Annotated in this window: 84 protein-coding genes and 2 pseudogenes; 41 read left to right on the top strand and 45 right to left on the bottom strand. The window is 39.2% G+C overall.

The annotated features are described in order from the left end of the window. The 6 genes and pseudogenes from B3E92_RS02160 to B3E92_RS02140 all read left to right on the top strand — a co-directional run. Positions 1-412 (top strand): hypothetical protein (locus tag B3E92_RS02160; protein ID WP_286895127.1); only part of this gene is annotated, 412 nt, incomplete at its 5' end. A gap of 186 nt (positions 413-598) precedes the next feature. Then, the gene (locus tag B3E92_RS02155; RefSeq protein ID WP_070566717.1) at positions 599-1117 is read left to right on the top strand and encodes a hypothetical protein; all 519 of its coding nucleotides are present in this window, start codon (positions 599-601) and stop codon (positions 1115-1117) included. A gap of 43 nt (positions 1118-1160) precedes the next feature. Further along, on the top strand, positions 1161-1631 hold the full coding sequence (locus B3E92_RS02150; RefSeq protein WP_159333204.1) for a hypothetical protein: 471 nt from the start codon (positions 1161-1163) through the stop codon (positions 1629-1631). Positions 1632-1744: 113 nt separating this feature from the next. Further along, positions 1745-1975, top strand: a pseudogene (locus B3E92_RS02145) (IS256 family transposase); the annotation flags it as partial. Between the two features lie 102 nt (positions 1976-2077). After that, positions 2078-2197, top strand: coding sequence for a helix-turn-helix domain-containing protein (locus B3E92_RS24335; protein WP_115050229.1), 120 nt, complete (start codon positions 2078-2080; stop codon positions 2195-2197). 1 nt (position 2198) lies between these two features. Then, entirely contained in the window at positions 2199-2411 is a 213-nt protein-coding gene (locus B3E92_RS02140; RefSeq protein ID WP_088162435.1) for an Abi family protein, read from the top strand. 73 nt (positions 2412-2484) lie between these two features. Here B3E92_RS02140 and B3E92_RS02135 read toward each other — a convergent pair whose 3' ends face one another. From B3E92_RS02135 to B3E92_RS02075, 13 genes are all read right to left on the bottom strand, one after another. Continuing rightward, entirely contained in the window at positions 2485-3654 is a 1170-nt protein-coding gene (locus B3E92_RS02135; RefSeq protein ID WP_070566725.1) for an AGE family epimerase/isomerase, read from the bottom strand. Between the two features lie 28 nt (positions 3655-3682). Beyond that, positions 3683-5098 carry an MFS transporter gene (locus B3E92_RS02130; protein WP_070566727.1) on the bottom strand — a complete coding sequence of 472 codons (1416 nt, stop codon included), beginning with the start codon at positions 5096-5098 and terminating at the stop codon, positions 3683-3685. Between the two features lie 23 nt (positions 5099-5121). Beyond that, positions 5122-6291 carry a glycosidase gene (locus tag B3E92_RS02125; RefSeq protein ID WP_286709314.1) on the bottom strand — a complete coding sequence of 390 codons (1170 nt, stop codon included), beginning with the start codon at positions 6289-6291 and terminating at the stop codon, positions 5122-5124. Between the two features lie 37 nt (positions 6292-6328). Next, a complete protein-coding gene (locus B3E92_RS02120; RefSeq protein ID WP_286833506.1) occupies positions 6329-7489 on the bottom strand; it encodes an alpha/beta hydrolase in 1161 nt (386 codons plus the stop codon). 91 nt (positions 7490-7580) lie between these two features. Next, positions 7581-9077 (bottom strand): glycoside hydrolase family 30 protein, encoded by a 1497-nt coding sequence (locus B3E92_RS02115; RefSeq protein ID WP_070566733.1) that lies wholly within the window; start codon positions 9075-9077, stop codon positions 7581-7583. 253 nt (positions 9078-9330) lie between these two features. After that, positions 9331-10422: a hypothetical protein gene (locus tag B3E92_RS02110; protein ID WP_198385963.1), complete on the bottom strand. Its 1092-nt coding sequence runs from the start codon at positions 10420-10422 to the stop codon at positions 9331-9333. Between the two features lie 200 nt (positions 10423-10622). Next, positions 10623-11669 carry a glycosyl hydrolase gene (locus B3E92_RS02105; RefSeq protein WP_083295979.1) on the bottom strand — a complete coding sequence of 349 codons (1047 nt, stop codon included), beginning with the start codon at positions 11667-11669 and terminating at the stop codon, positions 10623-10625. Positions 11670-11691: 22 nt separating this feature from the next. Beyond that, positions 11692-13362 (bottom strand): cellulase family glycosylhydrolase, encoded by a 1671-nt coding sequence (locus B3E92_RS02100; protein WP_070566737.1) that lies wholly within the window; start codon positions 13360-13362, stop codon positions 11692-11694. A 6-nt stretch (positions 13363-13368) separates the two neighbouring features. Continuing rightward, positions 13369-14556 (bottom strand): glycoside hydrolase family 26 protein, encoded by a 1188-nt coding sequence (locus tag B3E92_RS02095; RefSeq protein WP_088162439.1) that lies wholly within the window; start codon positions 14554-14556, stop codon positions 13369-13371. Positions 14557-14564: 8 nt separating this feature from the next. Continuing rightward, complete coding sequence (locus B3E92_RS02090) at positions 14565-15503, bottom strand: hypothetical protein (RefSeq protein ID WP_201303565.1); 939 nt, start codon at positions 15501-15503, stop codon at positions 14565-14567. A gap of 10 nt (positions 15504-15513) precedes the next feature. Next, positions 15514-17046 carry a RagB/SusD family nutrient uptake outer membrane protein gene (locus tag B3E92_RS02085; RefSeq protein WP_070566742.1) on the bottom strand — a complete coding sequence of 511 codons (1533 nt, stop codon included), beginning with the start codon at positions 17044-17046 and terminating at the stop codon, positions 15514-15516. Positions 17047-17057: 11 nt separating this feature from the next. Further along, entirely contained in the window at positions 17058-20120 is a 3063-nt protein-coding gene (locus B3E92_RS02080) for a SusC/RagA family TonB-linked outer membrane protein (RefSeq protein ID WP_157698540.1), read from the bottom strand. Positions 20121-20344: 224 nt separating this feature from the next. Further along, a complete protein-coding gene (locus B3E92_RS02075) occupies positions 20345-21223 on the bottom strand; it encodes an AraC family transcriptional regulator (RefSeq protein WP_070566744.1) in 879 nt (292 codons plus the stop codon). Between the two features lie 162 nt (positions 21224-21385). On the opposite strand from B3E92_RS02075, the gene B3E92_RS24330 reads away from it, so the two are divergent. Both B3E92_RS24330 and B3E92_RS02070 read left to right on the top strand, forming a co-directional pair. Beyond that, complete coding sequence (locus tag B3E92_RS24330; RefSeq protein WP_070566746.1) at positions 21386-21667, top strand: transposase; 282 nt, start codon at positions 21386-21388, stop codon at positions 21665-21667. Beyond that, positions 21655-22509 (top strand): annotated as a pseudogene (locus B3E92_RS02070) (IS3 family transposase); the annotation flags it as partial. The gene B3E92_RS24330 and the pseudogene B3E92_RS02070, both read left to right, overlap by 13 nt. A 172-nt stretch (positions 22510-22681) precedes the next feature. Here the strand turns inward: B3E92_RS02070 and B3E92_RS02065 are convergent. The 3 genes from B3E92_RS02065 to B3E92_RS02055 form a co-directional block, all read right to left on the bottom strand. Continuing rightward, on the bottom strand, positions 22682-23122 hold the full coding sequence (locus B3E92_RS02065; protein WP_139145007.1) for a hypothetical protein: 441 nt from the start codon (positions 23120-23122) through the stop codon (positions 22682-22684). After that, positions 23073-23549, bottom strand: a complete 477-nt coding sequence (locus B3E92_RS02060; RefSeq protein ID WP_088162440.1) for a transposase family protein — start codon at positions 23547-23549, stop codon at positions 23073-23075. Before B3E92_RS02060 ends, B3E92_RS02065 begins: the two co-directional genes overlap by 50 nt. Before the next feature lie 254 nt (positions 23550-23803). Further along, entirely contained in the window at positions 23804-24088 is a 285-nt protein-coding gene (locus B3E92_RS02055; protein WP_070566755.1) for a right-handed parallel beta-helix repeat-containing protein, read from the bottom strand. A gap of 218 nt (positions 24089-24306) precedes the next feature. Here B3E92_RS02055 and B3E92_RS02050 point away from each other — a divergent pair, with 218 nt between their 5' ends. The 8 genes from B3E92_RS02050 to B3E92_RS02015 all read left to right on the top strand — a co-directional run bounded on the left by B3E92_RS02050 (position 24307) and on the right by B3E92_RS02015 (position 36860). Continuing rightward, positions 24307-24546, top strand: coding sequence for a DUF1569 domain-containing protein (locus B3E92_RS02050; protein ID WP_070566757.1), 240 nt, complete (start codon positions 24307-24309; stop codon positions 24544-24546). Between the two features lie 232 nt (positions 24547-24778). Continuing rightward, positions 24779-26455 (top strand): DUF6377 domain-containing protein, encoded by a 1677-nt coding sequence (locus tag B3E92_RS02045; RefSeq protein WP_070566759.1) that lies wholly within the window; start codon positions 24779-24781, stop codon positions 26453-26455. Between the two features lie 391 nt (positions 26456-26846). Beyond that, complete coding sequence (locus B3E92_RS02040; RefSeq protein ID WP_070566761.1) at positions 26847-29789, top strand: SusC/RagA family TonB-linked outer membrane protein; 2943 nt, start codon at positions 26847-26849, stop codon at positions 29787-29789. A 20-nt stretch (positions 29790-29809) separates the two neighbouring features. Beyond that, positions 29810-31519 (top strand): RagB/SusD family nutrient uptake outer membrane protein, encoded by a 1710-nt coding sequence (locus B3E92_RS02035; RefSeq protein ID WP_070566764.1) that lies wholly within the window; start codon positions 29810-29812, stop codon positions 31517-31519. A 34-nt stretch (positions 31520-31553) separates the two neighbouring features. Next, complete coding sequence (locus B3E92_RS02030; RefSeq protein WP_070566766.1) at positions 31554-32693, top strand: SusF/SusE family outer membrane protein; 1140 nt, start codon at positions 31554-31556, stop codon at positions 32691-32693. 5 nt (positions 32694-32698) lie between these two features. Continuing rightward, the gene (locus B3E92_RS02025) at positions 32699-34078 is read left to right on the top strand and encodes an alpha-galactosidase (protein ID WP_139145008.1); all 1380 of its coding nucleotides are present in this window, start codon (positions 32699-32701) and stop codon (positions 34076-34078) included. Between the two features lie 49 nt (positions 34079-34127). Next, positions 34128-36296: a glycoside hydrolase family 97 protein gene (locus B3E92_RS02020; protein WP_254667718.1), complete on the top strand. Its 2169-nt coding sequence runs from the start codon at positions 34128-34130 to the stop codon at positions 36294-36296. Positions 36297-36593: 297 nt separating this feature from the next. Beyond that, positions 36594-36860, top strand: coding sequence for a hypothetical protein (locus tag B3E92_RS02015; protein ID WP_070566772.1), 267 nt, complete (start codon positions 36594-36596; stop codon positions 36858-36860). A 194-nt stretch (positions 36861-37054) separates the two neighbouring features. On the opposite strand, the gene B3E92_RS02010 is transcribed toward B3E92_RS02015, so the two are convergent. Further along, positions 37055-38488 carry a DUF4932 domain-containing protein gene (locus B3E92_RS02010; protein ID WP_286801653.1) on the bottom strand — a complete coding sequence of 478 codons (1434 nt, stop codon included), beginning with the start codon at positions 38486-38488 and terminating at the stop codon, positions 37055-37057. A 307-nt stretch (positions 38489-38795) separates the two neighbouring features. On the opposite strand from B3E92_RS02010, the gene B3E92_RS02005 reads away from it, so the two are divergent. Further along, positions 38796-39578: a DUF6794 domain-containing protein gene (locus B3E92_RS02005; protein WP_139145009.1), complete on the top strand. Its 783-nt coding sequence runs from the start codon at positions 38796-38798 to the stop codon at positions 39576-39578. Between the two features lie 406 nt (positions 39579-39984). On the opposite strand, the gene B3E92_RS02000 is transcribed toward B3E92_RS02005, so the two are convergent. From B3E92_RS02000 to B3E92_RS01930, 15 genes are all read right to left on the bottom strand, one after another. Further along, positions 39985-41709 carry a leucine-rich repeat domain-containing protein gene (locus B3E92_RS02000; RefSeq protein WP_286833510.1) on the bottom strand — a complete coding sequence of 575 codons (1725 nt, stop codon included), beginning with the start codon at positions 41707-41709 and terminating at the stop codon, positions 39985-39987. A 231-nt stretch (positions 41710-41940) separates the two neighbouring features. Further along, positions 41941-42279, bottom strand: a complete 339-nt coding sequence (locus tag B3E92_RS01995; RefSeq protein WP_070566777.1) for a hypothetical protein — start codon at positions 42277-42279, stop codon at positions 41941-41943. A gap of 40 nt (positions 42280-42319) precedes the next feature. Beyond that, positions 42320-43879 (bottom strand): hypothetical protein, encoded by a 1560-nt coding sequence (locus B3E92_RS01990; RefSeq protein WP_286895124.1) that lies wholly within the window; start codon positions 43877-43879, stop codon positions 42320-42322. Continuing rightward, positions 43866-45317 carry a hypothetical protein gene (locus tag B3E92_RS01985; protein ID WP_204991002.1) on the bottom strand — a complete coding sequence of 484 codons (1452 nt, stop codon included), beginning with the start codon at positions 45315-45317 and terminating at the stop codon, positions 43866-43868. Before B3E92_RS01985 ends, B3E92_RS01990 begins: the two co-directional genes overlap by 14 nt. A 207-nt stretch (positions 45318-45524) precedes the next feature. After that, positions 45525-48056, bottom strand: a complete 2532-nt coding sequence (locus B3E92_RS01980) for a glycoside hydrolase family 2 TIM barrel-domain containing protein (RefSeq protein WP_083295985.1) — start codon at positions 48054-48056, stop codon at positions 45525-45527. A 127-nt stretch (positions 48057-48183) separates the two neighbouring features. Next, positions 48184-49686 (bottom strand): alpha-L-fucosidase, encoded by a 1503-nt coding sequence (locus tag B3E92_RS01975; protein ID WP_070566783.1) that lies wholly within the window; start codon positions 49684-49686, stop codon positions 48184-48186. 85 nt (positions 49687-49771) lie between these two features. After that, positions 49772-51763, bottom strand: coding sequence for a RagB/SusD family nutrient uptake outer membrane protein (locus B3E92_RS01970; RefSeq protein ID WP_083295986.1), 1992 nt, complete (start codon positions 51761-51763; stop codon positions 49772-49774). Positions 51764-51773: 10 nt separating this feature from the next. Then, a complete protein-coding gene (locus B3E92_RS01965; protein ID WP_286895123.1) occupies positions 51774-53240 on the bottom strand; it encodes a SusC/RagA family TonB-linked outer membrane protein in 1467 nt (488 codons plus the stop codon). Further along, positions 53237-55279 (bottom strand): SusC/RagA family TonB-linked outer membrane protein, encoded by a 2043-nt coding sequence (locus B3E92_RS01960; RefSeq protein WP_286895121.1) that lies wholly within the window; start codon positions 55277-55279, stop codon positions 53237-53239. Before B3E92_RS01960 ends, B3E92_RS01965 begins: the two co-directional genes overlap by 4 nt. 85 nt (positions 55280-55364) lie before the next feature. Further along, positions 55365-56345: a FecR family protein gene (locus tag B3E92_RS01955; protein ID WP_112375907.1), complete on the bottom strand. Its 981-nt coding sequence runs from the start codon at positions 56343-56345 to the stop codon at positions 55365-55367. Positions 56346-56418: 73 nt separating this feature from the next. After that, complete coding sequence (locus B3E92_RS01950) at positions 56419-56955, bottom strand: RNA polymerase sigma-70 factor (RefSeq protein WP_112375906.1); 537 nt, start codon at positions 56953-56955, stop codon at positions 56419-56421. Positions 56956-57521: 566 nt separating this feature from the next. Next, positions 57522-57860, bottom strand: a complete 339-nt coding sequence (locus tag B3E92_RS01945; protein WP_070566791.1) for a hypothetical protein — start codon at positions 57858-57860, stop codon at positions 57522-57524. A gap of 139 nt (positions 57861-57999) precedes the next feature. After that, the gene (locus B3E92_RS01940) at positions 58000-58551 is read right to left on the bottom strand and encodes a putative glycolipid-binding domain-containing protein (RefSeq protein WP_286833519.1); all 552 of its coding nucleotides are present in this window, start codon (positions 58549-58551) and stop codon (positions 58000-58002) included. A gap of 179 nt (positions 58552-58730) precedes the next feature. Next, positions 58731-59375 (bottom strand): Imm19 family immunity protein, encoded by a 645-nt coding sequence (locus B3E92_RS01935; RefSeq protein ID WP_083295987.1) that lies wholly within the window; start codon positions 59373-59375, stop codon positions 58731-58733. A gap of 108 nt (positions 59376-59483) precedes the next feature. Beyond that, entirely contained in the window at positions 59484-60608 is a 1125-nt protein-coding gene (locus tag B3E92_RS01930; RefSeq protein ID WP_112375904.1) for an aldo/keto reductase, read from the bottom strand. Positions 60609-60971: 363 nt separating this feature from the next. On the opposite strand from B3E92_RS01930, the gene B3E92_RS01925 reads away from it, so the two are divergent. Together B3E92_RS01925 and B3E92_RS01920 are read left to right on the top strand one after the other, a co-directional pair. After that, entirely contained in the window at positions 60972-61490 is a 519-nt protein-coding gene (locus B3E92_RS01925; protein ID WP_112375903.1) for a ferritin-like domain-containing protein, read from the top strand. Positions 61491-61753: 263 nt separating this feature from the next. Next, the gene (locus B3E92_RS01920) at positions 61754-63952 is read left to right on the top strand and encodes a hypothetical protein (protein WP_217493540.1); all 2199 of its coding nucleotides are present in this window, start codon (positions 61754-61756) and stop codon (positions 63950-63952) included. A 94-nt stretch (positions 63953-64046) separates the two neighbouring features. Here the strand turns inward: B3E92_RS01920 and B3E92_RS01915 are convergent, their stop codons facing one another. The 3 genes from B3E92_RS01915 to B3E92_RS01905 all read right to left on the bottom strand — a co-directional run bounded on the left by B3E92_RS01915 (position 64047) and on the right by B3E92_RS01905 (position 66723). Continuing rightward, positions 64047-64628, bottom strand: a complete 582-nt coding sequence (locus B3E92_RS01915) for an NAD(P)H-dependent oxidoreductase (RefSeq protein WP_286833521.1) — start codon at positions 64626-64628, stop codon at positions 64047-64049. A 76-nt stretch (positions 64629-64704) separates the two neighbouring features. Further along, complete coding sequence (locus tag B3E92_RS01910) at positions 64705-65634, bottom strand: helix-turn-helix domain-containing protein (RefSeq protein WP_239468821.1); 930 nt, start codon at positions 65632-65634, stop codon at positions 64705-64707. A 15-nt stretch (positions 65635-65649) separates the two neighbouring features. Beyond that, positions 65650-66723, bottom strand: a complete 1074-nt coding sequence (locus B3E92_RS01905) for an ATP-binding protein (protein ID WP_070566801.1) — start codon at positions 66721-66723, stop codon at positions 65650-65652. Positions 66724-67410: 687 nt separating this feature from the next. Here B3E92_RS01905 and B3E92_RS01900 point away from each other — a divergent pair. Beyond that, positions 67411-67689 carry a Crp/Fnr family transcriptional regulator gene (locus B3E92_RS01900; RefSeq protein ID WP_139145012.1) on the top strand — a complete coding sequence of 93 codons (279 nt, stop codon included), beginning with the start codon at positions 67411-67413 and terminating at the stop codon, positions 67687-67689. Positions 67690-67831: 142 nt separating this feature from the next. After that, positions 67832-68098 carry a hypothetical protein gene (locus tag B3E92_RS01895; protein ID WP_139145013.1) on the top strand — a complete coding sequence of 89 codons (267 nt, stop codon included), beginning with the start codon at positions 67832-67834 and terminating at the stop codon, positions 68096-68098. 136 nt (positions 68099-68234) lie between these two features. On the opposite strand, the gene B3E92_RS01890 is transcribed toward B3E92_RS01895, so the two are convergent. The 5 genes from B3E92_RS01890 to B3E92_RS01870 form a co-directional block, all read right to left on the bottom strand. Beyond that, positions 68235-68936 (bottom strand): lycopene cyclase domain-containing protein, encoded by a 702-nt coding sequence (locus tag B3E92_RS01890; RefSeq protein WP_070566807.1) that lies wholly within the window; start codon positions 68934-68936, stop codon positions 68235-68237. Continuing rightward, complete coding sequence (locus B3E92_RS01885; RefSeq protein WP_070566810.1) at positions 68933-69391, bottom strand: sterol desaturase family protein; 459 nt, start codon at positions 69389-69391, stop codon at positions 68933-68935. Before B3E92_RS01885 ends, B3E92_RS01890 begins: the two co-directional genes overlap by 4 nt. Positions 69392-69400: 9 nt before the next feature. Next, positions 69401-70237: a phytoene/squalene synthase family protein gene (locus tag B3E92_RS01880; RefSeq protein WP_070567139.1), complete on the bottom strand. Its 837-nt coding sequence runs from the start codon at positions 70235-70237 to the stop codon at positions 69401-69403. A 4-nt stretch (positions 70238-70241) separates the two neighbouring features. Continuing rightward, positions 70242-71720 (bottom strand): phytoene desaturase family protein, encoded by a 1479-nt coding sequence (locus B3E92_RS01875; RefSeq protein WP_070566812.1) that lies wholly within the window; start codon positions 71718-71720, stop codon positions 70242-70244. A gap of 110 nt (positions 71721-71830) precedes the next feature. After that, positions 71831-72472 carry a MarR family winged helix-turn-helix transcriptional regulator gene (locus B3E92_RS01870; protein ID WP_286895119.1) on the bottom strand — a complete coding sequence of 214 codons (642 nt, stop codon included), beginning with the start codon at positions 72470-72472 and terminating at the stop codon, positions 71831-71833. A gap of 275 nt (positions 72473-72747) precedes the next feature. On the opposite strand from B3E92_RS01870, the gene B3E92_RS01865 reads away from it, so the two are divergent. The 6 genes from B3E92_RS01865 (at position 72748) to B3E92_RS01840 (ending at position 77485) form a co-directional block, all read left to right on the top strand. Then, the gene (locus B3E92_RS01865; RefSeq protein ID WP_286895118.1) at positions 72748-73620 is read left to right on the top strand and encodes a carboxypeptidase-like regulatory domain-containing protein; all 873 of its coding nucleotides are present in this window, start codon (positions 72748-72750) and stop codon (positions 73618-73620) included. Positions 73621-73714: 94 nt separating this feature from the next. Then, a complete protein-coding gene (locus tag B3E92_RS01860; protein WP_286895116.1) occupies positions 73715-73945 on the top strand; it encodes a hypothetical protein in 231 nt (76 codons plus the stop codon). Between the two features lie 19 nt (positions 73946-73964). Continuing rightward, positions 73965-74672 (top strand): outer membrane beta-barrel protein, encoded by a 708-nt coding sequence (locus B3E92_RS01855; protein WP_286895114.1) that lies wholly within the window; start codon positions 73965-73967, stop codon positions 74670-74672. A 201-nt stretch (positions 74673-74873) separates the two neighbouring features. After that, positions 74874-75383, top strand: a complete 510-nt coding sequence (locus B3E92_RS01850; RefSeq protein ID WP_286895112.1) for an STM3941 family protein — start codon at positions 74874-74876, stop codon at positions 75381-75383. A 177-nt stretch (positions 75384-75560) separates the two neighbouring features. After that, positions 75561-76580, top strand: coding sequence for an SDR family NAD(P)-dependent oxidoreductase (locus B3E92_RS01845; RefSeq protein ID WP_286895110.1), 1020 nt, complete (start codon positions 75561-75563; stop codon positions 76578-76580). 92 nt (positions 76581-76672) lie between these two features. After that, positions 76673-77485, top strand: coding sequence for a helix-turn-helix domain-containing protein (locus B3E92_RS01840; protein ID WP_286895109.1), 813 nt, complete (start codon positions 76673-76675; stop codon positions 77483-77485). Between the two features lie 259 nt (positions 77486-77744). Here the strand turns inward: B3E92_RS01840 and B3E92_RS01835 are convergent, their stop codons facing one another. Then, positions 77745-79991, bottom strand: coding sequence for a TonB-dependent receptor (locus B3E92_RS01835; protein ID WP_286895108.1), 2247 nt, complete (start codon positions 79989-79991; stop codon positions 77745-77747). 514 nt (positions 79992-80505) lie between these two features. Between B3E92_RS01835 and B3E92_RS01830 the strand changes: the two genes are divergently transcribed. Further along, positions 80506-81144 (top strand): isochorismatase family protein, encoded by a 639-nt coding sequence (locus B3E92_RS01830; RefSeq protein WP_112375887.1) that lies wholly within the window; start codon positions 80506-80508, stop codon positions 81142-81144. Between the two features lie 210 nt (positions 81145-81354). Here the strand turns inward: B3E92_RS01830 and B3E92_RS01825 are convergent, their stop codons facing one another. Further along, a complete protein-coding gene (locus B3E92_RS01825; protein WP_112375886.1) occupies positions 81355-81696 on the bottom strand; it encodes a DUF4377 domain-containing protein in 342 nt (113 codons plus the stop codon). A gap of 238 nt (positions 81697-81934) precedes the next feature. On the opposite strand from B3E92_RS01825, the gene B3E92_RS24325 reads away from it, so the two are divergent. Both B3E92_RS24325 and B3E92_RS01820 read left to right on the top strand, forming a co-directional pair. Continuing rightward, positions 81935-82114, top strand: a complete 180-nt coding sequence (locus tag B3E92_RS24325) for a lmo0937 family membrane protein (protein ID WP_112375885.1) — start codon at positions 81935-81937, stop codon at positions 82112-82114. 38 nt (positions 82115-82152) lie between these two features. Beyond that, positions 82153-83349 (top strand): GAF domain-containing sensor histidine kinase, encoded by a 1197-nt coding sequence (locus B3E92_RS01820; RefSeq protein ID WP_112375884.1) that lies wholly within the window; start codon positions 82153-82155, stop codon positions 83347-83349. A 70-nt stretch (positions 83350-83419) separates the two neighbouring features. On the opposite strand, the gene surE is transcribed toward B3E92_RS01820, so the two are convergent. Then, positions 83420-84154 (bottom strand): 5'/3'-nucleotidase SurE, encoded by a 735-nt coding sequence (gene surE / locus B3E92_RS01815; protein WP_070566840.1) that lies wholly within the window; start codon positions 84152-84154, stop codon positions 83420-83422. 51 nt (positions 84155-84205) lie between these two features. On the opposite strand from surE, the gene B3E92_RS01810 reads away from it, so the two are divergent. Then, complete coding sequence (locus B3E92_RS01810) at positions 84206-85114, top strand: diacylglycerol/lipid kinase family protein (protein ID WP_286895107.1); 909 nt, start codon at positions 84206-84208, stop codon at positions 85112-85114. Between the two features lie 61 nt (positions 85115-85175). Further along, positions 85176-85442 carry a hypothetical protein gene (locus tag B3E92_RS01805; protein WP_286895106.1) on the top strand — a complete coding sequence of 89 codons (267 nt, stop codon included), beginning with the start codon at positions 85176-85178 and terminating at the stop codon, positions 85440-85442. Positions 85443-85534: 92 nt separating this feature from the next. Here the strand turns inward: B3E92_RS01805 and B3E92_RS01800 are convergent, their stop codons facing one another. Further along, positions 85535-87553 (bottom strand): recombinase, encoded by a 2019-nt coding sequence (locus B3E92_RS01800; RefSeq protein WP_070566846.1) that lies wholly within the window; start codon positions 87551-87553, stop codon positions 85535-85537. 194 nt (positions 87554-87747) lie between these two features. On the opposite strand from B3E92_RS01800, the gene B3E92_RS01795 reads away from it, so the two are divergent. The 6 genes from B3E92_RS01795 (at position 87748) to B3E92_RS01770 (ending at position 92271) form a co-directional block, all read left to right on the top strand. Then, the gene (locus B3E92_RS01795; RefSeq protein ID WP_046675125.1) at positions 87748-87951 is read left to right on the top strand and encodes a hypothetical protein; all 204 of its coding nucleotides are present in this window, start codon (positions 87748-87750) and stop codon (positions 87949-87951) included. Positions 87952-87956: 5 nt separating this feature from the next. Continuing rightward, positions 87957-88319: a VOC family protein gene (locus B3E92_RS01790; RefSeq protein WP_286895105.1), complete on the top strand. Its 363-nt coding sequence runs from the start codon at positions 87957-87959 to the stop codon at positions 88317-88319. Positions 88320-88405: 86 nt separating this feature from the next. Further along, complete coding sequence (locus B3E92_RS01785; RefSeq protein ID WP_286895104.1) at positions 88406-89206, top strand: 3-keto-disaccharide hydrolase; 801 nt, start codon at positions 88406-88408, stop codon at positions 89204-89206. 179 nt (positions 89207-89385) lie between these two features. Beyond that, a complete protein-coding gene (locus tag B3E92_RS01780; RefSeq protein ID WP_083296000.1) occupies positions 89386-89763 on the top strand; it encodes a nuclear transport factor 2 family protein in 378 nt (125 codons plus the stop codon). A 31-nt stretch (positions 89764-89794) separates the two neighbouring features. Continuing rightward, positions 89795-90871: a DKNYY domain-containing protein gene (locus B3E92_RS01775; protein WP_286767065.1), complete on the top strand. Its 1077-nt coding sequence runs from the start codon at positions 89795-89797 to the stop codon at positions 90869-90871. Between the two features lie 218 nt (positions 90872-91089). Next, the gene (locus B3E92_RS01770; protein WP_286895103.1) at positions 91090-92271 is read left to right on the top strand and encodes an MFS transporter; all 1182 of its coding nucleotides are present in this window, start codon (positions 91090-91092) and stop codon (positions 92269-92271) included. Positions 92272-92370: 99 nt separating this feature from the next. Here the strand turns inward: B3E92_RS01770 and B3E92_RS01765 are convergent, their stop codons facing one another. Next, complete coding sequence (locus B3E92_RS01765) at positions 92371-92751, bottom strand: YidH family protein (RefSeq protein ID WP_046675113.1); 381 nt, start codon at positions 92749-92751, stop codon at positions 92371-92373. A 224-nt stretch (positions 92752-92975) separates the two neighbouring features. Here B3E92_RS01765 and B3E92_RS01760 point away from each other — a divergent pair, with 224 nt between their 5' ends. The 3 genes from B3E92_RS01760 to B3E92_RS01750 all read left to right on the top strand — a co-directional run bounded on the left by B3E92_RS01760 (position 92976) and on the right by B3E92_RS01750 (position 99038). Continuing rightward, a complete protein-coding gene (locus B3E92_RS01760; RefSeq protein ID WP_046675112.1) occupies positions 92976-93371 on the top strand; it encodes a hypothetical protein in 396 nt (131 codons plus the stop codon). Positions 93372-93543: 172 nt separating this feature from the next. Continuing rightward, positions 93544-97887: a CusA/CzcA family heavy metal efflux RND transporter gene (locus tag B3E92_RS01755; protein WP_286895102.1), complete on the top strand. Its 4344-nt coding sequence runs from the start codon at positions 93544-93546 to the stop codon at positions 97885-97887. Positions 97888-97889: 2 nt separating this feature from the next. Continuing rightward, on the top strand, positions 97890-99038 hold the full coding sequence (locus B3E92_RS01750) for an efflux RND transporter periplasmic adaptor subunit (protein WP_286895101.1): 1149 nt from the start codon (positions 97890-97892) through the stop codon (positions 99036-99038). Positions 99039-99077 lie beyond the last annotated feature (39 nt).

Below are 99077 nucleotides of genomic sequence, written 5' to 3'. Positions count from 1 at the left end.
CAGCACAGGGTTTTCGATTGTAAATATAAAATATTTAAAAGATGATAAAGATCTTGAAGGAATAATATCACTTCAGGGAGAGGTGCGCATGGGAGGAAGTAATAAAATAGTACCAAATGCAGAAATTGAAATTCGGGATACAAATAATAAATTAATTGCTAAAAAAACAGCTGATAGTAAAGGAAGATTTAAGTTTACCATAAAAACTGAACCTACTGTCGGGAATATTAATATAAATGGATCCGATGGAAATTCATTAGGTGAACTTGAAATCGCAAAAGTTGATATGGGTCGATTTTATTCACAAATAGAAATAGCTGTGAAACTGTTTATTATAAATGGAGTTATGAAAAGCACAGTACCCCTTTCGAAAAAAGAGATTAAAGAAATCAAGAATCAAAATAATAAATAGATATAAATGAGAATCAACTCAGAAAAATTATTAATATTGAAATGAGTTAGATTTTAGAGGTAGGTACAAGCAAGTTAAAAAAAAGCTTTTGATGGTGCTAAAAATTTCATCTTGTTTACAACGGAATCTATTCATATAAAGAATTTTTGTTTATTATTTGAAATATAAAAAAGGTCCAAATTTATAATGGCATTACGCATAAAGTTAAACCTTTGTGGTTTTAAACTTCTTCTTTTGCTAACACTCTTTAGCTGTTCCACAAAGAAGAATTATAACGACTGGGTTGATATAGACCAAAACAACTGCAGCAGCTATAGCCAACGAGGTAAAGGTTATACAGATGATGAGATATCGCCTTTAATAAAAGGCAAAGTGAGAATGTGCCATAATAATGAAAATGTTCCTTCTGCTAGAGTTTTCTTTCTTAGTTCAGAGAGTGATACAATTGGTACAGCCATCACCGATAAAAATGGAGAATTTTCGCTAACGATCCCATCCGAGGGATTGCTCCATGGAAAAATTATTGTAGATACATTTGGAACGGGGATGACTATCGAACATGTTTACATTGCGACAAATTTTAAAACCTACGCCTTAGACATAAAATTACCAAGGCAGCCCATGTATATTAATGAAATAGGTTCAAAAAAGGACCAGAAAAAGTTGAGGAAAGAAGTTGAAAAAGCAAATAGAAAACATAGATAGGTGTTATAAGTTGATCTGGGCTATTAAAATTTTAGTCTTTTTTTTGATCTTTTGTTTCTCATCATGTTCTGTCATCAGACCTAAAACAATAAACAATAAAGTATTGGGCGGGTACGAATCTTCAAGCTATTTAGACGAGAACGATTCGGAAGATTCTGTGACGATTTCAGGCATTATCACTGAAGCTAAGAAAAAAAGGAAGGTACCCAATGCAGAGATACGATTTTTAGACTCGGAAGGAAATACGCTCAAAAAAGTATCTTCAGACACAGATGGATCATTCAGTACAAGACTGGCAAAACTCACAAAATTTGGAAGTATCGAAATTGATGGAAATAGTGCTGGTTTTCTCACTATAGCAAACATAGACTTTGGTATTTTTGTCAATAATACCAGAATAAAAGCGAGATTATTCAAGTACGATTATTCTGCAACGGAGTTAGAATTTTACAAGAAAGAAGATCGAGACCAGCTAAAGCGAGAGATAGAAGAAATGAAAAAACAAAAGAGGTAACAGCATCGTACCACAAAGTGTATTAATTATAGAAATGGAGACTGTAACATGAACTGTGTCAGAGGAATAATTCAATAAGATTATGTATATTCAATTATTCAAACGACACGGTCATGAAAGAAAAAGACCCATTCGACTTTGAACGCTTCAAGGCAGAAGCCATGCAAGGTCTTTACGAAGGTAAAAGTTTGTCTCCCAATGATGGCGTCCTAGCGCCGTTAATGAAGCATCTGTTGGAATCAATGATGGATGGAGAACTGGAAAACCACTTGAACGAAGAGAAAGCTTCGGGCAATAGCAATCGTCGAAATGGCAAGACAAAAAAGACAGTCCGAGGTCTCAATTGTTAATTCGCATATAGATACCCCCAGCAATTCGCATTAAAATGCCACCACCTTAAACAATTAAGGTTTTACTTGTTGAGAGTATAATAAAATCTCAGCGTTATGTATAAAGTGGCTATGTACAATACGATAAAAACACTTTTGGAACACGGCAAATCTTTGCGGGAGATCTCAAGGGAACTTGGGATGTGCCGCAAGACCGTTTCGCGTATCCACATTTAACATGTATTGTTTTGATAGAGGACTGCGTAAGCTGGTAACCGCTGAACTCGAAAAGATAGAAGTCGCAATCAGAGCAAAAATGATTTATATATTGTCTCATCAATATGGTCCTTTTTGGTATAGTGCCCCTAACCTGTTCGAATCTCTCCAGCTCCACTTAAGGGGACACTTAATAGAAAGCACCCCCTTTCTTTATACCCATAAAGAACTATGAGTCAAAATGTTAAAACACCTACACATAGAGTTAGAAAATTTCAACAAAATGTTTAGTCTTAGGTTATCAATTATTAGCAGACGTGGTCATTAAACCGAAGCATTTCTAAACACATCCGGCCGTTATGATAAGGACATTTCCAGAAACCCGCCTTATCATCGTTACGATTCATTTGTCCATCGGGCAATACACTCCAGTACCATTCTCCAAATTGAACATCAATAAGTTTTGTCTGAATAAATTTCCAGACATTTTCTGCTAAATCTAAAAACTTGGAATCAGGTACAATTTTGGACAGATAGCTATAACCAACTACTGCCTCGGCCTGTACCCACCAATGTCTTTCGTCATCTAAATGACCATCTCTAAATTCGTAAGCCATACTTCCGTCAGGAAGGATCCCCTCCACGGCGGCGAGGCCAATGCTGGTCACAATATCTTTGATGGATTGGGAGAGTGCGGGAATATTCAATACGGTAGTAGCTTCCCACAAAAGCCATGCTGCTTCAATATCATGACCATATGATATGGTATCAGTTGTTGAGTTCCACTCCCGATCAAAAAAAAGATTGAGATGCCCTGTACGCGAATCATAGATTTTGCTAACGAAAAGATCGACCAGATCCTTTTGGGCTGAAATTAATTGATCATCTGGCCACACCTGTAGCAGATTGGTATAGGGCTCAAGAATATGTAAATGAGTATTCATGGTCTTGACCTGATTCTCGTCTTTTTCACTCAGCCGCATATCGGCTATCGGTGACCAGTCGCGCGAAAATGCTTCCAAATATCCGCCAGACTCATCATCAAAAGTATGCTCAATCAACTTAAAAAGATCTATTGATAACTCCAAAGCTTCGGATATTCCCGTAGCTCTGTAAAACTCCGAGAAACCATACAGTGCAAAGCCCTGTGCATAGGTCTGTTTTTTTGTATTGAGGGGCTTGCCCTGATAATCAAGCTCCCAATAAACTCCCCCATATTCTTTATCGATAAAATTATCGCGTAGGTAGTGGTAAGCCCGTTCAGCCATTCGTAAATAGGATATATCGTTAAATTGGCGATAGGCAGCTGAGAACGTCCAGAGGATCCTCGCGTGCATAACAGCTCCTTTGCTAGCATAGGGCACCAAATGATTATGCCCATCCATCTTTCCGTAAAAACCGCCAAATTCCAGATCGACCATTTTTTCACTCCAAAATGGAAGTATGTTGTTTTCAAGTATTTCTCTAAAACGATTCATTTAATTCAAGCTAAATGTATTGATTCATCTATTTTTTTTCAAGATCAGCCTCTCTTTTATTCTTTAGATCATTAAGGATCAGATCCATCCGTTTTTCGCTCAAAGGGTAAAAACTTATGAACAACACGGATAATACAGTACCGATTGCAGGGAAAAAACTCAAGAACATCCGAATACCATGAAGTGCTTCGTCACTCTGCTGCTGATTGGCCTGAAAACCATAATAGGCCAATAGCCAACCTGTCAGAGCCGTCCCAAATGCCCAGCCGAGCTTCTGACTCATCGATGAAGAACTAAAGATCAAACCTGTTGCCCTATTGCCTGTGCGTAGTTCGGAATAATCTGCACAGTCGGCATACATCGACCAAAGCAAGGGAAATACGCTCCCGGCGCAAATACTGATGAGTACCTGAAGAGAAAATATAAGAATTAGATCTTCTTTGCCCAACCAGTAAAAGGCAATACTTCCCACCGTAGCAATAAGCATGGCAATCATATAGGTGCTTTTTTTTCCGATACGATTACTGACAGGAGCTGCTAATACAACACCTAATATATTAGCAGCTTGCCCAAGGGCCAAATAAAGTCCACTTAATACAAATGGTACCTCAAAAATCATGATTCGGTCGATTTGATGCTCCTCAACATAATACTTGAAGTAGTATAGCGTTGCTCCATCCCGAATGGAATTAAAAACAAGAGCCGCCACCCCGGCTCCCAGCAGTATCCACCAAGGACCATTTTTTAGCAAGTCTCCGATATCTTGCTTTAATGTCGAGTGATGCGCCGTCACCTCTACAACCCTTTCCTTTGTCCAATAAAAACATAGCAAAAAAAGTATCGTTGAAAATGCAGCAATAACTAGTGCAGCCATAAACCAACCATGCTGAAGTGACGTAAGATCTGCTCCCGCCTTACTGAAAAAATCTATTAATGGGTTGAATAAAAGCAGGGTAACAAAACTCCCGATATAGGCGAATGTCATCCGAAAGGTAGCCAGTACATTACGCACTTTGGGAAAGGGACTCATTACACCCAATAATGATGCATATGGTACGTTGATCGCCGAATACACCATCATCATCAAGGAATAAGTCAGGTAGGCATAGATAATTTTTCCGGTATGCGAAAAATCAGGCGTATAAAATGTTGCTGCACCGATCAAACCAAAGGGTATGGCAACATAAAGGATGAATGGTCTGAACTTGCCCCAACGGCTCCGTGTACGGTCTGCAAGTGCACCTATAATGGGATCGAACAACGAGTCCCAAACTCTGGTGATCAAAAACATGGTACCAACAGCTTTCGCCTCCATACCAAAAATATCGGTATAAAAAAACATCAGGTACATACCAAACAGCTTCCAGAACATGGACGACGCTGCATCTCCCAGGCCATATCCGATTTTCTCTCTCAACGAGATTTTTTCATTTTCAATTCTCATAAGTAGGTATTCTGGATACAAATCTAACTATTCAGATTTTTTGAAGCGATCGTATGTACGACCTTGACTGATGCTGCTGACCGAAATCCATCCTGGGCTGTATTAAAACAATAATCAAGCAATCTGTCTATCGATGATAAGGCGACATGCATCCGTGTATCGCTCGAAGCATAATAGATATAAACGGTACCATCGGGGTCTGCGATCCAGCCATTTGAAAAGAGTACGTTGGAGACATCTCCTACTCTTTCTATACCCTTGGGTGCCATAAAATGTCCCGCGGGTTCAGCAATTATTTGGTCGGGATGTGCCAGATCTGTTACAAAAAGATAGAGTACATACCTAAGGCCTGCAGCACACATCCGTACGCCATGTGCCAGGTGTAGCCAGCCACGCTCGGTTTTAATGGGCGCTGGCCCTTGCCCATTCTTAAGCTCTTTAATGGTATGATAGTGTCGGTGATTTATAATTTTCTCTTCGGAAACAACCGCATTTTCCATACTGTCTACCAGCCCCCAACCTATTCCACCACCTTTGCCTGCATCAATAAAACTATCCTGTGGACGTGTGTAAAGTGCATACTTACCATCGACAAACTCGGGGTGGAGGACCACATTGCGCTGCTGACTGCTGGATTGTAAATCTGGCAAGCGTTCCCATGTGACCAAGTCGCGAGTACGTACAATGCCGGCAGCTGCAACTGCCGAAGATAGATCACCAGCAGGAGCTGCGGGATCTTTGCGTTCGGTACAGAAAATACCATAGATCCATCCGTCCGCGTGTAGCGTGAGACGCATATCATAGATATTGGTATCTGGAATTTCGGTCTCGGGAATATCTATCGGATAATCCCAAAAATGGAAACCATCTATGCCATTTTCACTTTCAGCAATAGCAAAAAATGACTTGCGATCATTACCCTCTACACGCACAACCATAATATATTTGTCCTGCCACTTGATTGCCCCAGCATTGAATGTCCCATTGATGCCGAAACGCTCCATCAGAAAGGGATTTCTCTCCTCATCAAAATCATAACGCCAATGAAGTGGTGTATGATCAGCAGTCAGAACTGGATAGGTATACCGCTCGTATATCCCATTTCCTGGCAATAATGGCGTATTTTTTCGAGAAATTAGTTCCTGATGTGCTTGTTCGATAGCTTGTCTACGATTTTCAAATATTAAATTCATCTTCTATAAGTATAGTTTTGTTTCTCTTGTATATTTTCTATTTCTTGTGCTCTTTAAAGATCTGTTGGACAAATTTTTCCAATTGTCCCCTCCAGAATGACCATTCATGGCCAGCATCTGCCTGGTCATAGACATAATCAACCCCATAGCTTTTCAACTTCTGGAGAAAAGCTAAATGTCCGTTGTACCGAGGATCTTTGGTACCACAGCTGGACCAGATATAGACAGCTTGACTATTGGAAGAAGATTTTAAAGCTGACATATTGGGGATATAGCGATCAAAATCAAATGCTGGATCACTCAAAAGTCCCGAGCTAAATTGACCTATATATTGGAAAGTATCTTTATTTCGCATACCGATCACGAAAGCCTGCCCTCCTCCCATAGATAAACCAGCTATGGCCCGAGATAACTTATCCTTACCCACATTAAATCGTTGCTCGACAAGCGGCTTCACGTCGTTTAGCAACTCATCTTCAAGAAGATCCATCCCTTCAACTGAACTACCCCCGGCCCATGATCCATCCGTTAGACCATTGGTCATAACCACCAACATGGGTTTTATTTTTTTTTCGGCAATCAAATTATCCATGATATACGCAACACGCCCATCACGAAACCAACTCCCCTCATCATCTCCCCCACCGTGCCTGAGATATAAAACTGGCAGCGGTTTAGTTGACTGGACAGCTTGGGGTGGCACATAGACATAAAGGTTGCGCTGCTTATTTAATTTGCTAGCGGTATAGGTTAAGATGCGGAGTTCTCCGTGGTTGACGGCTCTTAACTGATCAACGGCAGGCTGACGTGCTATAATTTCCAATACACTGCCATACACTTCTGTGCCGTATTTGACTTTAGGATTGGCTAAATCTATAGAACGTTTTCCATCTACCACAAATACATACTGATAAATACCTGGCAATAGGGAGCTCGTAGATGCCGTCCAAACACCGCTTGTATCCTGTTCCATCGCCAATCTCATAATGTCCCAGTCGCCAATCTCGACCTGCACTTTGCTGGCTTGGGGAGCCTTCACACGGAAGGTAACCCGTCCACTGGAATCAATCGCAGGTGAAAATTTGCCTGTCGATGCCTGCCACCATCCGGCTGTGCTAAATGAGGATCCGTCCTGCTGTGCTTTAACAGGCAAATAGAGACCTAACAACGCTGTGCCCAATAAAATTAGTTTTTTCATCTGTATATCATTTGTTTTCAATGGTAATGAGGCCGCCAGATCTATTCTTCCCACTGTGTGGTTTGAATATTCATGGTGGTTTCATAATTTTTTATTCTGATTTCCAGCAATAGGTGCCTACTGCTCCAGCAGCTAACTTGATCATGCTGAATTTACCCTTATACTGAACTTTTACCTCCCGATCATAGAATGAACTGTTTGCAACAATCAGGACAATCTCTTTTTTGGGAGTAAGAAACGCAACATTGGGCAATACTCCACTATTCTGTACTGTAGTAACGCGTTTGATATCCGCGTTTTCCTCGTCCGTGGTAATGTCAATACCTTGATCATAAGGAGCATTGGAGGAAACACGTACCGATCCCGGCGGAACGAATTTTGAAATATGTGCAACAACGTAATAGGCCACATTTCTTGATACCTGATCTCCATCAATGGTAAGTGCGCCCTGACATATGGCACATCCACCATTATCTGTATGGGGATCATTATTGGGATCTGCGGCCAAATTCCACAATATCATATTCCGGCTCCAATTGCGCATGGTTCCGATAACAAGGCGTTCGGTCTGGTAGGCAAGGTTGCTGATTTTACTTTGGCTAGATTGAATGACCATCTGTTCTGTAAAATAGATATTTTTGTCAGGTCTAGCTTGATGCACCAATGACATCGTACCAATGTCACCTCCATAGTGGTGGAAACCGGATCCATCTACATATGGACCAATAGCAGGGTCATTCAACAGGGTCAATGGATAATCTGGTCTATCACAATTATGATCAAAAAGAATAATTTTTGTATCCGGCTTCAATTTGTTAAAGACGGGCAGTAAGTGGTCTCTTAGAAAATTGCGCATCTGCGATACAGAAAATGGCATACTGGGAGTATTCCTCGAATTGAGTGGTTCATTTTGCACGGTGATCATATGAATAGGGATCCCATTTTTTTCCATTTCCTGTACATAACGTAAAAGATAACGGGCATATACAGGATAACAGTCCGTCCTTAATGAGCCGCCTTGAAACAGCTGTCCCACTTTCATCCACACAGGAGCAGTCCAGGGCGAAGCCATAATCTGAATTTTGGGGTTGATGGCCAAAATTTCTTTGAGTACAGGAATGACATGTTCGTAATCATGCCCCAGGCTGAAATTCAAAAGATCCGGATCTGCCTGGCCACCACTGAGATCATTATAGGTATAAACAAAGCTATTTAGATCGGATGCACCAATACTTAAACGGATAGCACTAATGGCGATTCCATCTCCGGCACTGAAAAGTTCGTGTAGAAGCTTAGACCTTTTATCGGGTACCATCTGATGTATCAGTTGGGCACTACCACCCGTCAGCGCAAACCCAAATCCATCAATAGTCTGGAATGCCTGTCTTTCGTCAATAACGATAGGTAGTTGACGCCCCCGTGATGTCGGCTCGAATACTGCCGGCGGCCCTGCGGAAAGCTGCGAAAGAGGCTGATCGTGGGTCACCCACTGGTTTAATTTGTGTTCTTGCGCCTTCAATTGAAAAACAGATAGGATCGCAAATAATAAGGCATATAATAATTTTGGATTTGGTCGTCGAATAATCATAATTTGTGAGCCTAGTCTGAATATTACAATTGGTTATCTTTTAACATCTCTACAGCAAATTTACTTGGTAAAGCTTACCTCGACTAATACTATTTTAGCAGTAGGTAATTCAATTCGAACTAAAAATCATCAAAACAACACGTAAACATCACTTACGGCGTATACTATTTTATCTCCAAATTGGCCAAACTAGTAAAAAAAGCAGTAAACTGCTCCTCTAACACCAATTACCAATCACTAGAATACAACACTGTTAGGGATAAACTAGACTCGGATAATTGACATAAAAATCATTTGTAGCCACTTTAATGGCATTGAAATTACCGTAGTTATCATTTTCCCATGGATTTTTCCATGCACATACGCCTGCGTACCCGTTCCAATAGCTTTGTTTGTAATAATTGGCCAGAGTAATATTCCAATTGCCGGAATTATTATAGGATGAGCTGTTGACATCATACCCCGGTGTTTCTCCGATCAAGACAGGTTTATCACCATTATCTAACCAATAGCCGATGGTCGTGGTAAATGGCGCCCCGGAGGATTGCCACTGGTACCAATGGGGTGAATAAAAATCTAAATAGGCGTTGGAATTGTTGTACTGCGCCTGCAATTTTGCATTGCTATAATTATTGCCCCCATAGGTATCCCATGATGTGTACCTATCGCTGTTAAAAATAATCCACATTGAACCTACCGTCACCGGCTTGGTAGAAAATTGGTTTGTCTTGGCCGCACACCATGCAATGAAACGCACGACATTGTTCTTATTTAAATTGCCACAGTTTGCATCACGCCACATATGCTCTGGCTCATTGCAGATATCATATCCCATAATGGTGGGTTCATTTTCATAACGCTGCAGAAAGGGGACAAGAAAATATTCGGTATACCACTGGGTTTTGTTGACGTCATTGATGATCTGCCTAAATTGATTGTACTTGCTGCTGGTATTCTTTACCATATCAAATGACCAAAATGTAACCAGCAGATACACTCCCTTTGATTTAGCGATCTGAACGAGTTGGTCCATATCTGTCCAGAACTGACTACTGGCACCTGTGACAAGACCGTCACCGTTTAAAGACGGACTATGGCTCCCCGACCCATGCACCCAGATTCTAGCAAGGTTAATTTTATTATCCTTATAACGCTGAAACTCATTGCTCCACCAGGTGTAATCAAAATTTCTACCTAAAAAATCTAAAGTATAATCGCTTTGCTTTTGCCAGGCTGTGTTGATACCATTGAAAAAAATCTGCTTTGAGGCAACATAAAATTTATTGCCCGAAATAGTCACGGCATCAGTGATTGAAGCCGGAGCAACACCATTGTTCAAAGCCATCTTTTTCTGCTTGGGCAGAGATTCTGCAGCCTGATCAAAAGCTTTTTTTTGGCAGCTGTATGACAATATGATCAAGCAGATACACCATAATTTACATAAAGATCTCATAATTGTTTATTTTGGTTATTCTAAGATAGTGAGCTAACGATATTGCTGGCTAATACTTTATTAACAAATAGTTGTACAAGGGTGTAATTATTCTACTCACCCAGCATAATTACCTGATCGGAACCGTATAATGCTTTGATCTTAGCCTCACTGTTCTTTTCAAAGACCAATTCTGACCAGCCCATAAAAAACACCCAATTGGGCTGGTCTTTAAGTACCTCAAGTGACGGTAATACCTGGCACTCTCCGATCGCCATTGGCCTTCCTGCTGCTACACGAACGATCGCATCATACTTTTCATTACTAAACCCCGTGTGATCATCGTATACATCAAGCGAAACAATATCCCAATAGGATCTTCCGGGATTATACAGCTCGACGTCAGTATCCAGGCTTTGAAAATCTTGAACATTCCAAACCCAAATTAGATTATCGAGCTCTTTTTTCTTAACCATAAAGTCATGTACATACCGGTAGAGTCTAGCGGTGCCTTTTTCTCCCGGGCGTCCCCCCCACCAAAATTTCCCCTGATTCATCTCATGAAAGGGCCTGAACAGAGCGATGACCTTGTTGTCTTTCAATCGCTTTAGATAAACTGCAATTTCTTCCATCATCGAGACTAATTTACCATGCTCTAAGGTCCCTTCTATAAAAAGGTTTTCCCACTGGCTGTCTGTCAAATGACTTAAAACGCCACGTCCGTCATCCCAGCTACAAGGTTGTCCATTGACAGGGTTGCAGGCGTGCCACATGATATTAACAATTGCACCCTGATGGAATTGGCTGATAGCCTCATCAATCATAGTGCTCCTGTGATCAATATTTTCCTGCTGAAATAAAAAATCACCGCTCCACAGCTTCGGATATCTACCTACTAGTTTGTTTATGGCATTGGTCCAGCGGGCAGGCTCACTATTGGGTTCGCGATTGTGTATACCACCAATAACACGCTTTCCCTTAATCCGGGATAGGTAATCCATTATCTTTTGCTTTTCTTTTTTAGCCGACCACGAAACAGAATCATTGACCTGCGTATTTGCCGCCAGCGATTGGCTAGTCAATGTTTTACAGCCGATCCCGGTGATCACGATTAATGAACTACATAGTAGCGCTAGTGACTTGAATATATTTTTTTCCATAATAGGTGATTTGTTACTGTCATTACTTAATAATATAAAGCTTCTCTTTTTTAGATCCCACAAAAAGATCTTTCAATAATATTTTTCCATCCTGATGATCTTTCAGCTCTTCTGCCTGATATTTTAATGTAAGCGGGTCAAATGATTGGATCTCCTTTTTGTTTCCGATGATGTCCAAAATCTCTACGCTACTACTAAAAACCTCATTCGTGGGATTGTAAAGATAGATATAGAGTTCCTCGCCACATTTTACGCCATAGGCTTCAAGCCTACCGGCTTTTAATGCCAATGGCTTGAATTCTCCTTTTCCATTCAGCAACATACGGTCGCTCAATTGCCGTACCCCACGATAATAAGGTAGCATATCCCTATTCTGAAAGTATTCCCACCACCAGCTCATCGGTAGGATCGGTGTTGATGAGAAAAGCCCATACCAGAGACCCCGTTTGAAATCTAATTCCATCTCATATGCAAAATCATCAAAATTTTGCTGCCAATCCCATTCATAGCCAAACTCGCCAATGACATAAGGCTTTTTATGTTTTGTGGAGTATGCATTGATTTCTGAGGGTATCAGATCAGTATGTTTGTAAATGTGTTTTTGATTGATATCTATTGCCTCGATATCATTGAGCCCCGGGATATCTCTATGGGATATGCTGGTAGTAACAATGTGTTTATATGGATCTATCTTTTTTAAATAGGTAGCCATTTCAGTATGCCATTCTACAATAGCTTTAGAAGAAATCGGCTTTTCCCGACCATTAAACTGTATATTATCTACTTCATTCAGAAACTCCCACATAGCAATATGCGGTGAATACCCCCAGCGTGACACAATGTAGCGCAAACGATTTTTATAAAGCGTTTTAGCCTCTTCGGCTGCAAAAAACTCGTCCGTCGTCTTTACCCCTCCGATATTATCGGATCTGAAATTACCCATTCCCAAAGTAAGCATAACATATAAATCGAGTGAATCGGCAAGATCGACGAGATGATCGAGCCGGCGTACTGCGCTGGGGTTAAAATGAGCTGGATCTGACTGGTAGCGATCATTGTTGAATCCGTCCTGAAAATCTATGGGCAAATTCCAGGGACAGATCCAGGTCCTAAAGAAATTGCCGCCATTTTCAGCAAATTCGGCAAGCATACGGTCATAATTATAAACGGAAGCATTTTGGTGCAGTGCTGCATAATATTTTGAATCGTCTTTACGCCTTGATTCCCAACAGATGTTTTCGGCTATCCCACGAAAGGATGTACCGTTATCAAATTGTAAGGACCAGTTATTTTTAACACTTAGAAATCCTTTTTCTGCCGTTTCCCGCACCCGCGCATCGAATTTCCTAGATGTGGCGACTATTTTTCCATTTTTGCTCAATACGAACTTAAAATGATAATCGCCATGCTGTCTGGGTGAGAACCGGGCATTCCATTCTGAAATATCCCCAGATTGCCCCTTTACATAAAAGCACGGCTGAAGCAGTACCTCACCTGATGCTGTATATATCTCCATGTCAAGCTTAATGTCTTCCTGCAAATAAGGGTTTGTCCAGGTCGATTTAAGTTTTATAACGAAATCCATCCGTCTTCCTTGAAGTGCTGCTGACTCCTTAAAATCGACAGAAATAATCTGGGAAAATGTAGTTACTGGAAATATGAAAAAAAAGATTATTCCAATTAAAAAGCGCATACCTGATTAATTGACGGTTACACCATCGGCCAATACATACATATTGGGGAGGTCCTTTGAAAATAAACTTATACTGCTCCTAAATAGCGTTTTGAAATCATCGGCTGAGGGATGCCCTTTCCATGGTCCATAGAAATGTATCCCTTGCTTTAATGGATCGTATTCATTTCGCCACATAACGACCATACTGATTTTTTTACCAACGAGTGGAGTGAGGATCTGCTCGGTCCAATAACTGACATAGGGTACATTACCATTTCTGATCCCTTCAATTCCTGTTTCGGTAACACCAGCAGGCTTTTTCTTTTCTAAAGAAAGCTCTTGCAACGCGTTTAAATTGGAAAGAAACGCTTGGGTATTTGTACCATGATAACAGTCCATACCGATAAAATCGACTAATTCATCCCCCGGCCAGCGGAATAGCAGATCTTCTTTCCGTCCATTATTGTCCCGTTGTGGCGATATCGCAAAAATAAAATTATGTACCCCTTTCGCTACTGTCAAATAAGATAACGTAAACTTCCAAAGCGCTATAAACTCTTCACTAGTCGTACAAGAACTTCCCCACCAGGACCAGCTTTGGGTATGTTCATGAAAAGGTCTAAAGATAACAGGAATCAATTTGCCATTGCCATCCTTCAATGAAAGTGCAAACGTGGCGAGATTATCCAACCAACTTTTAAATTTTAAATTTGTTGCACTTCCATCGGTCAAAATTTCTTTAACAACTGTTTTTGATGAATTGTCCCATGAATCCCCGCCCGTCAAGGGATTGTTTAGGTGGCACATAGCGGTAATAACTTCACCACGGGAACGCGCTTCAAGGATAGCCTTTTTACGGGCCTCGTTTAAAGTCGCTCTGGTACGGCGGTCATCCATCAATTCAGCAAAATCAACACTAAAAACTGCGGGGTAGTCGCCTACAATTTCGTAAACGTCAGATCTACCGGCAACTTCCTTCCATTCTCTGCCGTAGATCAGATCATCATGATGGCCAAACATAAAGCCTTTGTCTTTTATCTTCCATAATTGGGAGTAGAGCGCTTTAGTTTCTGCCGTCGCCTGCTTGTCAAATAATCGGAGTTCGATTTGTGAGGGTTTTTCTCCGGGCTTTTGATCTGTGGCCGGATCAGCCTTGGTACATGCCGTTCCACCTATTAAGATGGACACGGCATACATAAATAACTTCTTCATGATTTGGATCAATTACGCTTTTTCACTTCCACCCAATATCTTCTGGGCTTTTTCACAAACTTATCATAGTCTGTATAGATTGCAGACCAGTCGTCATTACCGTTCAATGAAAAAGCAAAAGCATTGTTAACAATTGTTTTAGCCTGTTTATTGCCAAGATCCTCGGTACCAGGACCAAGAAAACTACAATTTACGCTGCTTCCATCTGCGGCAATTAGCGTCAAGATATCGGTTGTGTAGTCCCGCTCCCATTTCCCTTCACCCTTCGGTATTTTACGATAAAATTTATTGACATCTGTTTTGGGGTCTGGTGTATAAATGAAATTGGCATATTTTCCGTCAGCGCCGGCATCATTTACAAATGTACCCGTAGTTTTACCTGTCGGTGTTACTCCTGTCAGTTTAAAGGTTATGCTATTATCCAATTCCACTTGAGGACCATCAGATACAGGCCATATCCATGGTTTACTCGTTAAGGATAAAACCGCGCCACCACCATATTCAGGCCCTGTACCACCATAAAGTACAAGTCCGGTAATATCGTAGGTACCGAGGATCGTTTCGGTAAAAGGCTCGACGATGACCTCCCATTCTCGAGATTCACCTGTCTCTGCTGTCACGGTATAATTATACTTATAGTTGCCGGCAAGAAAATTGACTTCAGAACCAGAGGCAGGCGAAACAGTAGCGCGATAAGATTGTTGGATCACAGGTTTCACTTTGGAAAAGTCAGTATTGTCCTCCACCAATACTTTTACTTTCACTGTCCCAGCGGCCCTGTCTACAACTGCTGCTCCTATCTGCGTAAAGCCTGTCCCCATGGAAAAGTTTTCAATGGATTTCTCATTGCTCTCGACTCCCTTATAGGGATCCTTTTTACAACCAAAGACTGTAAAAACCAATATCAAATATGCTGCAAAACCAGCTTTATATGTTTTCAGATTCATAATAAAATAGTTATGGTTTCAATAATGGGTTTGTATCAATTTCACGCTGTGGAATTGGAAAAAAGTATGCTCCTGAAGTGATGGATTTACCATACTTTTCTACCAAAACTTTTTCCATCAGATGATTGCGTCGTAAATCAAACAGCCTATTCCCTTCAAATGCAAGCTCTAGTGCACGTTCTTCAACTACTGCCTCACGAAATGCAGCGACCGATAGATTTGCTGTAAGCGGGCCTAGGCCTGCCCGGCTACGGATTTTATTCACCGCAGCATATCCCTCAGCTGTAGGACCAGCAGACTCTGCATAAACCAGAAGAATATCCGAATAACGTATCACCGGCGAATTGGTACTCATTTTATCTGCATCCCGAAGTGGATCAATGTACTTTCGGGTAAAAGGTCGCGAGAAATCCGCAATACCAAGTTTAATGGTTTTGCCATCGGGATTGACAACTTCTGAAACAATAAGGTCTGTTTTCCTCTTATCACTTGAGTTGTAGCTGTTGTAGTGCGCGGCCTCCATCTGAAAATGGTTCCACCCTTTACCAATATTGATTATTGTAGTCTCAGGATCGCTTGGATTGTATGGAATACGCATTGCAAAACCGGGATCAGGCAAAAACATGTTCGGTAATTTGGAATAATTCCCCTCGCGCTCACCTGAGCGATCTACAGCAGCGTCAAATATGTGTTCGGAAACGGCAGCTTTTTTATAAATTTCAGTATTCCAGATATCAGGTAACACACTTGTAAAATTAAAAATTTGCTGATCGTTGATCACTTTTGCGGCATATGTATTCGCTTCAAGATAGAGCTTTGTCGCATCAGTTACAAATTCGTAGCCTGGCGAAGTTGAAGCTTTTGAAGACGCCATATGGAGGTATACCTTTGCGAGTAATGACTGGGCAGCACACCGATTTGCCCTTCCCTCAAAATTTTTAGAAATTGACATCAATTGTTCCCCTTGCTTTAGATCAGCAATGATAACATCGTAAACCTGCTGGATACTTGACTTGGCTACAGGGATCTGCTCGGCCTCAACAAGGGGTTCTAAACGAAGCGGAACTTCACCGAATAGACGCACTAGATTAAAATTGTGAAGTGCACGCAAAAAATAAGCCTCGCCGATAATTTGATTGCGGTCAGCTTCCGCCATATTAGGAACGTTAGGAACATTGGCTATTACGGCGTTAGCACGTGAAATACCACGATAAAGATATGTCCATAGATTATCAAGATCTGAATTTGTCGAGGTAGTCCGTAATTGATCCAGTTCAAAATTTGACTGCCCTGCATCTGCTTTCGCTGTCAGATTCTCAGTCGGCAATTCAGTAATAATGTAATAACCCCTAGAATAATATCCGACTTCAGGCAAAATGGCGTAAGCATAGATCAAGCCTGAAAGCGCATCTTGCCCCGTCTTGTAAAAAGACTTTGAATTAACTATTCCATAAGGCTCTTCTGTTAGTTTAGAACAGGATATAAAAGTACTGCTGATTAGTCCTAAAAGACAAATAGGTATAAAAAGTTTATTGATTTTCATGGCTGTTTAATTTAAAATCCAACGGATAATCCAAGGGAATAAGTTCGAGGTCGTGGGTAATTACCCCAGTTGATTCCATCCAATCCCATCTCGGGATCAAAACCCTTGTTAAATTTGGTAAAAGTCAGTAAGTTATTGCCGGCGGCAAACAACCTTAATGTGCTGATGCCAGCAATCAGGCCCGGCTTAAAATTATAGCCAATGGTAACATTTTGCAGTCTAAGAAAGGAACCGTCTTCAACGAAAAAATCCGAAGCTTTATAGCCTCGCGTATTATTGGCTCTAGGATATAACTGACTTGGGTTATCGGGCGTCCAGCGCTGCACTTGCCTGCTCGGTGTCATCTTTTGAAGATCGAAAACATCATTCCCATATACGCCGTAAAACTGGGCACTTAGGTCAAAACGCTTGTACGAAGCACTGGTATTAAAGCTATAAATGAATTTAGGTGTAGGGTCGCCAATTACTGTACGGTCATATGTAGGATCTATGGTCCCATCAGACTCGCCCTTAGGGCCGCTGATATCGACGTATTTAATCTCACCTGGTAATGCCTCCCGCCCAGTAAGTCCGGCACCTATCCCTTCCTCCAATGTTTGAATTATTCCATTTGCACGATAACCATAGAACGTATACATTGGTTGGCCAACGATAAAATGGTTGACATTCTGACGTACCATTTCAATCAATGATCCTGTGACAACACGGTCACTCTCGCCCATTCTAACCACTTTGTTACGGTTGAGAGCGAAATTGCCACCAACAGACCACTGTAAACCGTCGGTTTGAATTACTTTAGCATTGAGTCCCAATTCGAAACCACGGTTACTTATTTCACCATCGTTTACCCATTGTTGATCAAAGCCTGAGGATGGTGAAATTGTACGCGTACGGAGTAAATCTTTCGTCTGCTTGTCGTAATAATCTGCCGTCAGGGTAAAGCGCTGGTTCATAAACCCGATATCCAAACCAATATCGAAAGATGTTGTCGTCTCCCACTTTAGGCTTTTGTTCCCTAAGCCACCAACGACAGTAAGCCCCTGCTCATTATTGGCTCCGGCCAAGCCCGGACCAAAGCCCGTCATAAAACCATTTTGTGATCCTACAAAATAGCGCTCAGAGCCATAGCGGTCCATGGTCTGATAAGGAGATATCCCCTGATTACCTGTCAATCCATAACTTGCTCTAAATTTCAGCTCGGAAAATGCGCCCAGGTGTTTAATGAATTCTTCTTCACTTATTTTCCAGGCGAATGCTGCTGACGGGAAAAAGGCCCACTTATTATTGTCCCCAAATTTAGTAGAGCCATCTGCGCGACCGGTCAGGGTAAAAAGATACTTATCTGCTAAAGCATAATTTACCCGTCCAAACCAAGAATTCAATGTAGATGAAGAGAGTCCATTACTGAGTGTCTTTGTCTTTGCACTGTTGAGATTTTCATTTTGAAGGTTATCGTTGACAAAATTCATCCCTATCAAATTACTCGTTCTGGTTGTTGATGTCTGTAAAGAGAAACCTCCTACAATATTAAAGCGATGTATATCGTTAAATGTCTTGTTGATGGTGAGATAGTTTTCATTGACTAGCTCATTATTGTTATAGTTGCTAATAGAGCCATAACCTGTATTTTCATAACCTCGAAATGTCACAGTGGCTGGCTCGTAGATATCACCAACAGAATTACCAAACTTAGTACTTAACTGTGTCCTAAACTGAAGCCAATCCGTAAATTTTATATTAGCAAATACTGTAGCCAAGACGTCTATAGTCTTTGACTTGTTGAGCACTTCATTAGCAATCGCTATCGGATTACCAAAATCCGTAGCCGATGTACGAAAATAGTTTCCATTTTTGTCATAAACAGGGAATATACGCGTACGGCCGGCACTCAAATTTTGCCCTTGATTGTTCGTATGTGTCAATATCACATTTGTACCAGCGGAGATAGCCTCAGTTAATTTTTGGTCTAAATTCAATCTGCCGGTATATTTGTCATACGCATTTTTTATCGCGAGTCCCTCTTCCTTATAATAATTACCGGACATGGAGTATTTTGTATTATCTGAACCTCCATCTACACCAAGCGTATAGTTTTGGGAAAAAGGGTTTCGATAGACTAAATCTGCCCAGTCGGTATTGGTGGTCCACTGTGGTTTATTGGGGTCCAACCCGCGCAATTCAGCTATAGACGGAAAGTAAACCCCACTCCTAACTTCGCCTAGATAAGGTAATTGACTTAAAGGAGTCCCCCCATTTAATGCCGCCTCATTTGCATAAACAGCTTCTTCGATGCCATCACGCCAAAGATCAGGTTTGACAGCTAGTGTCGAAATAGAATTTAAAGTGTTTAAAGATATTCTTGGTTTACCGGCTCTTGCCTTTTTGGTGGTAACCATAATAACTCCATTGGCCCCACGCGAACCATATATTGCTGCTGATGAGGCGTCCTTAAGTACTTCGATGGACTCAATATCTTCAGGATTTATCTGTTTTAGATCTCCTGCATCACCCCAGGGAAATCCATCAACAACAACAAGTGGCGCATTGGATCCATTGAGAGAGCTATTACCACGGATACGTACTGTAGCGCCAGCTCCAGGCTTACCGCTTGAAATTGCCACTTGGACTCCAGGGATCTTTCCTTGCAATAATTGATCCACTGATGAAGCCGGAGTCTTGTTTAGGTCCCCACCTTTGAGTGTGGCCACAGCGCCTGTAAGATCACTCTTTTTAACTCCGCCGTAACCGATAACAACCACATCCTCGAGATCGACTGTGGCGGTTGCCAAAACTGCATTTACAACTGTTTGATTATTTAATTGGACGTTTTCGGTCTTGAGTCCGAGCGAAGTGAAGGTCAAAACTCCTGTTCCGCCTGGCACAGAAATCTGATAATTCCCTTTTTCATTTGTGGTGACTGCCTGATTTCCATATTTTACTGTTACTCCAGCTAAAGGCTGACCCTGATTGTCCCGAACGGTTCCGGAAACTAATCGACTCTGAGCAACACTTAATTGAACGGCAAATAGCGCACTGCAAAAAAGAGTATAAGTCGTCAATAAACTTCTTCTCATAATATATAACATTTAGATTTATAAATTGCTTACTATGGGTAACTTCTATTAAGCATACGTACTGTATATCCCTTTCTTAATTGGTTAGCCTCAAGTATTAGACAAATATATTCCAATACCCCACTTAAAGATCAATACTATTTTAACCAAATGTTATACTCAAATTAAAATATACCCCATCTTACAATCAAAACCACAAAATACTATATATATTATTTTAACTCTTAAATGAAAACACGGCTGCCACTGAAGTTGAGTCTATAGGCAGATGGGGTACAATTTTTTTTACGTTTGAATGCCCGGTTAAAGTTGGAAATATTATTAAAACCACATAGGTAACAAATCTCAGCGACTGTATTGCTCGTCTCTATTAACATTCTGGTAGCGTGGCCAAGTCTTATTTCATTGAGATTGTCAATAAATGTTTTTCCTGTACGTTTCTTTATAAACCGGGAGAAAGAAACTTCGGACATATTGACCAGTTCGGCGACGTCATTAAGGGAGATCAATTTGCTGAAGTTTTTATTCATATAATCAAATGCTACATCTAAACGACGGCTTCGAAAATTCAGTGATTTGTCCAAAAGCATATCTCCCTCAACCAGTAGTTCAGTGTCTTTGCTTACCGATAAATCCCGCAAAATTAGCATTAATTTTATCACTGAATCAAACCCCACCGTTTTATGCAAATTCAATATTTCGGGTGCGATTGACTTAATAGTGCTTTTCGAGAATTTTATACCAAAGCTGCTTACTTGCAACATTCTTTTAATAAAATTCAGTTGATTTTTATTTAAAAATTGATCGCTAAATAGATCTTTATTCCATTGCACTGTCACTTCAACAATATTCTTTGATCTACAATTATTATTGAACCAGCCATGTGGCAAATTAGGGCCTGTCAAAACGAGCTCATAATCTCCAATTTCTTCAATCCTGTCTCCGACAACTCGCTGAGCACCGGAAGCATTCAAAATCATATTTAATTCGTACTCCTCATGGTAATGATATGGAAAATCAAATTTATCTTTAATGCGATGAAACACAGTGAAGCATTCTGTTTCTCTTAATGGAGTGACTTCTTTGATCGGATGGTGGCTCATAATTGTTAAAATACTATTATCTAAAATAACACTATAGTTATTAATAAACAATAACAGAACAATCAAATAGTATGAATCAAGCTATTATCAGTTAAAATAGTATTATATTTATGATACTCCCCAAATACTGGATAACTGTTTAAATGTTTAAATTAGCAGTTAATAGATGAAAAAACACGAAGAAAGTTTAGTGCAAGCTTCAAAGCTAAAGTAGCTATCGAAGCTATTAAGGAACAGCAAACGATTCATGAGCTTGCCTCTAAATATGAAGTTCAAGCTACGCAGATCAATACCTGGAAGCGGGAATTCTTAGATAATGCTGAAGCAGCATTTACGACGGATAAGCCTATGGTTAATGATGATTCGAAAGAGAAAGAGCTCTATTCGAAGATCGGCGAACTCCAGATGCAGGTTGATTTCTTAAAAAAAATCTTGGGCAAATGAGCACAGAAGATAAACGTAAGCTTATTTGCCCGTCCCACCACCATCTGAGCATTCATAAACAGTGTAAAATCATAGAACTCCCTCATAGCAGTTACTATTTCAAATCTAAGGGAGTATCTACGCTGAAGCAACAGCTGATGAATGCGATAGATCGCAAATTTCTAGATTGTCCATTTTATGGTGTTAAACGTATGACTGTTCACCTGTGTAAAGACCTGGGGTATTTTGTAGGTGAGAAACGTATTCGGAGGCTTTATAAGCTCATGAACCTTAGGACGATATATCCGAAGAAGAATTTGAGTAGATCAAACAAAGCTGATTATAAGTTCCCCTATCTTCTGAGGAATCTCAAGATAGAACGAATAAATCAGGTGTGGCAGGCTGATATAACCTACATCCCCATGTTCCGGGGTTTTATGTACATGTTTGCTATCATCGATGTGTATAGTAGAAAGATCATGGGTTGGGGAGTTTCCAATACAATGAATGCAGAATGGTGCAGGGATATCATGCTTGAAACGATTGAAAAACACGGTAAACCAGATATTTTTAATACAGATCAAGGCTCTCAATTTACTTCCAGTATCTTTGTTCGTGCGCTGCAAGATGCAGAAGTTCAAATATCTATGGATGGCAAAGGTCGTGCGATCGATAACATTTACATAGAAAGATTTTGGGGTTCACTAAAGAGAGAGAAAATCTATTTGAATCCTCCTAACGCAGGGATGGATCTCTATCAGAAAGTTAACGCTTATGTTACCTTTTATAACACGATAAGACGGCACGATTCGCTTGATGATGAAACTCCAGACACTGTTTATTACGCAAAGAAAGCCTCATAATTGGTCGGTGCAATAAGGAAAGCTGGTGGTAGGTATAATATTTCCCTCTTTTTCAAACACCCTCAATCACTTTGGGGAGGGGATTTGAAAAAAGAAAAATATTAGCAAATACAGTCAAAAATTGAAGATTATATATTAAGTTTGAATTTAGTTGTCCAACAAACCGGCAGTATCATAGAGCTCCTGCCACAATGTGGTGATCAATATGCTCGGCTCTTCCCCCATACGCTTTTTTATATGCGTAAAAGAATTTTTCAAGCGGATTAATCTTGCATTGAGATTTCCGGAGCAAGGTTTCCATGTCCAAATAGTTTTTGACGGTTTGTCTGTGCATGCACAGATGCCGTGCCATGGCACGTATGGAATATCCTTTTTTCTGTAATTCCTTCAGTTGCTCAAACCGCTTTAAGCGGATCCCGCCATGAGCTGAATCCGGAGAGCTTCTGTTTTCAGATAGTGAGCTTTGATTTTCAGCTATTTGTTGATCGTCAACCCGCAACTGCTTATTGGCCAACAAAGCTGTGGCTTTGCTGTAATGCCTAATCAAAACTTTCTGTACAGCCTCACTTAAATTTTTCAACACCTTTTGCTGGTGAAAAATCGCTTTTTTCAATCAACCGTAGTATAGTCGTATCGCTAGTGGGTATAGACAATATGGTACAAATCCGCTGAGCAGGCCTTCCTCCGGCAAGAAGCCCAAGTTGTCTGATCTTACTTTCCAGACGCTCAGTCCTCCGTTTATATGGCCTGAAATGACTCTCGAGCCTCTCGGTGAATATTTTGAACGGACATTCGTCTTGATGACAATAAAATTTACGAGAGCGAAGAATAATTCTGGAAGTTTTACCAAAGACAGGAAGGTCTGCGATCTTGCGGGTGTAATAGCTGTGGATTCTTTTCGAAGTGATGCAGCAGTTTGGGCAGACAGCACTTTGGGTAGTACTCTGCACATAAACTACCAGTACATCTTGCTGGTTATCTACTGATATAATCCTGAAGTTATCACCATCGTCCGAAAAAACAAGTTTTGATGCATTCATTAAAATATGAACGCTAATTGAAGACAAATATAATGGTATTACCACCAAAAGTGGGGAAGAACCAACATCAGCCAGTATGGCAGTTGAATAACAGCTTTAAACGCACTACGCATCCCTAATTCTAATTCAATTTTGAGGGGTCAGCTTGTTCAAGTATATCCAGACTTCACATTTTTTATTTGCTCATGTTTGTTATTGCGATATTCGGAGATGTATACTTTGCAGAAATAAATTAAGCACGAAATTAAAGTAGCTCAAAATTTACCTTTTAACTGGATATGCTGCACCACAGTTTTCAACCGATTGTCTGTGATAGCTATCCTGTCAAATCCTGTTCCTGTCGATTTAAAAGTGTTGATACCGTTTTTAAATCCGCTTTTGATCTGGTTTCCGCTCACATTGATATCTGATGATCTGCGTACCGAAGAAGATTGAATATCGATACCGACCTCATTGGAATCATTCCCCTCAATAATATTTCCCTCTACGGAACAGTTGTCGACCGTATATAACGAGATGCCCGTTTTCCCAACACCCAAAACAACATTTCCGGCAGTTTGATCCAGGGCTAAAAATCCACTTTCAAAATATCTTGTTCAAAAAATTATCCTGTCTATCAGACTATCAACGAGATGTAATGCGATAGATATGCAATTCTATTTCTTATCCTATGCAAAGTCGATCGAAGAACAAATCTGTTAGATTTGTAAGACTGCAAATGATCAAAATCCAGATAGAATAGATAAATGTTCCTAATATGAAATCAATATTTGAGAAAAACATAAGAGAAGCGGTCATCGAAAGAATTAATTTATTACACGAGGACAGCGATGCTCTTTGGGGAAAAATGACAGTAACGCAATTATTAATCGAGCAATATGAAACATTTGAAAAAGCTACATTTGTACATTGGTTCTTTGGTAGAATGTCCAGAGCCCAATTAGGTCAGTTCATATACAAACATTGCAACCACCATTTAAAGCAGTTTGGAGCGTAACCCAAAAAGCCACGGAACCGCTACATGTGTCAGACGTTATAACGGGTTCGTTCGAGGGCAGGTATCTGAAAATGGAATAGGTCATTATTGGTGTAATGTTTCAACACGCAGGATTGTGTTTAATCTCGGATATGATCTATTATAAAAAAAGCGCCATTGAACAAACTCAAGTTATTTATTTATATTTGATCTGCTCAATTTCTTTAATTTGAATAGTATTCTACTAATATAAATGGGAAAACCTGTATTTTTATATCTGATTTTATTTTTTATAGCCACAATTTCCAAAACTAAAGCGATTGCTTTAAAAGACTCCTCAATTCTCAATCTTACTAATCTCATTCAAAATAAAGATACTTTTGTTGAGCAAAAAGAGCTTTATCTTTCCCTGATAAAAAAAAAGCTGGACAATAGCACCGAAAATCTGAATCTAAAATTTGAATTACAAAAACAGCTGAGTAGCTCATACGCATCCTATAAATCTGATTCCGCTATTTATTATGCTAAGAAAAATTTGGAACTGGCAAATAAACTCCAGAGTCCAAATTGGATACTAGAAACTGAATTAGACCTTTCTCTACATTATCTGGTCGCAGGTATGTACATTGATTCTAAAGATATTTTGGATAGAATACCCATCCAAAAATTAAACAATCACCTAAAAATAAAATATCTGGATGCTCAAAAGAACTTTTTCAAGTTTTATGCATACCATAATTATAACCAAAAAAATTATTTAGCAATTAGCCGTAATTATCGTGATTCTTTATTAACGCTGCTTGATGAATCTTCGAATCACTACAAAATGGTATATGCAGAAAAACTGATCGACCTGAACAAAATAAAAGAGGCTAAAGTAATCTTGAATTCAATATTCGCGACAATAAAGGAAGATAGCCATGAAAAAGCAATGCTTGCATTCTCACTTTCAGAAATATACCGAAAGGAAGGCAATGTAGGCAAACAGTGCGAACTGCTGATTATATCCGCAGCTTGCGATATTAAAAATGCGATAAAAGAAAATACTTCCATGCAAGCGTTAGCATTTTTACTGCACCAACAAGGTTACATCGATGAATCCTATATGTGTATAAAATCATCGCTTGAAGACGCAATCTTCTGCAATGCTAAATTTAGGACCTATGAAGTTTCTCAAATTTTCCCAATTATTGATACCTCTTATCAGGAACATCAAAAACAAAAAAAGGAGCAATTGTTTACGTTTTTAATTGTTGCTTCCGTCCTTTCCATATTATTGATACTAGCGATAATATATGTTTATAAACAGATGAGAAAAGTGAGTAGGTTCAGGCTCGAATTATTTAAAGCAAATCAGGATCTCAATAAACTAAATGACGAATTACAAACTAAAAATGAAGAGTATAAAATTGTAAACAACAAATTGTCCAAAACGAACAATTTGTTGTATGAATCCAATCACATCAAAGAGGTATACATCGGACATTTTCTTGATATCTGTTCAATGTACATCACGAAATTGGAGAAATTTCAGACCTTAATAAAGAAAATGATCATGGGAGACAAAATCTCGGAGCTCCTTAACTTGGTTAAATCTAACGAGAGAATAGACAAAGAAAAAAAGGAACTGTTTAATACCTTTGATCATATTTTTCTTCATCTCTTTCCCAGTTTTGTAGACGATATAAACTCGTTGCTGACCGAAGATGGAAAGATAATGCTTAAAACGAATGAGCTCTTGAATACCGAATTGCGCATCTTCGCCCTAATCAGACTCGGTGTAAATGATTCATCCAAAATTGCTGGATTTCTCCATTGTTCCTTAAACACAATTTATACTTATCGGGCAAAAATTAAAAGCAAAGCTATCATAGATAAGGATGAATTTGATAAAAACATCATGCAGATCGGAACGATTAAAAGTATTTAGAAACAAGACACCCGATACGTTTAAATACCCATCTATACAGCTCTGATTCGCTGTATTACATATCGTACTGCGTGTTAAATTTAGATTATTCGGTACGCTAAATGTTATTTCCCTACCTAATTTACTGCTGTTATATCTATATTTTTCTAAAGAAAAATATAGATATAACAGCTAATAATCAAATACTTAAACATTCACCAGACTTATATTTTGCGTTTACGATCTTTTTCCTGGGATTTGGTTTCTCTAGATTTGGAACTGTAACCAATGGCTGTTTTAGAAAATACCTAAGCAGCAAAAAAGGGATAATTTAAAAATTTTAAACAACCAATTTATGAGGGTAATCTATTTAAGACAGTGCTCGTCTTTAAAGTATCTATTAACTGTGTTTATGTGGATACTGATAATGACATGGGTACAAGCTCAAGAAAAAAACATTCAAGGGAAAATTCTTGATGTGACAGGTAAACCAATGGCCGGTGTTTCTATTACCGTATCCGGAAAACCAAAAGCTACTAAAACAGATGACGAAGGAAGATTTTCACTATCCGCAGTAAATGTCGGGGATAAATTACAGATAAGTTTTCTAGGCTATAAAAAATTGGAAAAGAATATTGATAACGCCACTGTCTATAATCTAACGCTTGAAACAAATGAAGAAAGATTAGCGGACGTTGTAGTAGTTGGCTACGGAACCCTAGATAAAAAAGAAGTAACCAGCGCCATTACACATCTAAACGGTAAGGATCTCAACGTATTTGGTGGAAATGGCGTACTTAATGCTCTTGCTGGCAAGGTAGCGGGACTCAGTGTAGTAAACACTGGCCAGTCAGATCCGAATTCCTCTCCCAGTCTGCAACTACGTGGTGTGTCTTCCCGCAACGCCGGACTTGGACCGCTTTATGTGGTTAATGGTGTTCCTGGGGGAAATGTTGACAACTTAAATCAAAACGATATTGAATCAATCGATATACTCAAAGGAGGTGCAGCTTCTGCTATCTATGGAACACGTGGGAGCAATGGCGTAATTATTATCACAACAAAAAAAGGCACATCTGAGCCTTACGCATTTTATGATGGATATGCGAGTTTTGACTTACCGAATAACCGTATCCAGGTTCTCAGTGCCGAAGATTTTTTAAAACACAACCGAGGAACGGATTTTGGAGGAAATACCAATTGGTTTAACGAAGTATCGCGCAAATTCGCCTTTAATCAAAAAAATACGCTTCAGTTAGCTGGTGGAAACAGACAAACCAATTATATCGTCTCATTTGACCTGCGCAATGCTCATGGATTGGACTTACGTTCAGACAAGAAAGAATACGGGGCGCGGTTGAATCTGTCCCATACCTCGGCCAATAACCTGTATACAGCCACTGTAACCATTGCGCCCAGGTTCCTTAAAGCAAATAATGCCAGTTATAATGCATTCAATCAAAGTTTGACACTAAATCCGACATTGCCGGTGATGGATGCAAAAAATCCAAACTTATTCAATTATATCAATACGGGTTTTTCTGGTGCTTATAATCCTGTTGAAGAACTTCGCACGGTATTGGATGGAACCGAGGGCAAGTACCTGGACTGGAATGCAGCTTTTAAACTTAACATTTTGGAAAACTTGTCTACACAGGTAACGTTGGCACAACAATCTTCTGATTTTTTTGATTTCAATTTTACACCGTCCTACAATACAGGCGCGATTAATGGAAATAGTGGTAGAAATTCAGCAGGAAGAAATTATAAAAAAAGTGACCAGTATGTATTTGAATGGACAGGAAACTACAAACAAAGTTTCGGAAGACATAATATTAACGTATTAGGAGGATATGCATATAATTATTTTCTGTATTCAGGAATGAATGCGGGTAACCAAAATTTCCCATCCGATGTACTGACGTATAACAATCTGGGCTCAGGTCAATATGACGTCCCTATTCCTACCAATCCACAGCCGGGTGATTACACATTCAGATCGGTTGGTTCATATAAAAATGATGCGAAACTGATCGCTTTTTTTGGAAGAGTAAATTATGATTTGGCAAATAAATATTATGCATCGGCAAGTTTGCGCTATGAAGGCTCTTCTAAATTTGGAAGACTGAACAAATGGGGTTATTTCCCCGCGCTCTCCTTAGGCTGGCGAATTATGGAAGAGGATTTCTTTCCGAAAGCTTCTTGGATCAATGACCTGAAACTTCGAGCAGATTACGGTGAGACGGGTAATCAGGACTTTGGCAGTTACCTTTCGTTAGATACTTATCAAGGTTATGGTTATTTTGCATTTAACGGGGCATCGTACCAAGTTTGGGGTCCCAGTCAGAATACCAACTATGACCTTCGTTGGGAAAAAGCACAGAACTTAAATTTCGGCGTCGATTTTGATCTTTTCCAACGAAAAATAAGTGGTAGTATCAATTATTATGTACGTACCAACAAAGATCTACTAGGCTCCTATAACGTTCCGGTTCCACCATTCGTGTTAACAACAACCTTTGCCAATGTAGGTACTATGAAAAATTCGGGCCTGGAAGTGCAATTGAATGCTAAAATCCTCACCCAGAAAGATTTTTCATATTCGGTAAGTTTCGCTGGAGCATCAAATAGCAATAAATTCGTTTCCTTTTCAAATGACATTTATAAGGGGCAAAACTTTCAATTCATGTCCTATATGCCTTCGCCGGGGTCTCCCGGACCAGCTCAACGTTTGGAAGAAGGACGGAGAATCGGCAGTTTCTATATGTACGAATCTGCCGGTATCGACGCCACTGGACGTTTGATGGTGTATGATAAGGACAACAATATTATACCCGGAAACACAGCAAAGGAAGAAGATAAACGTTTTGTAGGCAATGGATTACCATTGTTTACCGCCAGTTTGGGACAGAACTTTACCTACAAAAACTTCGATCTTTCGGTATTTTTACGAGGTTCATTTAAATACGACCTCTTTAACACGACCGCTTTTTATTTGGGAACCCCAGTTACGCAATCTGGTGCGAACGTGCTCAAATCGGCTTATGGAAATGGCAAATATGCTGCGTTGACCAATGCAGAGACCTATTCTACTCTTTCGGATTACTTCTTGGAGAAAGGTGATTTTGTAAAAATCGACAATATTACGATTGGTTATAATATCAAACCTCCTGTCAAGCAAATCAGTTCGATCCGGGTGTATGCCGTAGCACGCAATCTATATACTTTCACCAAGTTTACAACAGGTGATCCTGAAGCAATATCCGTTAATGGACTGACACCCGGTATAAATACTTCCTTGTCTTACTATCCATCGACGGCACAATTCCTAGCAGGCTTACAGGTTAAATTCTAACGATTAAACACAACAAAGAGATGAAATTTTCATTACGTTATATAATTCCCCTTTCCATTAGCACCCTAATTTTGGGAAGCGCAAGCTGTACCAAGCTTGACGAAACCTTATATGATAAAATTACTTCTGACAATTTCTTACAGAAAAGAGAAGATGTGATCCGTGATTTTTTGAGACCGTTTGAACATGCCTTTTGGTCGATTCAGGGTGGTGGTCTATTTTACGCGCAGGAACTCCCTGCCGACCAATTGATGACCCCAAATAGGGATGGCGACTGGTTTGATGGAGGCAAATACCAACGGGCTCATTACCATACCTGGACAGTTCAGGATGATTATACCAGTGATATGTGGAAAGCTCTTTTTCAGGGTATCAGTTTAGCTACAAACTCGCTTGAGGATATCGAAAAGGTGGATATCCAAAAAGTTCAGATCACTGAAGCGGAAAAGGCCGACTTTGTGGCTGAGCTGAAGACACTCCGGGCCTGGTTCAACCTACGGGCTTTTGATTTATACCGGAATATTCCACTGGTAACAAAAGTAAAGGGTGAAACTGCAACTCCGCCGCAAGCGACACCTGCTGAAACCTTCGCCTTTATTGAAAAAGAGCTGAAAGATGCTATTCCCGGATTGCCACTCCGTCAGGATCTCGGCACAACGGGTATTGGTAGATGGACAAAAGGCGGAGCCGCAGCCTTATTGGCCAGACTTTATCTGAATGCTGAAGTTTATACGGGTCAAAGCAAATATGCTGAATGTGCTGCGGTATGTCAGGATATCATAGACGGAAAATATGGCAATTACCAATTGGAAACGATATGGTCAAAACCTTTTGATTACGATAACGCAAATTCAAGTGAAGTTATCTACGGATTCCCTGCAACTTTGGCCCGCACACACTGGCATTATAGTTCGGATATGTATTGGTGGATGGCACCGCATCAGGCTCAAAATTTCTTCGGCTTTACCGATTTCGGAAATATGAATACCCGCTATGCCCTTCAGCCAGGACGGGATGTGGACAGTGTCGAGTATAATTTTGCCCTCGGTAAGCCCTTTATCAAATTTCAGCGCTATCCAGATGATCTTCGATTAAAGAAATATAAAAATCTTGGCAATAGTAAAAGAGAAGGTATGTTTTTGTTCGGTTACCTCCCCTATTATAGCGATCCGACAAAATTGGTCAAAAGCAACCGAGGATATACCATCTTTGCCCGTGATCAGGTGGGATGGTTTAAAGATACCCCTCCGGGAACAAAGATCGCAGATAAAGAATCCAATATGAACCATGCAGATGACAACTCTGGCTTATGGGTTGCGAAATATCCGATATATCCTTCTAAGGATCCAAATACCATTTCTTCGGCATTTGCAGAGATTAGACTTGCTGAAATTTATTATTCACTAGCTGAATGTAAATATAGAACCGGCGATAAAGGATCCGCCGCAAAATTGTTGAATGCGGTGCGTAAGCGTAACTATCCAACTGGCTCAAACAGCCTGTACCTGGAGTCGGGACAGCAATTGAGCGATCAGGAAATGATCGATGAATGGGGTCGTGAGTTCCTGGTCGAAGGAAGACGCCGAACCGATTTAATTCGTTGGGGTAAATTCAATTCTGGAAAATGGTGGGATAAAGAACCTGATAATAGTGATCATACTAAAATTTATCCTATTGGTCAGAGTGTTTTCACACTAACTCCGTCATTGCAACAGAATCCCGGATACTAATCAGTTTTAGTAAGTATAAAACCTTTTGAAAGTTATGAAATTTAATTGGAATATAAGATTGTCGGCTTCAAAGCAACTTGGAAATATCCTGCTATGGGGCGTATGTTTAATAATGGTGCAGTCCTGTTCGAAAGAACTGGATGCACCTACTCCACTGCCATTCGAAATTACGGATATTACAGCATCTGCTGATAAAGTGGTCATTAATCCGAGTAAGCCGTCTGAGGATGCGCTTACGGTTTCGTGGCCGGCATTTTCAAACTCAATGATCTCTTATAAAATAATCCTGGCTAACGGTGAGCAACGGGATAGTGTAGCAGTCGCCTCTGGAGCGATAAGCAAACGGTTTACCCAGGGTGAATTGAACGCTATACTAGTTGAAAAATTGAAGATGACGGTCAATATAGAGTCCAAACTGGATATTACGGTGCTCGGACTAATTCCGTCAAAAACGCTGTCAACTACATCGAAAACAATCAGCATACAGGTTGTTCCTGGTCCGGTCGGTGCGGCGTATGCATCCCTATGGGTGGTGGGCGATGCTACGCCAAATGGCTGGAATATTGAAAACCCAAATGCAATGAAGAAAGATCCGACCAACGCCTTTCAGTTTAAGTTTAATGAAGTATTGAATGCTGGTGACTTTAAAATCCCTGTAGCGACAGGAAATTGGGGGACAGATTTCTTTATGCCTTTAGCAAACCATCCAAAACTTTCCGAAACTGGTGTTCAGCTGGTTCCGGGTGGAAACCCTGATTATAAATGGAACATCGCAACTGCTGGCGCTTACAAGATTCTGCTTAATATCAGTGCAACCCCATTTATAACGATCAAACCTTTTACCCCGTACAAGCAGATATGGCTCGTAGGGGACGCTGTGCCTTCTGGCTGGACAATAGATAATCCAACACCAATGGTGCCTACAGCAGGAAACCCTTATGAGTTTACTTATACAGGCTCATTAAAAGTGGGCGAATTTAAGATCCCAACCGCAACCGGAAGCTGGGACGGAGATTTCTTCATGCCACCAACCAATGGAGAAGGAACAACAGGAAAAGATGCAATAATTATCGCTGAGGGTAAAATCGACAACAAATGGAAAATTACCGAAGCTGGAACGTATAAAATTACCTTCAACCAGCTTTACGAAACAATTTCAATTGTCAAAAATTAGGCCATATGAGACGATTTCATCAACTCGCTACACCACTTGTATTTTTGAACATGCTGTTTATGACAGCATGTTCAAAAACTCCTTCAAATGATATAACCACAAAGATAATTCATCCAGACAGTTTGCAAAATCCGTTCGTCGGCCCACTATATTGGAGCCCTTACGAATATAACTTCGAAACGGATGGTTATATTCCTGAAGATGAATGGGAAAAGAATATCAACTGGATTGACAACAACCTAAAATCTTTAGGTTACAAGATGGTCTGTATCGACGGCTGGGGCGACGACTTTAAATACAACGCCGATGGTTATCGTACAACCCACTCGTCCAAATGGAAGCACGACTACGCCTGGTGGTCCGATAACCTGAAAGGTAGAGGGATGACTTTGGGAATATACAACAACCCCCTATGGGTAATCAAATTGGCTGCTGATGCTGGTGTAAAAATTAAAGGAACGAATATTCCCCTTTCCAGCATCATGAAAGAAGATGAACAGGCCACCTGGTTTAAGTGGGTACAAGTTGACAAACCGGGAGCCGAAGAATATGTCAAAGGATATATTCAATACTATGCGGATATGGGTGTGCGCTATCTACGCGTAGATTTTCTTTCCTGGTTTGAAGATGGAAAAGATAGGAATATGGGGACAGTAGGTCCAGTACGTCCGGCGGCATACTACGAGAAAGCTCTTCGGTGGATGCGTGAAGCCTGCGATAAAAATGGAATTTTCTTAAGTCTGGTGATGCCACATCTCTATAATGATGCGCAGGTAGAGCAAAAATACGGACACATGATCCGCGTCAACGACGATGTTGGAGATGGCAAATGGTGGCGATGGAGCGACAATGAACGTGGAATCAAACGTGTTGGATGGTCACAATATGCAAATGGCATGGATGGTCTGACCTATTGGTCTAACATTTCAGGCAGAGGAAAGATGATACTGGATGCTGATTTTCTTCGGATTAATACTTTTTCCAATGATCATGAAAAGAAGAGTGTCATCTCAGCCTGCTTTATTTCTGGCGGCGCTGTCACAATTGGAGACCGTTATAATTCCATCGGTAAAAATCTTTGGCTTTACCAAAATAGGGAACTACTTGCTTTAAGAGAAGATGGATTTGTCGGAAAACCCTTAACCAACGATCCGAAAGATCCAAAAAGCCAGATCTGGAAAGGTCAGTTGACCAATGGTGATTGGGTCATAGCCCTTTTTAATAGAGAGAGTAACTATCAAACCAGAGGATTGAATTTTACAGATTTATCTGGCAGCCATTGGCGGGTAAGGGATTTATGGAAACATGAAGACCTGGGGACAATGAGTTCCTATCTTGAGAATATTCCACCACATGGTGTAACAGTTTTGCGATTAACGAAGTAATCCAAAGCTCATAACAATACTGAATTTTAATATATATGCTAAAATAGAAATGATGAAAAAATCAATTTTTCTTTTATTTGTCGTCTTTTGCTGTAACGGGATCGTAGCACGGGGGCAACAGATAAAATCGCCCAATGGAAGATTTGAACTGGCCTTTGGATTGACAAAAGAAGGTACGCCAACCTACGAATTAAAGTTTAAAAACAACGTGGTAATCAAGACCAGCAATCTGGGATTGGAACTCAAGCTCAAACCGGATGAAGAATTAAACTTAAAGGGACAAACGGATGGTGAAACCCAGATAAAAAAGAAGAGCTCGCTTTATAGCAATTTTGAAATCTCCGATTCAAAGACCAGCACTTTCGATGAAACATGGCAACCGGTATGGGGAGAAACTAAAAATGTAAGAAACCATTATAATGAACTCGCTGTCACATTAAACCAAAAACAAACAGAGCGCCAAATTATTATCCGTTTTCGTTTATTTGATGATGGTCTCGGTTTTCGGTATGAATTTCCACTGCAGAAAAACCTAAATTACTTCACTATTAAAGAGGAACGTAGCCAGTTTGCCATGACTGGTGACCATACCGCTTATTGGATTCCTGGCGATTATGACACCCAGGAATATAATTATACCACATCTAAACTATCTGAAATAAGGGGTTTGATGGGAAGCGCTTACGAAGGCGGCAACGTCTCTCAAACCTCCTTCTCGCCAACGGGGGTACAGACCTCGTTGATGCTAAAAACCAATGAAGGTGTTTACATCAATTTACATGAAGCAAGCTGTCTGAATTACTCGACGATGCACCTCAATTTGGATGACAAAAATTTTGTTTTTGAATCTTGGCTTACGCCAGATTCACATGGCGATAAGGGTAAAATGCAAGCACCCGCTACCTCACCTTGGAGAACAATTATCGTAAGTGATGATGCAAGAGATATATTGGCGTCTAAGATGACCTATAATTTGAATGAGCCAAGCAAAATACAAAATACTTCCTGGATAAAGCCTACAAAATATGTAGGCGTGTGGTGGGAAATGATTTCCGGTAAGAGTAGTTGGTCCTATACAAATGAATTTCCGTCTGTCCAGTTGGGAATAACAGATTTCAGTATGGCAAAACCAAATGGTACCCATGGCGCGACAACAGCAAACGTTAAAAAGTATATAGATTTTGCTGCGAAGCATGGTTTTGAGGGTGTTTTGGTTGAAGGATGGAATATCGGATGGGAAGATTGGTTTGGCAATGATAAAGATTATGTCTTTGATTTTGTCACGCCTTATCCTGATTTTGATCTCAAAGGATTAAACGATTATGCACACGCCAAAGGTGTGAAACTGATTATGCATCATGAGACATCCGGATCTATCCGCAACTATGAGCGACATATCGATACAGCCTATAGGCTGATGAACCAATTGGGTTATGATGCTGTAAAAAGTGGGTATGTAGGAAATATTCTTCCATTGGGTGAACACCACTATAGCCAATGGACAAATAACCATTTTCAGTATGCTGTAGAAAAAGCAGCTTCCTACCAAATTATGGTTAATCAGCACGAAGCTGTACGTCCGACGGGTGTAGCACGTACCTGGCCAAATTTGATAGGCAATGAATCTGCTAGAGGTACAGAATACCATGCATTTGGTGGCATAAAGCCCAATCATGTAACTATCTTGCCTTTCACAAGACTTATTGGCGGTCCAATGGATTATACCCCCGGTATTTTTGAAATGAACCTCGCCAATGGCGCCCATGTGAATAGTACGTTGGCCAACCAATTGGCGCTATATGTAACGATGTATAGCCCTTTGCAGATGGCAGCAGATTTTCCGGAAAATTATGATCGTTTTCCAGATGCTTTTCAATTTATTAAAGATGTCGGGCTGGATTGGGATGACAGTAAATATTTAGAGGCTGAACCTGGTCAATATATTACCGTTGCCCGTAAAGAAAAAAATACAGAAAAATGGTTTTTAGGAAGTGTAAATGGAAATTCCAGCAGAACATCGAAGATAAAATTTGATTTTCTGGATGAAGGAAAGACCTATTTGGCAACTATTTATGCTGATGCGTCAGACGCAAACTATAAGACAAAACCACAAGCGTATACAATAAAAACTACAAGAGTAACGAAAAAGGACACGATCGTTCAACATTGTGCCGCAGGCGGTGGTTATGCTGTTTCGATTGTCCCAATCAAAAAATAAAGGCAATTGATGAGATCATAGGGAGGATTTTTCGGATCCAAACGGAAATGAATCCCTAAATGTCTTATCCATTTCTATAATTAATAAGGCCTTCTTCCCAATCTCACTTATGATAGTTTAACGGATCGATATAACTAATGTTCATTAGCGAACTTTATATCGGACCACCAACGAGATGCAATGCGTGATATATGCGGTTCTATTTCTTACATCCTGTTTTGTAAATTCAAAAACCAGTAAAGCGATATCATGAAGCTAGTTGCGAAAATATTTTAATTAAAATAGCGCTGAATAAATATGGATCATTTAGAACCTATACCATTATCGACATTAGTAGCTAATATCAAACAGGAAATTAGTTATGGTGAAGGGAAAATGGAAACCCACAAAGGCTCTAAACAGTTTAGCCCGGGCACCAAAGTGTATATTATCGATTGGTATGCTGGGATGTGCCAAGCTATCACTGTAATCGGCTTGTCCAGAGACACAAAAAAAATTAATTACGATTGTTATACGGGCCGAATGGATCGAAAACTTCCGCGTCAAGTTATGCTACAACCCTAAAGTATGCTCAAAAATAAAGACCTACTTTGATAAGGAGGAAGCTGGAATGCAGCGGTATACAGAAAAATTTGTAAATGATATGTTTGTCGGTATACCTCAATGGAATGAACCTATTTAACTCTCACAACGATAATGTGAGTTACCTTTGCCACAATTGATTATGTATATGGTCAAATATTGTCCATTACAGTAAATTACTTTGTACTAAATTTTAGATAATGGTCTTTCATCGGTATCCCATCTGCAGTACGGAATGCATTTCCTGTAATGATAATTTCATAGGTTTTGTTTGGTTCTAACTCCCAATCAATGATAACAGATTTCTTATCTGAAGAATAACGATGTCCTTTTATCAGCGGAAAACCTTCTTTGGAAACTCCCCTAAATGACCGTCCCTGTCCCAATAAGGGCCTGTCGAAATTTATCTTCAGCTCCCTTAAGGTGTTGTTGACATTGGTTTGTCCATCCTGAATTCCCTCAAAAGAAATGATTTTTGGTCTTCTTTCTTCAAAAGCTGCATCTAAAGAAGAAATATCTGCAGCGTAAGATCGATAAGCTTTGGCAAGTACAGGCATATAGCTCTCTAAAGTAGGATATAAGTCTCGCTGACGATCAAAGTGTTCAAGTTCATCAACAAGTTTCTCAATCCAAAGAAATCCCCTATCTAGCTGTCCATTGGTTTCCTTTGAAATCTCTTCGAAGCTGAAATTATGATCTTTTTGATATTTGATAACCGCAGCTCGAACCAATGCCTCGTTCAACATCGTTTGCCAGCTACCGTATGCCTGCCGGTTCATTTTCTCCTTTACAAGGCTATATAATTTTTCGCCGCTGTCTCTAAAAATTGTCGTGTCTTTTTCCAATAAATAATTAACAAAGGAGTGGTTAAACTCGTGAAGTAATGTAGGGAAATAGCTCTGTAAAGGAAATTCAGCCATGCCAAGACTATCCATACTCCATGTCCCCATAATAGCGTAGACTTCCTTAAGACCCTGTGGATTTTTAATGGCTACCCCATAGTTACCGCCGCCATTTCCCAAACCATTCACAATCAAAAACTTTTCGGATGGTTTCTTACCATAGAATTTAGGGTACCAGTCCAATTCAATATGTTCATAAATTGGAAGAAAGCGCTTTTGTACCTCATTGTACAGTGCCTGGTTATCCTGAAAAAATCCTTTGCTATTACTGTCTTTGTAAAACTTCTTTAACAGTGTTGCGAATTGAAGAGCATTAGCTCTACTCCACCTTTTGTCCAGGGTTTCGTTGATATTTTTTTGCTTAAGATTGAACTTATCATCAAGATGTATGGCCATACTCATCACTGCATCGTAGCCTATGCCATTTTCATTTTTAATCTTATTGACAAAAGTGATCAATTCGTGTTCTTTAAAAGGACCATAGTGTTCATTGATTCGATCAACGTAGCGCTTAAAAATAGCTGAGCTATACTCTTGATTGCCAGCAAGTCTAAACACAATACTCAGAAGCTCGATACGCTCATCAACTTTTGGCTTATCCATAATTTCGTTACGCTGCCCATAGGTAAGCATAAATGATAAACTGAATAGGATAATCAATACATATTTAGAAGTTTTTTCGAACATATTGGAAATAGGCTTTACCATCTTTTATTTATTTTGTACTTGAATGGGGATTCCAAATAGTTTGCCAATAAATTTAACACGCTATTTGCCAATACACTACGAACGAATTTCTTTCTTAATACTGACCGTTATTGAACACTAGCCGTTCAATATTGAACAGGCTGCCAGCCATTTTCGATAATCTTATTCATTAATATTAAATTGATCACTTAAGTCTTATAACTGTTTGAAAGCATATTACATTTCTTGTGCAACGTTACCTAAGTTGACAGCTGTTAGAAAAGAATAAATTCTTAAATTAGTTCAAGAATTATTTAGATCTAATTAGTTGAATTTAAAACTGCTTTACACCAATAATATGACCACCCTAAGATTTATATTGCTTGCACTTATATCAGTTGTTTGGTCACTGCCCTCTGCTTCTGCTCAAAACTCCCTTCCTAGAAATCTGAAAGAAACAGCCTCATTCTTAAATCTTAACGTTTCGGATAGCCTAAAAAACGTAATCAAATATAGTGATGAGGTAGAGTTAAGTGAATTAACCGACAATGAACTTGAAAGTGAATTTGAATTGATTGACTCGCTCCTTTCGACTGGAAAATCTCCATTATTTACATATTTAAATAATAAAGGAATCCACAACTTTAAAAAAGATGTGATTTTGGAATACTATAAACAGCTACTCTCAGCAGGTTATGTAAAAGAAGATTCTCTCCTGAAGGCATTCAAACTGAAGGAAAACAAATTGAAAAAGGAAATCAGACAGCGGATGAATGCGGACACAATTGCCGGTATTTATATCCCGAAAAACCTTGACGATTGTTTTGTCCAAATAGACTCGTTCTGGGATGATAGCACCAAAAATAAAATAAGAGAAATGACAGAGTCAGAGTTTATGGCCGGCTCACATTTCGGATTTGGAATGTGGATGAGAAATAATTGGGGCCTCTGGGGAGGTTCAAGGCTCTCCGCATATTTGACTAAACGGGGAATAAGGCATCCTGACGACATGTCTGGCATCATATTAACAAGTTATTATAGGAAATTAAAGGGGAAAGATCCCGATGTAAAATCGCAGCTAGAGTATTATAAAAAGTACTGGACTCCATAAAACTTTTCAATAATACTAATCGTATTACCAATTTTATTTTTAACAGTTTTTGGGCTTTGTGTGAATTTTGATGGCCTAGTACCGTTTGTTTTTCCGGTTATTACAATTCTTTTTTTTCTCGCATTCGCTATCCTTATAATACTTCCAAAAAAAAGGATGATCATGCGGTCAGCTCCTTTATCATTTTATTCTATTCTTTTGGAATTTACCCAAAATTGATCGTCCGAAAAGAAATTTTTGAAACTTCATTAAGCTTGAATAGTATTACGTTATACCCCTTTGTTTCCGTCCAAAAATATTCTGTAAACATTCATCTGGAGCATCCTGTGCTATCGGACTTTATGTTTACTTCCTGTGGGCCATGCCTTAAAAATTAACATATTTACAGGCAATCATGATCCGCTTATCAGTAATAAAATACAAGACCATCTCTTTTCGCAGTGATTTCCTTTAATTGATCATAGTCCATATTCAAACATTGATATAGCGTAAAAATCACACCTGAGCGCATGGAATAAATTTCATCGGGAAGTCGACCCAAATTTGTACCGTTCAAAATAACGTTATTCACGGCCTTCAAAGCACAAATCTCTACAGGAAATTTCTTGAGCTTGCTATAATTGAAATCCAGTTTTAGCAGACCGTCCAATTGTCCAAAACTGCTTGGAAAATCAGTAATCGAAGATGCCCTTGCATTGATTTCCTTCAGGCTCTTAAGTTTTCCGAATGTTTCCGGTAGAGTTGTCAGTCTACTATTCTCCATATTCAGATAGGATAAACTACTTAATCCGCCGAACTCATCTGGAAGCTTCTCTACAGAAGGGGATAGCCAAAGATCTTCTAATTTTTTAAGGTTACCTATCGAAGCCGGTAAAGTTTTAAAATTACCGCCCACTAACCAGAATCTAAGATTAGACAAGTTCCCAATATTATCAGGAATAGATTGCAAGCTTTCTCCTTGAATCCAAAGTTGTTTTAAGCTCTTGAGGTTACCAAAAGATTGTGGCAGTTGCTGAAGCCTACTTTCTCCGTAAATTTCAAGCGTGTCCAACTTAGTCAAATTATCGATATCCGAAGGCAAGGTAACTGGTGATGATCCCGGATAAACAAAACTAAAACGTGCAAACCTCAAATTACGGCATTGACTCAAACTTGATGGGATATAAGCCTGTTGCGCGAGAACTTCCGTAGACACCAGTTTGGTCAAGTTTCCAAAATCTGAAGGAAGCTGGGTAACAAAGCAATCGAGGTGTTTTAAATTGACCAGTTTACCCAACGTGCCGTTGAAGTCTACATCGCCGACATACCGCATAATAAGGGTTTCGAGCGACTTTAAATTTCCAAAAGTTTTTGGCAATACCACGGTATATCCCAAATCGGGGGTTCGCATCGGTGTCAGGTGAAATGATTTCAGTTTGGTCAGATTGCCAAAATTATCAGGAATAGTAAGATAATAGCCAACTCTGTCTAGACTAAGTTCTTCAAGGGCAAGATAATGATCGCCAAAAATAGTCGGAACATCTTTCAATGAAGATCCACCTAAAATAAGCTTCCTTAGATATTTAAATGCCTTAAGCGCAGGAAAAGAGCCCGGGTCATTAAAACGATGTGCTATACCTGAAGCCTGCATATTCATTTCAATAATATGTCCATCCTTATCTTCAACAACACGCCCACCGCGCCCCATTTGCAATTCATTTAATGCCTCGTCTTCTTGATATTCGCCAGTCTGTACCTTTTTGGTAAACTGATAATTTTTCCCAGCATAAGTCATCGTATAGGTAACTTGATAGCTGGTATTGGAATAACCATGCAATTCAATGGTTGGATTTTCTTCTACCGGTCTGGCCCAACCATCGTGGTATGTGCTATGTAGATGACCATAAGCTTTATCGAAAGACCATTTACCTTTATATTTCGGATCCACGGCAAAGTGAAGTATCGTCTTAAAGGATGAAGGTGTGTTTTCTTTAATATCGATATGTAACTCGGGTATTTTAACATCGACTGTGGCCGTATTACTATTACCGCTACCTTTTACCGTCCAGGTAAGGATATATTCCTCTCCAGGCACTCCCCTAAAAAACGAATTAGGGTTATTAGGGTCGTCGATTTTCACATAATCTTCCACTACAGTTCCTTTTGTTATACTCCATGTACCTGTTTCCCCCTTTTTGTAAGGCGCTACCCTTTAGCTGGACGGTGAATTCGTCATATAGTTCAGTGGGCTCGGCCTTAGGTTCATATACTGTTTTCAGTACATCCTGGTATTCCTTCTTTGAACAGGCTACAAATAAAAAGCTTTCAAAAAAAACACAAAGAAATGAACACCAAAATAATGTAGACTTATTATACATGGATATTAAGGTTGAGTTGTAAAATTAAATATTGCTGAACGTACTGAATTCCCGTTGCTGTCGTTAACAATCAGTTGATAATAGTATTTTTTCGATTTTTCTAAAGGGGAAAAGAACACACTATACTTATTGTTATTTTGACTCACGGCATTGTAGATTTTTCCTCCGGTCTGTTTGTACATAACAGCAAGATCATCGTGTACATATACTTCAACTTTACTATATGGATACGAAGCAAGTGTAAAAGACAGTATGTACTGGCCTTTATCTAAAGTAACTTTATTTTGAATATCTGCAAAAGCATCTATTTCGTTATATACGGTTTCCTTTTTGCAGGAGCTCATAAGGACTAATAAAACTCCTATAAACCAGCATATACAGTTGTTATTGGATAGACATTTCATAAATTGAGCCTTCTAAAAAGTTAATATCAGCATTGAGGTAATACTTGTCTTTATAAGTGAACATTCCGCCAAAATACATATGATTTCCATTAATACTTAAATAGATAGGACTTAGCGTGTTTTTTACTATGTTGTACATCATAAAATTATTGACGTCCAATGCCAGTAATATATCACCATTAAAATTTATGGCACCTACTGGCGCATAAGGATAGGTTTGATTTGTTGTTCCGACACGATATAATTCTGTAAGTTTAAATGTGTTCGCGTCAACAGCATATATCGTTAAGGTATACCCGATATTGAAACCTTGGTCAAATACATTTGAAACTCCAAGTGCATATAATCTGCCTTTAACTGAGACAAAGCATTCACTGGAAAAATTAGTATCGAAAGTGGCGATCTCCTCAAATTTATCTTTTGTCGGGTTATATTTGGCGACAATATTCTTTATTCCACGAGAATTCACTGTAAGTGTATACGTTTGGTAGACCGCATTATTGTGCACAAAGATACTATGATTACTATAACCGTGCGATTCTTTAAGTTGGGGCCGGCTAAAATAGTACTTTGAAAATTCGCGTTTTTCAATGTCAAAAGCTTGACAAAACAACTCATAACCATTGAAAAGGTCCGGCTCTAGCGAAGGCAAAATATGGCTAACTGGAAGTGCAAGAAAAAATATTCGATTTCCAATGGATACGGACTTTGGCGGAATAACCCCCATCGTATCGGGAATATGAGCAATATTCTGCAACCGGCTCGTTTCAGGATCAAAATGTGAAACAGAATTGTTCCAAAAATAATAGATTTGGTCATTGCAGATCGAAGGATAATTAGTTTTCCAGTTCGTCTTTTTCAGTCCTATGGCCAATGTATTTCCCTTATAAATAAAATCAATAGCCTGACCAATGATCTCTTTCTCTTTATAAATCACGCGCAACATATAATTTCCGTCTCGATACGGATAATAACCCGTTAGACTGATCTGATAGGTTCCATTTTTCGTTGCAATGGGATAGTTCATGTGAAGCGTGTCCATTCCAAATAGAAATTTAATATCTCTCAGATTAATATTATTAAGATTCTTCCCTTCAACCACAGTCCTAAACTGGCCCCTTTCATCATACTCTGCCTCTGTATTTGGCCAAAAGAGCGTAAAATCTTCTGGGAATGGAGCAGTTGTGGTTATTTCAGTTTTACGCTCAGATTCTATTGTGTTGCCATTATACTCGATGTAAGGCACCAAAATATAAGTAGATTCGGAATCCAGTTCATTCAATGTGAGTCGAAACATATCGCCTTCACGAACAGCTTCAACACTTTTTCCTTGACTGGGATTATCTTTTTTATAGTACCTGACGCCCGATTTTGTATATCCTAGACTGGAAATCTGATAGGTCATTGAAATTTCTTTATCCCGGACACTAGTGATGGCCTCATTAATAATCCTTGGAAAAACCTCATTTTTTTCAGTTTTACAGGCCGACATAAGAAAAACAAGCCCCAGTAGACAAAGGTATTTGTTAAAGTTGCCCATTTGATTTTGTTTTAATATAAATGAAATTCAAATTTTCATAGGACCAGGTTTGTATATAATAGAAAAACAGGTTGTATGAATTATCGACATTCTGGGTCATATTTTTAAACATATGCATCTCCAAATTAGGATATTGTAAAGTCGATAAGAGCTTCAGATCACTGTCATACTTATTTATAGTACCATAAGTGGATATTCCACCACCTTCTTGCTGTCCATAGACCACAATATTGTTATCATTATCAAAAAAAGCTCCTGCTGGCTTTAAATTGACGTACTCACCCAATTTTGCCTTGACATTGCCATTCTTATCAAATTTGACATACCTTAACGAATAGGAATAGAAGTCAAAACCCCAGAGATAAAAAATATCATTTTTATCTTTCAGTAAAATAGGCATATGGTATTGACGTTCGTAATCGCCAGGAAGCTTTCCATCAAACTCAAAAGTAGCCAGCACATTACCGTCCCGATCTGTTTTTTGCACCTTAATTTTTGTTGCTTCAGAATCAAGCAAACTATAATAGATCTGTTGCGCATTGTCTAACTGAATTGAAGAAATGCCAACGGAGCTATTTTTACGTTTCCAAACAACTTTAAAGTCGCTGGTAGTAACCTTTAACAGCTCTCCCCCACCTGTACCCATGATCATGTTATGTGACGCGTCAAACTGAACTGATGAAACGTAATCATTCGGAGACAAATCTATCGAAACGGGCTTCTCCAGTTTCAGTTTACCATTCGTCTGATCAATGACATAAATATCGTGTTTAACAATAATGAAAGCTTCATCTTGCTTAGAAGGCAACACTACATGTGGTGGTAAATCATAATAATTTAGATCCTGGATCAAGCGATACCATATAATCTGGCCTTTATTATTTGTACGATATACAATCAGTTTAAAATTTGTTTCTCCCCCCTCATGCTGCAAAAATGTACAGATTAAATGTCCACCATCTTCCAGAAGACGGATGCTATTATTGCCCGTTATACGTGATTGCGTATGAATTTTGTATTCAACATAAGTACTTCCGTTAGTTGTGCTGCCTCCAACAGTTCTTGCATCTATGCTTTGTTCTTGTGTTATTCCCGTTTGGGAACTCGCAATTACACGGATCTTATAATTTGTATCGCCAAGCAAATTAATTAAGCTGTATTTTGTTATACTAAGATCCTTCGCTACAAGCTTATTATCGACATATATCGCATAGGATACTGGCTTAAAATGCGAACTGTTCACCTTATCCCAAGATAACTCTATTAAATCTTTGTTTGCAGCACTTACAACAAGATTCAAAGGATATAATATTTCTGCCTGATCAATATATTCATCGGTTTTGCTCGCAATATTCTCCTTCTTGGAACATCCTCCAATTAATAAAATTAGAATTAAGAAAAATAGCTGAGCACAATAGTAAAAAATAGCTCTTTTCATAAAATGAAGTTACTCACCAAAGATATTAAAAAGGTTGTATCAAAAGCATTTTTTTAAACATAATTAATTGATGCATTAATTAGGCCAAATAATTCTCTACAATATTTAATAGACCTTTATGAGATTATCGTGCCCCACAAGCAAATTCCATCTATACACACACCTATATTATCTAATTGTACAGCATTATAGGATGAAACATATCTTTTACTTCACCGTTAATTTGACGCTTGCTTTCTTCAATCCTTTTCCTTCTACTTCTGCTATAATTTCCCCAACAGAGTCTCTGCTTTCAACAAGAAAAACCAATTGACCATTAAAGCACTTCATGAAAGGCTTCTGAAATGATTCCAAACTTGTTGGATCTCCATTCGCCACAGCCTTAAATGCCCCCTGACCTTTTACCTTGAATTTTAATTCTCGGTCTTCGCCTGTCACTATATTCCCCTGTTTATCAACCAGCGTAGCTGTGATAAAAGCAATATCTTTTCCATTTGCTTTCAATTGTTTCCGATCAACGTCTAAACGTACAGTATATAACTTACCTGCCGTCTTTACACTATCTCTTGCAGCTATATTTCCTAAAGAATCATAGGCAACTACCGTAACCGTACCCGGTTCGTATTTAGTATCCATCCACATCAAACGATAGCGCTTTTGACGCATAAAATCATTTTGTGCCTTTTTATCGTTAGAATTTACCAAGGTAACATCAAAATCTTTCTTTTTTACTCCTTGACTTTTTCCATTGATAAAAATTTCCGCTGCAGGGTAATCTGTATAGACAAAAATTGGCGTTTTCTGTCCTTCGCGTCCCTTCCAGTTCCAATGAGGAAGAATATGAAGTGTATGCAATTCCTGGTTCCAATGGCTACGATAAAGATAATATCGATCTTTAGGGATACCGGCAAGATCTACAATACCGAACAAAGAACTATGACTTGGCCAATCTGTATAGTAGGGTGTCGGTTCGCCCAAATAATCGAACCCTGTCCAGACAAATTCACCTATTGCGTAAGGTAGATCGTCATGCTGAATAAAGTTATCTTCAGGCAAATCCGACCAGGAACAATGCTCTACATCATAACTCGAAGCCTGATGGTCGTCATATTTTGCCATCGATTTTCGTTCAACGGGAAATTTATAAACACCTCTAGAACTCAAAGTAGACGCAGTTTCAGTACCAAGAATTAACTGCTGTTGTAACTTTTTATAGGCTTCGGGGTATTTAAATGGACGATAATTAAAGCCTGCAACATCCATCGTTGAGGCAAAGCTACTATTTATAACCGCATCAGGGTTGTCCATCCCCTGGGTAACGGGGCGAGATGGATCCTCACGATGGCAAATATCTTGCAGATACCGCGCGACCTTAGATCCGTCAGGACTTCCTTGTTCGGGTACTTCATTTCCAATACACCACATCACAACGCTTGGATTATTGCGGTAATGCCGTATCAGATTTACAAGATCTTTTTCGGCCCAATCGTTAAAATATTGATTGTACCCATTCTTCATTTTGGGAATTTTCCATTCATCAAAACTTTCCGCCATTAGCATAATACCCATTTCGTCACAGGCTTGCACCAGCTCCGGAGCCGGCATATTATGGGAAGTGCGAATGGCATTAACGCCCATATCTTTCATTATTCGTAACTGCCGCCTAATAGCGGCATCATTCACAGCTGCTCCCAAAGGCCCCAAATCATGATGCAAACACACTCCTTTAAATACGGTCAGCTTTCCATTCAAATAAAACCCTTTATTGGGTACCATAGCAATGCTTCTGATTCCAAATACGGTTTGATATTTATCGATTAATTTGCCGTTCTGATAGAGCTTGCTGACAGCCTTATATAAATTGGGGGATTGCAATTCCCACAATTGTGGTTTCTCAACGAACAATTCCTGTTGCATCTGCTGGATCTGGTAGTTGCCTATCTGATCATTCTTCTTCGCCACGATGCGTCCATGGCTATCGATAAGAATAGTTTCTAAGGAAAGAGAATCTTTCGACAGATCTATACCGGCTAAATCAGTCCGAACCTGAATTCGAGCGAAATCCTTTGTGATCTCAGGCGTCGTAATATAGGTGCCCCAATGTGCAATACTTGTTTTTTCAGTGATCTCCAATCGAACATTTCGATACAATCCTGCGCCAGGGTACCAGCGGGATGACTCAGACTTATTTTCTAATCTTACCGCGACCAAATTTTGACCCGGACTCACATACTCGGAAACGTCAAAATAAAAACTATTATAGCCATAAGGCCAATTGCCGACCTTTTTCCCATTCACAAAAACGACAGCATTGCTCATAGCACCATCAAACTGTAAAACCGTGCGCTTATTTTGAACGTTTTGTGGCAATTCAAATTCTTTACGATACCAGCCAACGCCTACAAACGGAAGTCCACCAGTCCGACCTGCATGTTCCAATGCTTCCTTTTGTCCATCTTGAGCAATAGCCATATGCTGCTTATCATTGTTGGCACTAAATGGGCCATAAATTGCCCAATCATGCGGAACACGAACAGTCTGCCATTCGCTTGTAATCAATCCGATATCAGCGAAGTTTGGCTGATCATGTTTTGTAAATTTCCATCCATCCTCGAGCATGGTTACTATTCGTTCCTGAGCAAATAAAGTATTTGGTCCAATAGATATTATTGCACATAGTATAAATTTCAGTCCTCGGGTTGAAAAAATGGATAAATAAGATTTAGATTCTTTTTGCATCTATAGCATTTTAAGGTTGAGTTTGTTCATAAAAACAAATTGAAGATCCGAAAATACAACTTATGTATAACATAATAAAATTATTCAGATCTTTTGTGATTGGAATTAAAGCTGAAATCATGATGTGCTATTCAAATGCTCCTTTTTCATTGAAATAGAGTCCCAGCTGTTCTATTTGCGGGTTTAGGCGAGATTGTAAAATGTTGATTCTTAATCTCTGGGCACTAACTGTCGGAAAAGTCAATAAACGTTTGTTACCGATAGTAGTTCCTTTCGACACTTCTCTCCAGACTCCATCTTGCCAGATCTCCAAATTAAATCGCTCGACACGTTGCCCTAAAGCGATGGTTTCCTGTAAGGAAAGAACGTTGAACGCGGTTGCTTTAGGTAGGGTATATTCAAAAGTTGCTATGCTGTTTTTTTCATCTTTCGTCGTCCAAAATGGCATTTTTTTCCATTTTTTTAAAACGAGGCCTGCAGTATGGAGTTTAGCTTTGCTTAAAAGATTTTTCGAAAACAATGCTGTGCGCCAGTCATTCCACTTTTTTAAATTTGCAGCATCTACCGAATGAATCAAACCTGCAGTTGTTGGTGGAATATTAAGCAACAAGACACCATTTTTCCCTACCGAATTAAAATAAATATCCATCAACTTACCCGGGCTTTTGACTTTGTTATCCTCTTCCTCGTGATAGAACCATCCCGGGCGTATAGAAACATCAGTTTCCGCTGGGTACCATACCAGCCCTTTTGCCTCTTTGATCCTTTCTCTGCTCCCAAGATCTTTATTACGCATATCTCCGGCCGGTTTAATATTCATCTGCTGTTGCGATCCTGCAGCTATCTGATTTTGTGCTAGATTACTAGCCGGTACAACTGACCATTCTGTGTCCCGTCCATACCCCGTTTCTGTACCGACCCATCTTACATCGGGTCCCATAACTGCGATAACGGCCTCAGGTTGTTTTTCACGTATAACCTGATAATAACGATTCCAATCGTATTCCTGCTTTTTACCGTTAGGTCCCTCTCCGTTAGCACCATCAAACCAAACTTCATCAATCTGACCATATCGGGTCAGTAATTCGCTCAATTGGGCAACAAAAAAATCATTATAAGCTTCTGACCCATAAGAAGCTTCATGTCGATCCCAAGGGGAAAGATATACCCCCAACTTCATATCGTATTTTTTACAGGCCGCAGCAAGTTCGCCAAAAATATCTCCTTTTCCCTTTTTGTAAGGAGAATTTTTAACCGAATAGTCTGTTGTATTCGTTTGCCAGAGGCAGAAGCCATCGTGATGCTTCGCCGTAAGAATCAAAAGTTTGATTCCACCTTCCTTTGCTGTCCTAACCCATTGTTCTGCATCTAATTGCGTCGGATTAAATAATTTTGGATCGTCTTTCCCTTCACCCCATTCCTTATTTGTGAAGGTATTGATCCCAAAATGGAGAAATCCGGTCACTTCCAGCTTTTGCCAATCAAGCTGTCTTTGGGTCGGTATCACGTTGGCAGCTTTGGTTACAATAGCAGATTCTGATTCTCCGGGTTGTAATGCAATCATATTTTGAGCCGAAGCGTGAAAAACCGCTGCCAATAACAGTAATGTAATTGTATTAATTTTCTTCATTTGATATTTATCTGACAAAAATAAGATAGCCGGAATAATCTCCGAACTATCTTATCTTCAAAGTTTTCGTAAAGGTTCCGACCAATTATTGATTGGCTCCCTGATTGGCAACTAAAGGCCAATTCGGATTTTGATAAATAATTGAACCAGCTGGGCTACCATCTGTTGAAGTTATGCTCAAATGACTTATGGCTATAGGAGACAAATAGTGGGCACTGGTCCAGCTATAGCCTTTTAGAACAAGATTGTTAGCCGAAAGATTAATCCGATAGGGTCTTAAATATTGACTTTCCTGTGGTGAGGACACATTTGCGGTTTTTCCTGCTGTGCCGGGTACGATTAAAGTCGATACACCTTTATCTTTGTACCAGTCTTGCATAGGCCCCCACAGTCTCATCCCTTCAATAATGTATGGATTGCTTGCCAATTGATCCAACGCCCGCCAACGCCTAAGATCATTAAATCTAAATCCCTCAGCAACTAGTTCTAAACGGCGCTCCCTTCTAATATTATAAAGAAGTTTGTCGGATAGTAACTGCCCAGCAGAATATGCTGCAAAATCACCTTGAGCTTCCTTTTGCATGTCTGTCGCATTTACGGTTGCCATAAAATCTGTATTTACACCTGCTCTTTCTCTGATTTTTGTCCAGTAACTATTCGCTTTTGCATCGATCATTCCCTTTGCAAGATAACTTGCTTCAATATAGTTTAAATAAGCCTCAACAGCACGAAATATAATTGAGCCTGTGGTACCAGTCTGTCCCTCAGCTTGGGCAAAAAGATAACTCATTCCTTTTTTCACGGCATAACCTGTCACGTACCTTGTTTCGGCTAGTCCGATAATATCTGGTCTCGGCTCTGTCTGTACAGCACCTGTCGAAGAAATCTGGTTGGTATAACTCAATTCACCAGGTGCTTTCATAAAGAGCTGTAAGCGATTATCCCGATTTTTTTTGACGAGGCTGATGGAATCGTCGCCTGCATAACCGGAGTTCGAAACATAAATAGGCAGTCCGTTTTTCATCGTAAAATTTTCCACAAGGCCTCTTGAATATCCAGAATTTCCGCCATTACGGTTCATGTAGTGATTTACAGCATGCGTAATTCCTAAAGGCATTGAATAACTCCGCCATAAAAGTACTTCGCTGTAACCATTTAGATTCTCGTCGCCAAACATTTTGAAATAGGGGTTCGAAGATGAATTATAACCATCATCCTTTGTATTTCCGACAAGTTCGACTGCATCGGCTACCTGAGCAGCTGCAGTCATCGACTGTTCTAAGAAATAATTGATCTCATTATCGATATTGATCGAAAAATTTGGGTGCGATTTTGCGCCCGGCCAGCCAGTTCCGCCAGGGACGAAAGCAGTTCCTTTGTGGTATTTTAGCCAAGAGCCTTCAAATAACCCTACACGAGATTTAAAAAGTAAAGCGGCCTTTTTTGAAATACGGTTTTTTCCGTCAGGGGCTACATCGTTCAACAACGTAATTGCCGAATCCAAATCAGAAAGAATAAATCTAACCACCATATTTCTAGGTTGTCGAATGGAAGTAGCCGTCAGCTCCTCCATATTATCTTTGAGTGTATTTTTAACAATCGGAAAATCACCCAGCGCCTGTACTTTATTAAAATATTCATACGCTCTCAAAAAATACGCTTCACCCACATAATGAGTTATATTTGCTGAATTTCCTGTTAACTTACCGCTCTTCCATTTTGGAAGTACCTGTTCGAGAAAATAGTTCAACTGTCTAATCTGAGCAAAATCCCATTCGCCGCCCGAACTCGGCACACGCCATTCTCCCGGAACCCAACGAGTCGAATAACTTGAAGTCACCTGGTTATCGGTACCGTTATCGTTGGCAAATGTGCCAAGCCCCCAGCCAGAATGTGATGGAAAGGCATAACGTCCAACCGTATATGCGGCTAAATCAGCTTCGGTATTTAAATATTCCTGCGGCGTTACATTGGATAAGGGTTCCCTGTCCAGATACTTGTTACAGGAATGCAAAGTGAACAGCACGGTCATCGATAACAACCAAGAAATTGTAGAAAAATAATATGTCGTTTTCATATATATCTAATTAAAAATTCAAGTTAAGGCCAAAAGAATAAGTCGTCGAAAATGGATATGTTTTTCCATCGTTCCATCCTCCTAGTCCAACGGTTTCCGGATCAAAAACCTTAGCCATTTTGGTAAAAGTCAACAAATTCTCACCTGATGCATAAATACGAATTTTGGTAAATCCTATCTTGGCCAATAGCTGTGGAGAAAACGTATATCCAAATTGAGCATTCTTTAAACGTAAATAAGCAGCGCTCTGCAAATATTTAGTTTGTGTTTGCTGATTTTTTGAGGTGTTAAAATAAGGTCTTGGTAAATAGGAATCTTTATTAACACCTAAAACACCGTTCTGTACCATCGTGGAATTCTCATCGCGGTAGAAGTTCATATTCTCAACAAATCCAGCAGACTGCCACATCCCGCCATTCGCCCCCCAAAAATATGGGCCATTGGGCATATAATCGCGTTTTCCAACACCTTGCAAGAAAATCCCTAAATCGAATCCACTATAATTGAAATTTAAATCAAAACTATAACGATAGCGTGGGGCCGAATTTCCTATAATTGCCAGATCCCCTGGGTTCGCCAACGTATTGGCTCCATTATTAACCTGACCGTCTCCGTTGAGATCAGCATACATAATATCCCCAGCTTGCCAGTTTGTCCCGAAAGACTGTTTGGCATTAGCGAGGTGTGCAGCCATTTCTTCTGCGCTCTGTGCTATTCCTAAAGTTTGATATCCCCAGATCTCCCCATTCTTGCGGCCATCGTACCAGGTACTCAACGTACCTGTAGGATTAGGATATTTGGTGACTGTCTGACGGTCGTCGGAAAGGACAGCTCGCGCGCTATAATTCAATTTACCGATATGATCTTTCCAATTTAACTCAATTTCAAAGCCTCTGGAGTTCATCTCGGCATTGTTTAATCGCGGCACAGCTGTACCCAAAATAGCGGGAAGTTCTGGTGCTGGTCCTATCATATCGAATGTATTCCGACGATAGACTTCAAGAGATAAACCTAAACGATTGGAAAGTGCCCGCAGATCCAACCCCACATTCCAGCTTGATACACGCTCCCAGGTCAAAGTTGAGGCAATAAGCCCAGGTGCACTGGCTGTATTTGTTTTTTGTCCATTCAAAAGCCAGGTACCATTAGCTATACTTACTGGCATTGTTGCATAAAAAGGATACCAATTGTCCGTATATTGGTTTCCCAACTCGCCATAGGAACCACGTAACTTAAACATGGAAACATGCTCCTTAATAGGCCAAAATGACTCATTTGCTACATTCCATCCAGCGGAAACTGAGGGGAAGAGATTCCAGCGCAAATCTCTTGGAAAACGTGAAGAGCCGTCGTATCGTCCGTTAGCCTCAAAAAGATACCTATCTTTGTAGCTATAGTTTAATCGTCCAAAAAAACCAGCGGTAGCCCAATGTTGATAGCCCCCAGAAGCCCTTGGATTGGTGGTGGCAGTATTCAATGTCGGATATTATCTGTGATCAGATCGCTCATGCTTCCATTGAGATCTCTATACTTATTGAGCTCTGAATTGAAACCAGCCAAAATTTTGAAATGATGATCATCGTTGAGGTCAAAGGAATAATCTGAAAAGAAATTTGTACTGAAATATTCGTCTTTGCGATTGTATTCAGACACATTGGTATACCCCGCAGCATTGTATCCTACTGCAAGGAGAAACGGGTTTCCTTTTGCATCATTTGAATAAGCTTTCAAAATTTCGGCATGGTCATTTTGAGTCGTAATGCGGTAATTGACATTTCCTGTTATATTCCAGTTTTTGATTGGCTGATAATGTAATTGTAGCTGCTGATAAAGAAAATCTTTCTGAAATTTTGAACGTCCTCCTTGCTGCAGCTGCAATATTTCACTTGGTTCGGAATAATTTCCATTTGGGTCGTACAAAGGTATCGTAGGCCATCTTCTCGCTATATTATGATAATATAAATCATTCATATGGCTTGCTTTTTCGTAGTCTTCACGTACAAAACGCGTATTGTACATGAGGTCCACCTTATCGCTAATCTTTGCATTGATTTTCGTAGCTATCGAATATCGTTGAAAATTATCATTGGCAAATCTGTTCAAACCATTTTGATCCATGTAATTTGCAGAACTATAAAAATTTAGCTTTTCAGTACCGCCATTCAAACTGAGCGTATGTTCATGGGAAGTTGTAAAGTCCCTATAAAACTCTTTAAACCAGTTTGTATTCCCATTAGATCCCGTATAGTATTGAAATCTGTCACTAGCATTTGGGGTAGTTGTCGTTTCTATTTCTCCTTTCTGATAAGCGTCAATCCGTTCCAATACCTCCTGCGAAAATTTTGCACCCTCACCATCGTTTGCTGCGACTTCATTAAAATAGTAAGCAAATGTTTTGGAATCTAACATCGTTGGTAGCCCTCTTGGCTTGCCCAGTCTTATATTATTGTTATAATTTGCTGTTATCTTCCCCGATTTTCCAGATTTTGTTGTAATGAGGATAACTCCAAAAGGTGCCCTGGAGCCGTAAATAGCAGAAGCTGCTGCATCTTTAAGCACGGTGATATTTTCAATATCCTGAGGATTCAGCGCATTCATATTACCTTCCATCCCATCAATTAAAACCAAAACTGATGAACTCGACCCTACGCCTATCGTCCCCGCACCACGGATATTGACGCTTAGATTTTGATTTAGCTCGCCGCCCAATCCAGTTGTCTGTAAATTCAACCCAGGAATCATGCCCTGCAGCGCCTGTCCAACATTCTGCACAGGTCTTGACTCTAACTCTTTACCATCAAGGGAAGAAACCGCACCAGTCAAATTTGCCTTCTTTTGAGTTCCGTACCCCACTACGACAACTTCTTCCAAGGCTCTATCCTGACTGGCCATTGTCAACAGCATTGGGTTGCGACTAGCGTTTTCACTTAAAGAAGCATACCCCACATAGGAAAAATCCAAAATAGATTTTTCATTTGCTACTTTTAAAGTAAATGTTCCGTCTTCTGCTGTCAATACAGTATTTGAGGTACCTCTTTCTGTCACAGTCACACCCGCAATTGGTTTTCCCGATGCATTCAAAACTGTACCTTTAATCTCTATCTTTTCTAATTTTTGATTTGGGATATTTTTGAAACTATTCCTTTCCTGTGGTTTAACAATAATAGTTTTACCTTCAATCACAAAATCTAGATCCTGCTCCGTGAGCGCTTTTTTCAACACTAACCTCAAATCCAATTTGGAACCAGAATAAGAGATTAATTTTTTGTTTTGCAAAATATCCGAATCATAAATAATCTGATATCCCGTTTGTTTACGTATCTCTTTTAGGACCTCTGATAAGGTTGCATTTTTTAGATTGAGGTTTAATTCTTGTGCCTTGGCTAAGGGAAGGCTTTGAAGAGCTATTAAACCAAGGATAGTACCTATTCTTGACGATCGCTTTAGAAAAGTTAAAGCAGATTGGTCCCGAACAAACCAAAATTTGTTTTTTCTCAGGTGAAATTTTTTATTCATATTTTTAGGCTTTATTGTAAAAGGGGCATTATTCCCATTCTTACAATAAAGAGTCTCCCAAACGCGATTACCCTAAAAAATTTTTTTAAAAAATTAATTCATGACCTTTTAACGTGATGTTCAAATTGCCTGATCTTTTTATGAGATCCAAAATCTCAGAAAACGAGCGATCTCTTTTAAGAAAAAGTGTAAAATTTCGATTGGGAACTTTATTGGGATCAAAATGAATCGGATAAATATTAGCGAGATCTGAGAGAATATAGCGCAAGCTTTTATTTTCGTAATACAAATTACCATCTTTCCACGATGTATAATCTTCGGTTATAGCAGTTGTTTTATCAATAGATCCTTGATCATCCAGCATGGCTCTCTCTCCAGGAACAAGAAACTCATTTTTTCCTGATTTCATACTTCTCAAAGCTATACTTCCTTCTGTTAATACAGTCTGCTCGATCTTTTCACGAGACAAAACATTAAACTTAGTACCTAATACAGCTATCCGCTGTTTCCCTGTCAGAACAGTAAATTCCTGTTTAATACCAGCCTGTTGTCTCTTTGCAACCTCAAAAAAGGCTTCCCCTTTTAAACTTAAAATCCGATTTTTTAAAAAATCACCTTTGTAGCTTAGCTCGGAATTGGAATTAAGAAATACTATAGTTCCATCTTTTAACAAAACCTTATACAATCCACCAACCCCAACGCGCAGAACAACATCATCAAATTCGGAGGTTGATGATTCTGTCGGTTCAATAATCAACATATCTTTCTTTTTACTGACTTTGAAAGGTTTGTTTTTATTATTCTCCCATTCAACAAGGGAAATGGGCCTTGACCCTGAAATTGTGATATCTCCAGCTGTAATATCCGCATAAATATGCTCAGATTTTTGGGGGGAGATATTAATGGAACGAGAATAAAAAAAGTATAAGCTAGCAGAACAAATAGATAAAACAAAAAATAGGATAGCCCCATTCAACAAACGCTTTTTACGTTTCTTTCGACTAATCGTTGTTAGAATACGATCAAAAGTATGTTTTTTTATATCTTCGCTATCGTTTAGGGGCATATGCTTAGAATACAGATGAATTTGAAAGATTTTAATTTGTTAATACGACAAGTTAACGAAAAGGCGGATATAATTATAAGGCTTTTCGTAATTTATTCAAGACTTTTGATATATGATATTCGACAGATTTAATACTAAGATTCATTTTTTTTGCGATTTGTTTGTAGGATAAATCATCTTCTCGACTCATAATAAATATTGCCCTTGTTTTGATTGGAAGTCTTGCTAGTAAGCCATCAAGCTGATCAGAAAGCTCTTTATACGAAAACTCATCATGCTCAATCGCTATGTCTAATAACAGGTGATCCTCTACTTCATTTAACCTACGTAATTTCCTCAGCAGCTTAAAACATCTGTTTTTTGTACAAATGAATAAATAATCTTTTAACGATGACTGGATGTTTAATCGTTTATGACGGGCCCACAACTCGGTAAAGACATCATGCAAAACATCTTGTGCTAGCGCTTCTTCCTTCATTAATCGTAAAGCAAAGTCATAGAGGCCATCCCAGTAAAAATTATAAACTAAGGAAAATGCTTGCATATCTCCGTCTTTTAAACAGCGCAAAATTTTATGCTCTATTCGACTTTCCACTTGATTCGATTCCATATCGTAATTAAAAATGTTCTTTCAAAGGTTAGCAGATGTTTAAGATTAATTGGTTAGATTAAGAAAAAATGCCAACAATATTATGTATTACATAAATACAATATTAATATTTTTTTATAAATGTATAAAACGATATATAAAATTTTTAAATAAAAAATTAGTCCAAATTTTGCTTTGGACTCGAAATCATAGTATCACGTTGGTATAGTTATATGTTTATTTCATTGAAAGATCTAAAACTGGATAAGAAGCAGCAAAGTTGGGGATCAATCGACACACTAGAGTAGCTGTACTCCCCAGCAGCGATATATTTTGTCTCTACATTATAAAATAAAGCCCATAATATCGTAGGAACACAAACTTGGTTGACTGTAAGAATATCAATTGTTTAAACAAAAAAAATCCACATTAATTCTTAAATTAGAGGATAAACCTATTTCAGCATATTTTAACATCCTCGTGTCTGCCTTGTTATGCTCATTTCCGGAAATGAAAGCCGCACAAGCGTACTTCGCTAAGGATAAAAAAAAACTGCCTCAACAGTTGAGCAGTTTTTTTATAGGGTATTAATCCAACTTTTGATTATTGTGCGAGAAATCATCTACTTGCTTTTCGCCGATGACTACATCACCGCGGATGGATCTTAAGTAGCCTTCAAAAGCGATATTCAATCCTTCAATAATCACTTTATCATGTGCATCAATGTCGCCCAGTATTTTCTTGTCGTCATAGCTATCGCCAACGATTGCCAAAACGCAGTTCGAGCTTTGTTTTGGAAAAAGTCCAACACCTATTATTTCCTCGCCAAATTTCACAAACCAGGTTTCTTCGTGATGGTCGTCCGTCGTGTTTGGTATATGTATGGCCTGGCCGAGGTCCTCACATTTAATCATATCAAAATTCATTGTGCTCTGTTTATGTTACATAGCTAAGACAGCACTAAAAAGGAATATTGTTTTTAGAAACTTCGTCACGATTTCGCCTTTTCCGGTGCAAACGCAGGGACTATAAATCGAAGTTCTTCTGAGCTCCGGAAGATGCTTGCTAAATTTCGGCTACCTTGGTAAATAACCCCGGATAATTGACCACTAAACCCAAATGATCTACATCAAGGTCGGCCTCAAAATCTTTCGGAACATTCTTGTATTGAAAGGTTAACATGTTCGTTTTCGAATAGTTCTGATGAACTGGTTTTATGCCGTCGTTTAGAATATCAAAATAGAGCACTTTGATATCCGTACTCTCACCGACTTCGAGATTCAAACTATTGATCGGAAGTGTATTGGTAAATGGTGTGAGGGAGATATCAATATAATCAATACCCTGAAAATCGATTATAATCGATCCATTTATTTCCCAGTCATTTTTAACTTTATTTCCTTTTATTCTTTTATTAACGCCATTCACTTCATATTCTAAATCAAGACCTTGAACATTCCAATGCTCGTCAATCTTCAAATGATATTTGAGGGTATAGATTTTATCTTCATAATACCCAATAATGTTGGAATCGACCATAAAAAAGCCTCCCTGTTGTGTCAGTTTAAAATATTCGAGGGAATTGTAGATAATGCCCTTCCAAATTAATATTTTCATCTTTAAAATTTATTTATCGCTCATTTTTGCAGAGACTTTAATCAAAATTGTGGCGCATTAAGGCATTTTAAAAAAACTTTTTATTTGGCAAAGTATCAAAGAGCTTTTCAGCAATAACAACATAGCCATTTTCTTTGAAAGATCGCACCAGAATTTCATGAGCCGCGGATCTGGCGTAACTATAATGAGCCGAGTTTTTTATTGCAATTTTTTTTTAAGATTTTATTCAATTCAATTATGTTTTCTTTATATCTTGGATATTTTCGAATATTTCGAACACTATGATTTTGATTGTTTACTGTACCCACTTCATCAAGCTCAAAAAAGACCTCGTCAATTAAAAGTCCGTTTAAAATACATTTAGAAATATATTCCGCACTTTGCTCAAACTGTGGTACTGTCTTTAAATGGTTATATATAATCTGCTTCGCATGGTCTCTTTGCTCTCTTTCAATTGCTGTCATTGGTAACATAAGCAGAAATAATTGTTCAAACTGTTGAAGTGATAACAGTTCATCCCAAGTTAGAAACCAAGCTTCAAAATGCCCACCTAACTTCCCAAAGTAAATGTCGTTAAGAAAAAATCTAATTTCATGATCTTGAAATTCAATTAAGAAGGTCGTATCTCCATCTAATTTTCCTTCGATAAATTTTGAAACTTCTCCAAAGTCATCTAGCGAAAAAAATCGTTCTTCCCATTCCGCTAATTTTTCTTTGTCAATGCCGATAACTTCTAATGCTTCGTCAATGTTGATCTCGTTTATTTCGTCGTATCCATTGAACCATTTAATATAGCTATACCAAAAGAATGTATTGTCTTTTATGTTGTATTGTCTTTTATGTTGTTTTGTGTAATTTGTCTATTCATATTTAGATACTGTTATTCAAATTCGATACGGCAAGCCAATTTATTTAAGGTACGATTCTAAATGCTATGCTTTTGGTACGGGAGCATTTGCCGCAATTAATTTTTCATGTTTTAATTCTTCCCAAAAATCGGCGGAAATTTTAGTCTTGAAAGATTCCGCATTTTGAATGGCCTGCTTTACGGTATGTGCTCCGGGTATCACTCCTGAAACCTCGTCTGGTGCTGCAGCGAATTGCAATGCAGCTGTCCGCAGGTCTACAGCATGATCGTCAGCCACCCTTTGTAAAGCATTCAACTTTTCTTTAACCCCAGCAGGAAACGTTCCATCATATAGGTAGCGGTCCCTGCCTGACAGAAATCCAGCACACAGTGGTGCGCCTACAACAATCGACAACCCTCTCTCAGCGATCTTTGGGAAAACCTTATTCAAATCGTCATCATGTTTAATCAACGAATATTGGCAGGCTGAAAGAAAAATATCGGGATCTGCCATGTCTAATGTTTGCAAAATTGGTTCGATGGTATTGACACCTAGCCCCCATCCTTTTATTATACCTTCTTCTCTCATTTTAGTCAGCTCGGGCATCGCTCCTTTCGCCGCTTGCTCAAAGTAACTTCCATAGCTGTCTTTCATATCACCATTGTCGGGTGAAAGATCATGAATATATACGATATCTATAGATGATAAGCCCATGCGCTGTAAGCTATCCTCTACGCTTTTTCTCACACCGGCAGCACTGTAATCGTATTGATAACGAAAATTCATTTTACCCTTCCATAACAACTGTTCCATGGTAAAGTCCTCTTTAGGTTCTAAGAGTCGTCCTACTTTAGTGGAAAGGGTAAAGCTGTCGCGTGGCTGATCTTTTAAAAACAAGCCCATTCTGCGTTCGCTGATGCCCAATCCGTACCATGGGGAAGTATCAAATAATCGTATCCCAGCATTCCAAGCTGCTTCTACTGCTTGGAGACATTCTAGATCTGCGTTTTGCTGAAAGCCATTCCCTAATGCCACGCCACCAAACCCGGCTTTATTATTGGAGCGAAAACGTCTGTGTTTGCTTAAATTATCAGGTTTTACCATACTATGTTCTTTAATTGTTCTTACCAAAATATTAGGTGCCGCTGCGCTAAAGATTAAGCCCGATCCTGCAAGGCCTGTTTGCACTATAAATTTTCTTCTTTTCATACGCGGCACCTTATCTAAATTCCCTTGACTGTGCTATTTATTTGCAATGGCCAAATTCAATATGCATATAGCAATCAGGATTCTGCTAAAAAAACCATTCTCAGGCCTGCTTTGTTTTAGAAGATCATCACTATAGCAGATCATCGCTATCGCATGAAGGACGATGGCATACTATTAGTGACCACACCAAGAAATAGATTGGTAGATCCAGCACAATTAAAAAAATTAGAAATAGTTGATCCCCGGCAATACGTTTTAGACCTTTTCCAATAATTGTACTCCCGAATTGACAAAACAGAAATCAAAATTAAGAATTTTTAAAAACGATCTTCTCCCCACTCGTGTCCATCTCTAAAAAGAATTATGGCAAAATCGAATCAAAATCAGCAACAAATGCCAAACGAGCATTTACATGAGTTATTTGTAGACGAATTAAAAGATATTTTAGGCGCGGAGAAACAGCTCTTAAAAGGTTTAAAGAAAATGAGCAAAGCCGCAGAAGACGAACAATTAAAACAAGCATTTGAGGAGCACCACAGCCAAACTGAAGGACAAATCGAGCGGCTTAAAGAAGTATTTGGAGCGTTGGGCATTGCTGCCCGCGGGAAAAAATGTAAAGCTATGGAAGGTCTGCTGGAGGAAGCTGATGAAATCATTGAAAATTTTGAAGGCGATCCAGCACTAGATGCGGCACTCATTTCTGCAGCCCAAAAAGTTGAACATTATGAAATCGCCAGCTATGGTTGCCTTGTCACATTTGCAAAATTAATGAACCATACTGAAGCCGAGCAATTGCTTCAACAAACACTAGATGAGGAAAAGCAAACCGATACATTACTCACAGAAATAGCCGTCTCGTCAGTAAACGAGTCTGCGTCATAAGTTAATAAATGCCCGGTAATCCGGGCATTTATTATACCTGTGCAATCGTCCATTGAGGTATCTTTAGCAAAACACATCCTATCCCTAGCCACAATCACTTTATTTTCTTCAAAGCTTAGTTATTCCTTTCATCAGCCTAATTGAAAAACAGGACAAACACGTTTTCACCGTAGTTGTACCATAAACATCAATTGTTAAAACGATTGTTACCTTGCTTCTCTTCCTATAAGGAGACAAGCACATTATACAGTTAAGAAATTAGCATGATGATAAATCCCGTCACTCCTTGGACAGCAACGGTCCAGGCTGATATAGCAGATTCTACGTCTATTTTTGAAATAGACCTAAAAACATACAGACTCAAAATTCATAATCCAGGCGATTCGATTTGGCTCGTGGTTATCTGGCCAACGGGCGCTAGCATAGCCTTTAGACTGGCCTTTGGGATGAATAGCAGGTTTGAAAAGGTGACGATCTCCGAAGCTCCCGATGAGATCCTTATCACTGCTTCTACTAGGTTAGCCTATTATCGAATCATTGTCTTCTTTCCCGAAAGTCTGCGCGCCACCTTTCGTTATACCACGACCTTGCGAACGAAATTACCGCTTCTTATCCCGTTTTGGCCCCGCGATATTGTTCCCTTGACTAAAGATGGAAATACTGAAAATACAGTGGGAAAAATACATGCCAAACAGGTAGGGTCCCGGTCAGGACAGCTTTATTTTAGTATGACAAAGCCAAAAGCCGGTTCGGTGTTCTATTTTCAGAATCTCACAGCCATGTCTCCCTATTGCCAGGAAACAGAAGTATCACTCCGGGAAACTGTCGGCGGTGAATGGCCAGAACTGGGGTTCCAGTTTCCTGTAAACGCTGAAAAACCATTGCCGGCCAATAAAGAATATATCATTTCGGATGCTTTTGTACAGCTCGATGAAAAGATTCCCGAAAGTGACGTCGAGGTCGTTGAAAGTTACCTCGATTCACTGGCATCAATATACCTCCTCCTTCCTAAGCCTGAAGCCAGCCAACATAATTGGCTGCAGTCGGCTGAAAAGATCCTGGATAATATTTCGAACAACAAAGGTTGCTGGACACAAACAGACGGCAGTCCTTATCTGAATGCTTATGTGGGCGACTACAAAACGCCTGCAGAAATCATGGTGCAGCTTGCCGTCATACTCCCATTGCATGAGTATCTTACCTGGACCGGAGAGCAGCACCCTTTGTTGCAGGAGCTCTCCGATGGACTCACCTCATTTTATGATAAGTCTATAAAGAGTTTAGTCAGGTGGCACCCTTCGTTAAAAGATGACTTGGATCATTCCGAAGAGCAAAAGAGTGAGATGGTAATGGACTCCTGGTATCTACATCACCCCTTGTTAAACCTCGCCAGGCTTGCATTGCGGGGCGACAAGATGGCTGAAAAACTATTTCTGGATTCGATAGATTATGCGATAAAGGTTGCCAAACATTTTGACTATCAATGGCCTGTCTTTTATAAGATGACCACTTTGGAGGTATTAAAAGCCGAAACGACTCCAGGTAAAGGTGGTGAAAAAGACGTCCCGGGATCATATGCACACGTTATGCTCCTGGCCTGGCAGCTGACCAAAGAAAAACGATTTTTTCTGGAAGCAAGCAGAGCACTTAAAAGTTTAGACGGTCTGGCCTTTGATATATTTTATCAGGCCAACAATACGGCATTTGCTGCGGGGGCCTTTTTGGAGATGTATAAGGTGACCGACGATGAGCATTACCTAAAACTAAGCTATTGCTGCCTCGCCGGCATATTTAAAAACTGTCAATTGTGGGAATGCAATTATGGTTACGGCAAAAACTTTCCTTATTTTTTTTCTGTTTTTCCCTTGAAAGATGCCCCCTATACCGCGGCATACGAAGAGCTGGAAGTATTTGCTGCCCTGCATCATTATCTTGAGGTGGCAGCAGGAATGGCTATTCTTCCATCGCTAAAAATATTGATCCCGGAATTTATCAAGTATGCTGCGGGCCGACTCGCCTACTATTACCCTCCGCTACTTCCGACAGAAATGATTGTCGAAAAAACCAAAACGGGTGAAATACAAAAAGATCTATGGATTCCACTTCAAGACATACATGATGGCTGGGAGAAAAGCGGTGAAGTCGGCCAGGAAGTATATGGCGCCGGACTGGCCTTTGGTATCATACCACGACAGTATTTTAAAGTGGCCAATTGGGGTGGAATAGTTTTTATAAATTACCCAATTTCAAACTTTCGAGTCGGCAAAGATTCAGTCACTTTCCGATTGGAGGGCAGTGATCTGCTCCGGGCACAAATGAGGCTTTTAGGCTTTTCCAGAGAAGTATTAACCAAAATAAGCGTAGAACAAAAAGTTAAATCATCATATAAACGTGTGCATTCAAGTCGTACTGGTTTTTACGAATTAGCCGGAGCTGGGATGGTTAGAATAACAAGAAAATAGATGAACAAAAAAGTTGATAGCATATCCGATCAAGATCACCTCCGTCCTCCCAAGAAGTTAATATAGCTGAAATTAACTTCTTGGTAAAAGGACTTTATCGAACCAAGGAATAAGCATCAACGATTTCCATTTTCCATTCATCTATCGTTTCTGCTGCTGCACGGTCGGCACGGTCAAAGAATAAATGGCACTTCACATCGAAGCCACAATAGGTATAGATACCTCTGTCGGAGGTCAGTATCAGCGCCCTATCCATTCCTATTTCCTGATATTCAGCCTTTGATTTTCCATGTGAATTGATAATGTAGGCGGTCTTACCGGCCAACAGTCCTTTTTGTACTCCGTTATCGTACCTATAGGCAAATCCGTAGCTGAATACCCTATCGATATACCCTTTCATCATAGCCGGCATACCTGTCCACCATATCGGATAAATAAAGGTAACAGCTTCAGCCCAGGCAATATGTTGCTGTTCCTTTCTAATTGCTTCGCTTACGATGCCCCTGCGTTGTCCGTCCATATCTTCAAGGGACAGCACAGGGTCGAAATTAAGCTGATACAGATCCCTGACTACAACTTCGTTCTTTTGTTGCAGGAGTGTTTCTTCAATTGTTTGCTTGAATAAATGATTTAAACTTGCCGTATTTGGATGGGCATAAATAATAAGATGTTTCATTTTTTTTTTTTTAAGTAATTGAATAAAACAAAAATAGCCTGAAAGTAAACGGAAAAATTGTAAGAAAACGAAAAGGCTATTCTCCTGAAGCCCGGCAGATATCTTGCTGAAATCGAACAAAATTTCTTGGGGAAAGATTGATAAAATGCTTAAAATCCCGGATAAGCTGGCTTTGGTCGTAATATCCACATTCAGCTATAATTTCAAACCAGTCCACTTTTTTCGATGATAAAAGAACATGTTGTATCAGTTCAATTGCTTTTACAAAACGCTGGTATCTACTAAGCTCTTTGGAGCTATAGCCAAAATGCTTTTTTTGCGTCAATTGCACATTTCTTTCAGTTTGCCCGGTTTCTTCGGCAATGGTCTTGACTGGATTGCGTGTACTGTCTTTAAAATTAGCCAATAAAGCCGCGGTGCTGTGCTGTGATTTTAAGTAAGGTCTGCAAAAATCGAGAATGCAGTTTACTCGGTCTGATACACTTGTCATACCGTTCAACTGATGCCACAGGTAGCTAAAACAATTTTCACTTATAACTTCATCTGGGTTTATTGGCAAATGCTGTGAAAGAAATGCCTTTCCAAAAAAACGATAAAATGCATCGCCCTTGAAATTAACCACTAAAATTTGTGATCCGGGGAGAAGTGTATATTCAAAGGCAGATTTTAAGGGACCTAGTACGATGCATTTGTCCACCTCGATTTCATTTTTGGCATCAGAAACCAATCGGACTATTGTACCAAAGTTGAACACCATAATAGTCTGAAAAGACGGCAACAATGTTTTCGTTAGGGCAGTTGCTGAATTGTTCTCTGCAAAATAAAAATGAGAAAACACCGTTTCAAATTCGCTTGCAATGGAAAGCCTGTAACTACGGTATGTCTGTTCGTCTGCTTTCATGATTTGTGGCATCCATATTAAAACTGTTGATCTTTTGCTACTGCTATTTTGGTGTTTCTCCTCTAATCTACGAACAAATTCAACATGATCAATTAAATCAATCATTTCCGAAGTTCAAACCTAATCTTGCTTCAAAAAGATCTTTATTTCTGTTCCATGCCCAGGCTCACTTATTAAGTCGATCTTTCCACCAGCTTGTGTCACAATCGTATTGACCAAATATAGACCTACGCCAGATCCATCGACCATTTTGGTTGCGCGTTTAAATTTCTCAAAAATCGTCTGCTGCACTTCTGGCCCCATGCCTATCCCATTATCCTTTACAGAAATAACGACATAGCCATCTTCCTTGAAAGATTGCACTAGAATTTCTGGAGACTGTGACTCTGGTGTATATTTAATCGCATTATTCATCAGATTATAGAGCACACTACGCAGCTTACGTCGTACAAAAGTAAATTCCGAAACTTTTAAATCCTGTCGGATGATTGCATCGGTTTCTATCAGCTGCGGTGCTAAACTCAACCGCACGTCCTCTAGAATATTTGGAAGATCGATCAGTTCAGTTGATGCCTGATACTTCTGCTTTTCCCAACGACTTTCGGTCAGATCATCTATTATTTTTTTTATTTCTACCAAACTTTTCTCATGATTTTGCATTAAGGGCAAGAATTTCGCTGAATTTTTATCCTTAAATTCCTTCATTAACCCAAATGTTAGTTTAAGTACCAATAATGGATTTTTAATATCATGGGCTATTGTATCGAGCAGCAACTCATGTTCTAGAACAAGCCGTTCTTGTTCTTTAAGATCCTTTACTCTTGGCGTAATATCTACAAATGTAATAATGACTCCATTCGTCCGGTTCTCATTACGGACATGATAAGGGAGTATATTCATCTGGTACCACTTTAAATCTGTAGTCTGTATTTCTTTCTCCAAGATTTTACCTGTCGCTATCACCGTGTTTATATTACTGATAAAGGTCGGAAATCTAAAATTTTCTCTTATATCCTCTAGCGGCATTCCTATGAATTCAGATTTAAGATCAAACTGCTTCATTGCTGGTGGAGTGAACTTTCTTAAAATTAAGTTAGCATCAACGAATAACTGCGGGATAATGGTATTGCTAAAATAGTTTTCCAGGTCTTCGTTGAGTTGAGTTAAGTCACTAATTTTCTTGTTTTTATTCATTAAATACCCTATATATTATGAATAAAAACAAGAAAAAAACAGATATTGTTTTGCGGTATTAAAGCTCAAAACCGTAATTTGGGTCCATCTAAAAATTTTTAAATTCATTTTAAACAGCAATAGGGCTGAATTGATTACTGACATCAATCGTTACAGGATTGCTACAAAATAGAAAGCTTGGTAAGGGCTGAAATATCATTTCTTATACCAGATACTATCTCCTACTTAAAGCAACTTGCTGCACAATCCATTAGGTATTAAAAAATTCAATCTTGGGCATACATTTCACACTCTTTTGCCAACGGTGAAATTAATCCATTTATTGCCTGATGGACTTGGAGAATATTCAAATAAATTTGGAGAGGAATTATGGGCAGCCTGTTGCATTTTTCTATATTTGAAGTAAATGGAACTCTTATCTTATCTACTTAGAAACATAAAATTGAACAGCGCCGAATGTGATGCTATCGGCAGAGCCTTTAGTAAACAAATATTTGCGAAAGGTACTGTACTGGCACATCCTGACAATCACCACCAAAATGTTTATTTTATTGAAAAAGGACTATTACGCGCTTTTTATAATTTAGATGGAAAGGATATCACTCATTATTTTTTCGACGAGAATAATTTCCTGATATCTTTTGAAAGTTTTTTTTTGACCGCCCCCACCCCTATGGTAAACAGGTATTGGAAGAAGCTTGTTTGCGTGCTATCCCCTATAGCAAACTCGACGAACTCTGTAATAGCATCCCTGCTTTTAAGAACTTCCGGCTGCAGGTATCGCTGCAAGTGATTAGTATGCTATCCGAAAAAACTCTTGCATTACAATTTCAAACTGCCGAGCAACGCTATAAAAATATGCTCGACAAATTTCCTGGCATATTGCTAAGAGCCTCCTTGGGACATATTGCCTCCTATCTGGGTATTACCCAACAAACACTAAGCGTGATACGCGCGTGCAGGTAGTCGATTTCATTTTTAAGATATATTAAAAACACTGCAGATTATTTTAATTTGCTTTGCAGTATGAAATCATTACATATGAAAAAAATACTGTCATCCCTTGTCATCATCTTCATGGCAATAATGAGTGTTGCTCAATCCTCCAATGATAATTTTTGCAGGTAAATGGAAAACCGAGGAAGGCTTCATTATCACCATCACTTACAGCAACGGAAAATTTTCTGGTCTTGATCCCAAAGGACGTCCAACCCTCTACAATGTGCGTTTTGAAAAAAATGAATGGAAGGGGACTGTGGAAAACCATGATACTGGCCAAAAAGGCAATTGCGAAATGTACCTGCAGGGAAAAAAGTTGAAAATTGTGGCCCATAAAGGCATCTTTTCAAAAACTTTTTACTGGGTAAAACAATAAGCAAAAAAATTAATTAAGGTATTTTTAATTCAAAGTGAGAGTCGATAAAGTAAATCCATTACAAACATGGATTTACTTTCCAAAAAATCAAGCAGCGGATTTCTGAGCTTATTTGAGCTGTCCAAATGCATCCACTTTATAGATTGGATTTTAGGGGCATACTTTGAAACTTTTTGAAAAAGTAAAGAACCCACAAAAACTGAGTGTATCCGTACACTGCATCTTCAACCGGAATCGTAAGTACCCTAATCCCCATAAATTCCATTGGATTGTAATTGACAATAGGGGACTCCAATCCTGTTCCGGTAAGTATGCCGTTGACAGGTAAAAAGCCCAGCATCAGCAAAGTGAAGACTAAAGAGGCCTGCGTAATCCATTGTATCCGAAATACAAAGTGAAAAAGCACCAATGTCACCATAGTCACAGCAGCGGTAACTACGGTATAGATTCTGTCAGCATATCGAAGGGCAACAACAGCACATATAATGAAACTTACAAAGACAACAACATTATTAAAAGCCGATAGCGATTGTAATCTAAAAAATTTATCGATGCAGAAATAGGTAAAAATACATGAAAAAGGGATGAAGATAAAGAATAGCCATTCTTCCAATGGTAGTCCTGCTATAGCCAGTCCCAAGGTATATCTTGTGTCAAACCACCACACTCCCTTACTGGTAAACCAGACATCCCAAGCTATAAAAAATACAGCAACAAGCGCTGATGCCTTTAAAAATGGGATGAACTCACGATCGAATCGAAGCCGCTTGTCGAAGGATGCGACAAAACAGATTATGACCGTAAAAAATAAGATAAGCGAATAAGTATATTGCATCATATTTTTTCATTGTTAGTATACATTTTAAAGTATTTCATTGGAACATATAAAAAGCCAAAACACTCGCCCTCCTCTTTGCCTAAATGTTTATGGTGTTGTTTATGGGCGCGACGAAGCGCTAAAAAGTAAGGGTTATTCGTTTTACTCAACCATTTGAAACGTTGATGGATAAATATATCATGCACAAAGAAATATGCCATACCATAGAGCATAATTCCCAATCCAATATAAAACAGATAATTGTACGCCTTTAACGACCCAAAATACATCAACGCGATCGTGGGAAGGGCAAAAATGATAAAAAAGTAATCATTCTTTTCCAGAAACCCCACATTGCTGTGATCATGGTGATCGCGATGTAATATCCAGAGAAAGCCGTGCATAATGTATTTATGGATAAGCCAGGTGGCGCCCTCCATAGCAATAAAAGTGACCAATACTGTAATAAAATTCATAACTCTATTTTATAAGTAAGCAGCTTTGTAACGTAGATAACTTTTAAAAGCAACGTAGGCTTTTTGTGCATTAGGTATCCTAATCCTGCTTTCCAAAATTTCTTTGGAGGATTTTTTCCGAATCTTCGCAAATAGTGAAAGATAATATTTATAAGCCAGATAAACGCCAAATTTTGCCGATGCAGGCAATTTTTTGATTCCCAAAAGCGCTTCCTTAAATTCGCTGTGTATCTCATCCTCAATCTGGCTTTTGAGTGCATTGTCAAACACCGCCATATCCAGGTTTGGAAAATAGGTACGTCCAAGCACCTGATAATCTTCCTTGAGGTCACGCAAGAAGTTTATTTTTTGAAATGCAGAACCCAGTTTCATGGCGTAAGGTTTTAACTCCTCATAGCGCTGTCTATTACCTTCTGTAAAAACCTGTAAACACATCAGCCCCACCACTTCAGCCGAACCATAAATATATTCTTTATAACGTTCGGAATTATAGTCGACCTTATTCAGATCCATTTCCATGCTATGCAGAAATTGTCGGATCAGCTCGATGTCGATAGCATACTTATGCACCGTCTCCTGAAAAGACTGTAATATCGGATTTAATGAGATACCTTCCTCTAAAGCACAGTTAGTCTCGAGGTATAACCTCGCCAAAAGTCGCTGCTTATCATAACCATGAAAACTATCGACTATTTCATCAGCCAACCTTACGTAGCCATAGATTGCATAAATACTAGCCCTAATGCTTGGCTTGAGGGCCAATATACCAAGCGAGAAACTTGTACTATACTTTTCAGTTGTTTTTTTGCTTACTTCATAAGCGAGTTCATCAAATAGCTTTTTCATGGTCTTATGTTTTACGATATAATTCAATGGCTTCTTTGGCAACAATTTTCCCCGATAAGATGGATGGAGGTACTCCGGGACCAGGAACTGTCAGCTGACCTGAATAAAAAAGATTATGGACTTTCTTATTTCTAATCTTGGGTTTCCATACCGCTGTCTGTTTTAATGTATTTGCTAGCCCATAAGCATTTCCAGCGTAAGCATTGTAATCGCTGATAAAGTCGCTTACGCAGTAACTTCTCTTGTATGTAATCTGCTCGTATAGGTTTTTTGTACCAGTATGCTTTTCCAAACGCTCTAACATCTTAATTAGGTATTTTTCACGTGTTTCATCATCGTCTGAGATAGCTGTCGCCAACGGCATCAACAAGAAGAGGTTCTCACTGCCTGGGGGAGCCACATGAGGATCCGTTTTGGATGGACAACATACATAGAACAGTGGATTTTGGGGCCATTTTTTTTCACCATATATACAGTCAATATGATCGTCCAACGGATGCTCAAAGAACAGTGTATGGTGTGTTAGATTTGGAATGGACGATTTCATCCCCAGATAATATATCAAACTCGAAGGGGCAAAGGTCCTACTCTTCCAATAATCTTCATCATAGTTTCTCAAATCCTTGGTAAGTAGTGTTTCGATATGATGATAATCAGCGGATGCAACCACAAGATCAAATGCGTAATCTACGCCATTAACACCTAATGAAGTGATCTTATTCTTTTCAATTTTTAATGTATCAACATTATGATCGAAATGAAAAGTGACACCTTGCCTCTCCGCTACTTGCTGCATCGCCAGTACTAATTGAAAAAAACCTCCTTTCGGATAATGAGTGCCAAGTGCGTAACCGCCGTAGTTCATCAGGCTATATAATGCCGGAATATCCTTGGGTGAGGCGCCCAGAAATATGACCGGAAATTCCATTAATGTCCGCAATCGTTGGTCCTTAAAATATTTGGCAACATAGGATCGGAAATTGGAAAGCAAATCTAGCTTAAAAGCGCTAAGTGCAATCTTTGGAGAGAGAAATTCGCCCCAATTGTGACAGGGTTTATTGACGAAATCCCGCATCCCCACTTCATACTTAAATTTTGCAGCTTCCATAAATCGATCTAACTGCGTACCAGCCCCAGGTTCGATCTGTTCAAATAATAGTTTTAATTGCTGATAGGATTCCGGAACACGAACTTGTCCGGAGTCAAATATCATTTCAAATTGAGGATTGAGCGATACAAGCTCAAAAAAATCAGCTGTGCTGCATCCAAAATCCGAAAAAAAGGACTCAATGATATCGGGCATCCAGTACCAGCTCGGTCCCATATCAAATTTAAATCCTTCTTTCGTACTGAATTGTCTCGCCCTTCCACCGGGCTGCGTATGTTTCTCAAAAACATGCACATCGTACCCTGCTTTAGCAAGATACGCTGCCGCTGAAAGACCCGAAAAACCTGCGCCAATAACGGCTACCTTCTTTTTCATTTGTTTTTTTAGCTAAACTACTTGGGCAATTCCCAATACTTATTGGCACCGCAACTAGTAATGTACACATCCTATTGATTTTTGTCATTTCTATCGCATCCCGATGTGGATTATAACTTCACTTGCTCCAGCAATTTTTCCGGTGCAATATTTCTATCATAGATTAATTGATGAAATTTGCTCAGTTTATCCAATAAACTTATCAATGTTATTTTTTCGTGGTAGGTCAAATCGCCTGAAACAATCTGCGTCGCATGACGTATCTTTCCCATTTGCCGGTCCAATGCCGACAAGCCATTTTCCGTGATGTACAGCAACTTACTGCGGCGGTCCAGTTTTGAATCGTGTTGACGTATCCAACCTTGTTTGATCAAACGGTTTATAATGGCCATGCCGGCTGGTTTTTCATGAATATTCCTTCTGATCAATTTCATTTTTGTCATCTCACCAAAGGACCGTAGTGTAATAAGATAGATAAACTCCTCTTGTGTGGAAAAATCAGATTCCCAAATAGCAGCCTTTGAATAACTTTTTGCGAACCTATTCATATGCACTATTAACGTGCTGATGACACTTTCCGGACTACGCCCATTTTCCTTACCGTCCCAATTGGGTTCTTCGAGAACATCGGTTGCCTTTGTTACTATCCAACGTTTAAATCCATTTGCGTCAGTGCTATAGATTCCGTCTACGTTTTCCTGTTCAAACTCTTCAACTAATCCAATGATTTCTTTTAAAAGCTGATATTTCATATACTTTATTTAGAACATAAATATACCATATTTGTTTTAATTATTTTAAAAATAATATTTTTTAGAATAAAAATAAACCAACATCATAGCCTTAATAGTGGCAAACTGTAACCCATCGAGGATAGAGACTTGCTTTAACTATAACAAGACCAAGGTTCTAAAGTTATGTTCGTTTTTATTATTACACGTGCAACATTTTTTCCGTGAGCTCGACTAACCTATAGTCACTAACTGCAAACAATTGTCATCAAGCTTTGCACAAGAACCTTAAATACATGAAAGAGTTAAAAAAAATTGCCCTAGTTCTCCCATACCTGTTGTTTTTCGCTATATCTCATGCTTCGTCTAACACGACGATCATTTCATTCATCGATTCAACCTTTACTGTTACGGGAAAAGTAGTTGATTCTATTACTAACGAACCTGTTCATTTAGTTTCCATATCCTTACTGGATCATCAAAGTGGCAGCAATCCTGTCAGAACAGTGGTGACAAATGAAAGTGGGGACTTCCAATTGACCCATAGTCAGCGTTCATTTTACCTAAAAATCAATCATATGGGCTTTCAGTTTCAGATAAAAAGAATTGTAATACCCAACGGGAGCAATATAGATATGGGTACTATAAAGCTTCATAAGATTGACAATAAGCTTGAGGAGGTTGCAGTTTCTTCCAGAAAACCTCCCCTAGAACTTATTACCGGTGGGTATAGATTTAATGCGGAAAACAATATACTAGGCAATAGTACAAATATAGCAGAACTGCTCAAGCAGGTTCCGGGATTAACAGTTGATGAAATGGAAGGCAAATTACAATTGCTTGGAAAAGGAGCTACTGTATTGATCAATGGTCGGAAAGTCAATTTGGGTGGTCAAGATTTATTGAACTACCTGAAATCTCTACCGAGCAATGAGGTCTCGTCCGTTAACGTGCTTACAAGTCCGGGTGCGGCATATGATTCCGCCGGAGATGGAGGTGTGCTCGATATCAGACTTAAGAAAAATTCCAATTTGGGCTTCTTTGGGTCGGCAAGTACAAGTGTTTCCACCCTTTGGGGGACGGACCAATCGCTCAATTTAAATCTTAAAAAAAGTAAGTTTGAAATTTCAGTGGGCTATAATTTTTCATATAGTGAAAACCCTACATAAACGAAACGATCTAATAAAAAACTATTACTTACCCGATTCTAGTTATCTCTATAGACAAGAACAGGCCAGCCAAAGATCCCAAAGAACACATTCCATGAAAACCAATACACTTTATAATATTGATTCGACGAGCACACTCTCTTTTAATTATTGGTACGCCAGCTTTTATGGCAAATTTCCTAATGAAAGAGACGCTACGATCTATAATCGGGAAGATCAATTTCAAAGGCAGCTTAAACAGCAGGACTTCATGTTTTTGGACAATAATTTTCATATCGCCGACTGCTTTATCAGGGAACAGAAGAATCGAACGTCCCGGGTATAGTATGCTCAATCCTTTTGCGGTGAACAATAATCCTATCTATTTCACCAATGGTAACACGCATTTGAAGCCATATTTTGCGAATAGGCTAGATCTGCAATATTCACATAAGTGGAATAGCAACCATTCACTGATATTTTCTTTATATGGAAACTCCTCGAAGAATATGTTTACATATATCTCCAGATATAATGAGGAAGTTGGGAGTCCAGAGTTTAACTATTATAATGATTACAATCTAAATCAAATTGGAGGTTATGTCATGTCGCAAAACAAGTTTGGAAGCAGCGTGAATGTCAGTACATATTTATCAGCACAACGCCCAACTTTCAGATCGAACAATACAGAAGATATTTTGTTACCTGGGATTGTCAACTTTAGTGGGTCGATCAATACTTTCATCTATATTCTGCCAAAGACTACTGTTCAAATACTCGGCTTTTATGCATCGAAAAGAAATAGTTTTCAAATGCAATATGGCGCAACGGGATATATCACGACGGGTTTACAGCAAAAAGTGCTTCAGGACAAGTTAAATATATCCCTCACGATTGAGGATATTTTCAACTTACAAAAAGGACCTATTTCCAGTTTAGGCAATGTGATTAGCATTGAAACAGTGAATAAATTGAAGTCACGCTATGCAAAATTGAGTTTCAGCTACAATTTTGGAAAAACCTTTTCAGCAAAACAGACCAAAAAGCTCGAAAAGGATTCGAGGATAGATTAACCCATCAATACTTTGATCATCACAGATGATTCGTGGAGGCATAGCGCTGGATATAATTGAGTTTAGAAAATAGTTTAAATACAGATAGACATTAAAATACCGCGAATTTAAAACGATTCACCACGAATTGGAATTCCCTTGAAAATTTGAGGAAAGTTATTCTAATTTAGTCCTATAAATACATAGAAGAAAAAGTGAATTATGAATGAGACTATCATAGAATTTGATAATAAAAAGCGCCTGAAATTAGCGCTGTTTGGTTTGCTGATGACGATAGCGGCTTTGGCATTTGCCTACTATATCTTCTTTGTCGCCGAAAAAATAAGAATTTTCCCTGGGTCACTGATGTTGACCTTAGGAGGCTTAGGGTGTTATTGTCTGATTGGTGGTATAAAGGCCCTATTTAATAAAAATCGAACCGGCCTCCTATTAAACGCAGATGGTATTCGATATAACGGTACACCAGTAGGAATAAAGGTTGGGACAGTAAAATGGACTGCGATTCAATCCGTCTCAACAGGGATGGCCCATGGTGTCCATTTTGTTTTTTTGAAGCTACACAATCCCGAAAATTATATCCAGCAGTTCGCTCCACAAGTACAACAACATGTGCTCGAAAATGGAATAGCCATTTCATCCGATCAGTTGTCGCTTGACTTGAATGAGCTCAAAAACCTCATTGAATCATATTATCAGCGGTATCAGCAATAGTAAAAAGAAAAAGATTAGATCCCCCAAAATCGTTCAAAACCTGTACAAATCAATTGAATGAGTTGTTCGCCTAATATTTTTCATTGATCTTTTAAACAAAGTAAGTTAGGACGTCTAAACAAAACCCTGCGTCAAAATCCCTCCTAACTTTGTCTTAACAAAATCAAATTTTTAAAAATGAAAGCAAACAATTATCAAGGGGCATTACAGAAACCAATCGGTTCTGACTTCACAGCAAAATCTACTTCCGAGGACGTCATTAAAGGAATTGATCTAAGCAATAAAATCGCAATTGTAACGGGAGGTAATACGCGAATCGGACTTGAAACTACCAAAACGCTCGCTTCTGCCGGTGCAACTGTTATCGTTCTTGCAAGAAACGTTGAAAAAGCAAAAGTAAATTTAGCAGGTATAGTAAATATCGAAATCGAAGAAGTGGATATGATTGAACCAGCTTCTATTGACAGATTTGCTAGAAAATTCATTTTATCAGGCAGACCACTTCATTTACTAATCAACAATGCCGGTATTATGTGGGTCCCTTTGCAGCGTGACCAACGTGGAATTGAATCGCAACTAGCGACAAATTATTTAGGGCAATTTCATCTTACAGCTAGACTGTGGCCCGCATTAAAACAGGCGGGTGCTGCACGAGTTGTCAATGTATCTTCTCTTGGACACCATAATTCTTCCTTCAATTTTGAAGATCCAAATTTTGAAAATCGCGAATATGAAACTCTTCAGGCTTATGGTCAATCAAAAACGGCAAGCAATCTTTTCACTTTAGAGCTAGATAACCGAGCCAAAGATTTTAATATAAGGGCGTATTCTTTACATCCCGGCTCGATCGGAGGTACAGAATTGGGGCGGGATGCAGACCCGGAACAATGGAGGAAGTTAGGATTTTTAGATGAAAATGGAAATATACACCCAGCGATAATGGCTGCATTGAAGACCATTCCACAAGGTGCTGCGACTACGGTTTTTGCAGCGACCAGTCCGTTATTAGATGAAATAGGCTGTGTATATCTGGAAGATAACGATATCGCAGAGTTGCTACCAACAGATCCTTTAATCCCAACCCATACAAAACTGCATCAGAACGGTGTCCAACAATATTCATTGGATAAAGATTCAGCAAAACGCCTTTGGCACCTTAGTGAAGAAATGATCGGAGTAAAGTTCAATATCGACTAATATCCAAACGGCTTACGATAAAAGATTTAGCTATTAATTTTTTATATTTATGTCATCACAATGCCTTTAAAGCCGAACAGAAAATTCGAATCATGGAGTATAAAGCAAAATATATAACAGATGATATTAAGCTATCCTGTTATGAGGATAAGTTTTTCAAATCGGATATCAGTTTCGAGTGCCATATGTTAATCTGGTTTATTTCCGGCGAAACAAAAATTGTACAAGCCGATGCTACTTACGTGTTTAAAAAAGGTGATATTTTTCTAATTCCAAGAAATCAGTTAGCAACAATTATCAACTACCCAAAAGATGGACAGCCTCACAAAACGGTCGTGATGCACTTAACGAGTGAGAAGCTAAAAAATTTCTATGCAAATCTGACCATAGAGCCTTCTGCTCGAAAATCGGAAAAGATATACAGCTTTAACAATCATCCTTTACTGGAAAGCTGTCTTTCCTCATTGATTCCTGATTTTGAACTACAGAAACTGCCCGAGAACATTGCCTCCCTGAAAATCACGGAAGCAATCAGTATCCTCCGGGCGATAGATAAAGAAATAGATCCTATTTTGGCTAACTTTGAAGAACCCGGCAAAATTGACCTGGCAGGCTATATGGAAAAGAACTTTATGTTCAATTTATCGCTGGAAAAATTCGGTTATCTGACAGGACGAAGTTTAACCACCTTCAAAAGGGATTTTAGCAAGATTTTCAACCTCGCACCGCAGCGATGGTTAACAAAAAAACGATTGGAGCTAGCACACTATCAATTTGTTGAAAAAAGAATGAAACCAATCGAAGTTTGTTACGCGGTAGGATTCGAAAATCTTTCACATTTCTCCTATGCGTTTAAAAAGCATTTTGGTTACACGCCTACCGATCTGCTAGCATCGGGACTTTGAAAAAATGTTGAATAGGTCTAATAGCGAATTTCATTCCGGATACATATTAAGCATTTGAAAACGTTGAATACAAATCATAGCGAGCGCAAGCTTATCTCAAAGGCCACCTATCATCGTGCAGACTGAAAACTCATATATATCAGCTAGCACAGATGAATCCAACTCTTATACGTCTAATGGGAGCAGCTTATAATACCTTCGAATCAATTCTATTTTATGAATTTTATTCCAGTTGCAATATAGAAATTACGATAAATAATTACAGATCCAATTGAATACCTAAATTTGCTATTGTCCCGCTTCCTTTTACATAATAACGGCCTTCATTGGTGGCTCCTCTCACCTCCGCGTGCAGCGGGAAGTAATCATTATTTAGGATATTATTAACTGAAAAAATGAAAGCTAGATTCTTTAATTTATAGCGCGTTTGGAAATCCATCAGCCCATAGCCCGAAATCGGGTATTTGCCATAATTATATTCAGAAGGTTGAAAAACATCGCGTTTACCCAAATGTAAATATTGGAGATAGACGTTCCACCGATCTGTCAATTTGAAATCGGCATTAATATTTATTTTAAAAGGCGAAATAATGGAGTTGTCCAATTTATCCTTATACTTTCCCTCATTTTTCAAATCTTGCCTACCATCCATGTACCCGAGTATAGTACCAAACTTGAACCAGTCAACAGGAGTAATATCGACAACAAACTCCAAACCGTAAATACGTTGCGGCACTTGAATCAATTCATAATTACCAGGTGTTGACGTTTCTGCGAACGTACTGCCTTTTTTGGAGGAGCTATAATACCCTGTCAATTGGTAGCTCAACATAGAATAGGTCCCGTTTAGACCCAACTCAACGTTATTGACAACTACTGGCTTCGGATCGATTTGACTCAAAGGTACTCCATTTCGCAATACAAGCCCCACATCGCCGATAGAATATCCTTGCGAAAATGAAGCAAAGGGCTGTAGGTATTTCAATTTATTATACCTTCCTGCCAAATTGAATACAAATGCATTTGAATTGCTCTTGTCTCCCGGAGTGACTTTCCCTGCTTTTGTCAGATCCCCTACCTTAAAATCCAAGTTTTCGTACCGCACACCACCTTTCACTATCCAGTAATCGGCGAGATTAAATTTACTTTGAAGATATAAAGCCCCACTTTTCATGTTCATATCGGGTGTCACTAATTCATCGCTCAACGTTTTTTGAACCGTGTGATCTTTTAAAAGATCTACTCCATAAATTAAGGTTACTTTATTGTTGTTGGATAGATCAAAGGGCGTACTGAAATTTAGTCTAGCTCCCTTATGATCTGAATAGGTTTGGTTGTAGGTTTCAAATACCGTGTTCATATCTTCATAATACAGACTCATATTTGCTGAAGTCCGACCAAAGTTGCCATCATACTTTACATGAAAAGCTTTATTGTAAGGTGTTCCGCCATTAATCACTGTATCTGAAGGGATCCCAATAGCGGGTTTACTTCCAAACTCCCCCTTAGTGCCGACGTATTTACTATCCTGAACACTTCTATAATAGTTACCCATCAATTCAATGCGATGATTATCGTTAATCTGATAACCGATCTTCGCCAAGGTATTATAACTTTTTGTCTCGCCCAGACCATAAAATGGACTTACAATGGTGCCATCAGAGCTGCGGACCACGCCGGTTCGCGCAATCTTTCCTTGCACGACATAATCAAACTTGTTTTGCGATCCCGAAAATACTTGTGCCAAATTATACCCATATGTTTCACTTGGTTTGACCAAGCTTAGGGAATTATTTAAAGAGGTTGACGAATGAAAACTCTTGTCTATCTTTGGCTTCTTTGTAATGTAATTAATTATACCACCGGCGGCACCATTTCCATACATTGCAGAGGCACCGTTGATGACTTCGATATGGTCAATTGCGCTAGCATCAATCGTCTTCATATCTCTTCCGCCATTTCTTAAAGGAGTAGATTGAGGAATCCCATCGATAAGTACCAAAAAATTCCGACCACGTATTTTAGCGATGAAGTTGTTTTGGCTTTCCTCACTTGGAGAGATACTTGGCACTTTCTGCATTAGGATATTGGGTAAGTTGTCATTTATCAGACGCTGATCTTCTAAGGTCTTACCTCCGATATAGGTAATTGACGATGGTACTTCGTCGATGCTTTCAGCCAATCTGCTCGCCGTCACGACAACTTCATTCAAATGATTACTTGTTTGTTCCATGACAAAGTCCGGAAGCTCCAGAATTTCCCCTTCCAGTGCGATCTGCGATCTGATTTCTTGAAAACCAATATGCTTTACGGTCATGGAGTGAATTCCTTTAGGAATCTTTGAAAAAATAAAATTCCCCTCATTATCAGTCTTGGTACTATTTATCCCGTCAATATTGATATACACATTGGACAAACCTTTCCCCACGGAATTTTTCACTTTGCCCTTAATTATCCTTGGTTCTTGACCATGACCATTTTTCTTAACAGTCATCGGTTTTTCCATGGAAAAACTTATTGCTGGAATTATAGAAAAACTTAAAACCAATAGACTACTAGCCAATATTGTCTTCTGGGTAATAAACCAAGATCTTGTTGTTTTTTTCACGTATTTAAGGTGTTTAAAAAATCATTTGCCCTGTCTGCATATTGATGTCCTTCTATTTCCAAACCTTGCTATCCTGAAAATACTGCTTTGCAAAAAGACATAATTACTATTTAGACTAATTATTATTAGCGGCAAATATAGTAAAGTTGGGAAATACTTAAAGCTAAAAATTTAGAATAATAAGCGATCGAATAACTACATCGATTATTCCATTAGGATGCAGAATGATAATAGCAGCAATAAATCTTAATGTACATTATGTTTTATGCTTGTTGTACTCCATTTTTTGCTGCTTCAACAGTCCCTAACTTTATCAAACAAAAGAAAACAGGTTCCTCTAGGTCAGATTTCATGAATACCGGAACCATTGACATTATAAAAAATTAGTATTAACATTTTAAATCTTAAAGTCATGGCACTTACAACAAGAATCAACGCGGACGATGTAGCGTTTTTATTGATCGATCACCAAAGTGGTCTATTCCAGACAGTAAAAGATATTGAAGTACCTACATTGAGAAGTAATGTAGTCGCTCTTTCACAGGTCGCCGCTATTGAAAACATTCCTGTTATTACAACTGCTTCAGAACCAAAGGGTCCGAATGGTCCATTGATGCCAGAAATCCACGAAAATGCCCCACATGCACAATATGTCGGACGTACTGGTGAAGTAAATGCATGGGACACTCCTGCATTTGTTGAAGCTGTTAAAGCTACTGGTAAGAAAAAATTGGTTATTGCAGGTGTATTAACAAGTGTTTGTGTGGCGTTTCCTGCCATTTCAGCAATTTCGGAAGGTTATGAAGTTTTTGCGGTCATTGATGCTTCAGGCGATATGAGTCCATTATCAACACAAGTAACAATTTCTCGATTACAGTTGGCAGGCGTTATTCCCATTACGACCACAGCTGTAATTAGTGAAATATTAAAAAGTTGGAAACATACGGACGCTGCGAAATATGCACATGCACTTTCCTTGGTGATGCCTAATTATCAAGCTTTAATAGAAAGCTATTATAAAGCACAGGAAGTCGCACTAGAAAGCAAATAAGTATTTTTATTTTGTTTAACCATCTGCGGGATCGCTTTTACATAAGCTTATTCCGTAGATTACCTTCCGTTTAAAAAAAGCGTATCATCCGTTTTCATCACTTTTACCCTTTTCCTAAAGGAATAAAGGTCTTTTCCGTTTGGCAGTCTGGATAAGAAAATAAAAAAGTCCCAATCTCTCAAAAAGGGACTTTCTTAGTATATAATCAAATTACTTTTTTGTTTTTGACACTTGAGTTATCAGTGTATATTGCTGAGATGAACCATCAGCAGGAGGATTTCTGACCTCTTCGACCTTTACTTTGATCACATATTCATATCCTGATTCGTAGTTAAATCCCTGGATATTTCCATAAAAATATTCCCAGTTATCTGATTCTTTCGCCTTAACCTGCATGCACTTCATTGGGCTTACACCTTCGCAATCAACCAACTGCGGTCCCACAATCATTATTTTCTCATTGCTTTCAGCAGAATTTTTGCTACACTGGATAAAAAAGAATAAAATGAAGACGGCAAGAAGCCCCTTGAGTAATTGGTTTATACGTTTCATAAAAGAAATTTTAATAATAACTAATATAACCATTATATATATTCTTTACTATACCTATTTTACGCGCATCAGTATTGCTTATAACAACAATATTCAATATCTTCAAACCTGATGATTCTTCTTAAAGCGTTTGAGTTCACTTAACACAGCTTCTTTTTAGTAGTTTTTCCTATCGCGTTATAAAATTACGAAACGATTCGCTGATAATATTGTTCTTCAATAAACAATCGTATTTAATATGGAAGATCTATTATATTTGGCAGGTATCGGTATGGTGATCATGTGGGCGGTCACTTTTTTAGGCGGATTCATAACTGAAGATTTTATTCATATACTTTTATTTTTTGCGATGATAGTGTTTATATTTCGTGCAATTAAGGGTTTTAACAACTCTAAGGTGCATCAACCTCAACAGTAAATCAAAGCTATTAATAAACCAATCGACCGGCAATAAAGATGACGATCCCAAGCCAATTAAATCAAAATCAATGGTACGATATGCATAAACAGAAGAGCGACTTCGACTCCTGTCAAAGAATTTTGGAGGCTTTATGTGGCCACACGAAAATGAGATATGGCATGATACGCAAGAAAGATGGCCGGAAATGGGGAAATTGGTGTGTTTACGATTATCATTCTCAGAAGATCGTCAATAAAAATAGTGAACACTACGTTAAAATATATCAGGAAATAAGGAAAGGTTTCTCCCCTATTTACATTGATGATACCGAGCAGTGTTCTGTCGACGAATGGACACAAGTTCTTCACGAATTCGGTTTAAAAAGCTATATCTCTTACCCAATTATTAACAAAAATAATTCTATTGTTGGGCACTTGAGTTTCATGAACGCTGAACCAGTACACTTCGACCCAATTAAATTAGAGACGCTGCTACCTGTTTGCAGTGATTTGATTGCAATAGATTTCAAAACCATTATTGAACGTAGAAATACGAGGAAAAAATTGGAGCAGGAACTTAATTATTCCAAAAACAGAGAACTTGTTTTATCGTCCTTGGCTCACGACTTAAATAATCCCGTCAGCATCGTAAAAGTGATATCACAATATCTTGGCGAAAACATTAAAGATGAAAGCCAAAAAAACTTAATAAAGAAAATACAAGAGGCTTCATCACGCGTCAAAGGAGTGATAGATGATATTTTAGATTTCAGTAGTATCCGTCTTCAAGACAAGCTAATTAGAATTAATGATCATTATCGCATGGATGCATTGATCAAGCAAATTTTATCTGAATTTGAAGTATTACATAACAGAGCACTAATTGCCAACATCAACCTTCCAGTTGATGTACCTTGTGATCATCAGAAAATGGGGCGTGCATTCACTAATTTAATTGGAAATGCGATAAAACATGGTAATCCTTTTCAAAATATCGAAATAAATGCATTCATTCAAAAAGAAAATTTCATTTTTAGTGTTACAAATGAGGTCTCCTATCCTCAATATTCGGATCTTAAAGATCTATTTAAACCTTTTGTAAAAGGAGTCAATAGTAATGGGCTCGGATTAGGATTGTTTATTGTGAGTGAAATAGTAAAAATTCATAAGGGAAAAATAGCCGTAAATTTAAAGGACAATAAAATAACTTTTAACCTGATGATCCCAATAGATTCAACTACAGTTGTTCAATAGTAAAGTATAAACCAAGATTTCGTATTAAATTTTCGGCTGTTACCATCGTATTTTCTTTTATTACTACCTATTATTTATGTTCGCCTGTCTCCCTTGCTGCAAGTTCATCATGTGCAGTAAGATCAAGACGTAAAGGCGTAATAGAAACCAAATTGTGTTCTACTGCCCAGCGATCAGTACCTTTTTCAGCAGGTTCTAATGGCACCACTGTGATCCAATAGTTTTTCCTTCCCATAGGATCCTCTCCGGGCACCACACGGCCATCATATAAACGTACTGATTGTCTTGTCCAGGAAAGCCCCTCCGGGTTGGCTGGAAAATTCACATTATAGAGAGCAGGGCCTTTATTTTTCAGTAAAATCTTCAGCACATCGGTTGTCCACGGATACAATCCTTCAAAATCCGGCTCGGTCTTTCCTACGGGTGTGCTCAATGCTATACCGGTAATACCGAGCAGTGTCGCCTGCTTTGCCGCAGCCAAAGTTCCGGAATGCCACATGGAATTGCCTAAATTTGGTCCCATGTTAATACCCGAAAGTACAACCTGCGTATCGGGAAACATATGTAGACCCAACGCCACACAGTCTGCTGGAGTGCCATTTACCCTAAACGCTTCAATATCCTCAAAAGTTATCGGTGCACGTCGGTAGCTTAAGGGCCGGGAATGCGTAATAGCATGTCCCATAGAAGATTGCTCCACATCGGGCGCAACAATCTTTACCGTCCCAAACTCCTTTGCTGCATTTGCCAGTGCCGCAATCCCCGGTGAATAAATGCCATCATCATTGGTAATAAGTATATTCATAACTGTCCTTTTCTATGAAAACCAATCTCAAGCAGGCTTTGTTCAGCTTTTATGAAAGAACATGGCAAAAACATAAGGTTAGTACATAATCCTGCTGCTGGGGATGACTCAAAAGGAGACAAAGATGAACTATGCCAATTGATTGAAGATCTTGGCCACAATTGCATTGTAGTAACCAAAAAAGATGCTGTCAAAAAAATCGACCCGCAGACAGACATCATTGCCCTTGCTGGCGGTGATGGGACTATAAGAATGGTAATTATGGCGCTATTGGAAAAAAAACTACGATTTAAAAGGCCAATCGCCATACTCCCACAAGGCACTGCAAACAATATTGCTATTTCTCTTGGTATTCCTTTGAACATTGAAAAAGCTATCGATCTCTGGAAAAATTGCCAACTTAAAAAATTCGATGTAGGAATGGTTATGGGGCTAGAAAGAAAGCCGTTGTATTTTATTGAATCCATTGGCTTTGGTGTATTTCCTTTACTGATGAAGAAAATGGATAAAAAAAATACAGAAGAGCTGAGCGCAGAAGATGAAATCAAAACCGCACTAAGGCAGCTTCGCAAACTGGTAGAAACATTCCGAGCTACCACACTAAGACTCACAGTGGCTGGAAATAATTATAAAAAAGATTGCATACTTGTTGAGATCATGAATATATCAAGTATGGGACCGCGGCTAGTTCTTGCTGCTGACGCTGACCCTGGAGATGGACAATTTGATATCATCATTGTCACTGCCGATCAACGCCAGGAACTTATTAGCTATATCGATGGACTATTGAATGGAACCAACGTCGAATTTAAAATAAAACCTATCCGGGCTAGTCGATTGGCGATGGAATGGGAAGGCAACGAAATACACATCGATGATGAGCACAAGAGTTACTTCGGCCAACAATTGAAGCTTACCTCGCTCGAAGGTATAGTTGAAATTGTCACTGGCAATAAATAAAATATGATTTGAACCAACGATAATGGATCAAAAAATGTTCTTTTTTAAAAAACTCGTTAAAATGAACAGATCTAAAAACACCAAAGAAACGCATGTTGGCATGCTTGTTCTTATCATCGCAGCCATTCCAAACCCAAATCCACGGGAGCCAAGCCCAGACTTATCCGAAGCTCAACAAGAGGGCACTTCCAAAGAAGATAGAGATCCCAATACCAATCAATCGGGTATTAAAGATGATCGTACCCATGACAGGGAGGAAGCGCAAGCCGAGCAGAAAGAAAAAGATGATGAAGATAAACCTGATCTTTCGGGTGATATCAATGTCTAGATAGGGCCACATCTTCTGCTAGCTGTATAGGTGTTGCGCCGACCTTAAAATAGCAAGATTGCTCAGCTAACACTGGAAGAAGCTTCCCATTTTTAATTTTTTTGTGGTGGAAAGAAAAATAGTTTTGGATTTATTTTGAAATAGATCCAAACCGCCTTTCCCATTTTAATCAATTCTTTTGATGGAAGGTTCCTCGAGCGAAACGCTAACAGTAAGGAAAGGGAAAAGCTGACCATAAAATTAAAGAATCCTATGATACCAATCCCTAAAATGCCCCAAATCCATATATCAGTAGATAGCTCCATCCCATGACCAAATAGTCCCAATGCCAGATTCCCACTGGCGAATGTAATGTGCCTTATATCTAGATTTAAACCTAAAAAAAGTCCAACGGAAGCTGTCGTTCCCATAAAGATCCCAAACCAAATATTGGATACGATACCAGCCCATTTTTTTTCATAAAACGAAGCTAGTTTGTTTGTTTTTGCCTGGCCGAATATTTTTTTCAATAGGGGATGTTCTTGAATGCGGTAGTACACAGAGTTGTGTTTGTCTCGGTTTGAAATACTGCCGGCAATAATCCCGGAAAGAAATAGAAAAATACCGGCGATAGACGCATGCAAGATCAGCGGTGTTTTTATTGGATTAAGATCATTGACCAGATGTAACCACTTGGCGCTCGCAATATTGACCTGAAACAATTGTTGAATTACCCAGACAAGAAAAAGGCTCATCGGAAAAGCCATCACAACATTACCAATAAAGGCAATAAACTGAGACCGAAATAATCGGGCAAACAATTCAGCAAATTTCCAATAACGATGTTTGCTGTCCCCCTGTTCGGAAATCCCTTGCTCAATAGCGTTCACCAATGCAGAAGCTGTCATCGCAGGCTGTTTGGTTGCCAAAGTTGCACCAAGAAGATAAATAAACGTAAAGCCAATCGCATAATTCATGCTGTAAAGAAATGCATGACCAAATTCACTGCTGTGTATCTTACCTAACAATAATTTAACGATGCACATAACGCCGACAATGAGGCCTCCTCCACAGGCTGAACGGAACATTTTCCAATATTCCTGTTTACTTGAGGTAATATAATGCTCACCGGTCTGCGCAGTATGATGCGTAATTTCGTAGGCCAAGAGCTGTGTACTCTGTCCAACCAATTTGCGAATATTGCTTTTCCGGGAATTATAACCAATAAGTGTAGTGCCCAGCGCAATCGTCTTTTGCCTCTTTTCATCTGCATGATCGATGACTAAAAACGACAAGATTTCTCGGATCCTTTCCAGTTGTTGCCGCATACGTAAGAGCGATTGATTCACTTTGATGGAAATTCCAAAACGATGTGAATTATCGAAAGCCGTTTCAATATACGATTCGCATTGCTTATGAAGTACCAAGATTTGTTTATAAGAAAGATCATCCGAGGAAATAAACTTATATTCTGATTGTAAAATACGATCATTCAATTCGGTAAACTCCCGCATAATAGCAATAAATGGGCTATCAAAATTTTGAAACTCGGGTACCATCTTGTTTACGTCTGTTTCCATTGCACGCCCGGTAATACGTTGAACCAACAGTTCCAACCCATACAATATTTCGGTCATTCCAAAACCCGTTTTGTCATCGTAAATCGTTTCAAATTGACATACACGAAACAGCTCATCGAACTGATGTTGCGGAATCGCGGCAACCCAGTCCGCATCCCCAGGTTTGTAAAAAACCTGATTTAACAGATATTGTAAAGTAGACTTAGGTGGTTGAAAAGGCAAATACCGCTCGGTGATTCTTTTTTTTAGTTCATAAAAAAAATCTGCGTAACTAATTATACCGGTATCAGAAATCAATTGATCAAAATCTTTTTCAGCCAAGACTCTTTTGAGATAAAGTTGAAAACATTGGAGTTCTTCGGGTGCTGCTGTAAGAAAGCCCAATAAAAATTGAATATCAACCTGATAAAGTACATGAACATGCTTTGGCCGGATGATGTCCACGAGTAAAACCAAAAAATCAACGTTTACATAAGCAGGATCCCTTAATTCACCTTTAAATCGTCCAAACAAACTTTTTACCTGCTGCTCTTTATCCTGTTCTTTTCTCATAAATTATAAAATCCCTACTCTAGATACCAAATTTGCATACATTTTGTTTTCCTACTCACAAAGATTGGCTCGCTGAATTGTGTCAAATAGCCACTTGAATCAATGATTTTGGTCATTTAGCTTCCACTTGAAGTTTTATACTTTTACAGGTAAGAAATTATAAATCAACGATTAACTTGATATAAGAGACGAAAATGAAAAATAACAATAAAATGAAGCCTGCAAAATTATGTTACGAACATATCGGCGGAAAACTCGGCCAACTTTTACTAGAGGCTCTGATTGTAAAAGGCTGGTTAGCAAAAGCAGATCCTAGTGATAAAAATTTCTATATTACTGAATTTGGAGCATCTCAATTGACGGCATTTGGTATTGACCTATCGCAAATTAAATCCTGAACAAAATGAGTTTAATATTGGATTACGACAATTTCTTTCTACCCGTAGAAAATCTCGAGAAGGCAAAGGAATTTTATGGAAATCTACTTGGCCTAGAAACTAAATTCGATTTTTCGGATAAGGGAATGACGGCTTTCAAGATAGGTGACAATGAACCTGCAATCATTCTTAGTACATTACAACATACCAAACCGACGATTTGGTTTACCGTTGCCGATGTCAAGACAACATATGAACGGCTTAAGGAAAAAGGGATCGTATTTTTAAGCGAGCCATTTGAGATCATGACAGGTTTAGCAGTTGAATTTAACGATCCATCCGGAAACAAACTTGGAATAACAGATTATTCCAAATCAAATAAAGTGTAAAGTTCGGAGGTACCCGCTGAAGCAATGTGTAGTTTAGTGTAATATATCGTATCTTGCTATCCAATTTTAAACCAAACATCAATGTTATGCGAAGAATCCTTTACTCCATATTAGCTACCGGCCTTATTTTTGCAGGATGCGCAGGAATGAAAAGCCAGGGAGATAATACTGGCTGGAAATCATTATTTGACGGAAAAGACATCAATGATTGGTTTGTTAAAATTCATCATCATGATGTCGGTGTGAACTACGGAAATACGTTTAGAGTCGAAGATGGAATAATTAAGGTCAGATATGATCAGTATGATGATTTTAATGATCAATTTGGCCATTTATATTATAAAACACCCTTTTCTTATTATCATTTAAAGTTTGAATATCGATTTGTAGGCGCGCTCCATAAAGGTGCCCCCTCCTATACGCTTCGTAACAGCGGCGTGATGTTTCATTCGCAGGACCCCAGAACAATGTTGAAGGAACAGGACTGGCCTATTTCTGTCGAAATGCAACTTTTAGGAGGATTGAGCGATGGTCAACCCCGTCCTACAGGAAATATGTGTTCCCCTGGAACCAATGTGGTCTATCAGGGCAAAATAGCTTCCTCACATTGTTTAAATTCTACTTCGAAGACCTATGATGGTGATCAATGGGTTAAAGGGGAATTGATTGTATTGGGAGATTCGTTAATCAAACACATCATTAACGGAGATACCGTACTAGAATATTCAAAACCTCAGATTGGAGGTGGAACGGCCAATGGGTATGACCCCAAAATGAAGATCGACGGTAAGTTGCTCTGCAGCGGATTTATCGCTTTACAGAGTGAAGGTCAACCCGTAGATTTTAAGAATATATGGATTAAGGAGCTGCCTACACCAAATAAATAAGGAGCTAAAAGAAGGTGTAATTAATAATCTCAAATTGTCATAAGGAACTTAAACAGTTACTGTTCTCGTGGTGCATAGCGCGCAAAAAAGAAATTGTCTAATGGCGAAAGCTCAACAATGATTTAGTATTTTTAAAATAATAAACACTTAAAACAAAGATGGTAACATCAGATTTAACTATGGACAAAATAACAAAAGAAGATATTATCGAAGCTGAGAACCAGCTTTTTGCGGCTCAGCTAGCAAGTGATGTAGATGCTCTTGACCTCCTTCTGTACGATAGTCTGGTAGCAATTGCGCCAGACGGCCAAATGCTAACAAAAGAAATGGATCTAAATGCGCATAGGTCAAAGGCAATGGTTATTGAACAAGCCGCAACAGAAATCAATGCGATCAAGCTCGTGGGAGATACCGCACTTTCAGTCGTTACGATGACGGCCAAAGGTCAGGTTATGGGGGCACCACTCGAAGGAAAATTCCGGTATTTTAGAACCTGGAAACGCATTGACAACTCATTAAAGGTTATTGGGGCAAGTTTTATGCAATTACCCTCATAAATAATTGGTAATAACTAATTAAAAAAAGAATATGTTAGCACTTGTCTGCATTACAAAAATTAAAAAACGTGCTTTTTTTGTAGCTTGTATTTTTTCTTGTTTTCTTATCTCTTGTCGAAATATTGGCCAACCCGTCAATAAACAAAAATCGGGTTCCTATTTTATTGATTCGAAAGGGCAGATCGCTTATTGTCAGAATGGAAATTGGTTTAGCTTGGGTATTTCACAAATGCAGGCTGATGCCAAATCGTTTGAAGTCCTGTCAGAAGATATCGCCAAAGATAAAAATGCGGTCTATTTTCGTGGGATGCCCCAAAAACTTGTAGACAAAAGTTCCTTTTATGTTGACCAGCAGATTCCAAAAGATCGTTTTCACGTTTATTATATCGATCAGGTCCTGGGCTTCCATATTATCGAAGGCGCAGATCCGAAGACATATGAGCCGGTTGCGGGTCATATAAACTGGGCACGCGACAAGGATCATTACTTCTATTCGAATGATCCCATAAAAGTCGACAGGAACACCTTTTCGTTCATCAACGATTACTTTCTAAAGGATAAAGACTCCGTATATATTTCACCTAATATCGGTACTTTTAAGGCAATTTTAGCCAATACTGGAAACGTTGAAGCGATTAACAAATATTACATAAAAATTTATGACACGATTTATTATCCGCCATTTCAACAGGGGTTAGCTGTTGTAAAGAGGCCATTTAACACCATTCACAAAATTCGTGTGCTTGATCAGGACCATATCAATATCGACAATAAAACTATCCTATTCAGAGGAAAAGATTTTAAATATGCGCATGTTGATGCCCCCTCTTTTAAATTATATCCTATTGATGAAGAAATTGACTCTTACGGAAGCAACTCCTATTCAAAAGACAAAAGTCACGTGTTCTATAATCAGGAAATAATCCCAGGTGCCGATGTAAAAACATTTATACCCTTGGGCAATGATTTTGGAAAAGACACAAAAAATGTGTTTTATAAAAACCAGTTGCTTGAAGAAGTAGATGCAAGAAGCTTTAAGAAGGAAGGCGATTTTTATAAGGACAAACTTGGCAATAAGTTTAGTAGCCTTACAGGAAAAAAGGTATAAAATCCATCATGGAAGCAATTAGTCAGACATTAAGCGCTATACATCAAACAACATTCTCTTCCTTCCTTGGGTTCGCCACAATCCGACCAATATAACAATTTCTTTTTCCATTACTTACAAATTTGTTAGTAACACACAAATAGCTGCTTGACACCCAGAAGCAAGTATTTGCCTTTACATTTGCTCGTATAATTAATCATACACAACAGTTTTTATTTATGAAAAAATACGCATATATAGGCGCTTTGGGTTTTCTCGCAGTAATCACAACAGAGTTTGGCATTATTGGCATCTTACCGCAACTAGCCGATCATTATCATATCAGTATCGATAAAGCAGGTTATTTATTGAGTGCTTTTGCTTTGATCATTGCGATAACTGGGCCATTTATGACATTACTGGCTTCGGGATTCGACCGCAAGAAAGTCATGTTAACTGCCATCGCTATTTTCTTAGTCACAGCGATTGTCTCTTCATTATCCCCTCCTTTTTGGTTACTGCTTATTGTAAGAATTCTTCCGGCCTTTCTCCAACCTGTCTATATTGCAACAGCATTGTCTGTCGCCATTTTAAAAGGGGGGAAACAAAATGAAAATGAACTTATGAGTATTGTTTTCAGTGGTGTTGCGATAGCCATGGTAACAACCGTCCCCTTCGCCACCTACATTGCCAGTCTTTCTTCTTGGACATATTCTTTCACAATACAGGCAGTTGTCAGTATAATCGCGCTATTAGCGATCTATCTTACCATTCCTCCGTTGCCCGTGAAAGAAAAAAAAACCTATGGAAGTCAAATGAAAATATTAACCAAGCCCATCTTTTTGGTCAGCACCGCCATGAATTTCTTTATGGTATCAGCTTGGTTTTCTACCTATAGTTACTTAGCCGAGTATTTAAACAAAGCAAAGAATATGGACAGTACCATGGTTAGTTATATGTTATTTGTATTTGGTATTATCGGAGTCATTGCTAACTGGGTTGCAGGGAAAATGCTCAACCGAAATATTACGTTTACCACGGCCTTTTTCTTATCGGGTACACTTATTATCCCCTTACTACTGTATTTTTCCGATGGCAATCTATTCGCCACGGTTTGTACGATTGCCTTGTGGGGATTTCTTTATTCTCCTAGCTTCTTAAACGCATCTACCTATATGATTTCCTCTGCACCCGAGGCGCTAGAATTTGCCAATAGTCTAGCGACTTCATTTGGCAATCTTGGGGTAACCTTGGGAACTACCGTAGGTGGCTGGATTATCGTTTCGAAAGGTGTAGAATTTTCGCCATGGCTTACGATGGGCTTTGGTTTTCTTGCTTTTTTGATGATCGCCCTACGACAGTTTCTAGAAAAACGTAGCGCAATAAAGCAAATAACGGTCGCGCAGTGTACATCGCAATAATATATTTTGCCCGTATCGTAAATAGCGAATGCACGGTCAATTTAGATCTAGTTAGCGTGAATAATCATTCCAGCGCGAACTAGATCTAACGCTTTCTCCTTAAAGACCATCGATAAGATACCAGCTCAGAATAATACCTATGACAAAAATTAACACAGCCACAATCGTGATGCTATTTGAAGTTTGAGTAAAGTTTTCCGCTTCAATTTGTTTGTTCGTTTTACGATATTTAAAGAAAGCGACAATAACTGTCAATGCACCTATGACTACAATGGAAACGCCAACAGCGCCAGAATGTTCATGCTGTGAGCCTGCAACTACATCTTTTTTTAAAATGAGCTCAATCTGACGAATAAATAATGAAAATTTAACAACTACAAAACCGAATCCCATAATCCCTAGGCTCGTCCGGATCCAAGCAAGGAAAGTTCGTTCATTAGCAAGATGGTCATTTACCTTTTGGGGGGTATTTTTAGTCATTCGAAATAAATTTTGATCAACAAATACGTTAAAAGAATTGTAAAATTTATACTTAGCCTTAAGCAACCTGTTATGGCTGTGACTATGCTTTAGCACATATCGTTCACAGGTTAGTCAATTTTTTAAGGTTCAGCAATCATTTTGTTTGTTTTTCAATAAAACGCTGCAGAACGTTGAAAAGTTTGATTAATATTTTAATGATATTTTTTATAGCTTTGTTTAGGATGAAAAAGCTGCTGGCTATATGCTTCTTGACGATTTACATCGCGTCGGCAACCGAAATTTCACAATTATTGAGATTTCCGTTGTTGATTGAGCATTATTTTGAGCACAAAGTAAAAAATCCAAGCCTCTCTGTCGTCGATTTTCTGAACGTACACTACAGTGGGTACCACCTAGAGAATCACCCACATGACGATGACTATGAGAAAGATCAAAAACTTCCTTTTATGATGCATACAACCTCATACAACGCTGTTTTTGTGTGCCCCCAAATTGCTGCTATCAAAATTAAAAATAGATCCTTACCCGAAAAAAATAACAATACCGCTGTTTGGAATGATCAGTTTATAGAGGATACATTCATAACTTCCATTTGGCAGCCGCCCAAATTCTGTTAATACATCATACTTCTTATTATTTCGGTTGAAGACTTCCACCCGACCATAACTTTCACGTCAGTAAAAGTTTAAGTTTTGTCATGTCACAATTGCATCCTTTTTTATCGCTGCGATTCTACGCTTGGCTGAAGTCTTCCGCTATTATTTTACGATTTAACAGAATCTATTTATTATGCTTACGAAAATCATTGAGTTCTCTGTAAAGAACAAACTCATTGTAGCACTACTGATGTTGGCATTAATCGGGATAGGCACATATCAGGTGACCAAACTTCCTATTGATGCTGTACCTGATATTACCAACAATCAGGTGCAGGTCATCACTATTGCCCCTTCTTTTGGTGCAACGGATATTGAACGATTAATCACCTTTCCAATCGAACAGGCCAACAGTAATATTTCTGGATTACAGGAAATCCGGAGTTTTTCGCGATTTGGGCTATCCCTTGTAACCATTGTCTTCGATGACAACATTGATGTCTATTGGGCCCGGCAACAAGTCGCTGAACGTCTGCAACAGGTACAGCAAGAAATTCCTCCAGGCATAGGTTCTCCCCAGCTGGGCCCTATTTCTACAGGTCTTGGAGAAATTTATCAATATGTCGTTCGACCCCAGCCGGGATACGAGCACAAGTATAATGTAACCGAACTGCGTACTATCCAAGATTGGATTGTCAGAAGGCAGCTGCTAGGCGTCAAAGGCGTAGCTGAAGTCAGTAGTTTCGGAGGAAAGCTGAAACAATATGAGATCGCTGTCAGCCCTGACAGACTCAATGCCTATGGGATTACAATCAACGATGTCTTTGACGCACTAAATGCCAATAACCAAAACACCGGCGGCGCATACATTGAGAAAGGACCAACAGTCCTTTATATCCGAAGCGAAGGACTGGTCGGCAACATTGACGACATCCAAAATATTGCGATTGCGGGTAAGCAAAACGACCTACCGATTTTCATTCGGGACATTGCTCAAGTACAACCTGGCTATGCAACCCGCTATGGCGCGATGACCTACAACGACAATGGTGAAGTTGCTGGAGCCGTCGTGATGATGCTAAAAGGCGCCAATAGCAGCCAAGTCATTGCAGATGTAAAGGCCAAAGTAGAGGAAATCCGAAAAACATTGCCTAAAGGTGTCCTTATTGAACCTTTTCTTGATCGTACCAAAATGGTCAATAATGCCATCAGTACGGTGCAGACAAATCTCTTGGAAGGAGCATTAATTGTCGTCTTTGTACTAGTACTCTTCCTAGGCAATATACGGGCTGGATTGCTCGTGGCCTCCGTCATTCCCTTAGCCATGCTATTTGCAATCTGCATGATGAACCTCTTTGGAGTGAGTGGTAACCTGATGAGTCTCGGTGCACTCGATTTCGGATTAATCATTGATGGGGCTGTCATTATTGTCGAGTCTGTGCTGCATCAGCTTATGCAGCAGCAACGATTCAAAGAATTGCTCAAGGTGCCCGCTTCTGAAATGGATGATATGGTGACAGAATCAGCCGGTCGTATGATGAACAGTGCTGTTTTTGGACAGATCATTATCCTGATCGTTTACCTCCCCATCTTAACATTGGAAGGAATCGAAGGTAAAATGTTCAAACCCATGGCCGAAACAGTTGCATTTGCTTTATTAGGCGCGTTCCTTTTATCGCTCACCTATATACCGATGATGAGTTCAATATTACTTCGTGCGAGAAATAGCAAACCTTCTCTTTCGGATCGGCTGATGAAAAGACTTGAAAAATTTTATGTCCATGTATTACTCAAAGTACTCCGACTTCCAAAGACTATTCTTGCATTGGTTATCTCGCTTTTTATACTTGCCGTAGTTACACTAAGTCACCTCGGCGGGGAATTTATTCCTTCACTTGAAGAAGGAGATTTTGCAGTCGACACGCGGGTTCTTCCGGGCAGTAACCTGACTACGACAATTGAAAGCACTCAAAAGGCTGCCCATATTCTGAAAAGCAGATTTCCTGAGGTCGAAAAAGTAGTCACCAAAATTGGCAGCGGCGAGGTGCCAACCGATCCTATGCCAATGGAAGCATCAGACATGATGGTTATCCTAAAAGACAAAAAAGAATGGTCTTCGGCCCATACATTTCCAGAACTTGCTTCAAAAATGAGTATGGCCTTGACGGATGTACCCGGTATTACGGCCGGCTTTCAGTACCCCGTCCAAATGCGGTTCAACGAACTGATGACGGGGGCGCGGCAGGATGTTGTCCTCAAAATATTTGGAGACAACCTCGATTCTCTGGCCTTACATGCACAGCAAATAGGTAAAATCATTGAAACGGTCCAAGGAGCCCAAAATCTCTACGTCGAACCTATTGGCGGACTTCCACAAGTCGTCATAACCTATAACCGTCCAATGATCGCCCAGCATCGACTCTCCATTACTGACGTAAATAGAACCATAAATGCTGCTTTTGCTGGACAGAGTACAGGTCTGGTATTCGAAGGAGAGAAACGCTTTGACATGGTCGTCCGCCTAGCCGCCAAGGACCGAAAGAATATTACCGATATCCGTAACCTTTTAATCCCCACGCCTACGGGCAACCAAATTCCACTTTCCCAATTGGCACGTGTGGCCATTGAGCAAGGGCCAAATCAGATCCAACGTGAAAACGCACAACGCCGGATTGTCGTCGGATTTAATATCAAAGACCGCGACGTACAAAGTATCGTCCATGAACTACAAGCTAAAATTGATAAGGAAATCAAACTTCCAACAGGATACTCCATCAAATATGGCGGTTCTTTTGAAAATCTCAATAATGCCAAACAACGCCTCCTGATTGCTGTCCCTATTGCTTTAGCCTTAATCTTTATACTTCTATTCCTTGCGTTTAAATCTGTTAAAGAAAGTTTATTGATCTATAGTGCTATCCCATTATCGATTATAGGTGGGGTTTTCCTGTTGGCACTAAGGGGAATGCCTTTTAGTATCAGTGCCGGGGTTGGATTTATAGCCTTATTTGGCGTGGCTGTCCTCAATGGTATCGTATTGATCTCCGAATTTAACAGGCTTCAAAAAAGTGGCATCCGCAATATTGTACGCATTGTTGTCGATGGCGGAGAAAATCGTTTGCGCCCCGTTTTGATGACCGCATCGGTTGCCTCACTGGGCTTTATCCCCATGGCACTGAGCAATGGCGCTGGAGCTGAGGTACAACGCCCATTGGCAACTGTTGTCATTGGTGGCCTGCTTATAGCAACGTTATTAACATTATTCGTTCTCCCTTTGCTTTATGTAACTATAGAACGGGGATTTAAACTCAATAAATTAAAAGGACGACATGTTGCACCTCTTTTGATTGCATTTATTTTTTTAACAACAAACAATTCAACAGCACAGACTGTTGTTACTTTGGATCAATCTATTGAACTCGCTCTCCAAAACAACCATAACATAAAAATTGAAAAACTAAGAGCTGCCTATGCCAAAGCGCTAATAGGGTCATCCACTGCCGATATTCCGCAGATGGATATCAGTTTGGATTATGGCCAGATCAATAGCGCCTATCAGGATACAAAGGTCAGTATCAGTCAACGTTTTGGTTTTCCTGCGGTCTACAAAAGGCAACGGGCCCGCTATACCGAAGAATGGAAAAGAAGTCAACTACAAGTCTCTCTCAAAGAGTTTGAGCTTAAAAAGGCTGTCAGTCTTACCTATTACAACATACTGTATTGGCAACAAAAGGAACAGCTTTTGACTAAAGCACTGTCATTGTATAGCAGCTTTCTCGACAAAACCATTCTACGTCAAAAAGCAGGTGAAAGTGATGCCCTTGAAAGTGTAACCGCGAAGAATCAAAAAGCAGCTATCACGATCCAATTAAGACAGGTACGTGATGAGATAAAGGTACTTCAATTGCAATTCCAGTGGCTGCTAAATACGGAAGAGACCTACACCCTAAGTTCTATGGAAAAGATCGAATTTCGTCAGTTATCAATAACCGATCATCCTTTGCTCAAGGTATTGGAACAAGAAAAAATAGTCTCGGAACAAGCAACAAGGGTTGAAAAATCTAAATTGCTCCCCGAGTTGCTATTAGGCTATAATCTAAATAGTTTTAAAGGTACCGGTCCAGATAACAGGACCTACGACGCAAGTCCGCGATTCCATTCTGTACAGTTAGGTGTTGCCGTACCGTTATTTTCCAAAGGACAGAGAGCTCGGATCGAGACTGCACGTCTAGCGGAAACCATCGCCAGCGACGAATTGCAAAATGCACAATTTGAGCTTAAAAAAAGAGTACAAGAGCTTTCTCAACGCTATCAGACCAGTCTTGATATTGTCGATCAATATGAAACCGAAGGACTCAAGAATGCTGAAATCGTCTTTGAAACCGTACAGAAAAAATTCTCAAACGGCGCCATAGATTATCTCGAATTTGTCACTTTGGTCAACCAAGCAATCCTACTGAAAAGTAATTATACGGATGCGTTGTGGCAGCTCAATGAAAATGCCATTCTGCTTCATTACATTATGATAAATCGATAAAAATGAAAACGAAAAATCTTTTATCCCACTATATGGTTTATGTGTTGGCTGTACTCTGTATTTCCTGCCATCGAAATACGGAAAGTGCAGCCTCCACGCCACCAGGCCCAAAAGACGAAAACCTGGTTTCCCTAACAGATGCCCAGTTGCGAAATGTGCATTTAGAAATAGTAACGCTTGCGGACGAACCGATAACCAACATCTTAAAAGTCAATGGAAAAATAGATGTTCCGCCTCAAAACTTCGTGTCGGTAAGTATTCCTTTAGGAGGATACTTAAAAAGTACCAAGCTGCTTCCTGGTATGAAGGTTTCAAAAGGAGATGTTATAGCAGTTGTGGAAAATCCACAGTTTGTGCAGCTTCAGCAAGATTATCTCTCGGCCCAATCAAAGTTACATTTTGCCCAGCTTGACTTCAGACGTCAAAAGGAACTCAACCAGAATCAGGCGAGTAGCGATAAAGTAATGCAGCAAGCTCAGGCCGAAATGAACAGTCAACAGATTATAATGAATGCCATTGCAAAACAGCTAGAGCTCATACATATTCAGCCCAGTACAGTTTCTGCTGAAAATATTCGAAAAAGTGCTCCCGTATACAGCACTATAGATGGCTATGTGAGCAAGGTTAATGTCAACATCGGGAAATATGTGAATCCTTCAGATATCCTCTTCGAATTGATCAATCCAACGGATATCCATCTGAACCTCAAAGTCTATGAAAAGGATCTTGAACAGCTTCGCCCTGGACAGCTTCTATTGGCGTACTCCAATGCTAACCCAAGTAAAAAGTACAATGGAAAAATCCATTTGATCGGCAAAGATGTCGATCCCTCCGGCATGACAGATGTGCATTGTCATTTGGACAAATATGATCAGAATATGATACCTGGTGTATACATGAATGCTGAAATACAAACAACGGCTACGTTGGGGCACGCTCTGCCTGAAGAAAGTATCGTAGACTTTGAAGGAAAAAATTATGTATTCATATCGGAAGGAAACAGCGATTATCGCCTGGCGGAAATAGCAGTTGAGGAGCCTCAAAAAGGACTAGTGAAGGTATTGAATTACCGCGATTTTGAAGGGAAGAAAATCGTTAGCAAAAATGCCTACACGCTCCTAATGCAACTAAAGAACACATCAGAAGAATAAAACATACGTCATTGGAGAAAGAGGCTGTCTCAAAAAGGC

It is taken from the genome of Sphingobacterium sp. UBA6317, from assembly GCF_002440385.1.
In the GTDB taxonomy this organism is placed as follows: Bacteria; Bacteroidota; Bacteroidia; order Sphingobacteriales; family Sphingobacteriaceae; genus Sphingobacterium; species Sphingobacterium multivorum.
This window is presented reverse-complemented; position numbering and strand designations above follow the sequence as displayed.

Excerpts from the sequence above, each read along its gene's own strand:
- B3E92_RS02080 (WP_157698540.1), bottom strand. The coding sequence starts at position 20,120 with ATGAGAAGAAGTTTATTGACGACTTATACTCTTTTTTGCAGTGCGCTA.
- B3E92_RS02075 (WP_070566744.1), bottom strand. The coding sequence starts at position 21,223 with ATGAGCCACCATCCGATCAAAGAAGTCACTCCATTAAGAGAAACAGAA.
- B3E92_RS24325 (WP_112375885.1), top strand. The coding sequence starts at position 81,935 with ATGGAAGATCTATTATATTTGGCAGGTATCGGTATGGTGATCATGTGG.
- B3E92_RS01940 (WP_286833519.1), bottom strand. The coding sequence starts at position 58,551 with ATGAAAATATTAATTTGGAAGGGCATTATCTACAATTCCCTCGAATAT.
- B3E92_RS01760 (WP_046675112.1), top strand. The coding sequence starts at position 92,976 with ATGAAAAAGCTGCTGGCTATATGCTTCTTGACGATTTACATCGCGTCG.
- B3E92_RS02140 (WP_088162435.1), top strand. The coding sequence starts at position 2,199 with ATGTATTGTTTTGATAGAGGACTGCGTAAGCTGGTAACCGCTGAACTC.
- B3E92_RS01750 (WP_286895101.1), top strand. The coding sequence starts at position 97,890 with ATGAAAACGAAAAATCTTTTATCCCACTATATGGTTTATGTGTTGGCT.
- B3E92_RS01945 (WP_070566791.1), bottom strand. The coding sequence starts at position 57,860 with ATGAATTTTGATATGATTAAATGTGAGGACCTCGGCCAGGCCATACAT.
- B3E92_RS01895 (WP_139145013.1), top strand. The coding sequence starts at position 67,832 with ATGATAATTTTTGCAGGTAAATGGAAAACCGAGGAAGGCTTCATTATC.
- B3E92_RS01865 (WP_286895118.1), top strand. The coding sequence starts at position 72,748 with ATGAAAGAGTTAAAAAAAATTGCCCTAGTTCTCCCATACCTGTTGTTT.
- B3E92_RS01810 (WP_286895107.1), top strand. The coding sequence starts at position 84,206 with ATGAAAGAACATGGCAAAAACATAAGGTTAGTACATAATCCTGCTGCT.
- B3E92_RS02010 (WP_286801653.1), bottom strand. The coding sequence starts at position 38,488 with ATGGTAAAGCCTATTTCCAATATGTTCGAAAAAACTTCTAAATATGTA.
- B3E92_RS01955 (WP_112375907.1), bottom strand. The coding sequence starts at position 56,345 with ATGCCCCTAAACGATAGCGAAGATATAAAAAAACATACTTTTGATCGT.
- B3E92_RS01825 (WP_112375886.1), bottom strand. The coding sequence starts at position 81,696 with ATGAAACGTATAAACCAATTACTCAAGGGGCTTCTTGCCGTCTTCATT.
- B3E92_RS01985 (WP_204991002.1), bottom strand. The coding sequence starts at position 45,317 with ATGAAAAGAGCTATTTTTTACTATTGTGCTCAGCTATTTTTCTTAATT.
- B3E92_RS24335 (WP_115050229.1), top strand. The coding sequence starts at position 2,078 with ATGTATAAAGTGGCTATGTACAATACGATAAAAACACTTTTGGAACAC.
- B3E92_RS01805 (WP_286895106.1), top strand. The coding sequence starts at position 85,176 with ATGAACAGATCTAAAAACACCAAAGAAACGCATGTTGGCATGCTTGTT.
- B3E92_RS01995 (WP_070566777.1), bottom strand. The coding sequence starts at position 42,279 with ATGAGCTCCTGCAAAAAGGAAACCGTATATAACGAAATAGATGCTTTT.
- B3E92_RS01770 (WP_286895103.1), top strand. The coding sequence starts at position 91,090 with ATGAAAAAATACGCATATATAGGCGCTTTGGGTTTTCTCGCAGTAATC.
- B3E92_RS02060 (WP_088162440.1), bottom strand. The coding sequence starts at position 23,549 with ATGAATGCATCAAAACTTGTTTTTTCGGACGATGGTGATAACTTCAGG.
- B3E92_RS01960 (WP_286895121.1), bottom strand. The coding sequence starts at position 55,279 with ATGAATAAAAAATTTCACCTGAGAAAAAACAAATTTTGGTTTGTTCGG.
- B3E92_RS02045 (WP_070566759.1), top strand. The coding sequence starts at position 24,779 with ATGGGAAAACCTGTATTTTTATATCTGATTTTATTTTTTATAGCCACA.
- B3E92_RS02125 (WP_286709314.1), bottom strand. The coding sequence starts at position 6,291 with ATGAATTTAATATTTGAAAATCGTAGACAAGCTATCGAACAAGCACAT.
- B3E92_RS01860 (WP_286895116.1), top strand. The coding sequence starts at position 73,715 with ATGAAAACCAATACACTTTATAATATTGATTCGACGAGCACACTCTCT.
- B3E92_RS01930 (WP_112375904.1), bottom strand. The coding sequence starts at position 60,608 with ATGAAAAGAAGAAAATTTATAGTGCAAACAGGCCTTGCAGGATCGGGC.
- B3E92_RS02090 (WP_201303565.1), bottom strand. The coding sequence starts at position 15,503 with ATGAATCTGAAAACATATAAAGCTGGTTTTGCAGCATATTTGATATTG.
- B3E92_RS02115 (WP_070566733.1), bottom strand. The coding sequence starts at position 9,077 with ATGATTATTCGACGACCAAATCCAAAATTATTATATGCCTTATTATTT.
- B3E92_RS01755 (WP_286895102.1), top strand. The coding sequence starts at position 93,544 with ATGCTTACGAAAATCATTGAGTTCTCTGTAAAGAACAAACTCATTGTA.
- B3E92_RS01775 (WP_286767065.1), top strand. The coding sequence starts at position 89,795 with ATGTTAGCACTTGTCTGCATTACAAAAATTAAAAAACGTGCTTTTTTT.
- B3E92_RS02100 (WP_070566737.1), bottom strand. The coding sequence starts at position 13,362 with ATGCGCTTTTTAATTGGAATAATCTTTTTTTTCATATTTCCAGTAACT.
- B3E92_RS01820 (WP_112375884.1), top strand. The coding sequence starts at position 82,153 with ATGACGATCCCAAGCCAATTAAATCAAAATCAATGGTACGATATGCAT.
- B3E92_RS01790 (WP_286895105.1), top strand. The coding sequence starts at position 87,957 with ATGAGTTTAATATTGGATTACGACAATTTCTTTCTACCCGTAGAAAAT.
- B3E92_RS01925 (WP_112375903.1), top strand. The coding sequence starts at position 60,972 with ATGGCAAAATCGAATCAAAATCAGCAACAAATGCCAAACGAGCATTTA.
- B3E92_RS02020 (WP_254667718.1), top strand. The coding sequence starts at position 34,128 with ATGATGAAAAAATCAATTTTTCTTTTATTTGTCGTCTTTTGCTGTAAC.
- B3E92_RS01970 (WP_083295986.1), bottom strand. The coding sequence starts at position 51,763 with ATGAAAACGACATATTATTTTTCTACAATTTCTTGGTTGTTATCGATG.
- B3E92_RS02105 (WP_083295979.1), bottom strand. The coding sequence starts at position 11,669 with ATGGAAAAAAATATATTCAAGTCACTAGCGCTACTATGTAGTTCATTA.
- B3E92_RS01890 (WP_070566807.1), bottom strand. The coding sequence starts at position 68,936 with ATGATGCAATATACTTATTCGCTTATCTTATTTTTTACGGTCATAATC.
- B3E92_RS02130 (WP_070566727.1), bottom strand. The coding sequence starts at position 5,098 with ATGAGAATTGAAAATGAAAAAATCTCGTTGAGAGAGAAAATCGGATAT.
- B3E92_RS01835 (WP_286895108.1), bottom strand. The coding sequence starts at position 79,991 with ATGGAAAAACCGATGACTGTTAAGAAAAATGGTCATGGTCAAGAACCA.
- B3E92_RS02110 (WP_198385963.1), bottom strand. The coding sequence starts at position 10,422 with ATGGCTTTGAACAATGGTGTTGCTCCGGCTTCAATCACTGATGCCGTG.
- B3E92_RS02155 (WP_070566717.1), top strand. The coding sequence starts at position 599 with ATGGCATTACGCATAAAGTTAAACCTTTGTGGTTTTAAACTTCTTCTT.
- B3E92_RS01795 (WP_046675125.1), top strand. The coding sequence starts at position 87,748 with ATGAAAAATAACAATAAAATGAAGCCTGCAAAATTATGTTACGAACAT.
- B3E92_RS02050 (WP_070566757.1), top strand. The coding sequence starts at position 24,307 with ATGAAATCAATATTTGAGAAAAACATAAGAGAAGCGGTCATCGAAAGA.
- B3E92_RS02040 (WP_070566761.1), top strand. The coding sequence starts at position 26,847 with ATGTGGATACTGATAATGACATGGGTACAAGCTCAAGAAAAAAACATT.
- B3E92_RS01885 (WP_070566810.1), bottom strand. The coding sequence starts at position 69,391 with ATGAATTTTATTACAGTATTGGTCACTTTTATTGCTATGGAGGGCGCC.
- B3E92_RS01800 (WP_070566846.1), bottom strand. The coding sequence starts at position 87,553 with ATGAGAAAAGAACAGGATAAAGAGCAGCAGGTAAAAAGTTTGTTTGGA.
- B3E92_RS01880 (WP_070567139.1), bottom strand. The coding sequence starts at position 70,237 with ATGAAAAAGCTATTTGATGAACTCGCTTATGAAGTAAGCAAAAAAACA.
- B3E92_RS02135 (WP_070566725.1), bottom strand. The coding sequence starts at position 3,654 with ATGAATCGTTTTAGAGAAATACTTGAAAACAACATACTTCCATTTTGG.
- B3E92_RS01975 (WP_070566783.1), bottom strand. The coding sequence starts at position 49,686 with ATGAAGAAAATTAATACAATTACATTACTGTTATTGGCAGCGGTTTTT.
- B3E92_RS02015 (WP_070566772.1), top strand. The coding sequence starts at position 36,594 with ATGGATCATTTAGAACCTATACCATTATCGACATTAGTAGCTAATATC.
- B3E92_RS01980 (WP_083295985.1), bottom strand. The coding sequence starts at position 48,056 with ATGCAAAAAGAATCTAAATCTTATTTATCCATTTTTTCAACCCGAGGA.
- B3E92_RS01870 (WP_286895119.1), bottom strand. The coding sequence starts at position 72,472 with ATGAAATATCAGCTTTTAAAAGAAATCATTGGATTAGTTGAAGAGTTT.
- B3E92_RS02095 (WP_088162439.1), bottom strand. The coding sequence starts at position 14,556 with ATGAAGAAGTTATTTATGTATGCCGTGTCCATCTTAATAGGTGGAACG.
- B3E92_RS01830 (WP_112375887.1), top strand. The coding sequence starts at position 80,506 with ATGGCACTTACAACAAGAATCAACGCGGACGATGTAGCGTTTTTATTG.
- B3E92_RS02025 (WP_139145008.1), top strand. The coding sequence starts at position 32,699 with ATGAGACGATTTCATCAACTCGCTACACCACTTGTATTTTTGAACATG.
- B3E92_RS01840 (WP_286895109.1), top strand. The coding sequence starts at position 76,673 with ATGGAGTATAAAGCAAAATATATAACAGATGATATTAAGCTATCCTGT.
- B3E92_RS01785 (WP_286895104.1), top strand. The coding sequence starts at position 88,406 with ATGCGAAGAATCCTTTACTCCATATTAGCTACCGGCCTTATTTTTGCA.
- B3E92_RS02030 (WP_070566766.1), top strand. The coding sequence starts at position 31,554 with ATGAAATTTAATTGGAATATAAGATTGTCGGCTTCAAAGCAACTTGGA.
- B3E92_RS02085 (WP_070566742.1), bottom strand. The coding sequence starts at position 17,046 with ATGAAAATCAATAAACTTTTTATACCTATTTGTCTTTTAGGACTAATC.
- surE (WP_070566840.1), bottom strand. The coding sequence starts at position 84,154 with ATGAATATACTTATTACCAATGATGATGGCATTTATTCACCGGGGATT.
- B3E92_RS01845 (WP_286895110.1), top strand. The coding sequence starts at position 75,561 with ATGAAAGCAAACAATTATCAAGGGGCATTACAGAAACCAATCGGTTCT.
- B3E92_RS01920 (WP_217493540.1), top strand. The coding sequence starts at position 61,754 with ATGATGATAAATCCCGTCACTCCTTGGACAGCAACGGTCCAGGCTGAT.
- B3E92_RS01850 (WP_286895112.1), top strand. The coding sequence starts at position 74,874 with ATGAATGAGACTATCATAGAATTTGATAATAAAAAGCGCCTGAAATTA.
- B3E92_RS01910 (WP_239468821.1), bottom strand. The coding sequence starts at position 65,634 with ATGATTGATTTAATTGATCATGTTGAATTTGTTCGTAGATTAGAGGAG.
- B3E92_RS01765 (WP_046675113.1), bottom strand. The coding sequence starts at position 92,751 with ATGACTAAAAATACCCCCCAAAAGGTAAATGACCATCTTGCTAATGAA.
- B3E92_RS02120 (WP_286833506.1), bottom strand. The coding sequence starts at position 7,489 with ATGAAAAAACTAATTTTATTGGGCACAGCGTTGTTAGGTCTCTATTTG.
- B3E92_RS01780 (WP_083296000.1), top strand. The coding sequence starts at position 89,386 with ATGGACAAAATAACAAAAGAAGATATTATCGAAGCTGAGAACCAGCTT.
- B3E92_RS01915 (WP_286833521.1), bottom strand. The coding sequence starts at position 64,628 with ATGAAACATCTTATTATTTATGCCCATCCAAATACGGCAAGTTTAAAT.
- B3E92_RS01905 (WP_070566801.1), bottom strand. The coding sequence starts at position 66,723 with ATGAATAAAAACAAGAAAATTAGTGACTTAACTCAACTCAACGAAGAC.
- B3E92_RS01990 (WP_286895124.1), bottom strand. The coding sequence starts at position 43,879 with ATGGGCAACTTTAACAAATACCTTTGTCTACTGGGGCTTGTTTTTCTT.
- B3E92_RS01950 (WP_112375906.1), bottom strand. The coding sequence starts at position 56,955 with ATGGAATCGAATCAAGTGGAAAGTCGAATAGAGCATAAAATTTTGCGC.
- B3E92_RS02035 (WP_070566764.1), top strand. The coding sequence starts at position 29,810 with ATGAAATTTTCATTACGTTATATAATTCCCCTTTCCATTAGCACCCTA.
- B3E92_RS01875 (WP_070566812.1), bottom strand. The coding sequence starts at position 71,720 with ATGAAAAAGAAGGTAGCCGTTATTGGCGCAGGTTTTTCGGGTCTTTCA.